Origin of the sequence: Corynebacterium sp. HMSC035E02, assembly GCF_001836065.1 — a bacterium.
GTDB classification, from domain to species: domain Bacteria; phylum Actinomycetota; class Actinomycetes; order Mycobacteriales; family Mycobacteriaceae; genus Corynebacterium; species Corynebacterium hiratae.
In genome coordinates this window covers 87,903-193,701 of record NZ_KV827330.1, presented here as the reverse complement: position 1 = coordinate 193,701, position 105,799 = coordinate 87,903, and the positions used below count along the sequence as shown (strand labels likewise).

97 protein-coding genes and 1 tRNA gene are annotated in these 105,799 nt (G+C 60.2%); 25 read left to right on the top strand and 73 right to left on the bottom strand.

Annotated features, from left to right (window positions below; genetic code table 11):
• Positions 1-315 precede the first annotated feature (315 nt).
• From tyrS to uvrA, 25 genes are all read right to left on the bottom strand, one after another.
• On the bottom strand, positions 316-1,575 hold the full coding sequence (gene tyrS / locus HMPREF2635_RS04355; RefSeq protein ID WP_070545702.1) for a tyrosine--tRNA ligase: 1,260 nt from the start codon (positions 1,573-1,575) through the stop codon (positions 316-318).
• A gap of 37 nt (positions 1,576-1,612) precedes the next feature.
• Positions 1,613-1,792: a Trm112 family protein gene (locus HMPREF2635_RS04350; protein ID WP_049154615.1), complete on the bottom strand. Its 180-nt coding sequence runs from the start codon at positions 1,790-1,792 to the stop codon at positions 1,613-1,615.
• 11 nt (positions 1,793-1,803) lie between these two features.
• Positions 1,804-2,397 carry a hypothetical protein gene (locus HMPREF2635_RS04345; RefSeq protein WP_046648514.1) on the bottom strand — a complete coding sequence of 198 codons (594 nt, stop codon included), beginning with the start codon at positions 2,395-2,397 and terminating at the stop codon, positions 1,804-1,806.
• A 35-nt stretch (positions 2,398-2,432) separates the two neighbouring features.
• Entirely contained in the window at positions 2,433-3,998 is a 1,566-nt protein-coding gene (locus HMPREF2635_RS04340) for a vWA domain-containing protein (RefSeq protein WP_049154614.1), read from the bottom strand.
• Positions 3,999-4,034: 36 nt separating this feature from the next.
• Positions 4,035-5,159 carry a hypothetical protein gene (locus HMPREF2635_RS04335; RefSeq protein ID WP_070545699.1) on the bottom strand — a complete coding sequence of 375 codons (1,125 nt, stop codon included), beginning with the start codon at positions 5,157-5,159 and terminating at the stop codon, positions 4,035-4,037.
• Between the two features lie 91 nt (positions 5,160-5,250).
• Entirely contained in the window at positions 5,251-6,288 is a 1,038-nt protein-coding gene (locus HMPREF2635_RS04330; RefSeq protein WP_070545696.1) for an ornithine cyclodeaminase, read from the bottom strand.
• A 14-nt stretch (positions 6,289-6,302) separates the two neighbouring features.
• Positions 6,303-7,856, bottom strand: a complete 1,554-nt coding sequence (locus tag HMPREF2635_RS04325) for an amino acid permease (protein ID WP_070545694.1) — start codon at positions 7,854-7,856, stop codon at positions 6,303-6,305.
• Positions 7,857-8,069: 213 nt separating this feature from the next.
• Positions 8,070-9,494, bottom strand: a complete 1,425-nt coding sequence (argH, locus tag HMPREF2635_RS04320; protein WP_070545691.1) for an argininosuccinate lyase — start codon at positions 9,492-9,494, stop codon at positions 8,070-8,072.
• Between the two features lie 32 nt (positions 9,495-9,526).
• Entirely contained in the window at positions 9,527-10,741 is a 1,215-nt protein-coding gene (locus HMPREF2635_RS04315) for an argininosuccinate synthase (RefSeq protein WP_046648520.1), read from the bottom strand.
• 76 nt (positions 10,742-10,817) lie between these two features.
• Complete coding sequence (locus HMPREF2635_RS04310) at positions 10,818-11,303, bottom strand: arginine repressor (RefSeq protein ID WP_046648521.1); 486 nt, start codon at positions 11,301-11,303, stop codon at positions 10,818-10,820.
• A 4-nt stretch (positions 11,304-11,307) separates the two neighbouring features.
• The gene (gene argF, locus HMPREF2635_RS04305) at positions 11,308-12,225 is read right to left on the bottom strand and encodes an ornithine carbamoyltransferase (RefSeq protein ID WP_070545688.1); all 918 of its coding nucleotides are present in this window, start codon (positions 12,223-12,225) and stop codon (positions 11,308-11,310) included.
• Entirely contained in the window at positions 12,222-13,400 is a 1,179-nt protein-coding gene (locus tag HMPREF2635_RS04300; protein ID WP_070513296.1) for an acetylornithine transaminase, read from the bottom strand. Before HMPREF2635_RS04300 ends, argF begins: the two co-directional genes overlap by 4 nt.
• Entirely contained in the window at positions 13,397-14,332 is a 936-nt protein-coding gene (gene argB / locus HMPREF2635_RS04295) for an acetylglutamate kinase (protein ID WP_070679811.1), read from the bottom strand. The genes HMPREF2635_RS04300 and argB overlap by 4 nt, the downstream gene beginning before the upstream one ends.
• A gap of 19 nt (positions 14,333-14,351) precedes the next feature.
• Positions 14,352-15,509, bottom strand: a complete 1,158-nt coding sequence (gene argJ / locus HMPREF2635_RS04290; RefSeq protein ID WP_070545682.1) for a bifunctional glutamate N-acetyltransferase/amino-acid acetyltransferase ArgJ — start codon at positions 15,507-15,509, stop codon at positions 14,352-14,354.
• Between the two features lie 76 nt (positions 15,510-15,585).
• Entirely contained in the window at positions 15,586-16,629 is a 1,044-nt protein-coding gene (gene argC, locus HMPREF2635_RS04285) for an N-acetyl-gamma-glutamyl-phosphate reductase (RefSeq protein WP_070545679.1), read from the bottom strand.
• A 101-nt stretch (positions 16,630-16,730) separates the two neighbouring features.
• Complete coding sequence (locus HMPREF2635_RS04280) at positions 16,731-17,183, bottom strand: hypothetical protein (protein ID WP_070545676.1); 453 nt, start codon at positions 17,181-17,183, stop codon at positions 16,731-16,733.
• Positions 17,184-17,408: 225 nt separating this feature from the next.
• Positions 17,409-19,922, bottom strand: a complete 2,514-nt coding sequence (gene pheT, locus HMPREF2635_RS04275; RefSeq protein WP_070545673.1) for a phenylalanine--tRNA ligase subunit beta — start codon at positions 19,920-19,922, stop codon at positions 17,409-17,411.
• A gap of 27 nt (positions 19,923-19,949) precedes the next feature.
• On the bottom strand, positions 19,950-20,996 hold the full coding sequence (gene pheS, locus HMPREF2635_RS04270; protein WP_070545670.1) for a phenylalanine--tRNA ligase subunit alpha: 1,047 nt from the start codon (positions 20,994-20,996) through the stop codon (positions 19,950-19,952).
• A 97-nt stretch (positions 20,997-21,093) separates the two neighbouring features.
• Positions 21,094-21,894 (bottom strand): TrmH family RNA methyltransferase, encoded by an 801-nt coding sequence (locus HMPREF2635_RS04265; protein WP_046648591.1) that lies wholly within the window; start codon positions 21,892-21,894, stop codon positions 21,094-21,096.
• Between the two features lie 113 nt (positions 21,895-22,007).
• Entirely contained in the window at positions 22,008-22,484 is a 477-nt protein-coding gene (locus HMPREF2635_RS04260; RefSeq protein ID WP_053089068.1) for a TM2 domain-containing protein, read from the bottom strand.
• 206 nt (positions 22,485-22,690) lie between these two features.
• A complete protein-coding gene (gene rplT / locus HMPREF2635_RS04255) occupies positions 22,691-23,074 on the bottom strand; it encodes a 50S ribosomal protein L20 (protein WP_005323264.1) in 384 nt (127 codons plus the stop codon).
• A 56-nt stretch (positions 23,075-23,130) separates the two neighbouring features.
• Positions 23,131-23,325, bottom strand: coding sequence for a 50S ribosomal protein L35 (gene rpmI, locus HMPREF2635_RS04250; protein ID WP_010190075.1), 195 nt, complete (start codon positions 23,323-23,325; stop codon positions 23,131-23,133).
• A gap of 36 nt (positions 23,326-23,361) precedes the next feature.
• Positions 23,362-23,883 carry a translation initiation factor IF-3 gene (gene infC / locus HMPREF2635_RS04245; RefSeq protein ID WP_080975058.1) on the bottom strand — a complete coding sequence of 174 codons (522 nt, stop codon included), beginning with the start codon at positions 23,881-23,883 and terminating at the stop codon, positions 23,362-23,364.
• Between the two features lie 253 nt (positions 23,884-24,136).
• Positions 24,137-25,063: a serine hydrolase gene (locus HMPREF2635_RS04240; protein ID WP_239663583.1), complete on the bottom strand. Its 927-nt coding sequence runs from the start codon at positions 25,061-25,063 to the stop codon at positions 24,137-24,139.
• Complete coding sequence (gene uvrA / locus HMPREF2635_RS04235; protein WP_070545667.1) at positions 25,063-27,900, bottom strand: excinuclease ABC subunit UvrA; 2,838 nt, start codon at positions 27,898-27,900, stop codon at positions 25,063-25,065. Before uvrA ends, HMPREF2635_RS04240 begins: the two co-directional genes overlap by 1 nt.
• Before the next feature lie 76 nt (positions 27,901-27,976).
• Here uvrA and HMPREF2635_RS04230 point away from each other — a divergent pair, with 76 nt between their 5' ends.
• From HMPREF2635_RS04230 to HMPREF2635_RS04215, 4 genes are all read left to right on the top strand, one after another.
• Positions 27,977-28,579, top strand: coding sequence for an MBL fold metallo-hydrolase (locus HMPREF2635_RS04230; RefSeq protein WP_070545664.1), 603 nt, complete (start codon positions 27,977-27,979; stop codon positions 28,577-28,579).
• Between the two features lie 95 nt (positions 28,580-28,674).
• Positions 28,675-29,598 (top strand): DoxX family protein, encoded by a 924-nt coding sequence (locus HMPREF2635_RS04225; RefSeq protein WP_070545661.1) that lies wholly within the window; start codon positions 28,675-28,677, stop codon positions 29,596-29,598.
• A gap of 176 nt (positions 29,599-29,774) precedes the next feature.
• Positions 29,775-32,015: a HelD family protein gene (locus HMPREF2635_RS04220; protein ID WP_070545659.1), complete on the top strand. Its 2,241-nt coding sequence runs from the start codon at positions 29,775-29,777 to the stop codon at positions 32,013-32,015.
• 10 nt (positions 32,016-32,025) lie between these two features.
• Positions 32,026-33,042, top strand: coding sequence for an App1 family protein (locus HMPREF2635_RS04215; RefSeq protein WP_046648536.1), 1,017 nt, complete (start codon positions 32,026-32,028; stop codon positions 33,040-33,042).
• Between the two features lie 91 nt (positions 33,043-33,133).
• Here HMPREF2635_RS04215 and HMPREF2635_RS04210 read toward each other — a convergent pair whose 3' ends face one another.
• The 4 genes from HMPREF2635_RS04210 to HMPREF2635_RS04195 all read right to left on the bottom strand — a co-directional run bounded on the left by HMPREF2635_RS04210 (position 33,134) and on the right by HMPREF2635_RS04195 (position 36,777).
• Positions 33,134-33,574: a universal stress protein gene (locus HMPREF2635_RS04210; RefSeq protein WP_046648537.1), complete on the bottom strand. Its 441-nt coding sequence runs from the start codon at positions 33,572-33,574 to the stop codon at positions 33,134-33,136.
• A gap of 139 nt (positions 33,575-33,713) precedes the next feature.
• Positions 33,714-34,160 (bottom strand): universal stress protein, encoded by a 447-nt coding sequence (locus HMPREF2635_RS04205; protein WP_010190093.1) that lies wholly within the window; start codon positions 34,158-34,160, stop codon positions 33,714-33,716.
• Between the two features lie 113 nt (positions 34,161-34,273).
• Entirely contained in the window at positions 34,274-36,367 is a 2,094-nt protein-coding gene (gene uvrB / locus HMPREF2635_RS04200; protein WP_046648538.1) for an excinuclease ABC subunit UvrB, read from the bottom strand.
• 47 nt (positions 36,368-36,414) lie between these two features.
• Positions 36,415-36,777, bottom strand: a complete 363-nt coding sequence (locus tag HMPREF2635_RS04195) for a DUF4259 domain-containing protein (protein ID WP_046648539.1) — start codon at positions 36,775-36,777, stop codon at positions 36,415-36,417.
• A 104-nt stretch (positions 36,778-36,881) separates the two neighbouring features.
• Here HMPREF2635_RS04195 and HMPREF2635_RS04190 point away from each other — a divergent pair, with 104 nt between their 5' ends.
• Positions 36,882-38,258, top strand: a complete 1,377-nt coding sequence (locus HMPREF2635_RS04190; RefSeq protein WP_070516964.1) for a DUF4185 domain-containing protein — start codon at positions 36,882-36,884, stop codon at positions 38,256-38,258.
• 14 nt (positions 38,259-38,272) lie between these two features.
• On the opposite strand, the gene coaE is transcribed toward HMPREF2635_RS04190, so the two are convergent.
• Positions 38,273-38,887 carry a dephospho-CoA kinase gene (gene coaE / locus HMPREF2635_RS04185; RefSeq protein WP_049154593.1) on the bottom strand — a complete coding sequence of 205 codons (615 nt, stop codon included), beginning with the start codon at positions 38,885-38,887 and terminating at the stop codon, positions 38,273-38,275.
• A gap of 73 nt (positions 38,888-38,960) precedes the next feature.
• Complete coding sequence (gene rpsA, locus HMPREF2635_RS04180; RefSeq protein ID WP_010190105.1) at positions 38,961-40,421, bottom strand: 30S ribosomal protein S1; 1,461 nt, start codon at positions 40,419-40,421, stop codon at positions 38,961-38,963.
• A gap of 241 nt (positions 40,422-40,662) precedes the next feature.
• Here rpsA and HMPREF2635_RS04175 point away from each other — a divergent pair, with 241 nt between their 5' ends.
• On the top strand, positions 40,663-41,403 hold the full coding sequence (locus HMPREF2635_RS04175; protein WP_070516962.1) for a class I SAM-dependent DNA methyltransferase: 741 nt from the start codon (positions 40,663-40,665) through the stop codon (positions 41,401-41,403).
• 59 nt (positions 41,404-41,462) lie between these two features.
• Positions 41,463-41,933 carry an RDD family protein gene (locus HMPREF2635_RS04170; RefSeq protein WP_070516960.1) on the top strand — a complete coding sequence of 157 codons (471 nt, stop codon included), beginning with the start codon at positions 41,463-41,465 and terminating at the stop codon, positions 41,931-41,933.
• 16 nt (positions 41,934-41,949) lie between these two features.
• On the opposite strand, the gene polA is transcribed toward HMPREF2635_RS04170, so the two are convergent.
• Positions 41,950-44,601, bottom strand: coding sequence for a DNA polymerase I (polA, locus tag HMPREF2635_RS04165; protein WP_070545655.1), 2,652 nt, complete (start codon positions 44,599-44,601; stop codon positions 41,950-41,952).
• Positions 44,602-44,692: 91 nt separating this feature from the next.
• Between polA and HMPREF2635_RS04160 the strand changes: the two genes are divergently transcribed.
• The 6 genes from HMPREF2635_RS04160 (at position 44,693) to HMPREF2635_RS04135 (ending at position 48,659) form a co-directional block, all read left to right on the top strand.
• Positions 44,693-44,766 (top strand) — tRNA-Leu (locus HMPREF2635_RS04160).
• Between the two features lie 67 nt (positions 44,767-44,833).
• The gene (locus HMPREF2635_RS04155) at positions 44,834-45,109 is read left to right on the top strand and encodes a hypothetical protein (RefSeq protein WP_046648545.1); all 276 of its coding nucleotides are present in this window, start codon (positions 44,834-44,836) and stop codon (positions 45,107-45,109) included.
• 136 nt (positions 45,110-45,245) lie between these two features.
• A complete protein-coding gene (locus HMPREF2635_RS04150) occupies positions 45,246-46,061 on the top strand; it encodes a DUF368 domain-containing protein (RefSeq protein WP_070545652.1) in 816 nt (271 codons plus the stop codon).
• A 3-nt stretch (positions 46,062-46,064) separates the two neighbouring features.
• The gene (locus HMPREF2635_RS04145; protein WP_049154587.1) at positions 46,065-46,949 is read left to right on the top strand and encodes an ABC transporter substrate-binding protein; all 885 of its coding nucleotides are present in this window, start codon (positions 46,065-46,067) and stop codon (positions 46,947-46,949) included.
• Positions 46,942-47,895 carry an amino acid ABC transporter permease gene (locus tag HMPREF2635_RS04140; RefSeq protein ID WP_070513263.1) on the top strand — a complete coding sequence of 318 codons (954 nt, stop codon included), beginning with the start codon at positions 46,942-46,944 and terminating at the stop codon, positions 47,893-47,895. The genes HMPREF2635_RS04145 and HMPREF2635_RS04140 overlap by 8 nt, the downstream gene beginning before the upstream one ends.
• On the top strand, positions 47,895-48,659 hold the full coding sequence (locus HMPREF2635_RS04135) for an amino acid ABC transporter ATP-binding protein (protein ID WP_070821312.1): 765 nt from the start codon (positions 47,895-47,897) through the stop codon (positions 48,657-48,659). The genes HMPREF2635_RS04140 and HMPREF2635_RS04135 overlap by 1 nt, the downstream gene beginning before the upstream one ends.
• 212 nt (positions 48,660-48,871) lie before the next feature.
• On the opposite strand, the gene nusB is transcribed toward HMPREF2635_RS04135, so the two are convergent.
• The 15 genes from nusB to aspS form a co-directional block, all read right to left on the bottom strand.
• Positions 48,872-49,402 (bottom strand): transcription antitermination factor NusB, encoded by a 531-nt coding sequence (gene nusB / locus HMPREF2635_RS04130; protein ID WP_070545649.1) that lies wholly within the window; start codon positions 49,400-49,402, stop codon positions 48,872-48,874.
• A 1-nt stretch (position 49,403) separates the two neighbouring features.
• A complete protein-coding gene (gene efp, locus HMPREF2635_RS04125) occupies positions 49,404-49,967 on the bottom strand; it encodes an elongation factor P (RefSeq protein ID WP_046648551.1) in 564 nt (187 codons plus the stop codon).
• A gap of 94 nt (positions 49,968-50,061) precedes the next feature.
• The gene (locus HMPREF2635_RS04120; protein WP_049154584.1) at positions 50,062-51,153 is read right to left on the bottom strand and encodes a M24 family metallopeptidase; all 1,092 of its coding nucleotides are present in this window, start codon (positions 51,151-51,153) and stop codon (positions 50,062-50,064) included.
• Between the two features lie 43 nt (positions 51,154-51,196).
• Positions 51,197-51,622, bottom strand: coding sequence for a type II 3-dehydroquinate dehydratase (gene aroQ, locus HMPREF2635_RS04115; RefSeq protein ID WP_046648552.1), 426 nt, complete (start codon positions 51,620-51,622; stop codon positions 51,197-51,199).
• Between the two features lie 38 nt (positions 51,623-51,660).
• Complete coding sequence (gene aroB / locus HMPREF2635_RS04110) at positions 51,661-52,731, bottom strand: 3-dehydroquinate synthase (protein ID WP_070513257.1); 1,071 nt, start codon at positions 52,729-52,731, stop codon at positions 51,661-51,663.
• 77 nt (positions 52,732-52,808) lie between these two features.
• Positions 52,809-53,318, bottom strand: a complete 510-nt coding sequence (locus tag HMPREF2635_RS04105) for a shikimate kinase (protein ID WP_070821311.1) — start codon at positions 53,316-53,318, stop codon at positions 52,809-52,811.
• The gene (aroC, locus tag HMPREF2635_RS04100; RefSeq protein WP_070513255.1) at positions 53,315-54,526 is read right to left on the bottom strand and encodes a chorismate synthase; all 1,212 of its coding nucleotides are present in this window, start codon (positions 54,524-54,526) and stop codon (positions 53,315-53,317) included. Before aroC ends, HMPREF2635_RS04105 begins: the two co-directional genes overlap by 4 nt.
• A gap of 51 nt (positions 54,527-54,577) precedes the next feature.
• A complete protein-coding gene (locus tag HMPREF2635_RS04095) occupies positions 54,578-54,970 on the bottom strand; it encodes a prepilin peptidase (protein WP_070545646.1) in 393 nt (130 codons plus the stop codon).
• Between the two features lie 45 nt (positions 54,971-55,015).
• Positions 55,016-55,822 carry a shikimate dehydrogenase gene (locus HMPREF2635_RS04090; RefSeq protein ID WP_070545642.1) on the bottom strand — a complete coding sequence of 269 codons (807 nt, stop codon included), beginning with the start codon at positions 55,820-55,822 and terminating at the stop codon, positions 55,016-55,018.
• Between the two features lie 4 nt (positions 55,823-55,826).
• Entirely contained in the window at positions 55,827-57,002 is a 1,176-nt protein-coding gene (gene mltG / locus HMPREF2635_RS04085; RefSeq protein ID WP_070513327.1) for an endolytic transglycosylase MltG, read from the bottom strand.
• Positions 57,003-57,024: 22 nt separating this feature from the next.
• Positions 57,025-57,573 (bottom strand): Holliday junction resolvase RuvX, encoded by a 549-nt coding sequence (gene ruvX / locus HMPREF2635_RS04080; protein ID WP_070516938.1) that lies wholly within the window; start codon positions 57,571-57,573, stop codon positions 57,025-57,027.
• Between the two features lie 58 nt (positions 57,574-57,631).
• Positions 57,632-60,319, bottom strand: a complete 2,688-nt coding sequence (gene alaS, locus HMPREF2635_RS04075) for an alanine--tRNA ligase (protein WP_070821310.1) — start codon at positions 60,317-60,319, stop codon at positions 57,632-57,634.
• Between the two features lie 67 nt (positions 60,320-60,386).
• On the bottom strand, positions 60,387-61,742 hold the full coding sequence (locus tag HMPREF2635_RS04070; RefSeq protein WP_046648563.1) for a replication-associated recombination protein A: 1,356 nt from the start codon (positions 61,740-61,742) through the stop codon (positions 60,387-60,389).
• The gene (locus HMPREF2635_RS04065) at positions 61,742-62,959 is read right to left on the bottom strand and encodes a phosphotransferase family protein (protein WP_070516934.1); all 1,218 of its coding nucleotides are present in this window, start codon (positions 62,957-62,959) and stop codon (positions 61,742-61,744) included. Before HMPREF2635_RS04065 ends, HMPREF2635_RS04070 begins: the two co-directional genes overlap by 1 nt.
• 64 nt (positions 62,960-63,023) lie before the next feature.
• Positions 63,024-64,844, bottom strand: a complete 1,821-nt coding sequence (gene aspS / locus HMPREF2635_RS04060) for an aspartate--tRNA ligase (RefSeq protein ID WP_049154574.1) — start codon at positions 64,842-64,844, stop codon at positions 63,024-63,026.
• A gap of 233 nt (positions 64,845-65,077) precedes the next feature.
• Here aspS and HMPREF2635_RS04055 point away from each other — a divergent pair, with 233 nt between their 5' ends.
• From HMPREF2635_RS04055 to HMPREF2635_RS04030, 6 genes are all read left to right on the top strand, one after another.
• Positions 65,078-65,971: a KPN_02809 family neutral zinc metallopeptidase gene (locus HMPREF2635_RS04055; protein ID WP_049154573.1), complete on the top strand. Its 894-nt coding sequence runs from the start codon at positions 65,078-65,080 to the stop codon at positions 65,969-65,971.
• Between the two features lie 337 nt (positions 65,972-66,308).
• Positions 66,309-67,898 carry an inorganic phosphate transporter gene (locus HMPREF2635_RS04050; protein ID WP_198525934.1) on the top strand — a complete coding sequence of 530 codons (1,590 nt, stop codon included), beginning with the start codon at positions 66,309-66,311 and terminating at the stop codon, positions 67,896-67,898.
• Between the two features lie 138 nt (positions 67,899-68,036).
• Complete coding sequence (locus tag HMPREF2635_RS04045) at positions 68,037-68,759, top strand: CBS domain-containing protein (protein WP_049154572.1); 723 nt, start codon at positions 68,037-68,039, stop codon at positions 68,757-68,759.
• A 45-nt stretch (positions 68,760-68,804) separates the two neighbouring features.
• Positions 68,805-69,911, top strand: coding sequence for an LLM class flavin-dependent oxidoreductase (locus HMPREF2635_RS04040; RefSeq protein WP_070821309.1), 1,107 nt, complete (start codon positions 68,805-68,807; stop codon positions 69,909-69,911).
• Positions 69,912-70,589: an FMN reductase gene (locus tag HMPREF2635_RS04035; protein ID WP_070821308.1), complete on the top strand. Its 678-nt coding sequence runs from the start codon at positions 69,912-69,914 to the stop codon at positions 70,587-70,589. It begins immediately after the preceding gene.
• Between the two features lie 73 nt (positions 70,590-70,662).
• The gene (locus HMPREF2635_RS04030) at positions 70,663-72,072 is read left to right on the top strand and encodes an L-serine ammonia-lyase (protein ID WP_070821307.1); all 1,410 of its coding nucleotides are present in this window, start codon (positions 70,663-70,665) and stop codon (positions 72,070-72,072) included.
• Here HMPREF2635_RS04030 and hisS read toward each other — a convergent pair.
• From hisS to tpx, 3 genes are read right to left on the bottom strand one after another with little or no spacing between them, the layout of a single operon-like run.
• Positions 72,069-73,346, bottom strand: a complete 1,278-nt coding sequence (gene hisS, locus HMPREF2635_RS04025; RefSeq protein WP_070821306.1) for a histidine--tRNA ligase — start codon at positions 73,344-73,346, stop codon at positions 72,069-72,071. The two genes, HMPREF2635_RS04030 and hisS, sit on opposite strands and share 4 nt — an antisense overlap.
• Before the next feature lie 5 nt (positions 73,347-73,351).
• A complete protein-coding gene (locus HMPREF2635_RS04020) occupies positions 73,352-73,996 on the bottom strand; it encodes an MBL fold metallo-hydrolase (RefSeq protein ID WP_070513224.1) in 645 nt (214 codons plus the stop codon).
• A complete protein-coding gene (gene tpx / locus HMPREF2635_RS04015) occupies positions 73,996-74,493 on the bottom strand; it encodes a thiol peroxidase (protein ID WP_070513221.1) in 498 nt (165 codons plus the stop codon). Before tpx ends, HMPREF2635_RS04020 begins: the two co-directional genes overlap by 1 nt.
• 106 nt (positions 74,494-74,599) lie before the next feature.
• Between tpx and HMPREF2635_RS04010 the strand changes: the two genes are divergently transcribed.
• From HMPREF2635_RS04010 to HMPREF2635_RS04000, 3 genes are all read left to right on the top strand, one after another.
• Entirely contained in the window at positions 74,600-75,460 is an 861-nt protein-coding gene (locus HMPREF2635_RS04010; protein ID WP_046648581.1) for a peptidylprolyl isomerase, read from the top strand.
• A gap of 288 nt (positions 75,461-75,748) precedes the next feature.
• Positions 75,749-76,102 carry a hypothetical protein gene (locus HMPREF2635_RS04005; protein WP_070516928.1) on the top strand — a complete coding sequence of 118 codons (354 nt, stop codon included), beginning with the start codon at positions 75,749-75,751 and terminating at the stop codon, positions 76,100-76,102.
• 45 nt (positions 76,103-76,147) lie between these two features.
• A complete protein-coding gene (locus HMPREF2635_RS04000) occupies positions 76,148-76,399 on the top strand; it encodes a hypothetical protein (RefSeq protein WP_046648585.1) in 252 nt (83 codons plus the stop codon).
• A 302-nt stretch (positions 76,400-76,701) separates the two neighbouring features.
• Here the strand turns inward: HMPREF2635_RS04000 and HMPREF2635_RS03995 are convergent, their stop codons facing one another.
• The 11 genes from HMPREF2635_RS03995 to ruvC form a co-directional block, all read right to left on the bottom strand.
• Positions 76,702-77,259 (bottom strand): DUF421 domain-containing protein, encoded by a 558-nt coding sequence (locus HMPREF2635_RS03995; protein ID WP_210401586.1) that lies wholly within the window; start codon positions 77,257-77,259, stop codon positions 76,702-76,704.
• A 101-nt stretch (positions 77,260-77,360) separates the two neighbouring features.
• The gene (locus HMPREF2635_RS03990; protein WP_070821305.1) at positions 77,361-79,496 is read right to left on the bottom strand and encodes a bifunctional metallophosphatase/5'-nucleotidase; all 2,136 of its coding nucleotides are present in this window, start codon (positions 79,494-79,496) and stop codon (positions 77,361-77,363) included.
• A gap of 194 nt (positions 79,497-79,690) precedes the next feature.
• On the bottom strand, positions 79,691-81,988 hold the full coding sequence (locus tag HMPREF2635_RS03985) for a RelA/SpoT family protein (RefSeq protein WP_049154885.1): 2,298 nt from the start codon (positions 81,986-81,988) through the stop codon (positions 79,691-79,693).
• A 34-nt stretch (positions 81,989-82,022) separates the two neighbouring features.
• A complete protein-coding gene (locus tag HMPREF2635_RS03980; protein WP_046648146.1) occupies positions 82,023-82,577 on the bottom strand; it encodes an adenine phosphoribosyltransferase in 555 nt (184 codons plus the stop codon).
• A complete protein-coding gene (locus HMPREF2635_RS03975) occupies positions 82,574-84,184 on the bottom strand; it encodes an ABC transporter substrate-binding protein (RefSeq protein WP_080975073.1) in 1,611 nt (536 codons plus the stop codon). Before HMPREF2635_RS03975 ends, HMPREF2635_RS03980 begins: the two co-directional genes overlap by 4 nt.
• 3 nt (positions 84,185-84,187) lie before the next feature.
• The gene (secF, locus tag HMPREF2635_RS03970; protein ID WP_070821304.1) at positions 84,188-85,351 is read right to left on the bottom strand and encodes a protein translocase subunit SecF; all 1,164 of its coding nucleotides are present in this window, start codon (positions 85,349-85,351) and stop codon (positions 84,188-84,190) included.
• Positions 85,352-85,353: 2 nt separating this feature from the next.
• Positions 85,354-87,150, bottom strand: a complete 1,797-nt coding sequence (gene secD / locus HMPREF2635_RS03965; protein ID WP_158396681.1) for a protein translocase subunit SecD — start codon at positions 87,148-87,150, stop codon at positions 85,354-85,356.
• A gap of 246 nt (positions 87,151-87,396) precedes the next feature.
• Positions 87,397-87,729, bottom strand: a complete 333-nt coding sequence (gene yajC, locus HMPREF2635_RS03960; RefSeq protein WP_046648149.1) for a preprotein translocase subunit YajC — start codon at positions 87,727-87,729, stop codon at positions 87,397-87,399.
• A gap of 51 nt (positions 87,730-87,780) precedes the next feature.
• Positions 87,781-88,866, bottom strand: coding sequence for a Holliday junction branch migration DNA helicase RuvB (gene ruvB / locus HMPREF2635_RS03955; RefSeq protein WP_046648150.1), 1,086 nt, complete (start codon positions 88,864-88,866; stop codon positions 87,781-87,783).
• A gap of 15 nt (positions 88,867-88,881) precedes the next feature.
• A complete protein-coding gene (ruvA, locus tag HMPREF2635_RS03950) occupies positions 88,882-89,490 on the bottom strand; it encodes a Holliday junction branch migration protein RuvA (RefSeq protein ID WP_046648151.1) in 609 nt (202 codons plus the stop codon).
• A 39-nt stretch (positions 89,491-89,529) separates the two neighbouring features.
• Complete coding sequence (ruvC, locus tag HMPREF2635_RS03945; protein ID WP_046648152.1) at positions 89,530-90,141, bottom strand: crossover junction endodeoxyribonuclease RuvC; 612 nt, start codon at positions 90,139-90,141, stop codon at positions 89,530-89,532.
• A 140-nt stretch (positions 90,142-90,281) separates the two neighbouring features.
• Between ruvC and HMPREF2635_RS03940 the strand changes: the two genes are divergently transcribed.
• Positions 90,282-90,977, top strand: coding sequence for a nitroreductase (locus HMPREF2635_RS03940; RefSeq protein ID WP_083321278.1), 696 nt, complete (start codon positions 90,282-90,284; stop codon positions 90,975-90,977).
• A 5-nt stretch (positions 90,978-90,982) separates the two neighbouring features.
• On the opposite strand, the gene HMPREF2635_RS03935 is transcribed toward HMPREF2635_RS03940, so the two are convergent.
• Entirely contained in the window at positions 90,983-91,738 is a 756-nt protein-coding gene (locus HMPREF2635_RS03935; RefSeq protein WP_070821303.1) for a YebC/PmpR family DNA-binding transcriptional regulator, read from the bottom strand.
• A 128-nt stretch (positions 91,739-91,866) separates the two neighbouring features.
• Positions 91,867-92,730 (bottom strand): acyl-CoA thioesterase, encoded by an 864-nt coding sequence (locus HMPREF2635_RS03930; protein ID WP_046648156.1) that lies wholly within the window; start codon positions 92,728-92,730, stop codon positions 91,867-91,869.
• 118 nt (positions 92,731-92,848) lie between these two features.
• On the opposite strand from HMPREF2635_RS03930, the gene HMPREF2635_RS03925 reads away from it, so the two are divergent.
• Both HMPREF2635_RS03925 and HMPREF2635_RS03920 read left to right on the top strand, forming a co-directional pair.
• Positions 92,849-93,331, top strand: coding sequence for a DUF3817 domain-containing protein (locus HMPREF2635_RS03925; protein WP_046648157.1), 483 nt, complete (start codon positions 92,849-92,851; stop codon positions 93,329-93,331).
• A gap of 130 nt (positions 93,332-93,461) precedes the next feature.
• Positions 93,462-94,571, top strand: a complete 1,110-nt coding sequence (locus HMPREF2635_RS03920) for a DUF2029 domain-containing protein (protein ID WP_232760881.1) — start codon at positions 93,462-93,464, stop codon at positions 94,569-94,571.
• Here HMPREF2635_RS03920 and HMPREF2635_RS03915 read toward each other — a convergent pair.
• The 10 genes from HMPREF2635_RS03915 to HMPREF2635_RS03870 all read right to left on the bottom strand — a co-directional run bounded on the left by HMPREF2635_RS03915 (position 94,556) and on the right by HMPREF2635_RS03870 (position 105,392).
• On the bottom strand, positions 94,556-95,014 hold the full coding sequence (locus HMPREF2635_RS03915) for a LemA family protein (RefSeq protein WP_046648159.1): 459 nt from the start codon (positions 95,012-95,014) through the stop codon (positions 94,556-94,558). The two genes, HMPREF2635_RS03920 and HMPREF2635_RS03915, sit on opposite strands and share 16 nt — an antisense overlap.
• Positions 95,015-96,115 (bottom strand): glycosyltransferase family 4 protein, encoded by a 1,101-nt coding sequence (locus HMPREF2635_RS03910; protein ID WP_070821302.1) that lies wholly within the window; start codon positions 96,113-96,115, stop codon positions 95,015-95,017. It lies immediately after the preceding gene.
• A gap of 16 nt (positions 96,116-96,131) precedes the next feature.
• Complete coding sequence (locus HMPREF2635_RS03905; RefSeq protein ID WP_046648161.1) at positions 96,132-97,034, bottom strand: phosphatidylinositol mannoside acyltransferase; 903 nt, start codon at positions 97,032-97,034, stop codon at positions 96,132-96,134.
• 63 nt (positions 97,035-97,097) lie between these two features.
• Positions 97,098-97,724, bottom strand: a complete 627-nt coding sequence (gene pgsA, locus HMPREF2635_RS03900) for a phosphatidylinositol phosphate synthase (protein WP_046648162.1) — start codon at positions 97,722-97,724, stop codon at positions 97,098-97,100.
• The gene (locus tag HMPREF2635_RS03895; protein WP_046648163.1) at positions 97,717-98,295 is read right to left on the bottom strand and encodes an ATP adenylyltransferase; all 579 of its coding nucleotides are present in this window, start codon (positions 98,293-98,295) and stop codon (positions 97,717-97,719) included. Before HMPREF2635_RS03895 ends, pgsA begins: the two co-directional genes overlap by 8 nt.
• A 45-nt stretch (positions 98,296-98,340) precedes the next feature.
• Positions 98,341-100,404 (bottom strand): threonine--tRNA ligase, encoded by a 2,064-nt coding sequence (gene thrS / locus HMPREF2635_RS03890; protein ID WP_046648164.1) that lies wholly within the window; start codon positions 100,402-100,404, stop codon positions 98,341-98,343.
• Positions 100,405-100,497: 93 nt separating this feature from the next.
• On the bottom strand, positions 100,498-101,781 hold the full coding sequence (locus HMPREF2635_RS03885; protein ID WP_046648165.1) for a Dyp-type peroxidase: 1,284 nt from the start codon (positions 101,779-101,781) through the stop codon (positions 100,498-100,500).
• 66 nt (positions 101,782-101,847) lie between these two features.
• On the bottom strand, positions 101,848-102,534 hold the full coding sequence (locus tag HMPREF2635_RS03880) for a copper chaperone PCu(A)C (RefSeq protein WP_046648166.1): 687 nt from the start codon (positions 102,532-102,534) through the stop codon (positions 101,848-101,850).
• Positions 102,535-102,611: 77 nt separating this feature from the next.
• Positions 102,612-103,214 carry a copper resistance CopC family protein gene (locus tag HMPREF2635_RS03875; protein ID WP_070821301.1) on the bottom strand — a complete coding sequence of 201 codons (603 nt, stop codon included), beginning with the start codon at positions 103,212-103,214 and terminating at the stop codon, positions 102,612-102,614.
• Between the two features lie 195 nt (positions 103,215-103,409).
• Entirely contained in the window at positions 103,410-105,392 is a 1,983-nt protein-coding gene (locus HMPREF2635_RS03870; RefSeq protein ID WP_246824845.1) for a vWA domain-containing protein, read from the bottom strand.
• Positions 105,393-105,799: the final 407 nt, after the last annotated feature.

Sequence of the window (105,799 nt, the reverse complement as noted above, 5' to 3'; positions counted from 1 at the left end):
TATTGAGTTCTCAAACATCATCCGCACACCCGTCACATCGAATTCATCTATTCTCTGCTCTGAGCGGCTGGAGTTCATACTCTAGCTAACAAGTTTATCCCTTGTCAACTAGGAGTTAATCTCCGTGTCACCAGCGTCTCGCGGCGACTTCGATAAATATACGCACAGCCCCAAGCTTCAACAAATCGCCTGGTTAACAGCACTTTCCTTAACCTTCGGCGGCCGGTGCAGATACTCTGTCCCAGAAACGACGAATCCCGCCGCACAAGGCGACGGGATTCGCATGCAGTCATCTAGCGAAGTCGAGAGCTCTAATTAGTTCAGCTTGGCACCGGCAAAGTTCTTCTTACCGCGACGAAGCACCAGCCACTTACCGTGAAGCAAGTCTTCGTCCGCCGGCTCCCAGTCATCGGCTTCAATACGCTGGTTATTGACGTAGGCGCCACCTTCCTTGATGGTGCGTCGAGCCGCGCCCTTGGAATCTGCCAGACCAGAAGCAACCAACAGATCAACGATGGAGCGCGGTTCACCGGCAGCTACCTCGGCCACGGTGGTTTCAGAAAGCGCACCCGCCAGCGTCTGCTCATCAAGGTCAGCAAGCTCTGCTTTACCGAACAGCGCTTGAGCAGCAAGCTCGACAGCCTTGGTGGCTTCCGCGCCGTGGACCAGTGTGGTCATCTCCTGGGCGAGACGGCGTTGTGCCTCGCGACGGAAAGGTTCATTAGCAACCTTCTCCTCGTATTCAGCGATCTCTTCCTTCGACAGGAAGGTAAACCACCGGAGGTAGTCAATAACCACGGAGTCACCGGCATTGAGGAAGTACTGGTACCACGAGTAAGGCGACGTCTTTTCCGGATCGAGCCAGAGCTTTCCGCCGCCGGTAGACTTGCCAAACTTTTGCCCCTGGGCATCCGTCACCAACGGGACGGTGAGTCCGTGAACCTTGACGCCCTTGACGCGGCGATTGAGGTCGACGCCAGACACGATGTTGCCCCACTGATCGCCACCGCCAATCTGCAGGACGCAGCCGTACTCCTCGTGGAGGTGAACGTAGTCATTGGACTGGAGGAGCATGTAGGAGAACTCGGTGTAGGAAATACCGTCGGACTCCAAGCGGCGCTTGACGGTATCACGGTCCAACATGGTATTCAGCGAGAAGTTCTTGCCGACATCACGCAGGAAATCAATGACGGTCATCTGCGAGGTCCAGTCAGCATTGTTGACCATGGTGGCTGCGTTCTCGCCCTCAAAGTCAATAAACTGGCGCAGCTGCTTCTTGATAGCCACCATGTTCTCGTTGATGGTCTCCTGCGACAGCATGGTGCGCTCCCCTACGTCGCGTGGGTCACCGATTTGGCCCGTTGCGCCACCGGCCAAAGCAATCGGGTGGTGGCCAGCTTTTTGGAAGCGGCGCAGCATAATCATCGGAACGAGGTGACCAGCATGGAGGGAGTCACCGGTTGGATCAAAACCGCAGTACAAGGTAATGGGCTCTTCGCAAGCCTCGCGCAGTGCGTCAAGGTCGGTGGACTGGTTAATGAGGCCGCGCCACTGCAGCTCATCGATGATGTTCATGAATGCTCCTTGGAAAGTCGATTCGGTGCTGTGAGAATTAGTTCTGGGGTGGCCACGGTACTGCGTGGTCTACCAGCATGACGGGAATGTCGTTCTCAATGGGATAGGCCACGCCGAGGCGTTCGTTGACCAAAACCTGTTCTTCGGCCAGATAGTTCAGCGGACCTTTATCCTGCGGACATACCAAGATGTCGAGCAGCTTCGAATCGAGACTCATAACCGCTAACCCTACACCTCCTTGGATTCGATGGATGGAAGGGTCCCGCCGTATTCGAGTTTGAGAGCCATGGAATGGTTGCGCAGGTTGCGTACTGAGTTTTGGGCAATGGCGTCTCGAATCTCGCCCATCTCTCGGCCTAGGATCCCCAGCGATTCGCTCATTTCCTCGACAGCCACTGGATTCTTCAAGTCCGTGACGTCGAGGTAAGAATTCACCAGCTCCTTAGAGTGTTCTTCAATCATGTCCCGCACGAGGGCTTGCTGGTGTGGGGCATCGTCGAGGCGGTGCCAATTGTCTAGGACCCACACGGCCGAGTCATCGAACGAGTCCCACGCTTTCTTAACAGGTCCGGGCACTTTGGACTGCTTCAGGTTGTATCGGACGCCCTCCAATGAGCTAATCAGTTGACCTGCACCCGAGGTGGGGGCCTCAATAGCTTTCTCCTGCTTTGGCGGCGTCACGAATCCCGCAGCCGCACCTGTGCAGACCGCGACCAGTGGCCACAAGAAACCTAAACCGCCACCAGTCAACACGTGAAGGACGATAACGAGCGCCGTTACCGCAACGCCGACGACGATCTTCCGCGAGTTCAGTGTGTTCATAAGGTGTAGGTCCTCCTGGGGATAGGTGGAGATTTTTACTGGTAAGCGCGGATTTCCTCGAAGGCCGCGGCGAGGTCACCGTTGAGCGCATCGAATGTCTTGCCGCCCGTGAGCTGAGCAAGCTCCTCCATCTCTTGAATGTTGGCTTCACCATACAAGATGACAAAGACCGGGATCTCCTTTTTCTCTGGGGGAAGCTGCTCATAGGCCTCCTTAAATTGTGCAAAAGTACGCCCACGCGTCACTTCGCCATCAGTCATGAGCACCACGGTCCCAATCTCGCCGCTGCTGGTGTCTACCTCGTTGAAGGCATTGAGCACAGCCTCGAACGTCGCCGTATCGCCATCCGCCACGAGTCGATCTACGCGATCAGCAAGCTCTTTTGTGGTTGCCGGGTTCTGCAAATCGACTCGCGCGCGAGTCGGCTGCTGCGGCTCAGAAGAATATGGGATGAGCTTGATCTGCTCACGGTTACGGAAGGCTACCTGACCTTCACCGTCTGGAGAGCCGTCAGCTGAGCCGTCGATTAGCGGGCGCAGACTATTCTTGAGCAAATCAATGCGCTCGCCCTCCATGGAGCCCGAGGTATCCAAGACCAGCGCCGTGTTGCCAGGGTTACGCAGCTCGTGAGCAAAGGCATCCTCCAGTGCGCTTACGGTTTGTTCATTGGCCGGGTACGGCAGCTCGAAGATGGTCCCGGGCATGTCAGAATCGTCCACACGCAGGTGGTAGCTCCTCAGCTTCTCTGGGTGTTCAGCAAACCACTCGGCAAGTGCCTGCACCTTACCTTCAGCCTCCTGGTCTGGGGAGCTGGCGAGAGCCGACAAAGGGTAGTCCGCCGAAATCACGCCATCGGAGGGGATGACCACCTCAAGATCGACGCCCTCATCCTTGAGCTGGTACAGCACTGATTCATAATTAAGGATGGCGTCGGCCTGCTCCGGATGCTCGCGGAACCTATCAGCCAGCCAACCCGACGATCCCGACGTTAAAGTCTGGTTACTGAAGAGTTTCTGGACCTTGCCCGTGGCCTGGCGGATATCCTTCTCCGTAAGCGCGCGCCCGGTGTCCGCGAAAGCAGTGGTCGCAGCCGATAGCGCGGAGAAGCCCGAGTTTGAGGTCGAAGGATCGGTCATACCGAAGGTAATCCCCGAGTCAGCAATCTCCTGCCACGTTGGTTGCTTCGTGGTCCAGCCCTTTTCCTTAGCCACGGAAGGCTGCACACCGAGTACCACGGGGGATCGCGCCACACTGTGTTCTTTGCGCAGCTTCTCATCGGCACCAATGATGCGCGCATAACGATTGGTGGCAAACCACGTGGCATCATAGGATCCGTCGAAACCGCCTTGTTTCAGGCTGCGGGAATTCGCCAGCGTCCCATCCTCGGTGGTCATGGTGATATCGAAGCCGAGGTCCTGGGAGGCGTCGTCAAGCACCGGCTCCAGAGGCTTAAGCTCCGTGGCCGCCACAATGTTGAGGCCACCGCTGAAGGACGAGCCGGAACCCGGCATATCCACATCATCGAACAAGTCACCTGCCGAACAAGCCGTCAGCGCCATGGCGCTCAGCATGACGAGCAGGACTTTTAAAGACCGAAACATTCCCTTGTACCTTCCTGATGCTTTCCTTGCGGGGCCTTAGCCAACCACTCGCAAAATCTCTTCATAATCCGCCCACCGCAGTGGGGTGGTATCGCCACCATCCACCGGGATCTGGTAGTTATCTGAAGGCTCAATATCGGCAATGAAGTCCGAATTCTCCGAGCCCAAGCCAAGGTTCTCCGCGACTGCTGGGATTGCGTCATTCATTGCTGTGACGAACAATGCGCCCTCGTCAGTACGTGGAAGGACGATGCTGCTTAGTTTCGTCGCCGGTTTCAACGCCAACAGCGTATAGCCGGATAGATCCTTGCCCGCACGTTCTAGATACACGTACTGCTCCGCGGTGGTCAATACCATAGGCATTTCGCCCTTATCCACACGGAGGAAAGCATCGAGGATGCCCTGATCGGTGGTTTCGCCATACCCCTGATCAGCAACGAGGCGGCGCATGATGTCATCCGCCTGCGCGTTGATCTTCTCCTTGCTACCGCTGCCCAGTTCCTTTTCCGCATAATTCGCGGCCGCGGTGTGTACGACCCGGGCATAGCGCAGTGCGGCAAAGGACTGGTCCACCTGTGGCACCGCCACATCCACCACGCGCGGCGAGCCGAAGGACGGGCTGATGTCCCGCCAACGAGTGTCTTTCTGGGACATCTCCACCAGCGTCTCTATATTCAGCGCTGCCTGATTGTCGTATCCCGAAACCAAATCGTGGTCCCTCATGTCCTCGACAAGCTCGCTATGCACCAGCACCAAAAGCGGCTTACCAAAAAACATCGGGGATAGGTCATCCCTTCCGGCTAGTTCCGGATGGGCATCGCGCACATCGGAGGTCCATGTAGCGCCGTTAGGATCCGCGAGCACAAAGTCATAATCTTTGTCCAAGCTACTGCTTCCCTCAACGAAGTCCCGTGCCGGTAGGACATCGAGCTCGAGCTCGATATCGTGCTTTTCCATCGCCTTCGTTGTGGCCGGGTCCTTAAAAACAGCCTCCAGCTCTGGGCTAATGGCGCCCTTAACGTGGTGCGTAGTTGTCGAAAAGCCAAAGCTCGGAAGGGAGCTACCTCCGCGACCTATCACGACGGATACCACAGCGAGCGCAAGGAAAACCGCGGCGATCACGAAGGACTTGGTGCGCTTCTTCGATGATGAGCTGCTCATGTTCTAAATCATAAAGTGATTTTCTTCTCACCGCTGGATTCGCGGCGGGGTAAGGGGAGAAACAGGCTCCCCCCCTTTCCGTGCGCTCTGGTTAAAGAAGAGAAGGTACGTTCGCGACCAACGAGAAAAGGTCCTTCGGGTCGTCGGGGTTCGCGATGATGTCGATTTCGGATTCCAAATCTGTACCCTTGACGGAATCACGCAGGTAGCGCAGTGCAGAAAAATCATTGATGGCAAATCCGACATCATCGAAGAGCGTAATCTGCTCATCATTATCGCGCCCGGTGGCCTGGCCGGTGAGTACCTGATAGAACTCGACAACCGGGAAGTCCTCCGGCTTCTGCTGAATCTCTCCTTCGACGCGTGTCTGCTCTGGGAATTCAACAAAGACCTTGGATTTATCCAGGATGGAGCTTTCGAGCTCGGTCTTGCCCGGGCAATCACCACCGACGGCATTGAGGTGCACGCCCGGTGCAACGTGGCGCTCGGCCAGAATCTGGTTTTGAGCCTTGTCCGCGGTGCAGGTGGTAATGATATCCGCGCCCACAACTACCTCGTCAACGCTCGAGGCGGCCGTAATGTTGAAACCCAGCGGTTCCAGATTGCGTCGGAATTTCTCTACGGCCTCAGGGTCAATATCGTAGATGGCAATGTCATCGATTCCCATCACTCCACGGAAGGCAAGGGCCTGGAACTCGGACTGGGAGCCGGCACCCACCATGGCCATGCGCTTAGAATCCTTCCGGGCCAGGTACTTGGCCACCATGGCGGAGGTCGCGGCCGTGCGTAGTGCAGTAAGCAGCGTCATTTCAGCTTCGAAGGTGGGGTATCCATTGTCAACGTCCGCCAACACGCCGAAGGCAGTAACCGTCTGAAAACCGCGGGCGGGGTTGGAAGGGTGACCGTTAACGTATTTGAAGGAGTACTCCTTGCCATTGGAGGTCGGCATGAGCTCGATAACACCAAAGGGGGTGTGGGAGGCAACGCGCGCAACCTTGTCGAAGCGCTCCCATTCGCGGTAGTCGGCTTCAAGGTAGTCCACCATCCCGGTGATGATGTTCTCGACGCCTTCGCGCTGAATCCAGCGCGCCATATTCTCTACATCAACAAACTTAACTACAGGCTTCATCAAAGTCTCCATTCTTAGTTCTTGTCTTGGTTCTTGCTGTGCGGTGTGTTTCGGTTCCTGGGGTGAAGGTCCGTTTGCGGTGCGGCCGGGAAGCGCGAGGTCGGCAGGTGCTTGGCCTTCCTCTCCGCCGCAATCGCGTAGATTCGCTCACGCCAGGCAAACCACATTGCCGCAAACACTGGGATGAGAAGTAGCGTTGAGGCCAAAGCGAAGGTTCCGATGGGGTAATCGAAAGCCATGAGGATGATGACCACGCCGATGAAAGCGAGAACGGACCAGTCACCAGCTTGGCCGAATGGCGAGCGGTAGTTCGGGCGGGTATAGCGCCCCTTCTTGGCCAGCTGCACGAACTTGATGTGTGACAAGGCCACTGCAGCCCACGACGCCAGTGTTCCCAGCGCCGCCAAGTTCAGCACGATTTCGAAGGCCATTTCAGGCACAACATAGTTGAGGAACACACCGGCAAGGCCGACGAAGGCGGCCATCACGATGCCACCATAGGGCACACCGGACTTGGACATGCGCGCGCCGAACTTCGGCCCGGAGCCGGCAGTAGACATGTTGTACATGATGCGGCCCGTCGAATACAGTCCGGCGTTCAGCGAGGAAATTGCCGCGGTGATGACAACCAGCTGGAAGATCGGTGCGGCATAACCAGCGCCGAGGGATTCGAAGAAGGTCACGAACGGCGATACTTCCGCAACGTAGCTGGTGTACGGCAGCACCAGGGTCAGCAGCAGCACACTACCGAAGTAGAAGACCACGATGCGGAACAGGACGCTGTTGACCGCGCGTGGGATGTGCTTCTCCACGTCCTTGGTCTCACCGGAGGTGGTGCCCACCAGCTCGATACCGGCGTAGGCGAAGACCACACCCTGGATGACGATGACGGCGGGAAGCAGGCCATTGGGCAGCCAGCCACCGGCATCGGATATCAGGCTAAAGCCCGTCGGGTCACCATTCGGGTGACCCATAATCACCACGCCGATAGCCACGACCATGAAAATCAACAGCGCGATGATCTTGATCATGGAGAACCAATACTCCAGTTCACCGAAGATCTTCACCGACAACATGTTGAACAACAGGATGCTGCACACCACGCCGAGAGCGAGCAACCACTGCGGGACAGCGTCGAGCCAGGAGGTGTACTGACCAAACCACTTGATGTAGATGGCCACGGCTGTGCCGTCGGCCACCAGGGTCGCAGCCCAGTTGCCCCAGTAGAGCCATCCGGTAACGAAGGCAGTCTTTTCGCCGTAAAACTCACGCGCATAGGACACGAAAGAACCCGAACTTGGGCGGTAGACGATGAGTTCGCCGAGCGAGCGCAAGATAATGTAACCGAAGAAACCGCAGACCAAATACAAAACTGCGAGAAATGGTCCAGCGGTTTGCAAACGGCTGCCGGTACCGAGCAACAAACCGGTACCGATCGCAGAGCCGATGGCAATCATCTGGAGCTGGCGATTGCCCATCCCCTTCTGAAGTCCGTGGTCTTCCGAAGCATAGACCGCTTTCTCCTTCTCGTGAGACTCCGTGTTGGGCGGGCGAAGTGTATCAGCCATTAGGAAGGTAGTCCTTTCAAAGTTGCGAACGTGCCTTTCTTCACATTCCCTAAGAAAACGTTATAACAACCTAATGAGACTTCCGTCACTTCGGCACCCCCACAGTGTGACCCAGCACATCGATGCCCAGTAGTAATAGATTTGATTTCTACCCCCACACAAAAGAACCGCATGGCCTGAAAAGACCATGCGGTTATTCATTCTCTGTGCGGACTAGCGCAGGGAAGTTTTGGCCCACTCCCGCGCGGCGCCAGCGCGCTCGCGAACCTTTTCGCGCTGCTCCACCACGCGAACGCCAGCGGTGCCACCCTTGGTGGAGCGGGATGCCACTGCCCCATCAATGGTCAGCACCTCACGAACTTCCGGAAGCAGGCGCTTGTCGACGCCCGCCAGTTCCTCGTCCGTGAGATCCACCAGATCCACACCGCGAGACTCCGCGATCTGCACGCAGGCACCGGAAGCCTCATGCGCCTCACGGAACGGCACACCCTGGCGCACCATCCATTCGGCCAGGTCGGTGGCCAAAGTAAAGCCACGCGGGGCCAGCTCACGCATGCGGTCTTCATGGAAGGTCAGGGTTTCCACCAGCCCAGTCATGGCAGGCAGCAAGAGGTTCAGCTGCGCCACCGAGTCCACGATGGGCTCCTTATCCTCCTGCAGGTCTCGGTTATAGGCCAAAGGCTGCGCCTTGAGCGTTGCCAACAGGCCGGTGAGGTTACCGATGAGTCGGCCGGTCTTACCGCGGGTCAGCTCCGGAACGTCCGGGTTCTTCTTCTGCGGCATGATCGAGGAACCAGTCGACCAGGCATCATCCAGGGTGACGTAGCCGTACTCCGGGGTGCACCAGTAGATGATCTCTTCCGACAGTCGGGACATGTCCACCGCGATCTGGGTGAGCACGAAGGCCGTCTCGGAGGCGAAGTCACGCGCTGCCGTACCGTCTAGCGAGTTCTCCGCGGAAGAATCGAAGCCCAGCTCCTCGGCAATCGCCTCCGGATCCAGGTGCAGCGAGGAGCCCGCGAGCGCACCAGAACCATAAGGGGACACCGCCAAGCGCTTATCCAGATCTTGCAGGCGCTCGATATCGCGCAGCAGCGGCTGGGCATGAGCGAGCAGCTCGTGTGCCAGCAGCACCGGCTGCGCCGCCTGGGAGTGGGTCTTGCCCGGCATAATGGCATCCGGGTGGGCCTCGGCCTGGCTAGCCAGAGCCTCCACCAAATCCGTGACCTGAAGTGCGATATCGCGAATGGCATCGCGAATCCACATCCGGAACAGCGTTGCCACCTGGTCATTGCGGGAGCGCCCAGCGCGCAGGCGGCCGCCGACCTCAGGTCCTACGATGTCGATGAGACCGCGCTCCATCGCACCGTGGACGTCTTCATCCGTCGGCAGCGGGGTGAATTCACCAGAAGCGACCTTCTCCCCTAGTTCACTCAGGCCGTTAAGCATGGTGTCCAAGTCAGCGTCGGATAGCAATCCGGCCTTGTGCAGGACCTTGGCGTGAGCCTTGGAGGCCAGCACGTCATAGGGGGCGAGGACCCAGTCGAAGTGGGTGGATACGGACAGGACAAACATCGCCTCGGAGGGGCCGCCCGAAAAGCGGCCACCCCACAGCGCACCCTCGTTAGTCTTATGCATCGATTCCTTACCTTGACCTTGGCTGTGCTGGTTTACTTACCGGTGGGGAAACCGCCGTCGCGGTCACGCTGGTTGGAGATCTGCGTCGACAGGCCGTGCAGCTGGACAAAGCCCTTGGCCGCGGTTTGATCGAAAGTATCGCCGGTGTCGTAGGTAGCCAGGTCGAAGGAGTACAGCGACTGGCCAGAGCGACGGCCGTTGACGGTGGCGGTGCCAGCATGCAGAACCATGCGGATATCGCCGGTGACGTTCTCCTGGGTGGACTCGGTGAAAGCATCCAGGGAGCGCTTCAGCGGCGAGAACCAGAGGCCATCGTAGACCTCCTCGGACCAGCGAGCGTCCGTGAGGCGCTTGTAACGGGCCAGCTCGCGTTCCACGGTGACGTCTTCCAGCGCCTCGTGAGCCTTGATGAGCACCATGGCACCAGGGGCCTCGTAGACCTCGCGAGACTTGATGCCTACCAAGCGGTCCTCCACCATGTCGAGGCGGCCAATGCCCTGGGCACCAGCGCGGCGGTTAAGCTCCTCGATAGCCTGGAGGACGGTCACCGGCTTGCCGTCAATAGCAGTGGGAACACCCTTGTCAAAAGTGATGGTCACCTCGTCCGGGGCATTGCCCAGGTCCGGCTGCTCGGTGTAGGCGTACAGGTCCTTTGTCGGCGGGTTCCACAGGTCCTCTAGGAAGCCGGTCTCTACCGCGCGGCCCCAGACGTTCTGGTCAATGGAGAACGGGGATGCTGCGGACTGCTCGATGGGAAGGTTAATTTCCTCGGCGAAGGCGATAGCCTTATCTCGGGTCCAGGCGTAGTCACGCGCCGGGGCGATGATCTCCAGAGCCGGATCCAACGCGCGGAAAGAGACCTCAAAGCGCACCTGATCGTTACCCTTGCCGGTGCAACCGTGGGAGACGTGGGTGCCGCCGTGAGTCTGAGCAGCCTCAACGAGGTGCTTGACAATGAGCGGGCGGGAGATGGCCGATACCAGCGGGTACTGCTTCATGTACATGCCGTTTGCCTTGATGGTGGGCAGACAGTACTCCTCTGCGAACTCATCCTTGGCATCAACGACGATGGACTCGACCGCACCGCAGTCGAGGGCGCGCTGGCGCACGGACTCCATGTCCTCGCCACCCTGGCCGAGGTCAAGAGAGACGGCGATGACTTCGCCGCCGGTCATCTTGGCCAGGTAAGGAATGGCGACAGAGGTATCGAGACCGCCAGAGTAGGCAAGCACAACGCGTGCAGTCATAGTTATTGGCTCCTTTAAGACAAACAGGTGCTAAAAAATCGAACTTATTTATATTATACAGACTTACGTATAAATGTTAAATGCTGCGGTTGGTGAGTTTCTCACCAAGCTCGCGGCCGGTCAACCCTTCGCGCGCGAGGACGAAGATCGTGTCATCGCCCGCGATGCAGCCGACCACGTCTGGAAGTCCCACGCGGTCGATGAAGGAGGCCAAGTACTGCGCAGCGCCCGCCGGGGTGCGCAGCATGGCGATGTTGCCAGAGAAGTCATGGGACACCACCAGTTCATCAAGCATGCGCCGGAGCTTCTCTCGCGGGCCGTTGAGCTGATCTTCGAATTGCTCCAACTCACCGCCCACCACGTAGAAGGACCGCCCGCCATCGCGCTTGACCTTCTTGGCTCCCAGCTCATCGAGATCACGCGACAACGTAGCCTGCGTGATATCAATCCCCTCATCGAGCAGGAGCTCTGAGAGCTGAACTTGGCTGGTGACCCGGGTGCGATCCAAGATCTCCAAGATCTTGGCTTGGCGGGCATTGCGTGTAGTTGGGGTCGTAGTCATTCGTTTAGTTCTCCTTTTGAGCCGCAAGGAGCCAGACCAGCAGCGCCTTCTGCGCATGGAGGCGATTTTCTGCCTCGTCGAAAACGCGCGACTGGGGCCCATCAATTACCTCAGCAGTTACTTCGTTGCCGCGGTAGGCCGGCAAACAGTGCAGGAAGATTGCCTCGTCCTTAGCGCGGGACATCACATCCGCGGTCACCTGATAGGGCAAGAACGGTGTGCGGCGGTCCTTGCCGTCATCCTCCTGGCCCATGGACACCCATGTGTCTGTAATGACAACATCAGCGCCGTCCACGCCGTCAAGGGAATCGGTCACCGTCACCGTACCGCGCTTTCGGGCACGCTCAACAAACTCCGCCTGCGGCTGGAAACCCTCCGGGGCAACAATGGTCATCTCCACGCCAGCGGTAGCAAACCCCAGCATGTAGGAATTTGCCATGTTGTTGTTGCCATCCCCTAGGTAGACGGCCTTCAGTCTAGTAAGGTCCCCGAAGTTCTCACGGCAGGTCACCAAGTCCGCCAAGATCTGGCAGGGATGGAGGTCATCGGACAAGGCGTTGACAATTGGTACCGTCGCAGTCTCCGCCATGTCCAGAAGGTTTTGATGCGCATATGTGCGCCACACGATCGCCTCAACGAAACGGGAGAGCACCGCTGCGGTGTCCTGGTAGGTCTCCCCTTTGCCCATCTGCGTCGACTTAGTTTCCGTCACGATGGCGTGGCCGCCCAGGTGAGCAATTCCCGCCTCAAAGGAGAAACGCGTGCGCGTCGACGTCTTGTCAAAGAGCACCGCCACCGACTTCGGCCCCTCTAATGGGCGCTCGGAGAAGGGATTCTTCTTGAGCCTTAGAGCCAGGTCGAGAACCTCGGCTTGCTCCTGCGGCGTGAGGTCATCATCGGCCAAGAAATGGCGCACACTCATGCAACTTCCTCCAGTACCTTATGCAGGCGTTCCACCGCCTGGGTGAGTTCTTCATCGGTGATCACCAGCGGCGGGGTCAAGCGTACGACCTCGCTACTTGGGGCGTTGAGGATTAGTCCATGCTGCAAACCTGCAGCCACGACTTCCTTGGCCACCGACTTATTTAATACAACACCTAGCATAAGCCCTCGGCCCCTCACCGACTGCACCGCAGGGGATTTACCAATCTCCTGCCGCAACCACTCGCCCTTGCGGGTGACTTCGGCGAGGAAGGGGACGTCGACAAGCTCCAGCACCGTTGACGCCGCCGCACACGAGACAGGATTGCCGCCAAACGTCGTGCCGTGGGAGCCCGGAGTGAAAAGGTCTGCGGCCTGACCACGCGCAATGGTGGCACCGATAGGCATGCCAGCACCCAGCCCCTTCGCCATGGTGATGACATCCGGGAGGATGCCTTCATGCTGGAAGGCGAAGAAGTCACCGGTACGCCCCACACCCGTTTGCACCTCATCCACGACCATGAGGATGCCGTGCTTGGTGCAGAGCTCACGCACCGCCGTCAGGAAACCTTCAGGTGCCGGGATGACACCCGTCTCCCCCTGGATGGGCTCCAAGATAATGGAGGCGGTGTCCTCCGGATCTTGCTCCACCAAAGCGGTCAGGTAGTCGATGTCGCCATAGGTATAAAACTCCACTCCGCCCGGGAAAGGTTCAAAGGCTTTGCGTTTGCTGGGCTGCCCAGTCATGGCCAAAGAACCCATTGTCCGGCCATGGAAACCATGGTGCGCTGCAAGGACGCGGCGACGGCCGGTCAGACGAGCCAGTTTAAAGGCCGCCTCATTAGCTTCCGCGCCAGAGTTAGAGAAGAAGACGCGAGCCTCGCAATCTCCCACCTTGTCCAGGAGTTTCCCGGCGGCTTCAATCACGGGCTCGCTGGCAAAAAGATTGGACACGTGGCCTACGGCGGCCACCTGGGCGCTCACCGCGTCGACGATCGCCGGGTGGGCGTAGCCTAGCGAATTCACCGCGATACCCGCGAGCATGTCGATGTAGTCTTTACCGTCTTCATCGGTCACCGTGGCCCCCTTACCGGACACGATGGCAACGGGTGGGGTTCCATAGGTGTTGCTGAGCACCTGACCCCAACGCTCTGTCAACTTGGTCTGCGCGGTCACTTGTTATCGTCCTTCCTGAAGACCGTTCCCTCCGGGTAGTCCTCGCGGTTATAGTCATTGGGCAGCACCATCGTGCCGATTCCTCCCATAGTCAACAGCTCCAGCAGCACGGCGTGGGCGATGCGCCCGTCGATGACGTGCGCGGCACTGACTCCGCCTTCCACGGCCATGAGGCAGGACTCCATCTTCGGGATCATTCCGGAATCCAGGCCTGGGAGGAGCGCGCTGAGCTTGTCAATCTCGATCTTCGACACCAAGGAGTCGCGGTTCGGCCAATCGGTGTACAGGCCCTCCACATTCGTGAGAATCACCAAGCGCTCGGCGCCCAACGCTCGCGCCAAGGCCCCGGCCGCGATATCTGCGTTGATGTTGTACACCTCGCCTTCATCACCGGGCGCGATAGTAGACACAACCGGGATGCGCCCGGCCTCAATAATGTCCATGACGGCGGTGGGATCGACGCTGACGATCTCTCCCACCATGCCGATATCAGTCGGCTCACCATCGACCTGGACGAGCCGCTTGCGCGCCTTAAACAACCCAGCGTCCTCACCCGAGGTACCCACGGCATACGGGCCATGTGAATTAATGAGGTTGACCAAGCCACGCCCCACCTGACCGAAGAGGACCATGCGAACCACGTCCATGATCTCCGGAGTGGTCACACGGAAACCGCCCTTGAATTCGCCTTCAATCCCCAGCTTGCCCAGCATGTCGTTGATCTGCGGCCCACCGCCATGGACCACGACGGGCTTGGCGCCCACGGTGCGCAGAAAAACCATATCGGCAGCGAAGGCGGCCTTAAGGGAATCATCCACCATCGCGTTGCCGCCATATTTCACGACCACAATCTTGTCGCGGTAGTGCTGCAGCCATGGCAAGGCCTCCGCGAGCACAGTGGCGCGGTCAGCATTACTTAGTCCCTGAAGCATTGTTCCTCCTCGCGCGTTCTTAAGAGCTGTACGCGGAGTTAATCTCCACGTAGTCATGAGACAGGTCGGTGGTGCGGACGAAAGCTGTGCCGGTTCCCCCGGTGCCCAAGTCCACGCGCACATCAATATCAGCCCCGGAAAGATCAACGTCGCGCGCGCCGGGCGCACCAGTGGAACCGACGCACACTGCTTGGTCATTGAAGAACACGGAGATGTTGTCCGGATCCATCTCAGCATCCGCCATTCCTACGGCGGCGAGCACGCGGCCCCAGTTCGGGTCCGATCCGAACATGGCGCACTTGAAGAGGTTGTCGCGGCCCAAAGTGCGCGCGGCGTTGAGCGCCTGCTCATCGGTAGCGGTGCCTTCCACGATGATCTTCACGCGCTTGGTCACGCCCTCGGCGTCGGCTTGAAGCTGATCCGCGATATCGGCGCACACCGCGAGAACCGCAGCATCCAACTCCTCCTGGCTAGGTTCTTTCCCGGAAGCACCGGAAGCCATGATAATGACCGTGTCATTCGTCGATGTGGAGCCGTCCACATCGAGCGTATTGAAAGTCTGATCACTCGCTGCCTGCAGCGCCGAGTGCAAGGCTTCGGAGGAGGCAACAGCGTCGGTGGTGATGCACACCAGCATGGTGGCCAGTGACGGCGCCATCATGCCCACGCCCTTGCCCATCGCACCCATGCTCCAGCCCTCAGCCTCAATGAGTGCTTCTTTAGCTACGGTGTCGGTGGTCATGATGGCCTCCGCCGCGGCCAGACCGTGAGCTGCATCCGTGCCAAGATTCCCGGCAACCACTTCGACGCCAGCCAATGCCTTATCCATGGGAAGGAGCTCTCCAATAAGTCCCGTCGAGCACGCCGCGATGTTAGCGGCGGGGATACCCGTGTGCTCAGCGGTGGCTTCCACAATCGCCGCGGCATCCTTGTCTCCTTGTTCGCCGTTGCAGGCATTCGCGTTGCCGGAGTTATAAATGACGGCCTGAATAGTGCCGTCCGCAACTGCTTCGCGGGAAAGCTTTACGGGTGCGGCCACCACGCGGTTGCGCGTGAAGACCGCAGCGGCGTCGAAATTAGGACCCTGGTTAACTACGAGGGCCATGTCGGGTTTTCCGGAGGGCTTGATTCCGGCTGTCGTGGCGCCAGCCAGGAATCCTGCAGGGGCGGTAATCATGTCGAGTTTCTCCTAGTTCGTGTGGAAGTGAGTTGAAGAAGGCGGTGCGGAACGCTTGGGAAAGTAGGGGTGCCCCTTAAGGGGCAACTGCTGCCTGTGGAAGGCCCAGGGTTTCTTCCCATCCCAAAGTCAGGTTCATGCACTGGACAGCAGCGCCGGCGGTGCCCTTGCACAGGTTGTCCAGAGCCGCGGTAATCACGAGACGGCGGGCGCGCTCATCCACGTGTGCTTGGATATGGACCATGTTGCTGCCCACCACGTTTTGCGTTTCTGGCTGTTGGCCCTCAGGCAGGACGAGGCAGAATGGTTCATCAGCATAAAAGTCACGGAAGGCCTCGGCGACTGTGCGCTTGTCGACGTCCCCCTTCAACGGCGCCGTAATCGTCGCCAGAATGCCACGCGGCAGCGGCGCCAGCACCGGAGTGAAACTCACAGACACCGGTTGCTGCGTAAAAGGCTGTAGGTTTTGCAGGACCTCCGGGGTATGCCGGTGTGTCCCGCCTGGCTTATAGGCTTTGAGGTTGCCCATAGTTTCCGCACCTAGCTGTGCCACGGAGGCCTTCTTGCCTGCCCCGGACACCCCGGTGATTGCTATCACCGACAGATCTGGCTCAATCAGATCCTGCGCCACGGCCGGCAGCGCACCCAGGGTAATCGTGGTGGGAAAACAACCAGGAACGGCAACGCGGTTGCTGCCTTTAAGCTGCTCACGGTTGCCGGGAACCTCCGGGATTCCATAAGGCCAAGCACCGGCGTACTCACCACCATAAAACGCGTCCCAGTCTTCCTTGCTACGCAAGCGGAAGTCAGCTGCGCAGTCAATCACCGTGACGGACTCCCCCAGCTGGCGGCCGATCTCCGCGGAGTGCCCGTGCGGCAAACCGAGGAAAACGATGTCATGGCCAGCTAGAATCTCCGGCGTGGTGTCCTCGATGACGCGGTCCGCCAGTTGCGGCAGGTGCGGCATGAGCTCAGATACTCGCTGACCTGCGTTGGAGTGCCCGGTGAGCGCGCCGATGCGCAACTCCCCGGAGAGGTACGCTGGGTGCGACAGCAAGAGACGGAGGATTTCGCCACCTGCATAGCCCGTAGCTCCGGCGATTGCTACTGAAATAGTCATGCAGCTACTCTAGCAAATAATGCATTCCGCCGTATGTTATTCAGAAAAAATGCGCCGAAGAGCTCGGCGCACAGGTGAGGAAAAGTAGGGTTCAGGAAGGTTTACATGACGCGGGACGAGACGTTCCCCAGTCCCTCCGCACCCGATACGGCGGTCTTTCCTGCATAGCCTAGGTAGCCATGCGGGCCGACGAAGTGGATACCGCCCTGGGCATCCGCGATGGCTACAACCTCATTGAACTGGTGAACCTGGCCGGGCTGCAGGCGCTTGAAGCTCGTGGTTGTCAGCCCCTGGTTGAAGCAGTCAGCCTTGGAGCGACCTGCGTGGTAGAAAAAGCGCGGCGCCAACCGGCCCGGCGGGTTGCACTGCGGGCTAGTGGCCCGTGCCCCTTCGGACAGGCACGCGACGTAGGTTCCTTCGATGTTCGAAGCTTCACAGTTGACGGTGCCATCGGCGTTGGAGAAACCTTGGGACAAGTCAGCGGAGGCGTGTGGGGCGATGGTCAGTGCGCCGACAACGGCGGCGGTGGCTGTGAGACGAGAAAAAAGACGCATGGTGTGAACAATCCTTTCGGTGTGGCTTGGTCTGGAAACTCAGCACCTTTGCTGCACCCTTGAGGTTATGAGGCAGAGCACACCCCTTCCAGCGCTAGGGGATCTCTCCCCACATCAGCACCTGCCCCAACGCGCGCAAACCCGGCTAAACAAAAGCCCGGCTAACCTCCCACAGGGCTAACCGGGCTTGGAGCACTAACGAAGCACTAGCGAAGCAGCAGAGTCTTAGGCGCGCATCTGTGCGCCAAGGCGCTGCTTGGCCAACTCCGCAGCGGCGAGGCGATGCTCGTTGGCCTCTTCATCAGTCAGAGTGCGGTCACCAGCACGGAAGAGAAGCTGGAAGGCTAGGGACTTCTTTCCTTCGCCGAGCTGCTCGCCACGGAAGACATCGAAAAGCTCCACGGACTCGAGGAGATCACCAGCACCCTCCTCGACCACACGGCGAACCGTCTCCGCCGGGGTTTCCTCGTCCACCACCAAAGCGATGTCCTGGTGCAAAGCCGGGAAGGAAGACAGCACGGGGGCGGGGAACTTCTCATCCAGCGGCAGGGCTGACACATCGAGCTCCATCGCACACGTGCGTGCTGGCAGCTCCAAGGCCTCAAGGACCTGCGGGTGCAGCTCACCCGCGTAGCCAACGACCGTCTCCTCATCGCTTGCGAGAACGATTGCAGCACAGCGGCCCGGGTGCCACGGCAGCTGCTCAGCTGCCTTCACTGCGATGTCCACGCCAGCGGAACGAGCAACCTGGCGCGCAGACTCAATAGCATCCGCGTAGCTGTAGGCGCGGCCCGCTCCCCACGGCCCTTCGTGTTCAATGTTTCCGGTGGCCACCGTGGCTACGTGCAACGGCTGGAGCGGCAAAGACCCAAGGAGATCGGCGACCATTGACTCCTCTGGGCGCGACTCCACCGACGGCATGGGAGAAGAATCAGCGCGCTTGAAGGCCACCTGCTGGAGGCCGAACAAGGCCAGATCACTGCGGCCACGGGCAACGTTGCGGGCGATAGCCTCAAGGAGATTGGGCAGCAACGTCGTGGACAGGATCGCCTTGTCTGACTCGAGCGGATTCTGCACGGCCACGGTCTGGCGGCGCGCATCCTCCTTGTCCAAGCCCCAGGTATCAAAGGTGTCGTTCGCGATGAACGGCGACGGGAGGACCTCGGCGTAGCCCGCATAGGCCAACCCATGTCCGATCGCACGGCGACGCTTCTGCGCCGGAGTTAGGCCGCGACCGCCCACCGGGGTGGGCAGGATGGTCGGAATGTCTTCCAGCCCTTCCAGGCGCAGGATCTCCTCAATGAGATCAACGTCCATTTCGATGTCCGTGCGCCAGGAGGCGGGGATGACGGAGAGCTCCTCCTCACCGGAGACCTCGCAGCCGACCTCCGTGAGGCGCTTCACCACGGTCTCCTGGGAGTAGTCCACGCCGGCGTACTCGCTGGGCTTGGCAGCGCGCAGGGAGATGGACTCGCGCTTGGCGACGTCTCCCACGAGCGTCCGCCCAGCCTCGATCGTGCCGCCAGCAATCTGCTGAAGCAGCACGCACGCCACGTCCAGCGCTACCTCAACGATGGCCGGATCTACTCCGCGCTCGAAACGGCGAGAAGCCTCCGAGGAGAGCTTGTGGCGGCGGGATGTGCGGGCCACGGTGATCGGATCCCAAATGGCCGACTCGAAGTAGACATCAGTCGTCTCGTCAGAAATTTCGGAGGTGGTGCCACCCATGACGCCCGCCAAGGATTGGATACCGTTGTCATCGCAGATGACCACGTCGCCCTCCGAAAGCTCCCGCTTGACGTGGTCGAGGGTCTCGAACTTCTCGCCCTCGTTGGCATTGCGCACAACGAGGTTGCCCTTGATCACGTCGGCGTCAAAGGCGTGCATCGGCGCGCCCAGAAGCAGCATGACGTAGTTCGTGACGTCGGTAGCCACGTTGACGGCGCGCTGACCGGAGAGCATGAGCTCGCGCTCCATCCAGAACGGGGTACGCGCTGCCGGGTCAATACCGGTCACCTTGCGCAGACCAAATCGCTGCGCCTTGGTTTCCTCCCTCAGGTCAACGTCGATAAGCGTGCCCTCCGGAGCCGGCACGACGGAGGTGTCGATGCCAGCCACGCTCGGATCCTGCGCCACGTCGGGGAAAGTGAGATCAAATGCGGAGGCAATTTCACGCGTCAGGCCACGCGCAGACAAGGCATAGCCACGATCCGGGGTGATGTTGACGTCGAAGACGGTATCGGACAGCCCAATAAGGGGGCGGGCGTCCTCACCAATCTTGTCGGCAACCTCCTCCCCTAGCACGATGATGCCGTCTGCCTTGGGGCCGAAGCCCAGCTCAGCTGCGGAGCACATCATTCCGTTGGAGATATGGTCGTAGGTCTCGCGGGCGGCAATCTTGAATCCTCCCGGCAGCTCAGCACCCGGAAGGGAGACCACGACGTAGTCGTTGAGGCGGAAGTTGCGGGCGCCGCAGATAATGCCCTGCAGCTCCCCCGTCCCATTGGCCTGGCCAACGTTGACCTGGCAATAGCGAATTGGTTTCTTGAACTGGGTGAGCTCTTCGATCTCTACAACCTGACCGATAACCAGCGGGCCCGTGGTTTCCGGAAGGGCCTCGTAGCCCTCGGTTTCAAAACCTACGCGGACAAAGCCAGAGTCCAGTTCCTCAGAGGACACGGTCCAGCCGGAATTAGCGTTGCCCAGAATTCGGGTAACCCAGTCTTGGGAAATAAGCATTTTTCTTTCTATCCTTTCTCTGGGTTCCTATGCCTGCACGCCAAATGGCAGGGTGAAGCGGACATCGCCTTCGACCATGTCGCGCATATCGGTCAGACCATTGCGGAACTGCAGGGTGCGCTCGAGGCCCATGCCGAAAGCGAAACCGGTGTATTCCTCGGGGTCAATGCCTACCGCACGCAGGACGTTGGGGTTGACCATGCCGCAGCCTCCCCACTCGATCCAGCCGGCGCCGCCCTTCTTGTTGGGGAACCAGACATCGACCTCAGCGGAGGGCTCGGTAAACGGGAAGTAGTTCACGCGCATGCGGGTGGTAGTCTCCGGGCCGAAGAGAACCTTGGCCAAGTGCTCCAAGGTGCCGCGAAGATGAGCCATGGTCAGCCCCTTGTCCACGGCAAGGCCTTCCACCTGGTGGAAGACAGGAGTGTGGGTGGCATCGAGCTCATCGGTACGGAAAACACGGCCCGGGCAGGCAATGTAGAGCGGGACATCGCGGTCGAGCATCGTGCGCACCTGCACCGGGGATGTATGGGTACGCAGCACCTGCTTGGAACCTTCCTTGCCCACGTGGAACGTGTCCTGCAAGGTGCGGGCTGGGTGGTCGGGCTTGAAGTTCAGAGCGTCGAAGTTAAAGTACTCCGCCTCTACCTCTGGTCCTTCGGCGATTTCCCATCCCATGCCCACAAAGATGTCCGCGATGCGCTCCGACAGCGCTGTGATGGGGTGCAGGGCACCGGTCTGCGCGCGGGTGGTAGGGACGGTGACATCGACCTTCTCCGCCTTCAGCTGCGCGGCGCGGGCCTCCTGCTCCAGCACTTCACGAATCTGGGCAAAGCGCTTTTCCACCTTGCCGCGGGCCATGTTCACTGCGCGTCCAGCATCCTTGCGCTGATTCTTCGGCAGCTGTCCGAGCGATTGGCGGGCCTGCGGGATATAGCCGCTATCACCAAGGTGCTCGCGACGGGCGGAGGTGAGCTCGTCGAGGCTGGTTGCAGCTTCGAAGGCGGCGATGGCCTTCTGCGCGGCGGCCTCGAGGGCCTCTTCGGTCAATTCGATCTGAGGTGTATCGGACACGTGCCTTGATTACCTTCTTCTCGCACAAAAACTAACGCGAGCTATCTTACCGTGCCGCCTGACTTCTGTGGCCACCAACCCTGGCACGTCGGCGGCGCTAGCTGCTCTGCTGCTTCGCAGACTCATAGAGGCAAATGCTGGCGGCCGTAGCAAGGTTCAGAGATTCCGCTCGGCCAAGAATCGGGATGCGCACACGCATGTCCGCCTCATCCTGCAAATCACCCAGGCCGTGCGCCTCATTGCCAAAAAGCCACGCGGTGGGCTGGGACAGGTCCGCATCGGCGAGGTCCACCTCGCCGTCGGCTGCCGTAGCCAACACTTGCAGACCAGAGGAGCGCAGCTTGCCCAGTACATCCTTGATGTTGGGGTCTCGGGCTACGGGCACATGGAAAAGCGATCCGGCCGACGCGCGCGCCACCTTACAGCCCAAGGGATCCACGGTTTCCCCGGCAAAGATGACGCCATCGGCGCCCATGGCATCCGAGGTCCTGATCAGTGTTCCCGCGTTGCCCGGCTCCGCCGTCAAGACAGGAACCGACACCAGCTTCGGCTTGCCGGCCAAAATCTTCCCGGCGGTCCACAACACTGGGCGGCACACGGCAAAGAGCCCGGTGCTCGTGGCGGTGTCAGACAGGTGCTTTGCCGCCTTATCCGTAATGGGATGCACATACACGTCCATGTAGCCGCAGGCTTGAACAATGTGTGCAAAGCGCTCGGCGGCCTTCTCCGTCACGAAAACATCCGTAGCGGCACCGGTGGACACGGCCGCGTCCACGGCGTTTTCGCCCTCAATGATGAAACGCTCCGCCTTTCGGCGGCTGGCCGCCCGGTGCAATTTGGCGGCATTAACCACGCGCGGCGTGCGTTCAGTAAAGGCAGAGGAAAAATCCAGATTCATGCATTTGACGGTACCCACCGAACCAGACATTGAAAAGTCCCGCTCCCCCAGCAAGTTTGAGTGGGTAGCGGGACGGTTGGTCTCCACGTCATCTACGCGGATACGGGTGGGCTTTATTTCTTTAGCGGAACTCCGTCGGCGTCCTTATCAAAGCCAGATAAACCACCGGCGATGAATACGAGCTCGACCCACTTCCAGATCACTAAGGCACCGATGAGGATAAAGCCAATGAGGATAAAAGAGGTAACGAATCCTACGATTGCAAGGCCCAACTGCCACATGCCGCGCTGCGTGCGACCAATATAGAAGTTATGAACCCCCAATTCGCCCAAGAAGAAGCACAGGAGCAGCGCTACCAACCATGACTTCTGCTCGCCGCCCGGGTGTGGCTGCTGGCCATAGTTTGACTGGTATGCATCCTGCTGTGCGGGCAGATTCTGGGACTGCTGCGAACCGCCATACGGAGCCGAGCTGTAACCGTACTGATCACTGGATGATCCGAAGGGGTTCGACTGCTGCGACTGTCCGCCATAAGAGCCACCGCCATAAGCATCGCCATTGGGCTGATACGCGCTATTCGGGTTGGTCATAACTATCTCTCCTTCGCACCATGTGCCCCTAGGGCAGGCCCAGAAGCCAACGGCTACCTTGATTTACACAACAACGAGCAATGTAACACAAACCACAAAGAGGAGCAGTACGCCCGCCGACCTAGCGGGTGCTACTCCCCACAACAAGAAACCCACCGGTCCTCCATAAGAGGGCGGTGGGTTCGTGACGTTTCTACGCTCGACGCTTACGCAGCCTTCGGTGCGTTAACGTCCTCCGGCAGTGCGGCCTTGGCGGCCTCGCACAGTGCGGAGAAAGCCTCGAAGTCGTTGACGGCAAGTTCAGCGAGAATCTTGCGGTCGACCTCGATCTCAGCCAGGCGCAGGCCGTGGATGAGGCGGTTGTAGGTGATGTCGTTCATACGAGCGGCAGCATTGATGCGCTGGATCCACAACTTGCGGAATTCAGACTTACGGGCGCGACGGTCGCGGTAAGCGTAAGTCATGGAGTGCAGCCACTGCTCCTTGGCCTTACGGTAGAGGCGGGAGCGCTGGCCGCGGTAGCCCTTAGCGGACTTCAGGATCGCGCGACGCTTCTTCTTGGCGTTAACTGAGCGCTTTACTCGTGCCACAGTAATACTTCCTTATCTTGATTGTGAGTGTGTGGGGATGGGAGTTTCGGCGCTGACTATGCGCGGCCGAGAAGGCGTTTGACGCGCTTGGTGTCTGCCTTGGCGACGTCCTCGGTGCCCTTCAGGCGACGGGTGCGCTTGGAAGGCTTGCCTTCCAGGAGGTGGCGGCGGTTAGCCTGCTCGCGACGCAGCTTGCCGGAGCCGGTCACCTTGATGCGCTTGGCGGTGCCCTTGTGAGTCTTCTGCTTCATGAGAATTAAATCCTTAAATCCTAAGTGGAGCGTGGTCTACTTCTTGCCTTTGCGGACGGGCCCAAGGACCATGGTCATATTGCGACCATCCTGCTTGGGGCGCGACTCCACGACGCCGACCTCTGCGACATCGTCAGCCAAACGCTCCAGCAGGCGGAAACCCAGCTCCGGACGCGATTGCTCGCGGCCACGGAACATGATGGTCACCTTGACCTTGGAGCCCTTCTCCAGGAAGCGCACCACGTTGCCCTTTTTGGTCTCGTAATCGTGATCATCAATCTTCGGACGGAGCTTCTGCTCCTTCACCACGGTTTGCTGCTGGTTCTTACGGGACTCGCGGGCCTTCTGAGCCTGTTCGTACTTAAACTTGCCGTAATCCATGATCTTGGCTACGGGCGGCTTAGCGTTCGGGGCAACCTCGACCAGGTCAAGATCGGCTTCGTACGCAAGCTTGCGAGCATCGTCTGTACGGACAATGCCCACCTGTTCACCACCGGGGCCAACAAGACGGACCTCGGGTACTCGGATGCGCTCATTAATGCGAGCTTCAGCGCTGATTGTGGTTCTCCTCGATTGTGGGGGCTAGTAGTGTGCCTACCGTGACCACAAACGAATAAATCCCGGTGCCAAAGGCATCCGGGAGTTTCTTTTCAAGCACGCGCCAACGTATGGCGCCTACTCTTAACCTTTATCCTGCGGCGGAACTAGTGTCCGGCGCGGCTTCGGGTGGGAGAAACTCCGCTTGCGGCCCAAGTACCTCCTGGAGGAGGCGCTACGGGCGGTAGTGCGCACTACTTTAACACCTGATTTTTCAGGAACCAAATCGGCGTGCCGATGTCGTTCCTGCAGTCTGCGTTGCCGTGGGCGGTGCGCAGCCCTCCACCGGTTTAAGCGCGCCAGCCTCCAAGGCCTCAGTTACGACTCGGTCCACTCCAGCAGCAAGAACGTTGAGCGCAGGAATTGCTTCTTCGGCGTACTCACCCGGCATGGTGACTTCAATGGCCAATCCCACCGTGGACTCTTTACTCGAGCCCGATGGGGTGGTTTCCCGCACACCAATTTGGCGGTGGGTATAACCGTCGTCGTACTCGGATAGTCCCCACCCGCCCTTGGCGCGGGTGTTCGGGAGCTTGTCCAATCCGTTGTCTTGCCACTCCACAATGTCATCCATTGCGTCATAGACCTGTTCTGCTTCCGGAATACACGGTAAGTGTGCGCCAAACTCTGCCTGGTCTTCCAGCAGCCACGTGGAGTAGCCAAAAGGTTCCTCGAACTCGCCGGTCGAACCATACTCGTCCAAGAGCGCCGTTACTGCGCTCCCAGCATCGCCCTCAGTCCATCGCACGTGGGACCACAACGCGTAGGCAGCATCATTGTCGGATTCCTTAATCGCAAGGTCGACGAGCTCCGGGCTAGCGCCGTCGCGCAGCGCGGCAATCGCGATAGGAACCTTCACCGTCGACCACGCAGGCTCTTCACCGCGTAATCCGGCGTTGACAGTCCCTCCCCTATCCGCCACCGCCACGCCGGCGCGGACATTGAACTCCTTCTGTACTTCAGAGACGACATCGCGTAATTCGGCGCGCACGTCATAGCTGGCGGGCGATTCCACGCCTGGTGATTCTTCGGGAGCCGGCGGCGATGTGTCTTCCGCTGGGCCGGAACACCCCGTCATGGTGGCTGTCGCAGCAATGCTGATGGCTAGTGCTGCCGTGCGGGTACTTCTGTGGCCCAACATCACACCAGCTCCTTGAGGAACCCTCCCGTATAGGAGCCTTCCACCTGCGCCACGTCTTCTGGCGTGCCTTGGGCCACGACGGTGCCGCCGCCCGAGCCGCCTTCCGGGCCCATGTCCACGATCCAATCGGCGGCCTTAATGACGTCGAGGTTGTGCTCGATGATGATCACCGAGTTGCCCTTATCAACCAGGCCTTGAATGACGAGCATGAGCTTTCGGATGTCCTCGAAATGCAGTCCGGTCGTCGGCTCATCCAAGATGTAGACCGTGCGTCCATTCGTTCGCTTTTGGAGTTCGGAGGCCAGCTTCACGCGCTGCGCCTCACCACCGGAAAGCGTCGTGGCGGCCTGACCCAAGCGGACATATCCCAGGCCCACCTCCACCAAGGTGTTGAGGTAGCGGTGGATCGACGTGATGGGTTCGAAGAACTCCGCTGCCTCCGAGATCGGCATGTCGAGAACCTCGGCGATGTTTTTGCCCTTGTAGAGGACCTCCAGGGTCTCGCGGTTATAACGGGCACCGTCACAAACCTCGCACGGCACATAAACATCGGGCAGGAAGTTCATCTCGATCTTGATGGTGCCGTCGCCCTGGCACGCCTCACAGCGTCCGCCCTTGACGTTGAAGGAGAACCGGCCCGGCTTGTAACCACGCACCTTAGCCTCCTGGGTTTCCGCGAACAGATTACGGATCTTGTCGAAGACCCCTGTGTAGGTTGCCGGATTCGAGCGCGGGGTGCGCCCGATGGGGCTCTGATCGACCTGCACCAGCTTGTCCAGGTGTTCCACGCCCTCCACGCGCTTGGCGCGACCGGGTACTTGGCGGGCACGGTTGAGTTTGTTGGCCAAGGTCTTGGCCAAGATCTGGTTGACCACGGTGGATTTACCGGAGCCGGACACGCCTGTCACACACACGAGCACGCCTAGCGGAATCTCCACGTCAATGCCCTTGAGATTATTCTCGCGCGCGCCGACCACCTTGAGCATGCGCTCAGGGTCAATCTCACGGCGCGTATCCGGGACCGCAAGCTTCTTCTTTCCTGACAGATACTGCCCCGTCAGGGACTCCTCCACAGATTCGATGCCGGCGGGCTCGCCCTGATAGACCACCGTTCCGCCGAATTCGCCGGCCCGCGGTCCAACGTCGACAAGCCAGTCCGCTTCCCGAATGGTGTCCTCATCATGTTCCACCACAATCAAGGTGTTTCCGATATCGCGCAGGCGCTTCAACGTGGCGATGAGGCGCTGGTTATCGCGCTGGTGCAGACCAATGGAGGGCTCATCCAGCACGTAGAGGACTCCCGCCAGGCCGGAACCGATCTGGGTGGCGAGGCGAATGCGCTGTGCCTCGCCGCCGGACAGCGTGGAGGCGCCGCGGTCGAGGGTCAGGTAGTTCAGGCCGACGTCGAGAAGAAAGCGCAGGCGAGCCTGGATCTCCTTGAGCACAGCACCAGCAATGATTTCCTCGCGGTGGCCCAACACGAGAGAATCGAGGAACTCCGCCGCCTCCTCAATGGACAGTGCCGTCAAGCCGGCGATGGACTGCTCGCCATGCGCGGTGGAGGCCAAACGCACCGCCAAGATTTCCGGCTTCAGGCGGGTACCGTCACAAGCGTTACACGGCACACGGCGGGTGTACTGGAGCAAGCGATCCTTCTGCGACTCGGAATCCGCCTGATCGAGCTTGCGCTCCAAGAAGCCAATAGCTCCCTCGAACGGCGCGGACCAGTTGCGCTGGCGGCCATAGCGGTTCTTGTAGCGCACGCTGACTTCCACATCGGTGCCATAGATCAGAGCATGGCGTTGTTCCTTGGTGAGCTCGGAAACCGGGGTGCGAGGATCAAAGTCCAGGGCCTTCGCTAGACCTTCGACTAGTTTGACAAAATATCGCGCATTGGGGCTCGACGTCCACGGTTGGATGGCTTCGACAGCCGGGGCATCCGGATCCGGGATCAACAGATCCACATCCACTTCAAGGCGCGTGCCCAAGCCATCGCACACCGGGCAGGAACCAAAGGGAGCATTGAAAGAAAAGGCGCGCGGCTCGTATTCCTCGATGGTCAGGGTGTGCCCGTTGGGGCAGGCAGCCTTCTCCGAATACGTGTGGGTGAGCTCTTCACGGTCAACGAAATCAAGGGTGACCAGGCCATCTGCCAACCGTAGTGCCGTCTCAACCGAATCCGTAAGCCGCTGCTTTTGAGACGACTTGACCTGCAGGCGGTCCACGACGACGTCGATGTCGTGCTTGATCTGCTTCTTCAGCTTCGGCGGGTCACTGAGCTGGTAAAGCTCCCCATCTACCCGAACACGGGAGTAACCCTGGGCCGCGAGGTCAGCAAAGAGGTCAACGAACTCGCCCTTACGTCGGCGAACGACCGGTGCGAGGACCTGGAATTTCAGCTTTTCCTCGTGGCTTAAGACTTCATCAACAATCTGCTGCGGGGTTTGGCGCTCAATGACGGCGTCACACTCAGGACAGTGCGGCGTGCCCGCACGCGAGAAAAGCAAACGCAGGTAGTCGTAGATTTCGGTGATGGTTCCCACCGTCGAGCGCGGGTTATGGTTGGTGGACTTTTGGTCAATGGACACCGCTGGGGATAGACCGTCGATGAACTCAACGTCAGGCTTATCCATTTGGCCAAGGAACATGCGCGCGTAGGAGCTCAAAGACTCCACGTAGCGCCGCTGGCCCTCGGCGAAGATGGTGTCAAAGGCGAGTGAGGACTTGCCTGAGCCCGATAGGCCGGTAAACACCACCAGGTTATCGCGCGGGATATCGATGTCCACGCCCTTGAGGTTGTGCTCACGCGCACCACGTACGACCAAACGATCAGCCACTAGTTGTTGCCTTCCTACACAAAAGAATGTGTGTTCAGAGAGTTCTCACTCAGAATGTACCCGTATGGTTGGACTTATGAACAACGCGCTTGAGCTTCATAAAATTTCCGTGTCCGAGATGGACAACAATTGCTACCTGCTGTGCGCGGGTGACGAGGCGCTGCTTATCGACGCCTCCGCTGACGCCCCCGCGCTGCTCGCTTTGGCCGCCGACCACGGAGTAAAGATCACCGCGGTGCTGACCACACACCGCCACTGGGATCACGTACGCGCACTCAAAGAAATCTTGAATGAAACCGGTGCCGTTCACTATTCCTCTTTCTTGGATGCCCCTGCTTTGCCCGCGCCCGTCGACGTGGAACTGGAGCATGGCGATACGCTTCCTTTCGCCGGTTACGATCTGCCCGTCATTATCCTGCGCGGACACACCCCGGGCGGAGCAGCAATTGCAGCGGAGATTGATGGCGTTACCAACCTCTTCGTCGGTGATTCCCTCTTCCCCGGCGGCGTGGGCAAGACCACCTCGGAAGGTGACTTCGTGCGCCTCTACAAAGATGTCACGCAGCGGCTCTTTGACGTCTATCCGGACGACGCAATTGTCCGCCCCGGGCACGGGGCCCCTACCACGCTCGGCGCGGAACGCCCGCACATGGACGAGTGGTGGGAGCGCCGCTGGTAACTACGTGTTAACTGCTGCGCTCACAGCAGCAGTTGTTTAACGCGCGTACTATGGTGTGGCGAACGTCTTTACAGATCTATTGAATGGAGCACGTTATGATTCGTAAATTTGCCCGTCCTATGCTGGCCTCCGTGTTTGTCTGGGATGGTGTGGATACGCTCCGCAACACCTCGGAGCACGTCGCGGACACCGAGTCCGTGCTCAAGCGCCTGCGCAAGGTGCTGCCCCGCGAATACGCGGGTTACATCCCCAATGACCCAGAGCTGGTTACCCGCGCGCTCGGCGGCGCGAAGACCGCTGCGGGCACGAGCCTCGCGCTGGGCAAGGCTCCGCGCACCTCGGCTGCAGTGCTCGCGCTGACGCACGTCCCCAACCTGGTCGGCAATGCTTTCTGGACCGCGGATTCCAAGAAGGACAAGGAAGCACAGCGCAACAGCTTCATCACCAACACCGCTCTGCTTGGTGCCCTCGCCATCGTTACGCAGGACACCGAAGGAAAGCCTTCCGTGCGGTGGCGCGCTGCTAAGGCCTCTGAGCGTGCAAACAAGAAGATTCAGCAGGCGCTGCCGGGCAAGTCCGAACAGCAGAAATTTGCGGAGGACTTCTCCAATCGCGCAAACGAGATTTCTTCCGATGTCACGGCCAAGGCCAATGACTGGTTTGAGACCGCCAAGGACTACGTCGAGGACAACCGCGATGACTGGGAGTCTGCCGGCCGTGACTTCATCGACTCCGCGCGTTCCTTCGTCGAGGACACCGCTGAGACGGCACGCGAGTTCTTTGAGGACAACAAGGATGACTGGCTCGACGCGGCCCGTGACAACACCGATACCGCCCGCAAGGGACTGGTCAAGGCTGCTGGCAAGGCACAGGATCGTGCCGATGAAGCCCTGGCTAAGGTAGATTCGCTCGATGGCAAGCGTGCCCAGAAGAAGGCTCGCAAGCGCGCCGAGAAGCTGCAGAAGGAAGCCTCCAAGAAGCTGGATAAGGCTTTCAAGAAGTTCGGTGACCGCTTCTAAGCTCTCCGTCCTTCGCTGCGGATAACTCCGCAACACACCACGACAATCGCCGCGGTGGAGAGAACAACGGCTCAGCTAGTATGCTGGGCCGTTGTTCTTTTTCCTGTCCACTCTTCCCCATCTCCCTTACTTCCCGTCTGTCCACGAGAAGCCTTCATACGCACCCAAGGAGCCTTGTGTCTGAATCTTCACCCGCGACTCACACCGGGAAACCCGGCGCCCACACGAACGAGCAGAGCGCGGAAATAGCTAGCGAGCAAGCATATGTCGATGGCCTCTTCGAGCGTCTGGACAACGAGGTTCAAGCGGCCAACGAGCGCTTGAACGAAGTACAAGCTGCCGTCGATCCGCATACCCCGGACGCCGATGCACTCGTTCGGCGAGAGACCGAGTACCACGGCCTGCAGGCTAAATTGGATCGCCTCAACGTCTCCCAACTCGGCTTAGTTTTTGGCCGCATCGACATCGATGCACCCGGTGATAATCCCACCCCGGAAGGCCTGGACCGGCGCTACATCGGCCGCATGGGGCTCGACGCCAGGGAGGAGAACTACCGGACACTCCTTCTGGATTGGCGTGCGCCGATGGCGCGCCCCTTCTACCTCGCCACTACAGCGCACCCTGAAGGCGTCCATGTCCGCCGGCATATCCGGACCACTGGGCGCACGGTTACTGGAATCAGCGACGAGGTCTTGGAGGGAGAATCCTCTGCTGACAGCAGCGATGTCGCAAGCGAGTCCGCCCTCCACCACGTGATGCAGCGCGCCCGCACCGGGCACATGCCCTCCATTGTGGAGACCATTCAGCGCGAACAGGACGAAATCATCCGTGACAGCACGCGGGGCGTCATGGTGGTCGAAGGCGGACCAGGAACCGGCAAGACCGCTGTTGCACTGCACCGCGTGGCCTACCTGCTCTACACCTACCGTGATCAGCTCGCCGCCACGGGCGTGCTGATCGTGGGCCCCAACTCCACCTTCCTGGAATACATTTCCCGCGTGCTCCCGGACCTTGGTGAAACCGGTGTCGTGCTTTCCACCATCTCTTCCCTCTTCCCCAGCATCGAGGCTACTCACTCGGAGTCCTTGCTCGCCCGCGAGATCAAGGGCTCCGCTGCCATGGTGGAAATCCTCGGCAACGCGGTCAAGGATTATCAGCGCCTACCGGAGCAGCCGCGCACGGTGGAGATCGATCGGCTCGAGCTCACCGTCACCCCAGCTATGGTCAAGGCGGCGCGTACCCGCGCGCGACGCTCGCGCAAGCCGCACAACGACGCTCAAGCGGCATTTGCGGAACACCTCATCGAGTCTCTGGCCCAGCAGATGGCCGAACGCATCGGTTCTGACCCGCTGGGAGGTGCCAACCTGCTCTCCCGCGCGGACGTGGATCAGCTCCACGATGACCTCGCCGAAGAACCACAGGTCACAGAACTCATCGACGAGTTCTGGCCCCATCTCATGCCTACCGAGGTACTCGCCAATCTCCTGAGTAGCGCCGAACGAATCGATACGGCAGCCTACGCTTATGATGACGAAACCCGCGGTGCCCTCTACCGCGAAGACGGTACGTCATGGGCGGCCTCCGACGCCGCGCTTCTCGACGAGCTCGCGGTCCTCATCGGCATGCCCGACCCCGAAGCAGAGCGCGCCGCCGAGGAGAAAGAATGGCGCGAACAGGTCGCGGAGGCAGAAGACGCCCTCGATATCCTGAGCTCCTCTGATTCCACTGACAACGATGATGACATGTTCGAAGCCGAGATCCTCTCTGCGCACGATGTCATCGACGCCGAGCACCTCGCTCGCCGTCACGAGGTGCGGGATTCCCGCACCACCGCCCAGCGGGCCCGCGAAGACTACACGTGGGCCTACGGGCACGTCATCGTTGACGAAGCCCAAGAACTTACCCCCATGGAATGGCGCATGATTTTCCGGCGTAGCCCCTCGCGATGGATGACGCTCGTGGGCGATACGTCCCAGACTGGAGCACCCGCCGGTGTGGATGACTGGGGCGAGACGCTCGAGCCTTTTGTTGGAGAGCGCTTCCGACTGCACGGGTTGACGGTCAACTACCGCACCCCACGCCCGGTTACGGAATTGGCCAATCGGCTGTTGGAAGAAATCAACCCTGAGGCCACGCCGAGCATCGCGGTGCGCGATGGTGTTGACGTTGTCTGGCACGACGACGCCACCGATACGGAGCCGAAGACATTCCAGGATGAGGACGGGCGCCTGCGCGCCGTGATCACGGCTGCCAACGTCGAGGAGATCAAAGGCCTCGAGTTTGATCACGTCACGGTGGTCAACCCCGATGACATCGTGGCAGCCTCCCCACAGGGTTTGCACAACCTCTATGTTGCGCTCACGCGTGCGACGCAGTCCTTGACCATCACCGGCCGTTATGCGGAGGTTTTCGGATAGTCTGGTGCCCATGGCTCTTTCCGATATCGCCCGCAAAGTCGAATTCACTGTCAATTCCCTCTCGCTCAAGCGCTCGGCGCGTAAAGGGTGGCAGCCCAGCATCACTGGCTATGCCGGTTACGGTAATGAAGAATTCGTCCGTGTTCTGGGCCGTGTCCTCATGCATGACCCGACGGCTGAAGAAACGGATACCTGGGCGCAGCGTGGCTACCGCCAGTTCTTCACCATTCAGGTCACAGACCACGAGGTCGAAGTCACGGTTGGTGGGAAGACGGTATCGGGAACCACCAACGACAACGGCTACATCGATATCCTCGTTTACAACCACGGCCTAGAGCCCGGCTGGCACGAGGTCACCATCCGTGCCAAGGGCGCGGACGCGGTGACCTCGGAAGTCCTCATCGTGGACAAGGACACCACGTTCGGTGTGGTCAGCGATATAGATGACACCATCATGGTGACGTGGCTCCCGCGCGCAATGATCGCAGCATGGAACTCGTGGGTTAAACGCACCAATACCCGCACCCCCGTCGAAGGTATGGCACGGTTCTACCGGGAAATCGCCCAACAGCACCCCGATATCCCCTTCATTTACCTCTCCACCGGCGCCTGGAACACCTACGACACCTTGGTTAACTTCATGGCGGAGAAGGGCTTCCCGCGTGGTCCCCTGCTGCTGACAGACTGGGGTCCTACCCCCACCGGCCTCTTCCGCAATGGTCAGGAGCACAAGCGCGTGCAGCTCCGCAACCTCTTCATTGCTTTCCCGAAGCTCCGCTGGCTGCTCATCGGCGACGACGGTCAGCACGATCCGCTTACCTATGCCGACGCGGCGGCGGAGCACCCCAACCACGTAGCGGCCGTGGCGATCCGCAACCTCAGCCCGCAGGAACAGCTGCTCGCACACGGTTCGCTCGCGCCTTTGGTGAAGGTCAACGAGCAGACCTCCTTCGATATCCCACTCATTCAGGGGACGGATGGCGACGTTCTTGCCCGCGCTTACCGCGAGCTGCGATTGAGCAACTAAAGCTCGTTAGAAACAAAACGGCGCGCAGGCCCAGAGACTTCCTCAATGCTAAGGACTTCTCCGGAGCATGCGCGCCGTGACGACTAGCGTCCTAGCTCACAGTGTGAACAATCATGACGTCACAGTCAGACTGACGTGCGACATCCGCCGGAACCGAACCGAGGAGGCGGCCGGTCAGGGAGTTAATTCCGCGGTTACCAACGACGAGCAGGTCTGCCTTGTTGTCGTTGACGATAGACATCAGGGCCTGAACCGGGGTTCCCGGGCGCACAGCGGTCTCCACCTTCGTCACGCCGAACTTCTCTGCGTGTTCCTTGCCGGAAGCGAGGTTGGCCTGGGCCTTCTCATCACCGAGAATCGTCACGGAATCCTGGCGCAGCGTCTTGGAAGCCTGCTCCTGATTCTCGTAGTAGGCGCAACCGATGATGAGGGTGGCATCGAAGGCTGCGGCGATCTTGGCGGCACGCTCCACTGCGAGCAAGGAGGACTTGGAACCGTCGGTACCGACCACGATCTTGTTGTAATCGCTCATGATGACCTTTCTTCGCTGGCCCCAACCGTGGGGCCACCGCTTGACAAAATTTTAAAGCTTTTGCGCACCAGCTAGTCTAACAACGCTGGCGCGTTCACGTCGATCAGCGCGCACGAGGATACGCGCGCGGTACACTGCCCTAGTCAGTGGTGTTGACCACCACGACGTCGGCGTGGGCCTTGCGCGTGAGCTCCGTCGCTACCGAGCCAAACACGCGACCGCGCACCGAGTGAATTCCTTTGTTGCCCACGACGAACATATCAACGTCGTAGTCCTTGCCCACCTCGAGGAGCGAATTCACAGGGTCACCGGACTTAGCAATGATTTCAATGCGCTTCGCACCCTCACCGTGCGCGATCTCCGCGGCATTGCTGAGGAAGCTTTCCGACATCTCCTCGCTCACCACCGGTACTCGTGCGTCCTCCGAGTTCGGGGCGCCGAGCATCGAACCAGAGTGGTTGTAGAAAGCGGACACGATAATCAGCGTCGCGTCATAGGCGCGCGCCATGGATGCGGCAGAACGGACAGCGCGCATGGAAGTCTGAGAGCCATCGGTTCCGACGGCGATGACGTTGTAGCTCAGCATGATTCTCCTTATAAGTAGCGATTAATCCTTAACAGTATGACACGGTCTTCTACGCAGAGACGGGTTTTACCCGCACATTGAGTGGGTAAAACTCTGAGTACTGGCGCGCTTCATTAGATCCCGGCTTCCTTAAGACCGCGTTGCTCCTTTTTCAGATCAGCGATCTCATCGCGCAAACGCCCCGCCAACTCGAACTTGAGCTCTCGGGCGGCCTCTCGCATTTGGGTCGTCAGGTCGTCGATAAGCGCCTGCACCTCGTCGGCTGCCATGGAGGACACATCCGGCTTGTCGACGATTGCCGTGGGATCCGCGTCTTGCCCCTGCTCATCGGCGTTCTCATAGACCTGGTCCAAGATATCGGCGATCTTTTTGCGCAGCGGCTGCGGGTCAATGCCGTGCTCCTTGTTATACGCAATCTGCTTCTCACGGCGGCGTTCAGTCTCCTCGATGGCTTCCTGCATCGAGTCCGTGATTTTATCCGCGTACATGATGACCTCCCCGGAGACGTTTCGTGCGGCGCGGCCGATCGTCTGAATAAGCGAGGTGGTGGAGCGCAGGAAACCTTCCTTATCGGCATCCAAGATGGCGACGAGCGACACCTCGGGAAGATCAAGACCCTCACGCAGCAGGTTGATGCCCACGAGGACATCGAACTCACCCAAGCGCAGCTGGCGCAACAGCTCCACGCGCTGGAGCGTGTCAATATCCGAGTGGAGGTAGCGCACCTTGATGCCGTGTTCCAGCAAGTAATCTGTGAGGTCCTCCGCCATACGTTTGGTCAAGGTCGTGACTAGGACGCGCTCCTGCTTCGCGGTACGGGCGCGAACCTCATCGATGAGATCATCAATCTGGCCCTTGGTGGGCTTGACCGTCACCTTGGGGTCTACGAGGCCGGTGGGGCGAATGACCTGTTCCACGAACTCGCCGCCGGAAGCCGTCATTTCGAAATCGCCCGGTGTGGCCGACATGTAGACGGTTTGGCCCACGCGCTCCTCAAACTCATCGAAGGTCAACGGCCGGTTGTCTACGGCAGAAGGAAGGCGGAAGCCAAACTCCACGAGGTTGCGCTTGCGCGCCATATCGCCCTCAAACATGCCGCCGATCTGCGGAACGGTCACGTGGGACTCATCGATGATGGTGAGGAAGTCCTCTGGGAAATAATCCAAGAGCGTCGCCGGCGCGGAACCGGCGGGGCGGCCATCAACGTGGCGCGAATAGTTCTCAATGCCGGAGCAAAAGCCCACCTGCTCAATCATCTCGAGGTCGTATTCGGTACGCATACGCAGGCGCTGCGCTTCGAGCAACTTGCCGCGGTTCTCCAGCTCGGCGAGGCGCTCCGCGAGCTCCTCCTTGATGTCCTCAATGGCACGGGCCATACGCTCTGGGCCTGCTACATAATGCGTTGCGGGGAAGATTCTTACCTCATCGACCCGCTCCAGTACGTCGCCCGTCAAGGGGTGGATGTAATAGAGCTCGTCCACGTCATCGCCGAAGAACTCGATGCGCACCGCGCGCTCTTCGTAGGCGGGGATAATATCCACGGTATCGCCCTTGACGCGGAAGGTTCCGCGTGTAAAGCCCACGTCATTGCGCTCATACTGAATATCGACTAGCAAGCGCAGGAAGCGATCGCGGTCAATCTCCTCCCCCTCCTCGAGCACGACGGAGCGGTCAAGGTAGGACTGCGGCGTGCCTAGGCCATAGATGCAGGACACTGAGGAGACGACGACGACATCACGGCGAGAGAGCAGGGCCGACGTTGCCGAGTGGCGCAGGCGTTCCACATCCTCGTTGATAGAAGAATCCTTCTCAATGTAGGTGTCCGTCTGCGCGATATAGGCCTCCGGTTGATAGTAGTCGTAATAGGAGACGAAATACTCCACCGCGTTGTGTGGAAGGAGTTGGCGCAGCTCATTTGCCAGCTGTGCTGCTAGTGTCTTATTCGGCGCCATCACCAGTGTCGGGCGTTGCTGCTGTTCAATGAGCCACGCAGCAGTCGCTGACTTACCGGTGCCCGTGGCACCCATGAGGACCACGTCGCGCTCTCCGCGGTTGAGGCGTTCGTTGAGTTCCGCGATAGCCGCAGGTTGGTCACCGGCGGGCTGGTACTCGGACTCAACACGAAACTCGGCCGAGCGGCGCTCAACTTCGCCGACTGGGCGGTGTTCAGAGACCGGCAGGATAGGGTGTTCAGCAGCAAAAGCCATGCCGACCAGTCTAACGCGGCGCGGACGAAACCGGCTAGGACAGCGGCTTAGGGCAGCGCCGCACGCGTGGTGCGCAGCCACAGCTCGAGCTCACCGGTGGTCTCCCAGAGCGCATAGATTGCGGATTTGTCCGGCTCCATCGCCGTGTTGATCCGCTTGCGCAACCACGCCCGAGTCTGCGGTGTGCGCAGCGCCTTGACAGCGTCAGCGCTGATCCCCGGAGGCAGCTTGTCGGCCGGCGCCGTGGCCAGCGCTCCCAAGGCGATGACAATCTCGGCGTCGTCGATATCAATGGGCGAATCCACGCAGCTCTTTTTGAATGCATCAAGGTCGAAGGAACCATCACGAATATCCGCGAGCACTTCGCACGCGGCATGATTATCAAAAGGCCCAACGTCCCAGGTTCCCATGAAGGGGGAGAATAAACCGCTTACATGAACGGGATGAGAGCAGCAGGTAAATTTTACCCGCCATATCCTTTAAAAGTTCCTGCCTTCCTTTAGAATCGGCTGGCATGAAGTTCCGTTCCCTTGCCAGCACCCTGACGATTGCCGGGCTGCTCCCTCTCGCCGTACTAACCCAGACACCATCGGCCCTCGCCGCGCCGTGTACGCCCTACTCGAAGTCTGGTAGCTTTACCTCCACTCCGAAGGCTTCCGGTCCAGCCGGTGGATCCTCTCTCGGTGGGCTCGATGCGCTCTTCGGCAGCTCCTCCCGTTCGGGAAAGCGGGGAGAGTCTGCGAATGGGCAGCGCAGCAACTATAACCAGCGCCAAATTACTGGCGGGCCCACCCAGATCATGCAGCTGATCACCGGTTCCGGTTCGCCCAACCGCACGGATCAAAAGTTTGGCATCTCCGGGACCGATCTGGGCATCGCCTACTCTGATGACACAGGTCATTCCTACTACGTCTTCGGTGACTCCATGGACTGCGTCGGCGAGGGCGATGGTTGGCGCTCCAACCTCTTGCTGCGCACGACGGACCACGACTATGGCGACGGCCTGCGTCTCGAGGAGGCACTGACTACTGGCGGCTGGTCCACCAATGGCCGGGCAAAGGAATTCATTCCTTCGCAGAAGGTTGGGGACGCCGATACCAACGGTGAGCGCACCACGATTCCCACGGCGGGGATCGTCGTTGACGGCGTGCATTACGTGGACTACATGTCCGTGCGCTCCTGGCACGACCCGAACACTGGCTGGTCCACCAACTATGCGGCGACGGTGAAGTCCACTGATGGCGGAGTCACCTGGCGCGCGGTTCCGGAGGCCACACGCACCAACGCCAGCCACGGTGCGAACGCGCCAATCCCTGGTGGCGCCAACTATCGCGCCGGTTTTGAGAAACTGCAGCAATCGGCCTTTGTCGAGCACGGGGATTATGTCTACCGCTTCACCACGGGCAACGGCCGCCGCGGCCCCGCTTACCTGTCGCGCGCGCTGAAATCGGAATTCCCCAACGAACGTGCCTTCAGCTACTACTCTGATGGCTCCTGGGTAAAGGACCCCGCACAAGCTAGCGAAGTGCTTGACGGTAAGGTCTCAGAGCTCTCCGTCGCCTACAACCAGTACTTGGGCAAGTTCGTCACCATGTACGGGGTGGAAGGTGAAGGCATCGTCATGCGCACTGCGGATAGTCCGGAGGGACCGTGGTCGCCACGCCGCATGCTAGTCAGCGCCGAGACGACAAAGGTCGTCAGCGGCCAACCTCTGAACGACACCTACGCGCCCTTCGTGCTGCCGAACCAGGATGATCAGCACCTGTATTACACGCTAACGTCGTGGCGCGACTACAACACCATGCTCATGCGCACGGACCTCGATTTTGTGGGTGAAGACATGGAAAACAATGACCACATCGCCGTCTCAGACGTCGTAGCAACGCGATAGTTAGAAAGAGATTCTTAGCTATCGGGTGAGCCTAGGAGTGCACGCAGCTTCTCGACGACCCCCGCGACCTGCCCATCGAGCGCTTCGCGGGGGCCGTTGTTATCAATGACGAAGTCGGCGGCGGCACGGCGCACATCGTCGGGGAGCTGCGCGGCTATGCGGCGGCGTGCATCGGTTTCCTCCAGGCCGCGGTACTCGACTAGTCGGCGTACTCGCTCCTCTGCGTCGACGTCGACGACGATGGTGGCGTCCATGTCTCCGTGGAGCCCTTTATCGACGAGGAGCGGCATGTCATAAACCACGAACTCGGCACCGCCTTGGCGCGCTGCCTCGAAGCGTGCCTGGGTTTCTTCCTGGATACGCGGGTGGGTAATGGAGTTGAGAACAGCGGTTTTCTCGGCGCTGGCAAAAGCGCGGGAGGCCAAGAGACCGCGATCAAGGCTCCCATCGGGGAGCAGAATGTCCTGCCCAAAGGCCTCCGCCAGCTCAGTGAGTGCCGGCTGGCCTGGCTCAACGATGTCACGGGCGATGCGGTCTGCATCGACCAGTACCCAGCCTTCCTGCACGAGGAGCTGCGCTACGGTGGATTTTCCGCTGCCGATTCCGCCGGTAAGTCCAATCAGTTTCATACCGGCTTAGGATACGCGAAAGGCCGCCTCTCCCCCAGCGGGAAAAGACGGCCTTTCCTAAGAAGCAATGTCCTTAGTTGCCAGCGAGCTTGTCGCGAAGAGCAGCGAGCTGCTCGTCGGATGCGAGGGAGCCGCCAACCTCTGCCTGAGAATCGGATGCCGGAGCTGCATCCTGAGACTCGGAAGAGTAGTTGGAGTTGGCAGCGGACTCGGCGGCCTCAGCGGCTGCAGCACGGTTGCGCTCGATCTGAGCGGTGTGCAGGTTGAAGCGACGCTCGGACTCGGCGTAGCGAGCCTCCCAAGCCTGGCGCTGCTCGTCGTAGCCCTCGAGCCACTCGTTGGTCTCCGGGTCGAAGCCCTCCGGGAACACGTAGTTGCCCTGCTCGTCGTAGGAGTCAGCCATGCCGTACTTGGACGGATCGAACTCGTCGGTGTAGTCCTCGTCTGCCTGCTTAACGGACAGGGAGATGCGGCGACGCTCGAGGTCGATGTCGATGACCTTGACCATGACTTCCTGGCCAACGTTGACAACCTGGTCCGGAACCTCCACGTGGCGCTGAGCCAGCTCGGAGATGTGGACGAGGCCCTCGATGCCCTCCTCGACGCGAACGAAGGCGCCGAACGGAACGAGCTTGGTGACCTTGCCCGGGACGATCTGGCCCACAGCGTGAGTGCGGGCGAAGACGCGCCACGGATCCTCCTGGGTTGCCTTCAGGGACAGGGACACGCGCTCGCGGTCCAGGTCGACGTCGAGGACCTCGACGGTGACCTCGTCGCCCACGGTGACAACCTCGGACGGGTGGTCGATGTGCTTCCAGGACAGCTCGGAAACGTGAACCAGGCCGTCGACACCGCCGAGATCGACGAAGGCGCCGAAGTTGACGATGGAGGAGACAACGCCCTTGCGGACCTGGCCCTTCTGCAGCTGGTGCAGGAACTCGGAGCGGACCTCGGACTGGGTCTGCTCGAGGTATGCGCGGCGGGACAGGACAACGTTGTTGCGCTGCTTGTCCAGCTCGATGATCTTGGCCTCGAGCTCCTGGCCGATGTACGGCTCCAGGTCGCGAACGCGGCGCATCTCAACGAGGGAAGCCGGGAGGAAGCCACGGAGGCCGATGTCCAGGATGAGACCACCCTTGACAACCTCGATGACGGTACCGGTAACCGGCTCCTCCTTGGCGTGCAGCTCTTCGACGGCGCCCCAAGCGCGCTCGTACTGTGCGCGCTTCTTGGACAGGATCAGACGGCCTTCCTTGTCCTCCTTGGTGAGAACAAGAGCGTCGATCTCGTCGCCGACCTCGACAACCTCATCCGGGTTGACGTCGTGCTTGATGGAGAGCTCGCGGGACGGGATGACGCCTTCGGTCTTGTAACCGATGTCGAGCAGGACCTCGTCGTGGTCAACCTTGACCACGGTGCCCTCGACGATGTCACCATCGTTGAAGTACTTGATGGTGGCGTCGACAGCTGCGAGGAAGTCCTCTGCGGTTCCGATGTCGTTGATCGCAACCTGAGGGGTGTTAGAAGTTGGCATGTAGTTATGCTCCGAATAAACGTAGGAGATCGTAATTGGACAGTTACGCGTCTCTTGAAAAGCGTCATTAAGCAGCGTAAATACGCAAGGCTTAAGATGGATTCCAATCCCGACTCGCAGCCGTGCCAAGCTCTCCTACAGTAGCCCAGCGCGTCCCGAGTCATAGACACGCCCGTACAACCCTACATCCTCGCAGCTAAAACGGCAAATACGACATGGAAAAAGAATTGGGAAAGGAAGAATGTCTTCAGCATCGTTTTCTGCATCCGCAGCCAATCGTAATTTCTGGGATGATGACGCCGACTCCTACCACGCAGATCATCCCGAGTATCTATCCTCTTTCTACTGGTGTCCGGAAATGCTGCATGAGGCTGAAGCGCAGCTGCTTGGCGACGTCTCCTCCGCTACCGTCCTCGAGCTCGGCTGCGGCTCCGCGCCGTGCACGCAGTGGTTGCAAGGACGCGCGCGCTTTGCGACGGGCTTCGATCTCTCGCCTGGAATGCTCTCCCATGCCGAGACTGGCCTACCGCTCGTTCAAGCAGATGCCCTGGCGCTTCCCTATCGCGATAAAGTCTTTGACATCGCTTTTTCTGCCTTCGGGGCCCTTCCCTTCGTAGCCGACCTTGACCAGGCACTGTACGAAGTTCACCGCGTTCTGCGCCCTCGTGGCCGCTTCGTCTTTTCTGTGCCACACCCCATGCGTTGGGTCTTCCCCGATGATCCACAGGACCTCACTGCACAGCTGTCCTATTTCGAGCGCGCCTACCTCGAGCAGGATGCCAACGGCGAGCTCACCTATGCTGAGTTTCACCGCACGATGGGCGATTGGGTGCGAGCGCTCCAGGTGCGTGGTTCATTTGAAATTTACAACCTCATCGAGCCCGAGTGGCCAGAGGGCCTCGACATCACTTGGGGCCAGTGGTCTCCTGAAAGGGGAGCCATTTTCCCCGGTACCGCCATCTTCGTCTGCGAAGCGCGCTAGGCCGGCACCGCCCACCCTGTTGCGGAGTTTGCCGGCCGCAGCGAACTAAGCTGGCAGTCATGCTTCAAGAACGCCTCGGGATCTTTCTGCGCCGCACGGTGGCGTGGTGGATCGACGCCTTCCTTGCCGCCGCCGTGATCGTGGTGCTCAAGTGGCTCATCAACCTCAGCACCGATGCCGCACTCACAGGCAGGGCGGGCGCCATATATGACATCGTCGCCCTCGCCCTCGTCTTCTACGTCTACCGTGTGTGGGCGGAGGCGACAAAGCAGACCTCCCTGGGTAAGTGGTCGCTAAAGCTGGAGGTCATTGCTGAGCATCCCGGCATCGCCAGCGCTGCAATTCGCAACAGCTGGCTACTCCTCACCCTTGTTGCACTGACAGGACTCCCCTATGTTGAGGCAACCATTTTGGCCATCCTCGGATTGAGCGTCCTACTGCTGGGACAAACTCCCTTCGATCTCCTCGCCGGGTGCTTGGTGGAGCGCCGCACGCCCACCGAGGACGAGCGCGCGGTGGGCTTGACTTAAATCCCTAAAGCGCTCCCTAGTGCGCTGCGGCATCCCAGTTCTTGCCCACGCCCACGGAGACTTCGAGGGGCACGGTCAACTCGATAGCCTTGTCCATCTCGTGTTCGAGGATGCGCTGGACTTCCTCGGTTTCACCTGTCGCCACCTCCACGACGAGTTCGTCGTGAACTTGGAGGAGCACGCGCGAAGCCATGCCTTCCAAAGCCTTGTCCACGCGGATCATGGCGACCTTGATGATGTCTGCCGCTGTGCCCTGGATGGGCGCATTGAGGGCCGCACGCTCGGCGTTTTCGCGCGCCACACGGTTATCGGAGTTGAGCTCCGGTAGATAGCGGCGGCGCCCGAAGACCGTGGAGGTGTAGCCATCCTTGCGGGCCTGCACGACAACCTCATCGAGATAGCGCTTCACGCCACCGAAGCGTTCGAAATAGCTCTCCATGATCTCCTTGGCTTCACGTGCCGGGATACCTAGCTGCTGCGACAGACCATAAGCGGAAAGACCATACACAAGGCCATAGGACATGGCTTTGACGCGGCGGCGCAGCTCCGGCGTGACCTCATCCACCGGAACGTCAAAGACCTTGGAGCCGACGTAGTTGTGCAGATCCTCGCCCTCACGGTAGGCCTCGATAAGGCCCGGATCAGCAGACAGGTGCGCCATAACGCGCATCTCGATCTGCGAGTAGTCCGCCGTAATCAGGGTTTCATAGCCTTCCCCCACCACAAAGGCCGAGCGAATCTGGCGCCCCGCCTCCGTGCGCACCGGAATGTTTTGCAGGTTCGGCTCCGTGGAGGACAACCGGCCCGTTGAGGTCACAGTCTGGTTGAACGTGGTGTGGATGCGGCCATCCGGCTGGATGGTCTTGATGAGCCCCTCCAGCGTCGTTTTCATCTTCTGATACTCGCGGTGCGCCAGCAGGTGGTCCAAGAAGGGGTGCGGGTGGGTAGCAGCGAGCTGCTCGATTTCCTTGGCCGCGGTGGAATAGCCGGTCTTGGTCTTCTTCGTCTTTGGCATATCGAAGGTCTCAAAAAGCACTGCCTGCAGCTGCTTCGGGGAGTTCAGATTGAGGGAATCGTCACCAGCGAGCTCGCGGGCAGCGCGCTCTTGCTCGTTAACCTGCTCGATGAAGGCATCGCGCTGCGTCTCCAGGACGTCTCGGTCCACCGCGATGCCGGCGGCTTCCATACGCGCCAGGATGCTCACCAGAGGCAGCTCGAGGTCGGTATACAGCTCGAAGGAATCAATCTCCTGGAGTTGACTCGTCAATTCTGCCGCCAGCTCCATGATGGCGCCGGCCTGTTCCACAAGCTGATTGTCATCCAAGAGGGAGAGCTGCTCCGTGGCAGCCCCGAGGGACTTCTGCAGATGGCGCTGGTACACATCCGTCAAGGCGTAGGTGCGCTGGCCCGGCCGCAAGAGATAGGCGGCGAGAGCGGTGTCGTGGGCAATTCCTTGCAGCTCGATTCCCCGGCCGGACAACATATGCCATGCCGCCTTTGCCTCGTGGAGGTACTTCGGCGCATCCGATTCCAACCAGGCAGCCAGTGCGGCGTCATCGGCCGCGTCCAGGTCCGCCAATTCAATCTGGAGTCCCTCGAAGGAGGAATCGACGAGTGCTAGTGCGGCGGCATCACCCGCGCCCGGTGTTCCGTCGCCTTGCACGAAGACCGCTACGTGTTCTTTGTCTTCGAGCCACTCAGCCAGCGGAGTGTCTACCACGGTCACCGATACGTCTGGTGCCTCCTCAGCCGCCGCGGCTTCAGCTGCTGCGTCATGCGGTACGGCGTTGAGAACCCGCTCGCGCAGATTCGTGCCGAATTCCAATTCATCAAAGCGAGCTGCCACCTCGCTAGCCACGGCACCCTTAAAGCCGAGGTCCGCCGGGCCGACCTCGAGGTCCATATCCGTCACCATTTGCGTGAGCTGTCGGTTGAGCTTGACCTGTTCGATGCGATCGCGGAAGTTTTGCCCCGCCACGCCCTTTATCTCCTCGGCGTGCTCGATGAGGCCATCCAAAGAGCCGTACTGCGTGATCCACTTCGTGGCGGTCTTCTCCCCCACCTTCGGGACAGACGGCAGGTTATCGGAGGGGTCCCCGCGCAGGGCTGCGAAATCTGGGTATTGCTCGGGGCTGAGGCCATACTTCTCTTCTACTGCCTCCGGGGTAAAGCGGTGCAGCTTGGAGACTCCGCGCATGGGATAGAGGACGGTCGTGGAGTCGTCGACAAGCTGCAAATAGTCGCGGTCACCAGTGACCAGGAAGGTCTCATAATCCGCGCCGGCCTGAGTGGACAACGTAGCCACGATGTCGTCAGCTTCGAAGTTATCGCGCGACAGCGTAGTGATTCCAAGCGTCTCCAAAACCTCACGGATGAGCTCGACCTGGCCGCGGAACTCTTCGGGGGCGGCTTCACGCTGCGCCTTATACTCCGGGAACATCTCCGTGCGGAAGGTCTTTCGCCCCACATCGAAGGCCACCGCGACAAAGTCCGGCTTTTCCTCAGTCAGAATGTTCGCCAACATGGAAAGAAAGCCATACACCGCATTAGTGTGCTGACCGCCCGAGGTGGAGAAGTTCTCTGCGGGCAGTGCATAAAATGCGCGAAAGGCCATGGAGTGGCCATCAATGAGCAGGAGTCGAGGCTGAGAAGTAGTCACCCGGCCCATCCTAACGTGTTGCGCTCAATGACACCGTCGAGGGCCACAGGCAGGCAATTAGGTTCGAATTGGTCCGCTGCGCTAGTATCGTTGCTTGTGCGCCCCTGTAGCCCAATTGGCAGAGGCAACGGATTCAAAACCCGTGTAGTGTGAGTTCGAGTCTCACCAGGGGCACAATTCCACCCCACAACAGAGCTTGTTGTGGGGTGTTAGCGTTTTCAACGGAAAGGAACCCGTCGCCATGCGTCGCACTATCATCGCTGTGAGCACCGCCATTGCCCTCACCGTAGGCGGCACCGCCGCTGCTACTGCTGCCGAATCTAGCGCGGACAAGCAGATATCCACCAAGGTTGAAGGATCTTCTTACTATCAAGAACTGCGCAAGTCCACGGCTTCCTCCAACGATCCTCAGCTGAATAATTTCTACGCAGTGCTTCTCGACGGCCTCGTCGGCCTCACTGTCTTCGCCATCCTGGGATCGATCTACGGCGAAGTATCCAAGCGCCTGCCGATGTAAAAGGCGTATATCCTTCTACCGATTGAATAGTTTGCATAAGCCTGCGTTGAGGTGAGAGAATAAAAAGTCATCTGCTCACCCGCTCTTCCCGGCACGGCAATCCCACCGGGTAGACAGTCAAGGTTACTTTCGGTTTATGCATTATCTTTTCAACGCCATTCGCGGCGCCCTTATTGGCATGGCCGAGTTAGTCCCCGGAATCTCCGGCGGCACCGTTGCGCTCATCGTCGGCATCTATGAGCGCGCTTTGCATAACGCCAATGATCTCATCTCCGGCCGTTTCAAGAAGGTCGAATGGGGCTTCCTCGTCTCCGTTGCCGTCGGCATGTTCGTCGCCGTTTTCGGCTTCTCCACGATCCTCCATAACTTTGTGGAGGGCCAGGTTTCGCTATCCAGCGCGCTCTTCCTCGGCATGGTCGCCGTGTCTATCATCGTGCCGCTGAGCATGATGTCGCGCGTTTCACCCGCGTCCATCGCCGCGCTTGTTATCGCCGCCGTCGCAATCTTCTTCGTCACCGGCTTCACCTCCACCCCAGTGGAAGACCCCAACCTGCTCGTGGTTTTCCTAGCGGCCATGGTGGCTGTGTGCGCGCTCGTTCTTCCCGGTGTGTCAGGCTCCCTCATTTTGCTGACCATGGGCCTCTACGCGCCGATTATCGGTGCGGTCTCAGACCGCAACATGGTCGTCGTGGGTGTCTTCGCACTCGGCGCGGTGTGTGGCCTCGCAGCTTTCGTCAAGGTATTGAACTACCTGCTGGATAATCACCGCGATGTCACCCTTGCAGCCATGGCTGGTTTCATGCTCGGCTCCCTGCGTGCGTTGTGGCCGTGGGGCGCTGACCAAGACGCCTCCACACCACTGATCCTGCTTATGTTCGCGATTGGTGGCATTATCGTGGCCATTTTCATCGTTGTGGACCGGCGCAAAGCCGCTAGCTACCAAGAGAGTTAAAGCATGAGAAAGAAAACGGCCATCATCGTGGGCGCTGCCGGGTTGCTAGCATCCGCAACCCTCTCCGGCTGTGTTACCAACGTGGAGCCGGCGCTGCCGGAAGGCTGGTCTGCGCCCAACGTGGACGAAGTTCCCGAGATTGCCGCGATGTACGAGGATGCCGATGGCGTCCTTACAGTAGGCACGAACCCGCCTTTTGCGCCTTTCGAATTCAAGGATTCCGACGGCTCGATCATCGGCCTAGAGATGGACTTGGCCAATGCCGTCGCCCAAGTATTGGGGCTTGAATTTCAGCCGGTGGAGCAAGACTTCTCTATGATTCTGCCGGCGGTCCAAGCCGGACAAATCGATCTGGGCGGTTCCGGATTCACCGATACCGATGAGCGGCGCGAGAACTTCGATTTCGTCGATATTCTTTATGCCGGCATTCAGTGGGCGAAACTCACCGATGGCCCCAATGACGTGGACCCATCCAACCCCTGTGGCCTCACCGTCGCGGTGCAGCGCACCACGGTATCGGAGACCGACGATCTGCGCCCCAAGCAGGAAGCCTGCGACGGCGACCTGACCATTCTTCCCTATGACACGAGCGATAATGCCGCCCTAGCGGTCCTGATGGGGCGCGCTGATGCTCTCTCAGCGGACTCCCCCGTTTCTGCCTGGGCTGTTAACCGCTCAGATGGACGTATGTCCATGGTCGGCGAAATGTTCGACGCGGCACCCTACGGCTTCGCCGTGCCCAAGGATTCTGACCTCGGACCCGCCGTGGCCGCGGCACTCCAACACCTCATCGACACCGGAGCCTATGCAGAGATACTCAATAAGTGGGGCGTCGACGAGGGCCTCGTCGAGCACGCAATGATTAATGAAAGGCCGATCAATGACTAACTCCTCTCTCCCGGCAGCGTCGGAGTCGTCGGCTTCGACTACCCCAGAAAAGATCGAAGCCCGCCCACTGCGCCACCCCTGGCGCTGGGTCTTCGCTACCCTCCTCGCGCTGCTTGCAGTGTGGTTCATCATCTCCTCGGCGCGCAATGAGGCCTTCGGGTGGGGCACGTATTTCCAGTATCTTTTCGATACCCGGATCGCCACCGCTGCGCTGCATACCATTGCCATTACGATTCTGGCGATGATCATCGGCGTCGTGGGCGGCGCTGCCCTCGCGGTGATGCGCATGTCCCCCAACCCTGTGCTGGGAGGCGTGTCGTGGGTCTTCCTGTGGCTCTTCCGTGGCACGCCAATCTACGTACAGCTCGTCTTCTGGGGTCTGCTTTCGGCCCTCTACCAATCCATCAACCTAGGATTCGCGGAGATTTCCCTCACCGAGGTGCTCACTAACGCATTCCTTCTTTCCGTCTTGGGCTTGGGCCTAAACGAGGCCGCATACATGGCGGAGATTGTCCGCTCCGGTATCTCATCTGTTCCGGAGGGCCAGAAGGAAGCCAGCAAGGCCCTGGGAATGGGTTGGTGGATGACCATGCGCCGCACGGTGCTCCCGCAGGCTATGCGCATCATCATCCCGCCGACCGGCAATGAGTTCATTTCTCTGCTCAAGACTTCCTCCCTTGTGGTTGCTATTCCCTACACGGCCGAAATTTTTGGCCGCGCCACGGATATCTCGGCTGCGCTCTTCGAGCCCATTCCGCTTCTGATGGTGGCCGCGACGTGGTACCTGGCTATCACCTCTCTGCTCATGGTGGGCCAGTACTTCTTGGAGCGCCGCTTTGAGCGCGGCGCCACCCGCGAGCTCACCGGCCGCCAGCTGGCCGCACTAGCGGATGCCGAAGGAACTATCCCCCGCAACGTCTCTGTCATCCCGGAGGTAAAGAACTAATGACCACCCCCATGATCTCCGCGCAGAATGTGCACAAATCCTTCGGCCAGCTCGAGGTTCTTAAAGGAATCGACCTCCCCGTCATGCCCGGTGAGGTCCCCTGCCTCTTGGGTCCCTCCGGTTCCGGCAAGTCCACCTTCCTGCGCTGCTGTAATCACCTGGAGAAGGTCACGGCAGGCCGCCTCTACATCGACGGCGAGCTCATCGGTTTCCGCGAGCGCAACGGCGTGCTCTATGAAATCTCCGAGAAGGAAGCCGCAGCCCAGCGCCAGGATATCGGCATGGTCTTCCAACAGTTCAACCTGTTTAGCCACCGCACCGTGCTGGAAAACATCATCGAGGCACCGGTCCAGGTAAAGAAGCAGAGCCCAGAGCAAGCCAAAAAGAAGGCCATGGAGCTGCTGGACAAGGTCGGCCTCGCGCACAAGGCGGATGCCTATCCGGTGCAACTGTCAGGTGGTCAGCAGCAGCGTGTCGCCATTGCCCGCGCGGTTGCCATGGACCCGAAGCTGATGCTTTTCGACGAGCCCACCTCCGCCCTCGACCCCGAGCTCGTCGGTGAGGTTCTCCGCGTCATGAAGGAGCTTGCCGCCGACGGCATGACCATGCTTGTCGTGACCCATGAGATGGGCTTTGCCCGGGAGGTCGCCGACACCATTGTCTTCATGGATGGCGGCAGCGTCGTCGAAACCGGTACGCCTGAGCAACTCTTGGACAACCCGCAGCACCAGCGCACGAAGGATTTCCTCTCTTCGCTGCTCTAGCGCGCTGCACCACCACGCACGCAGCACTACCGCAACTGCCCTCGTTGCCAAAGTTTCTCGCCCCGGCTCAAGATCTGGCCAGATCTTTGGCAACAATGGCAGTTTTCTATTTGAACCCGTCCAAGACAAAACTCCGGCCAGTCCGCAAAGGAAATCTGGCCGGAGTTTTTCTGAAGAGAGCTAGCGAAACAGCTAACGCTAGCGGTGGGGTTCTATTCGGTGTCCCCTTCCGTTTCCGTAGTCTCAGCGGGCTCCTCAGAGTCCTCGGCGGGGGCCGAGGCCATCGGGCTATCCGCAGACTGGGCTTGGATGACGTCATCCAGCACCGCGTGGATGTAGGGCGCGGCCTTGTCATTGGAGTACTCCGAGGCAAGCTCGACGCCCTCAACGAGCGCAGTGGCGTTGGGAACATCCGAATTGAAGAGGATCTCCCAGACTGACACGCGCATGATCGCGCGGTCAACAGCAGGGATGCGCTCTAGGGACCACTCGCTGGAAAGGTAACGGGCGATGGCGTCATCGATAGCGTCCAACTCTTCAGCTGCGCCGCTGACGATCTCGCGGGTGTACTCAGCGATCGGCGCCACACCATTTTCCGGATCGCGGGCAAGCTCGACGCGGTCCTCCACGATTGCTACCGGATCAACATCGCGCGACTCTGCCTCGAAGAGGATATCTGCGGCTCGGCGGCGCGCACGGTAGCGCGCCGTGTGACGCTTATAGTTAGGCTCTGGCTGGGTCATCTTAGTTGTTAACGCGAGACAGGTACTCGCCAGTACGCGTATCGATCTTGAGGGTGTTACCGGTCTCAATGAACAACGGAACCTGGATCTCAGCACCGGTCTCGAGCGTCGCCGGCTTAGTGCCGCCGCTGGAGCGGTCACCCTGCAGACCCGGCTCAGTGTGCTCCACCTTCAGGTCAACGGAGATCGGCAGCTCACCGAACAGAGCCTCACCGTCGTGGAAGGAGACCTGGACGCGCATGTTTTCCAGAAGGAACTTGCCGGCGTCGCCGAACTTGTCAAATGGCAGCTCGTACTGCTCGTAGGTCTTATCATCCATGACCACGTAGTTCTGGCCATCGTTGTACAGGTAGGTCATGTCGCGGCGGTCGACGTTAGCGGTCTCCACCTTCACGCCAGCGTTGAAAGTCTTGTCCGTTACCTTGCCAGAGACCACGTCCTTGAGCTTGGTACGCACGAAAGCTGGGCCCTTGCCCGGCTTCACATGCTGAAACTCAACAATCTGCTGCAGCTTGTTGTCGATCTTCAGAACGAGACCGTTCTTGAAATCAGTGGTATCTGCCATGAAATGACTCTCCCAAGTTACTTGTAGTCGAAACTATGAAAACAGTGTCTAAGCATACCGTACGCACGGCACCAGCGGAGCGAAGGGGTGCTGGCTACAGCACCTGAAGTTCCTTCGGGTAGGGCGTAATGATCTTCGCTGCACCGGAGGTAATGAAAAGACTGTCCTCGATACGAACGCCGCCCTTGCCCGGGATGTAAATGCCTGGCTCGATGGTCAATGTCATGCCTTCAGCCAACTCGCCCTTTCCGGTTTTCGCTGCGGAGGGGCCTTCGTGCACGTCAAGACCGATGCCGTGACCGGTGGAGTGGACGAAGTACTCGCCATAGCCGGCGTCGGCAATAATGTCGCGGCAGGCCGCGTCAACGTCGACAAGCTTCGCGCCCGGCACCGCAGCCTTGACGCCTGCTTCCTGGGCCCGCAGCACGACGTCATAGATCTCGCGGGCAAAGTCGGTGACCTCACCGATAGCGAAGGTGCGTGTGCAGTCGGAGTTAAAGCCGCGCAGGTGGGCTCCGAAGTCGATCGTGACCAGGTCACCCTTGCGCAGCTCGCGGTCATCCGCGCCGTGGTGGGGTTTAGCGGAGTTCTCGCCGGAGGCCACGATGGTGTCAAAGCTCACGCGCTCCGAACCGAGCATGCGCATGCGGTATTCCAAGTCAGCAGCGACCTGTCGCTCTGTGCGGCCAGCAGCTACCTCACCCGCCTCGATAAGATCGGTGAGCGCCTGGTTTGCCAAAGCGGCAATTTCCTCCAGTTTCTGAAGCTCAATGTTGTCCTTGACCAAGCGAATCTTCTCAATCACCCCGGTGACTGGAACCAGCGTCACGCCTTCGGGCGTCGCCTTCTCCAGACGCTCGAGTTGCGCAACAGTGACATAGTCCGCCTCGTAGCCAACCCGCAGATCATCGGATACCTTCTCCAGCAGGTGCGGGCCCACATCGCGGCCAAGGCTGGCTTCGATATCCGGGACTTCCTGTGCAATCTGGGTTGTGTAGCGGCCATCAGTTGCCATGAGCGCGGAGAGATCCTTGCGGAGCAACAAACCGCCATTCGAGCCGGAAAAACCCGTCAGGTAGCGCACGTGCGTCAAGTGGGTAACAATAATGGCGTCAATACGCTGGCCGGACAGCTCGGTCATAAGCTTACGGCGACGGTTGCTATAACGAGTATCGGCTAATGCCATGAGAGAACCACTCCATTCATTTTCAAGCGATACTCCATGATAGCTAATTTGCCAGTAGGTACCCCAGTGCCGCGACGTAGCCGTACGAGCCCAGCCCTGCGATAACACCGCGCGCGAGTGGACTGAGGTAAGAGTGTTGGCGGAAAGCCTCGCGTGCATGCACGTTGGAGAGATGAACCTCGACGAAACCGGCGCCATCGGCTACCTCCGCCAAGGCATCCCGTAGCGCCACCGAGGTGTGGGTAAAGCCGCCTGGGTTGATGATGACGGGCCAGCCTTCGTCGGCGGCTCGATGCACCTGCTCGATGAGTTCGCCCTCATGGTTGGACTGGAAGAAGACGATCTCTTCCTCCCCCGCCGCGGCGCGCACGCGGCTTTCGATATCCGCTAGGCTTTCGCTTCCGTAAATCTCTGGCTGGCGTTTGCCCAAACGGTTCAGGTTGGGACCGTTGAGAACGAGGATGGTCATGGCGAACTCCTTGAAGCTTTAGGGGGTCAGCTGAAACTCTACGAGGCCAGTTGCGCGTAAGCTGCGCGCAACTCCTCCTCTGTGGCGTCTTCGAGGCGGGTTGTTTCCCCAATACCAGTGAGCGCGACGAAGCGGATGCGACCCTCGCGGTTCTTCTTGTCGTGCCGCATGCCGTCGAGCAACTCCTCGAAGTGCCCCTGCTCATAGGTGGTGGGCAGCCCAATCCGGGTGAGGATGTCTCGGTGGGTGGCGACGAGGGTGGCGTCGATAAGCCCCCGAGCGTGGGACAGGTGCGCAATAAACATCATGCCCACCGCCACAGCACGGCCGTGGCGCCACGAGTAATTCTCGCGGCGTTCCACAGCGTGGCCGAAGGTATGGCCGTAATTGAGGGTTTCGCGCAGACCGGACTCCTTCAAGTCCTGGCCCACCACGTGCGCCTTGACGGCAATGGACCGCTCGATGAGTTCAGGAAGCAGGCCTTCCGGTTTGAGGCAAGCGGCGGGGTCCGCTAGATAGTGCTCGATGATGCGTGGATCGTGGATGAAACCAGTCTTGATGATTTCTGCGGAGCCAGCGATGATCTCGTCTTCGGGCAGCGTGCGCAGGTGATCCAGGTCGACGAAGACTGAATCCGGCTCGTGGAACGCCCCAACGAGGTTCTTTCCTGCGGCTGTGTTGATACCTGTCTTCCCGCCCACGGCAGCATCAACCATCGCCAGCAGCGTCGTCGGAGCCTGAATAACCGGGATGCCGCGCATCCACGTTGCCGCAGCAAAACCCGCCAAATCTGTGACGGCACCGCCGCCGAGGCCGATGACTGCATCGCGGCGGCTAAACCCAGCGTCACCAAACACATCCCACAGACGTGCCAATACATCAAGCTGCTTGGCAGCCTCGGCATCGGGAACCTCGACCGGGGTGGCCTCGAGGCCCTGTGTGCTGGCTTGCTCAGCGAGTTTGCTGGCAGCTTGGGCCAGCGGCGGCTGGTGGATAATCGCCACCTTTGCCGCACCAATGCCCGCGGCGCGCTCAATCATCGCAGCACTGAGGCCACTACCAATCGTGACCTCGTAGGGGGATGGTCCGTTAACCGGAATGGTGTGCATGGGAGCGGCTCCTTCAGCAGCGCTAGTAGTCGTCTTCATTAGTCGTCGCGGGGGTGGAGTGACAATAAGCCAGTGTCTTAGAGAGTCTCAAGGAAGCTCAAAATATCGCCCACCACCTGCTGCGGGGAGCGCACGCCTGTGCGTACCTTTAAATCCGCAACCTTGGTGTAGAGCGGCCGTCGCTCCTCCAAGAGTTGGGAATAACGCGCGAGAGGATCCGCCGACTCGAGAATCGGGCGGTTGGTACCCCCCATCGTGCGGGTGACGCCTTCTTCGGGTGTGATGCCGAGGTAGACGACGGTCAGGCTATCGAGCAAGTCACGGGTCGATTCTGTCAGCACGGCACCGCCACCCAGGCTCACCACCCCGGTGGTAGCCAGCGCCTCGCGCACGACCTCGGCTTCCACTTCGCGGAATTCCGGCTCACCCAGCTCGGAGAAAATCTCGCCGCACTTCTTTCCATAGCGCGCCTCAATGAGGCTGTCGGTATCAACAACGTCGCAATTCAGTGCCCGCGACAGGCGGCGACCAATCGTGGTTTTGCCGGCACCTGGAGGTCCTACAAGGACGACGTGTGGGGAGTTCATGCGTCACCCCACTCCAGTCGGCCTGCCACGTAGTCCTGGTAGGCAGCGATGTTGCGCTTGGTTTCGGCGAGGCTATCGCCGCCGAATTTCTCCAGCACCGCACGCGCGAGAACGAGCGCCACCATCGCCTCTGCCACGACACCGGCAGCCGGTACCGCGCAGACGTCGGAACGTTGGTGAATAGCGGTAGCCGCCCCACCTGTGGCCATGTCGACCGTCTTGAGCGCACGCGGGACCGTGGAAATCGGCTTCATCGCCGCGCGGACGCGCAGCGTCTGGCCGTTGGTCATGCCGCCTTCCAGACCACCAGCGCGGTTAGTCTCACGATCCACGCCATTGTCTGTGCGGACCATTTCATCGTGCGCTTCGCTCCCGCGGCGGCGGGCCTCAGCGAAGCCATCGCCGACCTCGACGCCCTTGATCGCCTGAATCCCCATCAAGGCGGCGGCGAGCTGTGCGTCGAGGCGGTCTTCACCCGAGGTGTGCGAGCCCAAGCCAATCGGCAGGCCTTCCACGATCACCTCGACAATGCCGCCCAGAGTGTCTCCCTGCTTTTTCGCGGTTTCGATTTCTGCGATCATGGACTCTTCCGCCGCCTTATCGCAGGCGCGTACCGGTGAAGCGTCGATAGCCTCAAGGTCCGCGAAGCTAGGATGCGGGCCCTCATAAGGTTCTGAGGCACCGATGGAGATGACGTGGGACAGCACCTCGACTCCCAGGGTTTCGCGGAGGAAGTTGCGCGCGACCGTGGCCGCGGCGACGCGAGCAGCGGTCTCGCGTGCGGAGGAACGCTCCAGAATCGGACGAGCCTCCGCGTGATCAAACTTCACCATGCCGGCGAAATCGGCATGCCCCGGGCGGGGACGAGTGAGCGGGGCGCCGCGGCCAGATGCCATCGCCTTAGCGGTCTCCGGGTCATCGAGATCGAGCGCGTCCGGGGACATGATGGTGGTCCACTTCGGCCACTCCGTGTTGCCGATCATGATGGCAATTGGGCTGCCCAGAGTCAGTCCGTGGCGAATGCCACTGAGCAAGGTGAGCTCATCGGCCTCGAACTTCATGCGGGCACCGCGGCCATAGCCGAGGCGGCGGCGAGAGAGCTGGAGAGCGATGTCGTCTTGGGAAACGGGAACCCCGGCGGGCATGTGCTCGATGAGTGCAACGAGTGCCTGGCCGTGAGATTCACCTGCGGTAGTCCAACGAAGCATGCGGACTATTATCACACGCTAGGGGATCTTTCGGGGGCACTGGGCCGTCTATCACACCGTGTCGGGGCTAAAGAACACGACAAGGGCTGCAGCAATGAGCATGCCGGGCCCGTGCGCGGGTTTCCGATCCTGCGTTATGAACCCCCAGAGCAGCGTGCTCAGCGACGCCCCTACCATCGCTAACGCTACCCCTGGTACTCCCGCCGCGTGGGCGGTCACCATGCCCAGTGGCAACGCCAGCTTGAGATCACCCCCGCCCACGCTTCCGGCACGGCTCAGCAAGGCAACCAGAATATAAAGCCCCGGCCATAGCAGCCCGGCTGGGTCGAACCACCACAGCGACAGCACGGCGGCCGGCAGTGTCAGATAGTTGGGCAGGCGTTTGAAACGCAGGTCATAAACGATTAAGGCGCACCCCCACGCCAGAAAAAGCACATCCCCCATGACTGCGCAGCCTACCGTGCGGGGTGCTGCCGCGCATGCTGTTGATTAAGGCAGCTTGAGCGCAGCGTTGAGAGCAGCCAGCATCTCTGCCCGCGGGGCGGTGTGCCCGGTAAATTGTTCAAACTGCGAATAAGCCTGGTTGGCCAGCATGATGTGCCCGCCGACGGTCGGATAGCCATCAGCAGCCGCATACACAGTTAAAGGCGTAGGCCATGGATCGTAGATAACGTCGAACACCGGAGCCTTGGCCAACTGGGTCAGATGCTCTTCCACGGCGGCGGAGGGAACAGTGGAGACGATGAGGTCCACCGAGCGCGCTAACCCCGCGAGATCATCACCAAAAGATGCTGAGTGGAGGGAGAGGCCAAGGGCGTCCCCTAGCGGCCGTAGTTCAGCACGACGATCTGAGCGATTGAGCACGGTGACATCGTTAACACCACGCTGGGCTAGCCCCCACAGGACCGGCCGCGCGGTTCCACCAGCGCCGATGAGCAGCGCCGAAGACGGCTGGGAAGAGCCCAGCAGCTCATCGAGTGCGCCCAGCACGCCTTCCGTATCCGTGTTGTCCGCGCGCCACCCCTCCGCGGTGCGCACCAAGGTATTCGCAGAGCCGATGAGCTTGGCGCGCTCGCTCACGATGTCTGCGCAAGCCAAGGCGTCGAACTTCAATGGCATGGTCACCGAGAAACCTCGGTACTCTTCCCCTACCTCGGCGAGGAAGGCAGCCAAGTCGGTCACCTCGAACCTGGTGTAATCCCAGTCCTTCAGATTCAGCGCATCATAGCCGGCCTTATGGAGGACCGGGGATAACGAATGCTCGATGGGGCTGCCTAAAACTGCGGCGCGCGGCATCCTATTACTGCTCCTCTGCTGGTGGCTCGCCGGCGCCTTCGCGCTGGCTGTCCAGGATGCCAGAGCGCACCGCATCATCGACGTTGGCGAGGTGCTCATCATAGTTGTCGGTAAAGACCGTCGTGCCCTTGTCATCAACCGTGACGAAGAAGAGCCAATTGCCCTCTGCCGGGTTCTCCATAGCCTGGATGGCCTCCTCCGACGGCGAGGCGATCGGGGAATCCGGAAGACCATCCTTCGCATAGGTATTCCACGGGGTCTCGCGGTTACGGTCCTCATCGGTGGTGGCCAGCTCGACGTCCTCGAGCCCGTAGTTCACAGTGGAGTCCAACTCCAAGCGCATCGGCTCGTCGAGGCGGTTGAGGATGACGCGCGCAACCTTGTCGAATTCACCGGCCGGCGACTCACGCTCCACCAGGGATGCTGCGGTCAGAAGCTCATAGGGTTTCAGGCCAATGGCCTGGGCGCGGTCGACAATGTTGGTGTCGTTGTACTTCTTCGTCGAACGAGTGATGAGATCGGTCAGGATCTCCTGGGCATCCATGTTCGGGTCAAGCACGTACTGTCCCGGGGCGATAAGCCCCTCAATACGCTTGGGATCCTCGCCGCGGGCACGGACTTCCTCCACGGCCCAGTCCGGCGCACCCAGTTCGGCTGGGTCTACCGTGGCCGCGATCTTCTCTAGTTCCTCGGCGGATACGCAACCACCCTCCTTACAGGAGACCTGCGAGATCAGGGAGTAAATACCAAACCGGACATCGCCCCCCAGTACGTTGACGTCCAGCAACGTCGCTCCGCCGTGCACGTCGAGCAAGTCCACCATGTTGGCGTCATCAAGCAGTGCCTCCACGGCGGATTTGGCACTCATCTCCTCTTGGAGACGGTAAAACCCGGGCTTGATTTGGCTCGCGCGCGGATTGGAATTGGCCGCCGAAGAGAAAGCCTCAGGCGTCTTCACCACATTCTTTTCTGCTAGCTCAGGTGCCAGTTCTCCCATGGATGAGCCTTCCGGGACCTGAACGAGCTGTGTTACACCATTGCCTTGTCCCTCATAGTCCAAGGTATTGCCCCCTCCCAACAGGCGGAAACCGATGTAGCCGAGGCCGCCGATGATGAGGACAAGGCTGGCAATAAGCACGGCCATGCCGCGCTGGCGGCGCTTGACGTACTGGGGTTCCATCGAGCGTCCGATGCGTGAAGGTTTACGGCTCACGTACTTCGTCTCCTAGGTTTGAAGGGCTGTGGCCGTTCAACGCGAAATGGCGCGCATCCAGCCAGGATTGCAAAATTTCCACCGCGGCCGCTTGGTCGATAACCGAACGGCCGCGTCTCTCTGACACGCCAGAGGCTCGCAGTGCAGATGATGCCACCACTGTGGTGAGACGCTCATCCACCATGCGCACAGGCGGAGGTGTGTTTATCGTGTCATCTTTTGCCAAGCGGCGGCGGATACGAAACGCGATTTCTTTGGCATGTTTAACACTTGATGAGCCGTTGCCCTTGAGATCACGCGGCAAACCGACCGCCACCTCGACGACGTCATACTCGTGAATAAGCTCAAGCAGTCGGTCGATGTCACCCTTGTCGCGGTCCTTAAACCCGGTTTCGCGGCGGACGGTCTCGACCGGCATAGCCAGGCGGGCATCCCGATCGGAAACCGCCACGCCGATGCGGACAGTTCCGACGTCGAGACCCAACCGGCGCCCTGGTCCGGGATCGTCTACTCCTGGCTTATCGGGCTCTACGGCCATGGTGTTCCTCCTGGTCCTGAGAGTCAGCTACTTCTGCACACCTACTCGTGCGCATCCATTAGTGGGTTTCGAGCTCATCACGGACGGCGTCGAAGGCAGCTTGCAGGCCTTCGGCGTTTGCGCCGGAGCCTTGAGCCATATCCGGCTTGCCGCCGCCCTTGCCATCAACGTAGCCGGACACCAGCTTAACCAAGTCACCAGCCTTGACACCGCGCTCAATTGCTGCCCTGGTGGCACCCACGATGAATGGCAGCTTGCCGCCCTCATTCTCCGATGCCAAGACGACCACACCAGCGACATCACCGAGGCGGTTCTTAATGTCGGAAGCCAGCGTGCGCAGGTCACCGCCGTTCACACCCTTAGGGAGCTTGACGGCCACGATGGTGAAATCGTTGACGGTCTTCGCCGTAGAGATCATGTCCGCAGTCTGGGACATGAGCTGGGCCTTGTGCAGCTCTGCAATCTGCTTCTCTGCGGCCTTGAGCTTCTCCGTCAGCTGCGCGATGCGCTCCGGCAGGTCCTCGGTCTGGACCTTCAGCTCGCGAGACACACCTTCCACCAGGGCTGCTTCCTTGGAGTAGTAACGGAAGGCATCCAAGCCCGAATAGGCCTCGATGCGGCGCGCACCGGAACCCACGGAGGATTCACCAAGGACAGACACTGGACCGATCTCTGCGGTGTTCTTCACGTGCGTACCGCCGCACAGCTCGATGGAGAAGGGCCCTCCCATCTCCACGACGCGGACCTCGGAACCATAGTTCTCACCGAACAGGGCCATCGCGCCCATCTCCTTGGCCTTGTCCAAGGAAGTCTCGATGGTATTGACCGGGAAGTGCTGGTCTACCGCCTGGTTAGTCACCAAAGCGATCTCATCGAGCTGCTCCTGGGTGAGCTGGTCGGTGTAGTTAAAGTCAAAGCGCAAGTAACCCGGTCGGTTCAAGGAGCCAGCCTGGACAGCGGTCGGCCCCAGCACCTGGCGCAGCGCGGCGTGGATGAGGTGCGTGGCGGAGTGCGCCTGCACGGCACCGTGGCGCCACTGCTGGTCTACCTCGGCTGTTACGCCAGTGCCCAGTTCAAGGCCACCAGCGGTCACCGTAGCTTTGTGGACCCACAGCCTCTTGCCGATCTTCTGCACGTCATTGACCTCAAGGAGGGTTTCACCGGCAATGATCCGGCCTCGGTCGGCGGTCTGGCCACCGGCTTCGGCGTAGAGCGGCGACTGGTCCAGAATTACCTCGACGGTGTCGCCTGCTTGGACTTCAGAGACCTTCTCGCCATCGCGGACGAGGCCGAGTACCTTGGCTTCGGACTCCAAGGTCTCGTAGCCCGTGAACAGAGTCGGATGGTTATCCACCCACTCGCGGTAGAGCGACAAGTCGGCGTGACCATGCTTCTTAGCCTGGTTATCAGCTTTGGCACGGCGGCGCTGCTCGCCCATGGCGGCATCAAAGCCCTCCATGTCCACGCTAAGGCCAGCTTCTTGGGCCATCTCCAATGTCAAGTCGATGGGGAATCCATAGGTATCGTGCAGTTCAAACGCCTTCTCACCGGACAGCACCTTCGGGGTGGCCGCGCGGGAGGTGCTCTTTAGCTCGTCGACAGCTTCGTCGAAAAGCTTGGTGCCCGACTCCAGGGTCTTGAGGAAGGCCTTCTCCTCCGCCACGGCGACGCGCAGGATGCGCTCACGGTTCTCCGCAATCTCCGGGTAGGACGGAGTCATGGTGTCCATGATGGTGTTCATGAAGCGCTCCATGGTCTCACCCTTCGCACCCAGCAGCTTGGCGGAGCGGATGATGCGGCGCAGCAGTCGGCGCAGGATGTAGCCACGGCCCTCGTTGCCGGGAGTAACGCCATCCAGGATGAGCATCATGCCGGTGCGCGAGTGGTCCGCCACCACGCGGAAGCGGATCAAATCTTCCTTCGGTGCATCGGGCGTGTATTTCGCCCCGGTGAGCTCCTCAGCAACGTCAATGACCGGGCGCAGCAGGTCCGTCTCGTACACATTGTCCACGCCTTGCAGGATGCAGGCAACGCGCTCGATGCCCATGCCGGTATCGATGTTCTTCTTGGGCAGCTCGCCCACGATCTCAAAGTTGCCCTTGCCGATGCCTTCGCCGCGCTCGTTCTGCATGAAGACCAGGTTCCAGATCTCCATGTAACGGTTATCGTCCGCGACTGGACCACCGTCCTGGCCATACTCCGGGCCGCGGTCATAGTAAATCTCAGAGCACGGACCACACGGGCCAGGAATACCCATGGACCAGTAATTATCCTCCATGCCGAGGCGCTGAATGCGTTCGCGGGGAACACCGATCTTGTTGTGCCAGATATCGGCTGCTTCATCGTCATCGAGGTAGACCGTGACCCACAAACGCTCGGGGTCTAGCCCCAAGCCGCCATCCTCTACCGAGCTCGTCAGCAGGTTCCAGGCGTGGGTAATGGCCCCCTCCTTGAAGTACTGGCCAAAGGAGAAGTTGCCTGCCATCTGGAAGAAGGTGTTGTGGCGGGTGGTAATGCCCACTTCCTCGATATCCAAGGTGCGCACGCACTTCTGGATAGAGGTCGCCGTACCGTTAGCAAAAGGCGGGTTCTGCTGGCCCAAGAAGTAGGGCTTGAAGGGAACCATGCCGGCGTTGACGAAGAGCAGGTTCGGGTCATCCAGGATCAGCGATGCGCTGGGCACGGCCTGGTGGCCGGCCTTGACGAAGTGCTGGGTAAAGCGTTCCCGGATCTCATGAGTCTTCACGAGCAAAAGTCCTTCACTGTTGAATGGTTTCTAGTCAGCGCTCAACTTTACCCGTCCGGTGCTCTGCTTAGCGACGCCGCCCCCGGATGATGTCCCGCAACCTCCCCAGGTACTCGCGCACCCGTTTTTCCGCACCGTGGTCGGTGGGCTGATAATACTCGGCATCGGTCAGCGTCTCCGGCAGATACTGCTGGGCTAGCACACCGCGTGGATCATCATGCGGGTACCGGTAGCCGACGGCGTTACCCAAGCGCTTAGCGCCCTCGTAGTGCCCGTCGCGCAGGTGCGGCGGGACGTGCCCGCTCTTACCTGCCTGAACATCGGCTTGGGCAGCGTTGATGGCATTAATAACGGAATTCGACTTCGGCGCCGTGGCCAGGTGGATCGTGGCCTGGGCCAGCGGGATGCGCGCCTCGGGCAGGCCAATCAGGGCCGCAGCCTCCGCCGCGGCCACGGCGGTGGGCAAAGCGGTGGGATCCGCCATCCCAACGTCCTCGGAGGCGTGCACGATGAGCCGGCGCGCGATGAAGCGCGGGTCTTCGCCGGCCTCAATCATGCGGGCAAGGTAGTGCAATGCGGCGTCCACGTCGGAGCCGCGGATGGACTTGATGAACGCGGAGACTACGTCATAGTGCTGATCGCCGTCACGGTCATAGCGCACCACGGCGCGGTTGACGTTGTCTTTAAGGATGTCAACGGTCAGCTCGCCGCCATCCGGTACCGCCTCGGCCGCAGCCTCGAGGTAGGTCAGCGTTCGCCGCGCATCTCCCCCGGCGAGCAACACCAGTTGGTCCAGAGCGTCTTCCGTTGCGGTGATTCGCCCGGCCAAGCCACGCTCACTCGTCAGCGCTCGCTCGGCGAGAGTGCGCAGGGAGGCGTCGTCAAGCGGCTCCAAATGAAGCAGCAGCGAACGCGAGAGCAGCGGCGCCACCACGGAGAAGGAGGGGTTCTCGGTGGTAGCTGCCACGAGCAGCACCGTCCGGTTTTCCACCGCAGCCAGCAATGCGTCCTGCTGGGTTTTGGAAAAGCGGTGCACCTCATCGATAAAGAGCACTGTGCGGCGGCCCTCAATCAGCTCGCGGCGAGCATGCGTGATGACTTCCCGTACCTGCTTGACGCCGGAGTCGAGGGCGGACAGGCCGATGAAGTTATCCCCCAGAGAGGACGCGATCAGCGAAGCCAGGGTCGTTTTTCCGGTGCCTGGCGGGCCGTACAGGATGACGGAGGCCTCGCCGGAACCCTCGACGAGGCGGCGCAGCGGAGTCCCGGGTTCCAGAAGGTGCTTTTGGCCCACTACTTCGTCGAGGCTTTGCGGCCGCATGCGCGCGGCCAGCGGTGACCCCGAATGAGTCGCAAAAATATCGGGGCCACCCGGCAGGCTTGGCGCTGATTGGTCGTCGCCGAAGAGTGACTCCTGCCCCATCAGGACTCCCGGAGACGGGAGGCCACAGCGCGACCGAAAGCGGCAACAGTCGAGCACCCATCGTGCTTGCACTGCGCGGCAAAACGTGAGAGCGCTTCGAAAGTTTCATAAAGGTCGCGCCGAATCAAGAGCTCATCCTCGCTGAACGGGCCGTGATCGGAGCGGCGCAGCAGCGAGCGACGCGGGTCACGATAAATCTCGGCGTTACCCTCCGCCAGTGCTACTACCCCTTCAATCCCACCGGCATACATGGTGGTCACGCTCGACAAAGCCCAACCAATGAGACAAGCGACTATCAGCTCATGCAGTGTTTTCTCATCCGCCAGCTGCGGCCACACGTCGACGACCCGGCGCTGCCAGGCTTGGATGAAGACGTCCGCCTCAGAATCCGTAATCGGGCGGCTGAAGAGGAACTGTGGGAAGCCGGCGACAACGCAGGCTACATCAAAGCCCACGTTGCGAAAACCGGCCCACTCATAATCCAGGAAGGTCAGTGTTGTCCCCACGATGATGTTGTCTGGGGACAGATCGAAGGGCGTAAAAGCGCGGTTGCGGCCAGAACTAAAGCTCTGCATAGCGGTGCGGGCTAGTTCGCGGACGTGCTCTGGTGGCTCCAGTCCTGCTTCGCTGAGGATGTCCGCACCGATCAGGATGGAGCTTTTCAGAGACTCATCCCGCAGGGCTTGGTGCTCGGCGTATTCGGGATGCCGGCGCAACTGCCGGTTCAGCAGAGCCTCGTAATCCTCTTCGCGCCCAGCCGTGCCCGCGTGCATTTTGCCCAGCGCGCCGCCCAGGGACCTGAGCAGCTCTCCGCGTTCTTCGTCATTGCTGCGGGCAAGAGTGTCCGCCAGGGTGTCGCCATCGCCGGCGTCAGACAGCACCAAGATGCGCTTCTCGACGTCGTGTGCGAGCAGTACTGGGCCTGGGCGAACCTCTTCGGACAACGCTGTGGTGAACTGATAGGCCACCACCTCACGCAGAAGGGCGGCGTCATCAATGGTGTGCCCGGTGACTGGGTTGTACTTGATGACCACCGAACGATGCGGGAAAAAGGCACTCGGTGACGTGCGGGCACGAAGCACCACGGCGTTGCCCGAACCAGTGAGTTGCTCGACGTCACTAAGCTCAGGCTCCCCGCCAAAGCGGCGCGAGAGCATCTGTGAGGCTTCCGCCACCACGGCATCCGCCACAGATTTTTTCTTGGACTCGTGTCCCATCGGATTCACTTGCTTGCCTGCTTCCACATATCGAAGGCCCAACTACATCACCGAGTTGAGCGACCTAGGACTCCTTCCCTGCCTTGTCGCCCTGAGCGGCCTTGGCTGCCTTCTCCGGCTTGAAATCCACGCCGGTCTCCTTGCGCTGCTCGGCAGGAATGGTGCCCGGAGCATCGGTCAATGGATCCACGCCGCCACCGGACTTCGGGAAGGCGATGACGTCACGAATGGAGTCGAAACCGCCCAGCAGGGAGACAATGCGGTCCCAACCGAACGCGATACCACCGTGCGGCGGGGCACCAAACTGGAAAGCGTCGAGCAGGAAGCCGAACTTTTCCTGTGCTTCTTCCTCACCGATGCCCATAACGTCGAAGACACGCTTCTGCACGTCCTGGTCGTGGATACGGATAGATCCGCCGCCGATCTCGTTGCCGTTGCAGACGATGTCGTAGGCGTAGGCCAGCGCCTCACCCGGGTTCTCGTCGAAGTTGTCCAGATACTCCGGCTTCGGCGAAGTGAAGGCGTGGTGTACCGCAGTCCACTTGGAGTGGCCCAGAGCCACGTCGCCGGAGGCGGTGGCATCAGCGGCAGGCTCGAACAGTGGTGCGTCCACAACCCAGGTGAAGGCCCAGTCGCCGTCCTTGATGAGATCCAGCTTCTTTGCAATCTCGCCGCGTGCTGCACCCAGAAGAGCGCGAGAAGACTTGGTGTCACCAGCCGCGAAGAAGATGGCGTCACCCGGCTTGGCGCCGACGTGCTCAGCAATGCCCTCGCGCTCGGCATCAGTAATGTTCTTGGCCACTGGGCCGCCCAAGGTGCCGTCCTCAGCGATGGTGATGTAAGCCAGGCCCTTCGCACCGCGCTGCTTTGCCCATTCCTGCCACGCATCGAACTGACGGCGCGGCTGGGAAGCTCCGCCTTCCATGACGACGGCGCCAACGTACTCGTTCTGGAACACGCGGAAAGTGGTGTCCTTGAAGAACTCGGTGCATTCCACGATCTTGATGTCGAAGCGCAGGTCCGGCTTATCGGAACCGTAGTACTTCATAGCGTCTGCGTAGGTCATGCGCGGAATCGGTGTCTTGATCTCGTAGCCGATGAGCTTCCACAGGGCGGAGATGATTTCTTCCGCGAGAGCGATCACATCGTCCTGATCAACGAAGGACATCTCGACGTCGAGCTGTGTAAACTCCGGCTGACGGTCCGCGCGGAAGTCCTCATCGCGGTAGCAGCGAGCGATTTGGTAGTAACGCTCCATGCCGGCCACCATGAGCAGCTGCTTAAACAGCTGCGGCGACTGCGGGAGTGCGTACCAGCTGCCCGGCTTGAGGCGGGCGGGCACGAGGAAGTCACGAGCGCCCTCCGGGGTGGAACGGGTCAGGGTCGGGGTTTCGATTTCAGTGAAATCATGGCTATCCAGGACCTGGCGAGCGGCGCGGTTAGCTGCCGAGCGCAGGCGCAGAGCCTCGTGCTGGCGCTCCCGACGCAGATCGAGGTAGCGGTACTTCAGACGAGTCTCTTCGCCGACCTCACCGGAGGAAGAAGGATCATCGATCTGGAATGGCAGCGCTGCAGACTTGTTGAGCACTTCCAGATCCGTAACGTTGACCTCAATCTCACCGGAGGCCAGGTTCGCGTTAGCGGAACCCTCTGGACGGGGCTCCACCACGCCGGTGACCTTAACGCAGTACTCGGAGCGCAGATCGTGGGCGCGCTCAGCCACCTCGGATTCACGGAAAACCACCTGGGCAACGCCGGAGCGATCACGCAGGTCAATGAAGATAACACCGCCGTGGTCGCGACGGCGCGCCACCCAACCCGTCAGGGTGACGGTCTCCCCCGCCATCTCTTTGCGCAGTTCGCCTGCCAAATGTGTACGCAGCACTCTCGTTCAATCCCTTCTCATCGTTGACGCTCGCACCCACACACGCCACGCGTAGACAGCACGCGCCGAGGGATGCAAGAACTTGAACGGCCCAAGTCTACCGCCCGCACCAGACTTGCTCAGCGCTGGGGTAAACACCGAGCGCCGCCGAACGTCGAGCACTGGTACCCCCGCTTGACGCAGCTCCCCTCATCACACGCACATCACCGCCCGCATATGGCAAAATCTGGACCATGACTTTCAAATCTGGCGCCAACTTTGATGGCAAGCGAGCAAGCTCCGGCGGCGGGGGCCGCGGCGGCATGATCGCTACCGGCGGCGGCATTGGCTCCCTCCTCCTCATTGGCCTCTATCTCTTGCTTGGCGGCGATCTTGGTGACATCACCGAAAGCAGCCCTCAGCCCGACCAAACCCAGGTCGGCCCAGAGGAAAGCGGAGAGGATGCCTTCGCACACTGCCAAACTGCCGAGGACGGCAATAAGTACGACGACTGCCGCGTCATGTTCGCCGCCCAGTCCGTCGACAAGGTCTGGGCCCAGCAGCTGCCGGATCAGGCAGGCATCGAGTACGTCGAACCCGGCCGCGTCATCTTTAACAACACCACTATGTCCGGCTGTGGCCAAGCCTCCGGCGCCACCGGGCCGTTCTACTGCCCGGCCGATGAGTCCGCCTATTTCGACACCGCGTTCTTCGATCAGCTCCGCAACTTCGGTGGGGATAATGCACCTCTGGCACAGATGTATATCGTCGCCCACGAATTTGGCCACCACATTCAGAAGCTAGAGGGCACACTCAGCTTGTCCAATTACAACGAACCCGGCGAGGACTCCAACGCAGTGAAGATTGAGCTGCAAGCGGATTGCTATGCCGGACTGTGGGCACACTACGCCGACAAGGGTGAGGATGCTTTGCTCGAAACGATCACCGAACAGCAGGTCACCGACGCCGTCAACACTGCCCGCGCCGTGGGCGACGACAACATCCAGCGCCGCTCTGGCGGCGAGGTACGCCCCGATACCTGGACACACGGCTCCTCTGAGGACCGAGCACAATCCTTCCTCGCCGGATATAACAGCGGAAAGATGGAGCAGTGCGACACTTTGGGTCGAGGCGTATATAAGTCTTAATACCGAGCGTCAAAAATGTTGGTGTGTCCACCGAAAGGCCACACCACCCCCAAATGTGCCACAAAATGTGCAGATTAAATTCAAATACATGAGGTGTTTACCTGCCGGCAATCTTGATGCTTTACCCTGATCAAGTTCCCGCCGGTTCGTGGTGGGATCCGCTCTGTCTTTAAAAACATAAAAGAACTGTGCGTGATGTCATCACCTGCACCGCAGCAGGTACGTTAATCCCCATCATTATTGACGCTTTTACCTTGCCCGCGGCAGCCCGCGCTTCCTCATCACGCAGCGTTCTCTTCATGAAAGGAACGACGTTTTGAGCACCGCCACGCCGACGATGCCTGATCTCGAAACGATGAATGGTAAGAACAAGGACTGGATTTGGCACTTGTTCTTCGGCGCCATCACCGCTGTTACTCTTGTCCTCTTCATCATTTGGGGCAACGGAGAGGTTGCTGAGGGCGCTAACAAGATCGTCCTTGTTACCGCGATCATCTTCGCCGTATTCATGGCCTTCAACATTGGTGGCAATGACGTCGCCAACTCTTTCGGTACCTCCGTGGGTGCGGGAACCCTCTCTATGAAGCAGGCCCTCGCTGTTGCGGCGGTTTTTGAGGTATCCGGCGCGATCCTCGCCGGCGGCGAGGTTACCGACACCGTCCGCTCCGGCATTGTGGACCTCGACGCCATTGACGGGCTCGACCCCATGGAGTTCGTCTACATCATGATGGCGTCGCTGCTCGGCGCTGCCATCTGGCTGCTCGTCGCTACCCGCATGGGCTGGCCGGTTTCTACGACCCACTCCATCGTCGGCGGTATCGTCGGCGCCGCGCTGACCGTCGGCTTCGTCACCGGCAAGGGCGGAATGGACATGGTGCAGTGGGGCGGCATTGGCACCATTGCTTTCTCCTGGGTACTTTCACCAGTTCTTGGCGGTGTTGCCGCTTACCTGCTGTTTAGGTGGATTAAGGCTTCCATCCTCGTCTACAACGACGCCGCAGACGAGCGTCTGCGCGACATCAAGGTTCGCCGCGCTGAGCTGCGCAAGGAGCACAAGACCCGCTTCGAGCGCATGAACGAGCTGCAGCAGATTTCCTACACCAACGCCATGGCCCGTGATGCCGCCCTCACCGCGGAAGATGATTACGATCCAGAGGCGCTCGAGTCCGACTACTACCGAGATTTGCACAACCTCAACAAGGATCTCGAGGACGTCAACGCGCACCGCGCACTAGAGAACTGGGTCCCGCTGCTGGCAGCATTGGGCGCTGTTATCATCTCCGCGATGATGCTCTTCAAGGGCCTCAAGAACACCGGCGTTGACTTCTCCACACTTGAGAACCTCCTTGTCATGGGCATGGTAGGTGCCGTGGTCTGGATGGCCGTCTTCATCTTCGCCCGCTCTCTGAAGAAGAAGTCCCTGTCCCGCTCCACCTTCCTCCTCTTCTCTTGGATGCAGGTCTTCACCGCCTCCGCCTTCGCGTTCTCGCACGGCTCGAACGACATCGCCAACGCCATCGGCCCCTTCGCCGCCGTCTTCGATGTCCTGCAGACCAACCGGATTTCTGACGAAGTCACCGTCCCGCTGCCGGTCATGGTGGCTATGGGCATTGCCCTCGTTTCTGGCCTGTGGTTCATCGGCCGCTTCGTTATCCAGACCGTCGGTTCCGGCCTGACCCAGATGCACCCCTCCTCCGGTTTCGCCGCTGAGCTGGCTGCCGCTGCCGTTGTCATGGCAGCCTCCCTCCTAGGCCTCCCGGTTTCCTCGACGCACATCCTCATCGGTGCTGTCCTTGGCGTCGGCATCGTCAACCGCGCTGCTAACTGGAACCTGATGAAGCCCATCGCCCTCGCATGGGTCATCACTCTCCCAGCCGCCGCTGCCATCGCAGCTGTGACGGTCTCCATCCTGCGCGTCGTGTTCTAGTCTCAACACAACACGCGCACAGGGCATCGTACCCAGTCGCCGCGAGTCTCCTGCCGCCTCGGGATACTCGCGGCTTCTTTGTTTTCTCTGTCCACCAGCGACCACTGGGGTTTGAGAGCACCCGTACACTGGGACGGCATGAGCGATAACTCCCTGGCCAGATTCTTTTCCGCATTCAACGACATTGAGCAGTTTCTCCGCCAGGCCGTCGGGGCCAAGAACTCCGACTCCTTCTGGTGGATTGTCGACCGCGCACACGACAAACACCTGCTCAGCAAGCGCCAGGCAGAGCAGCTCAAGGACTTAGGTAATCTGCGCAACGCCATCGCCCACGGCCGCTATTTCGACGGCGAGCCCATCGCTACCCCGCACCCACAGGTGCTGGCGCAGCTAGAGAACCTCCAGCGGCTTCTTACAGATCCGCCCACGGCACAGTCCTTACTCGCCAACCGTGAGGTCACCACACTTGGCCCCGATACCCCGATCATAGAGGCTCTCCGGCTCATTAATAGGACCGGCTATTCGCAGATCCCGATTTATGATTCCGGCGCTTACCAAGCCCTCCTCACGACCAATGTCATCGCCCGCTGGGTCGCAGCAGATTTGGGAGACGATGGTGTGGTCAACGCGGCGTCGATTAGCGCCGTTCTAGAGTTTGCAGAGAAGAAGGACAGGGCCGAGTTCCTTCCCCGCAACGCCAGTGCGCAAGAGGTCATCGATGCCCTCACCGAACCCGCGGCGGACGGCACGCATCCTAGTGCGGTTCTCCTTACCGAGCAGGGCAAGCCTTCGCAGCGCCCGCTCGCCATCGCAACGCCAGCGGATCTTGCAGTCTTGGTCGACGCCCTTGAGTGGGAATAATTACCCGGCTAAACTTTGTTGACATGTCACAGAGAGGAGTATGGCATGCAATTTGGAGTCTTTAGCATCGGTGATGTCACGCAAGATCCCACCACCGGTCGCACCCCCACCGAGGCCGAGCGCATCCGCGCTATGACAGAAATCGCCCTCAAGGCAGAGGAGGTGGGCCTCGACGTCTTCGCCACCGGCGAGCACCACAACCCACCCTTCGTCCCGTCCGCACCCACCACCCATCTGGCCTACATCGCGGCGCAGACGAAGAACCTGCACCTCTCCACTGCCACCACGCTGATCACCACCAACGACCCCGTCCGGCTTGCAGAGGACTACGCTTTTCTCCAGCACCTGGCTGACGGGCGCATCGATCTCATGTTGGGCCGCGGTAACACCGGTCCGGTTTACCCGTGGTTTGGCAAAGATATCCGCGAAGGTATCCCTCTGGCGGTGGAGAACTACCACCTGCTGCGCCGCCTGTGGCGCGAACCGGTCGTGTCCTGGCAAGGAAAATTCCGCACCCCGCTACAGGGATTCACCGCCACACCGGCGCCGCTCGACGGCATCCCGCCCTTCGTCTGGCACGGCTCTATCCGCTCCCCGCAGATTGCCGAACAGGCCGCCTACTATGGCGATGGTTTCTTCCACAGCAACATCTTCTGGAACAAGGAACACACCGCGAAGATGGTGAGCCTCTACCGCAACCGCTACGAATCCTACGGTCATGGTCGCGGGGATCAGGCCATCGTGGGCCTCGGCGGGCATGTCTTCATCGGGTCTACCGAGCAGGAGGCGAAGGATTTCTTCCGCCCCTACTTCGACAACGCCCCGGTCTACGGCCAAGGCCCTTCCTTAGAAGAATTCACCGCACAAACCCCACTGACGGTAGGCACGGTGGAGCAGGTCGTAGAACGAACCCTGCAGTTCGCCGACTGGGTGGGCGACTATCAGCGCCAGCTCTTCCTTATCGATCATGCCGGCCTTCCGCAAGAGGTGGTGCTAGCGCAGATTGAGATTCTGGGTACGCAGGTCGTCCCTGAGCTGCGCCGGCGCTTTGAGGAGCGCCGCCCAGATCATGTACCTTCTGACCCGCCAACGCACGCCACGCTCGGTAGTTATGAACCACACGCGTTGGTCAACCCTGGAGAGGAGAAGTAGATGCGGTCACTCGTCGTCATTACGGCTGGGTTGTCATCGCCGTCCTCGACGCGCGCGCTTGCCGACGCCCTCTCGGCCGCCACCTCCGCCCACGTCACCGCGCGGGGCGAAGGCACCGACATCACCGTCGTCGAGCTCCGGGACCTCGCGAGCGAGCTAGCTGAGGCCATGACCAACTGGGTTTCGCCCACGCCCCGTCTCACCGCGGCTCAGTCCGCGGTGCTGGATGCCGACGGCCTCATCGCGGTCAGTCCCGTGTTCCAGGGCAGTTACTCGGGACTGTTCAAGATGTTCTTCGACACCTTGGAGCCGCATTCCTTGGAGGGGCTTCCTACCCTCATCGCGGCCACGGGCGGCTCCAGCCGTCACGCCCTAGTGTTGGATTATGCCCTGCGCCCACTACTCAATTACCTGCATGCCACGGTGGTCCCCACCGGGATCTTCCAGGCCACGGAAGACTTTGGCACTGCTGAGGGCGCGCGCAATGAAAAGCGCATCGAGCGCGCCACGGGCGAGCTCGCAGACCTCATGGTGCGCCCGCTCGACCGCGTAGCTGGCCTTGCCGGCTCTCTCGGCGAACCGCGCAACACGCACCAGGGTTCTACCGGGAAGGCACCTGATTCGGGCTCAGGGGGATTCCGCGAACTCCTGTCCCGCCACGACGGCCAACCGGGCTAAGCAACTACTGGGGGCGCTCGGTACTATCGTAAGGCGTAACTTATCTAACGCTTCTAAGGAGGTTTAACCCCCCATGACAATTAGCGTGACCGACATCTTCTCGATCGGTATCGGTCCCTCCTCCTCCCACACCGTGGGCCCGATGCGTGCTGCTAAGGCCTTCCTCGAGACCCTTGAGCAACACCCGGCAAAGGTCCACATCGAACTGCGTGGCTCTTTGTCCGCTACCGGCCGTGGACACGCTACGGACCGGGCCGTCATTCTAGGCCTCGCCGGGTGGGATCCGCTCTCCGTTCCGCTCGATGCTGAGCCACGCGCAGATGCCTTCATCCCCACCGAGGGCAGCATCAGCGGCCCAGCAGGTGAGGTGGAATACAGCATCGAATTCAACAACGAGCCGGTGCCCGAGCACCCGAACTGCCTCATTTTCACTGCCTGGGACGAAGACGGCTCCATCCTCGCCGAGAACGCGGAGTATTTCTCCGTCGGTGGCGGGTTCATCCTGTCCCGCGAGGAGTTTGATGCCCAGCTGCAGACGGAAAGCGGAGTCCCCGCTGGCGTCGCAGCAGCCACCGCCGAGGACGTTGTCCCCTATGAGTTCCAGTCAGGCGAGCACCTGCTTCACCTCTGCGCTGCCAATGACATGGCGATTTGGGAGATCGTTGCGGCGAACGAGGCTGTGCTTCACCGCGACGAGGGCGGTCTCGACTACGTCTACCAGCACCTCGATCTCGTCTGGGACATCATGCGCGAATGCGTGACCGAGGGAATTTCCACCAAGGGAATCTTGCCTGGTGGTCTCCGCGTCAACCGCCGCGCGCCGCAGATGTACCAGCAGTTGTTGGCCAAGCAGGACGACGAGTCCTGTGGCTTTTCCGCGATGGAATGGGTAAACCTCTACGCGCTCGCCGTCAACGAGCAGAACGCCGCCGGCGGCCGCGTCATTACTGCGCCGACGAATGGCGCCTGTGGCATCATACCGGCGGTACTCCATTATGCCCGCGACTTCATGGCGGACTTTACGCGCGCCGATGCTCGCCGCTACCTGCTCACTGCGGGTGCCGTGGGCATCATTATCAAGTCCAATGCCTCCATTTCCGGCGCCGAGGTGGGCTGCCAGGGTGAGGTAGGCTCCGCCTCCTCTATGGCGGCGGCCGGCATGGCCGAACTGCTTGGGGGGACTCCGGAGCAGGTAGAGAATGCTGCCGAGATCGCGCTTGAGCACAACCTCGGCTTGACCTGCGACCCGGTCGGCGGCCTCGTGCAGATTCCCTGCATCGAGCGCAACGCCATCGGTGCCGTCAAGTCCATCAACGCCGCACGCCTGGCCCGCATGGGAGAGGGAACGCACCACGTTACCCTCGATAACGCGGTACGCACGATGGCCGAAACGGGGCGCGACATGCTCTCCAAGTACAAGGAGACCTCGCTCGGTGGTCTAGCGAAGACGATGGGCTTCACCGTCTCCCAGGTGGAGTGCTAAACCAGCTGACGAAGCTGCTTGACGACGTCCCCCACGGGGACGTCGTGCTGCTCGTGCGCGCGCAGATCCTTGAGCGCCACGGTGCCAGACTCTAGCTCCTGGTCACCGAGGACGAGTGCGAAGCGGGCGTTGGCGCGATCAGCGCCCTTCATCGCTCCCTTGAGGCCGCGGTCACCGAAGGACATGTCCGCGGAAATACCGGCCTTGCGGAGGTCATCAATGATGCTGACCATCTTCTTCTTTGCCGCAGCGCCCAAAGCAACGCCATAAACGGCCACGCGCTCTTCGACGCCGTCGAGCTCCACGCCCTCGGCTTCCAGGGCCAAAACCGTGCGGTCCACTCCGAGGCCGTAGCCGATACCGGACAACTCCTGTCCGCCGAGCTGAGCCATGAGCCCGTCGTAGCGGCCGCCGCCGCCAATGCCGGACTGCGCGCCGAGGCCATCGTGGACGAATTCGAAACAGGTCTTCGTGTAGTAATCGAGACCGCGGACCATGCGCGGGTTGATGGTGTAGGGCACGCCCATGTCATCGAGCAGGCCAGTGACCGTCTCAAAGTGCTCGCGGCACTCGGCATTGAGGTGGTCGAGCATCAGGGGGGCGTCGACAAGCTGCTCCTGGACTTCCGGGCGCTTGTCATCGAGCACGCGTAGCGGGTTCAGCTCCGCGCGGGCCCTGGTTTCTTCGTCTAGATCCAGCTTGAACAGGAACTCCTGCAGCTTCTCGCGGTAGGCCGGGCGGCAGTCGTGGTCACCCAAGCTGGTCAGCTCAAGGCGGAATTGGCTCAGGCCTAGGCTGCGGTAGGAGCGATCCGCCAAGGCAATGATCTCTGCGTCCAGCGCCGGATCGTCTACTCCGATAGCCTCGACGCCGACCTGCTGCAGCTGGCGATAGCGGCCCGCCTGCGGGCGCTCGTAGCGGAAGAAAGGACCATAGTAGTTCAGCTTGACCGGTAGTTGGCCGCGGTCGAGGTTGTGTTCAATGACCGCGCGCATGACACCAGCGGTGCCTTCTGGGCGCAGTGTCACGGAACGATCGCCACGATCGGCGAAGGTGTACATTTCCTTGGACACAACATCCGTGGACTCCCCCACACCGCGGGCGAACAACGAGGTGTCCTCGAAGATAGGGAGCTCGATGTGTTGGAAGCCGGACAGGTGTGCCTGGTGCACGAAGGTGTCGCGCACCTTGGCAAAGATGGCCGATTGCGGCGGGACGTAGTCCGGCACACCTTTGGGCGCGGACAGGGCTTTGAACTGCTTCTTATCACTCACGCCCTTTAGAGTACATCCCCCGCTGCGCGTAGAAACGGATTAGTCGCGCGTTCACGACGCATAGTCGTGGTCGGGCCATGGCCCGGCAAGATAGCAAGGGAGTCATCGAGGCCCCACACCGGGCCGCGCAAGGAACGCTGCATCGCGGCGTGGTCGGAGTGCGGCAAGTCGGTGCGCCCGATGGAACCCTTAAACAGCACGTCGCCCGTCAGGGCAACCTCCTCAGCCACGAGAATGACGCATCCGGGCGAGTGACCTGGTGCATGGAGCAGCTTGAACTCAAGGCCAACCAGATTCAACGTTTCTCCGCCGATCAAGTCGCGACGGTCCGCCACCTGCTTCATGGAGGCGGCAGCAAAGAGCATCTGCGATTCGGGGGACACACCGGAGCCATCCACAAGCATAAACGCGTCATCTGGGTGGATGTAGACCGGTAGGTCGAACTCGGCGGCATCGCGCGTGTGGTCAATGTGGCCGTGGGTGAGCACGACGGCCTCAAACTCCAAGGACTTCTCACGCGCGAGCTGCTCAAGCTTCTCGCGCGTGTGCATCCCTGGGTCCACGATGAACGCCCGGGATCCGTTAGCCACCACATAAGTGTTGGTTTTATAAGGCCCGGCGGCGAAACCGTAGATTTCGGGAGCGGGCATTACTTGAGCGATGCCAAAGCTGCGTCGTAGTCCGGCTCAGTCGTGACCTCCGGAACCAGCTCGGTGTAGGTCACCTTGTGGTCCTCGTCGGTGACGATGACCGCGCGGGCGAACAGGCCCTTGAGTGGGGACCCCTCTAGCACGAGGCCCAGCTTATCCGCGAAGTCAGAGCGGAAGTCAGAGGCGCTGACGACATTCTCAATGCCCTCAGCTGCGCAGAAACGCTCCTGTGCGAACGGCAGGTCACGAGAGACAGACAGAACAACAGTGTTCTCCAGTCCAGCCGCCTCCTCGTTGAACTTGCGCAGCTGCGCCGCGCACACACCAGTGTCGACGGATGGGAAGCATGAAACGACGAGGCGCTTGCCGGCGAAGTCTGCCTTGGTCAGCTCTGCCAGATCGGTACCGACAAGGGTGAAGTCCGGCAGGACCTCACCAACCTTGGGCAGCTCGGCGTTGGTTTCGACGGGTTCATTCTGAAAATTCGTTGTAGCCATGGCACCCAAGCGTACTGACGCGCGGGGCGTCGCGCCATGATGTAGGACGGTGCGGTTAGGATAGGTGAGTCGAAAGTTGTGAACCACCACTGTGGAGGAAACATAGGTGTCTACTAACAGCCAGCGCTTGGATGATGCGCTCAACCAGCTCGATCGCGAGCTGAAGTCCCGCGACCGTAAACAGAAGAGCCGCCCACTTGGCGTTGTTGTGATGGCAGCCGTCGTCATTATTGCCCTCGTCGGCGGAATCTGGTTCTTGGCTACCCGCTCGTCGGAGGAAGAGGAGATTCAGGCCGAGGAGAGCTCGGCCGCGGAGACCACAACCGAAGCCCCCACCGCCGAGCCTTTGATCGGCAAGCGTGCCACACCGCTGGGTGACACCGTAACGTGTGAATACCCAGAAGCAGGTGACGCCTCCCGTGAGGTGCCTACGCCTAACGGCAAGGACATTCCAGCCAAGGGTGAGGTGACCGTCAACTTCGCCACCAAGCAGGGCGACATCGAGATGACCCTCGACCGCTCCCTAGCTCCGTGTACCGTCAACGCAATCACGGACATGATTTCGGCCAAGTACTATGACGACACCGTGTGCCACCGCATGACCGATGGCGGCATCTTCGTTCTGCAGTGTGGCGACCCGACCGGCCAGGGCGCCGGTGGACCAGGCTTCCAGTTTGCCAACGAGTACCCCACCGATGAGTCTGACGATGCCGCCAAGGCACAGCCTGCCCTGTACCCGAAGGGCTCCATCGCGATGGCCAACGCCGGCGAAGATACCAACGGTTCGCAGTTCTTCATTAACTACAAGGACTCGACGCTTCCTCCCTCCTACACCTACTTTGGTGATTTGACGGAGAAGGGTCAGAAGACCATCGACGCTATCGCTGCTAAGGGCGTCAAGGATGGACAGTCTGACGGAGAGCCCGCCGAAGAGGTGCGCATCACCAAGGCAACCATCGAGGGATAAGTTTTACCCCCTTTACGGTGACTAGCCCCACTCGCGTTCAGCGAGCGGGGCTATTTCTTTACCACTCCGCCCCACCCCGCCCGGTACTAAGAATTTCTTAGCCTTGAGCAGTTCATTTGGCAAACCACTCACCCACCACAGGCACCTCTGTTTAATATCCGCAGCTCACATACGGCGGCCAGCAGATACACAGACTCACCAACTAATTGCCAAATCTATTGCAAATCGCACAATGTCTCAGTAGCATCTGTGAGGTCTTTGAAATTCCCGAGATCTTAAGGAACGAGAATGAAGTTCTTCTCCCGTAAGGCCCTTGTTGCTGCCGCTACCGCTGCAACCGTTTCCCTGTCCGGCGTGTCCGTTGCTTCCGCTGAGGACACCGCAGTCGTAACCAACGAGTCCGCAGACTCCGAGTCCACCACGGACAACAACAAGGAGACCGACAACTCCGAGTCCGAGAACGACAAGGAGAAGGAAGAGGAGTCCTCTTCTTCCTCCTCCAACGACTCTGAGGGTTCCTCCATCACCGACATGAAGCCGTCTGAGATCCGCGACTGGATCGCAGTCTTCACCGCCATCATCGGCGCTCTGGGCACCGTCTTCGCCTTCTACCAGAAGAACTTCGCTCCTAACGCGAAGTAATTCGGTTTCTCTTTCCACCCTCTCCAAAGATTAGGACACTCCACCATGAAGTTCTTCTCCCGTAAGTCCCTCGTTGCCGTTGCTACCGCTGCGACCATCACCTTCTCCGGCACCGCTGTTGCTTCCGCTGCTCCGGTCGAGAACGATAGCTCCTCCGCTGCTTTCTTCGCTCTCTCCTCCGACGATGAGGGCAACGTCAGCCCGAAGGAGATCCGCGAGTGGATCAAGGTTATCACCTCCATCATCGGCGCCATGGATGACGCATTGCGTCTCGGCGACAAGCTCGCTGGCAACTAAGCCGCAAGCACGTAAGTCTCCTCCCGCGTTCAACGCGCCGGAGGAGATTTTTCGTTTTGCGGGCTGGCCATCCCCCGTTTGACCGTTACTGCCCTAGACACTGCTGCCCTGGACGTGCTGCCTTAGTTGCCAAAGTTTTCCCTCCCGCCCCGGGGATCGGGCTATGTTTTCGTCACGTAGGGCAGTCTGGTCCCCACCCCATGAGGCTCGCGCTCTCGTGTGGAATGGAGAAAGGTATCTCGGCACGTCCTTCAGGACTCCAACCCTCACAGTGGTTAGCAGGTCTAACAGCTGGCGAGAATCTATTCGCTATCCTTTTGCGAGTCTTCTTCGACTTCTTCGATGCGCTCGGCGCCGAGGATATCCTTAAACACTGAAGCGTCGACAAGCTGGCCACGGCGGATGACCGAAATCTGACCAGTCGGTTCCAGAATCATAAGCTGTACATCGCTACGCCGTCCGAGCCCCGCCTTACGCACAGCGGAATTGATATCCCTCTCGGTGATGTGCGCAAAATGCATGTTGTCCTCTTGCAGTTCCCCCTTGTACACCAAAAGGACCGGTTTTCTGTCAATAAACCTCGACCACCTCACCAGCTGTCTGAAGGTGCCGAAAGCGGCCTCCAACAACATGAGCGTAAACAGTCCGATGATGCCGGCGGCAAGCGTGGGCGGGTTGCCTACGATGACACGTCCCGAGACCGCGCCAAACATAATGATGATGACAGCATCTGAGGCAGTGATGGATGTCAACACGCGGCTGCCGAAGAGTTTGACCAAGAGCATGAAGGCCAAATAGATGCCCAGCGTGGCGATCATCACCACTGGGATGCGGTGAGGCTCGATGCCGAGCTGATACATAGCCTCGCGTCCAAATAACCTCAGTGTATCCACAGCTTCCCACCATACCTTCCGCATGAGAAAAGCCCGCACCTCAGTGCGGGCTTTAAGAACGAGACTGACTAGATGTTGAACTGCTTGCGCAGCTGCTCAATCATCTGCTGTACCGGAGCCGGTAGCGCGCCTGCCGGCAGGTTAATAGCGCCAATCACAGCGGCAATGGCAGCGGCAATCGCTACGGTGATCCCCACGCCCAGGCCAACGGAGGACGCTACATCCTTGTTGGAGCCGTTATCCTTCGGATCCTTCGGGTTCTCTGGGTCCTTCGGGTCCTCGTCGTTACCCGCGCCCTCAAGGGTGATAGGCAGGACAGCCGTAGTACCAGCATCCGTGGTGATGGACAGCTTCTGCTCGCCCTCTAGGCCCTCCGGGATGGTGAGCTTGACGGTTGCGCGGCCACGCTCGCCAAACTGCTCATCACCCGGCTGTGCTGCGTTATCAATGCCTGCCTCAGCCTTAGCGTCACCCAGTGCAACGGTGACCTTCTTAGCCTGCGGCTCCTCAGCGTTGGAGTAGTTCAGGGAAGACAGGTCAATGGTAATCTCGCTGCCCGGCTTCAGGTCCCCCTCAATGTGAGCACCGATCTGACCCTGGCCGGTGCGGACCTTGGACTCTCCGGACGCAATGTAGTCAATCATCGCCTGGGTGTCCATGTGGCCAACGTCATTGCGGTTCTTGATGGAACCGGGCTCGAAGAAGCCATCGCCGCCTGCTTCCGTATCGCTGGATGCGAGGAAGGAGGACAGAGCAATGCTGTAATTCTTGTTCGGGTCAATCGGTTCACCGTTAATGGTGACGGACTTAACACGCTTGCCTTGCTCAGCCTTCTGGTCGTAGACAACGGTGACATTGTTGGACAGGCCTAGAGCCAGACGTGGGCGGGACTGGCCAGGCTTCCACTGGTTTTCCAGTGCGGTGATGAAGTCAGCTCCGCTGACCTCAGCGGTAATCACGGAGTTTCCGAAAGGCTGAACAGCAAAGATATCCTGGTATGTAACGTCACCTTCCTTGAGGTCGGCGCGCACACCGCCCGCGTTCATGACGCCAATTTCGATGTCCTTGCCCGCCGGCTTGGCTAGAGCGTAGCGCTGACCTTCCGCAATGAAGTTGTTAAGGGTGGACTCCACACCGCGGTTGGAACCGGTGTCCTTGCCCTCATCGGAGCCGCGGTACATGGCCTTCTCGGTGGTACCAGCAGTCTTGGCACCCTCAATCTCCGCTACTTTCTTTGCTTCCTCGACGACCTTAGCTACCTCGGGGTCGTCTTCGAGGCCCTGCAGCTGGGCGAAGACCTCTGCGTCGGCCACGTCGTACTGCTTGAGATCAATCTTGGTGATCTTCTTCTCGGCCTTGTCGAAGGTGATGTCGGCGTCGTTAAGCACCTTGCCGTACTCGTAGCCCTGTGCCCAGTACAGCGGCAATGCGCCCTCACGGGCAACCTCGCCCTGGGTCTTGACGTGAGTATCACCGCCAAAGAGGATGTCCACATCCTTGTTGAAGCCCTCAGCGAACTGCTGAGCATCCTCGTGCATGAGCGCCACAACAACCTCGGCCTCGCCGGATTCCTTCAGTCGGCTGGCTTCCTTATTGGTGGCCTCGACCGGGTCGGAGAACTCGACGCCCGGGATGGACGCAGCAGACACCTTGTACTTGGTGTTCTCAGTGACGGTACCAACGAAGCCCACCTTCACGCCGTCTACCTCCTTGACGAAGGAAGCATCGAGCAAGGGCTTGCCATCCTTGGTGACGTTGGCGCCCAGGATCGGGAAGTTGGACTGGTCCTTGATACGGCCCATAAGATCCTTATCGCCCTTGTCGAACTCGTGGTTGCCCACGGCCGTGACATCGAGATTCATAGCATTGAGGGCCTCGTTGGTGTACTTGTCCTCAGAAATCGCAGACACGAAAGCGGAACCGCCAACGTTATCACCGGAGGAGGTCAAGGCGTACTCCTGGTCCTTGTTGACGGCCTTGATGAGCGCAGCCATGCGAGCAGCACCCATCTCGGAGTAACCAACCAGTTCCTCGGTTTCCTTATCAAAGTTTTCGGCCAGCTCAAGGTGGCCGTGGAAGTCGGTGAAGTTGGTGACGGAGATGGTCACCTGGTCGGCCTCAGCGGCGAAGGCAGGTGCGCCGGAGACGGCAACGGCGGTAACGGTGGTGGCGGCCAACAGCTGGCCAAAGCGGCGGAAATTCACGTGGTACTCCTGAAGATGAGAGGAATCTTGTCCACGCGTTTATAACGCATCCATCACGGTTGCGCAGGGCTCGCTAACGCCTCCACCTGCACGTTTACTTAGCGTCTTCCCCGTTTTCATCCCAGCGCAACCCAGTGTTCAACCACACACCCCCGGTTGAGGGGGCGGTGGTTTAGCCGTGGGCTTCAGTTCGCCTAGGCGGTGACGCGGTAGACGTCGAAGACGCCCTCGGTGTTGCGCAGCGTCGTCATGAGCTGCCCCAGCTGCTTGGTATCGGACACCGAGAAGGTAAAGCGCACGGTCGCAATGTGGTCATCGCCGCGGTTGGACGTCATCGACAAAACGTTGAGGCTCTGTTCACTGAAGATCCGGGTCAGCTCAAAGAGCAGGCCCTGGCGGTCGATGGCCTCAAGTTGCAGTGTCGCAGAGAAAGCGCCGGAAGACTTCGGCCCACCGGCCCACTCCACCTGCATCATGCGCTCCGGCTCGGACTTCAGCTTTTCAGCGTTGGTGCAGTCAGCACGGTGCACAGACACCCCACCGCCGCGGGTAACGAAGCCAAAGATGGCGTCTCCTGGCACTGGCTGGCAGCACTTCGCCAGCTTCGCCATGACGTCTGGGCTTCCCTCCACCAGAATGCCGGTGCCGGATGCGGAATCCTTCGTATGCTGCGCGCGGGAGTTCTCCAGCTCGCTCAGCGGGGTGCGCGAAGCCAAGGCATCGACTGCATCGTCTTGGTCCCCAAAGAGAGCCATGAGCTGATTAGCAACGTGCTGCGCCGATACGTGGCCCGCGCCGATAGCGGTGTACAACGCATCCACGTCGGGATAGTGCAGCTGCTCGGCCACCTGCTTCATCGAGCTGGCGGTGAACAAGCGGTGCATGGGCAAACCACCGCGCTGCACCTCAGCGGCCAGGGCATCGCGCCCGGCTTCGAGGTGTTCCTCGCGGCGCTCCTTGGCAAACCACTGCCGCACCTTCGTCTTCGCCCGGGGCGACACCAGGAACTCCTGCCAATCCCGCGACGGTCCTGCGTTCGGGTCCTTAGAGGTGAAAATTTCCACCTTGTCGCCGGACTTGAGTTCAGACTCCAAAGCAACGAGCTTGCCATTAACCTTTGCGCCGATACACCTGTGCCCCACCTCGGTGTGCACAGCGTAGGCAAAGTCAACGGGGGTGGAACCAGCAGGCAGGTTAACCACGTCGCCCTTCGGCGTAAACGCAAAGATCTGCTTGGCGGTCAGGTCATAGCGCAAGGAGTCGAGGAACTCGTTGGGATCTGCTGCTTCCTTTTGCCAATCCAGCAGCTGGCGCATCCACGCCATCTGGTCGACTTCTTCCTGGTGGCCGGAATTCTTGCCCTTAGTTTCCTTGTAGCGCCAATGCGCCGCCACGCCGAACTCAGCGTTGTAGTGCATCTCGTGCGTGCGCACTTGCACTTCAAGAGTGGAGCCACCGGCCGCAATCACGGTGGTGTGCAAGGACTGGTACACGCCGAAGCGCGGCGAAGAAATGTAATCCTTAAAGCGCCCTGGAAGAGCCTGGTACAGCGAGTGCACCACGCCGATGGCTGCGTAGCAGGAGTTGATGTCATCGACAAGAATACGGATGCCCACAAGATCGAAGATTTCCGCAAAGTCACGGCCGCGCACGATCATCTTCTGGTAAATCGACCAGTAATGCTTCGGGCGGCCCATCACCTCAGCCTCGATGCCGTTGGCCTTCAGCGCCTGGCTAACCTGAGCCTTGATCTCTTTGAGCGCTCGATCGCGCGAGGGCGCACGGTCGGCCACCATGCGTACGATTTCGTCATACTTCTTCGGGTACAGGATGGCAAAGGCCAAATCCTCAAGCTCCCATTTGACGCTGGCCATTCCGAGGCGGTGAGCCAGCGGCGCGATGACGTCGAGAGTCTGGCGTGCCTTCTTAGCCTGCTTTTCCGGCGGGAGGAAGCGCATCGTGCGCATGTTGTGGAGACGGTCGCACACCTTGATAACCAACACGCGCGGATCAGTAGCCATTGCCACAATCATCTTGCGGATCGTTTCCGCTTCCGCAGCGGCGCCGAGTGCAACCTTGTCGAGCTTCGTAACACCATCGACGAGTCGGGCCACCTCAGGACCAAAATCACGAGTCAGATCCTCGAGCGAGTAGTCGGTATCCTCCACCGTGTCATGCAGCAACGCTGCTGCGACGGTCGTGGTGTCCATACCTATCTCCGCGGCGATGGTGGCTACCGCCAGCGGGTGCGTGATGTATGGCTCACCGGACTTGCGGAAAACGCCTTCGTGCAGACGCTGTGCCGTGGTGTAGGCGTTATTGAGTAGTTCCGCGTCGGCCTTCGGATGAAACTCCCGGTGAATGGACATCAGCGGGTCGAGCGCCGGATTGATCTTTACTCTGCCGCCCGTCAGCGAACGAGCCAGGCGGGCGGACATGCCGCGGACGCCGCCTGGCCGCCATGCAGTCTTGTCCTGCTTTTCAGTCGTCATGTCTGCCTCCGCGAAGTAGCTTAGGCATACAACCTTAGTCCTTTGTCCCCATCTGGTTGAGCACAATCAGCGGAGAACCTTCCAGGCGCTCGCGGCCCTCCAGTCCCTGAACCTCCAGAACCACGACATTGCCCACGACCTCTGCTCCTGCGGACTCCAGGAGCAAGGTGGCGCCGTGGAGAGTGCCGCCGGTGGCGAGGACGTCGTCGACAAGCACAATGCGCTTGCCCTTGATGTCGATGCCGCTGTTAGGGATTTCCAGCGCGGCGGTACCGTATTCCAGCTCGTACTCCTGGGTCAGCACCGGTGGCGGCAGCTTGCCTTTCTTGCGAATGGCCAAAATACCTACCCCCAACTTGTACGCTACGGCTGAACCCAGCAGGAATCCGCGCGCATCGAGGCCGCCGATCATGTCAGCACCGAGCTCCTTGCACGCCTCAGCCAAGCCATCGACAACGGCGGCGAAGGATTCAGCATCGGCCAACACCGGAGTCAGGTCCTCGAAAAGGATTCCTTCCTCCGGGAAATCCGGGACAAGGCGCACCTTGTCTTTCAGGGCTTGTGCTGCTGCGACGTAAATCTCGCTCACGACTCTTCCTTTGTTTCGGTTGCTTCATTTCGGGTATAGCCCCAGCGGTCGAGATTCCACCCGATACCCGCAGGGCCAGTGTAGGGCACCACGCCAGTCACAGCGCGATCAACGATGAAGGTTCGGGGCTGCGCGGCAATGGGAATAGACGGCAGCTCCTCCCAAAGCTCTTGTTCCAGTGTGCGTAAAGCCGCAGCGTTCTTCACACTGGCAGCGGGCGCGGAATACTCCCGCATCGGGTCGACGGCTCCAAGGTAGACGTCGATCTCCGGCAACCCCGTCGAGGGGTCGGCGTCCAGTTGGGCACGGGATACACGATCCCCCGAACGATCCTCCACCGTAATCCCGGCTGGTTCGCAGGCTGCGCGTAGCTCCTCCACCATCGCTTTATAGCGCGGGTTAGGTGCCAGGTATCCGACGCCGACCGTATAGCCAGCGAGGCCGGAAGCAGTGGCGGTGTCTACAGGGACTGTGGTGAGCGACGCCATTTGTGATGCCACCGAATCACTGGTGCTCACTGTCCGCACGGAGACGGCGGGTACCTCCACGCCGGATTCCTTTGCGGAAACTTCTGCCATGCGTTGTGCATCGACGCAGGCAGCGAAAGCGGCGCGTGCCCACGGCTGCGCGAAGGTGCCGGCTTCGGAGAAAACCAAAGTATCGGTCATGCCTCCCGCAACGGAGTTAACGTCGACCGGTTTTCCTTCTGCGTCCCGATTCAGCCACGACGGTGCCGCGGTAGGTGACTCGGCCACGCGCAACTCGTCCGAGGCCACAAATGCAGCCGCATCCGCCGTGTTCGGCAGCATGACGATCTCCTTCAGCGACGGCTTGTCGCCGTAGTAGTTGTCGTTGGCGGTGAGTACGATGGCGCCGTCGTCCTCGACGCGATCAATGCTGTAAGGACCAAAGGAAATCTGTAGCTCGGGATCGAAACGGCCTGGTTCGGTAGAAAACCCCTCGCGCCACGCCTCCGCCACAGGCTGCAAGGTCGTCACGTCGTAGGCGTGAAGCGCCGCGTTGAGCTCCTCCATGCTGAGCTCTGCTCGCTTAGCTAACGCGTGGGCGGGCACCACCGTGCCCGGCCCAAACAGGTAGCGCCAGCGCGAACCAGCATCTGGGTTAAACCAGACGGTGAACTTCTTACTATGCGGTGCACACTCCATCTCGGCTATGTCTTCCGCCAACGGGAGGTGGGAGCCAAAGGTCTCGCTCAACTGCCCGGCGATATACGCCAAAAGGTAGTCATCACATGTGACAGGTTCTCCGTCGGCAAAGCGTGCCTGCTCCGTGAGCGTGAAGTCCACACGAGCGCCGACGCCCTCGCTCTCGGCCGGAACGTACTCAGCATCTGCCAGATCCGAGTTCGGAACCATCTGCCCAGCCGGGCCTGGCACGTACAACGCAGGGAACACGCGGCTGGCAAGCTGCGCGGCGCCCGCAGCTTCGCCCCAGTCAGAAGCCGCATTGCTGGTGGCGATGCGGGCGTCGCTCAGTACTGCGAAGCGCGGCGGCGGGACATCCTTGCCTGCCCTGTCCTCCTTCGCTCCACACGCAGAAACGGTAAGAGCAACAGCGAGCAGTGCCGCAACTGATGAGGCGCGCACGATTTAGCGCCCAGGACGCCAGGACGCGCCACCGGACTCCTCGCCGCGCGGCTTCGTTGCGGGCTCGGAGGCCGTGGATGGGGAAACTGCTGCCGGGGATACCACAGTGCGCGCAGGCTTCGGTGAATCATCGTCGGCGTCGTCTGCGTCCCCGCCTTCCGCCCGATAAGCGGCGACCTCAGCGTTATGCTTCTTGACGCTCTTGCGCTGGTTCGACAATGTCACCAGCAGCGTCGTTGCGAGGAAGATGGAAGAAAAGACGCCTTCGATAACGCCGATGAACTGGACCAGAGCCAGATCGCGCAGGGTACCGATACCCATCAACCACACAGCGACGACGAACAAGGCGATAATCGGCAGCGCGGAAATGACCGAGGTAGAGATAGAACGCATCACGGTCTGGTTGATGGCCAGGTTGGTGAGATCGGCATAGGTCTTCTTACGCTGGCCCTCCAGCCCACTCGTATTTTCATCTACCTTGTCAAAGACAATGACGGAGTCGTAGAGGGAGAAAGTAAGCACAGTCAGCAGGCCGATAATGACCGCCGGTGAAACCTCAAATCCAAAGAGGGCGTAGATACCAGAGATGAAAACACCGTCAAAGATAAGGGCGAGGATAGCGGCAAAGGCCATATCACGCTGCAGGCGAACCGCCACGTAGATAGTGGCGAGCACCAGGAAGACCGCCATGGCGATGACCATTCGCTTGGTAATCGAGGCACCCCACGATTCCGATACCGTCGAGGAACCGATCGCGTCCGGGCTGGGCTTGCCGTTTTCATCCTTGACGTGGAACTCTTCGAAGATGGCCTGGCGTGCCCGATTCACCTGATCCTGGGACAGGCGCTCGGAGGTGATTTCCAATGTCTCCGAGGAACCGGCGCCCACAATCTGCACCAGCTCCGGTGTGACACCGGTGGCATCCTTGAAGGTTTCCTCTACCTGCTCGGTGCTGAGGTCTCCCGCCGGCATGTTGAGCTTCGTACCGCCTTCAAAGTCAAGGGACAAGTTAAAGCCGCGGAGCGCAATGGCCAAAATGGACGCGATGAGCAGCACGCCGGCGATGGTGTACCAGGTTTTGGCCCGGCCCACGAAGTCGAATCCGCTGCCGTCCACGTAGAGACGGTCAAAGCGGGAAATCTTGCGGTTAGTGGTTTCGACAGCCATGTTTACTTCTCCTCATCCGCAGCGGTAGCAACGGGGTTCTTGGCCGGTTTGGCATAAAAGCCGCGTTCACGGCGCTCCTCCACAAGGTTGTAGATGCCACCAAGGCCATTCATGGATGGTTTAGCGAAGGCCGGGCGGCTGCCGAGGAGCTGCATGAGCGGTGCCATGATCAGGAAGGATACGACGAGGTCGAAGATCGTGGTCAGCCCCATGGTGAAGGCAAATCCCTTGACCGCACCGATGGACAGGAAGTAGACCACGACGGAACCGATCAGGGTAACTGCCTTACCCGTGACGATCGTTGCACGGGAGCGTTCCCAACCCGTGCGGGTAGCGGAGCGGAATGTGCGGCCGCCCAAGAGCTCATCCTTCATGCGCTCGTAGTAGACCACGAATGAGTCAGCCGTGGCGCCGATACCGATGACCAAGCCCGCCATGCCAGACAGGTCCAGCGAGTAGCCAATCCACCGGCCCAACAGAACCAGAGCGCCATAGAGCAGGACACAGGTGGCGATGAGCACCAGCAAGGCCACGGCGGACAGTGCGCGGAAGTAGTAGATGGAATACAGGGAGACCAAAATCAGGCCGACAATACCCGCAATAAGCGCTGCCTCAAGAGCTGCCTTACCCAGTGACGGAGGCACGGTTTCCACCGTTCCGCCCGGCTCGCCGTTAGCGCCCGTAAAGGACAACGGGAGCGCACCGTAGCGGAGGTTGTTGGCCAAGTTCTGGGCTTCTTCCTGCGTGAAATCACCCGTGATGGACGTGGCAGAACCCACCGGAGTCGCACCCTGGATAACCGGTGCGGAAATAACGGCGGAGTCAAGAGTGATGGCCACCTGCTTCTGCAGGTACTCCTGCGTCAGGGTGGACCACGTCTGAGAGCCGTTGGGGCCGTCGCCAGTCTTGAATGCGAAGCTGATCTCCATCTGGCCGGTTTGGCCGTTGAGACCGCCCTGAATTGGGGATTGGGTATCGATTTCGTTACCGGTCAGGCGGGTACCGTGTGGATCCTCAATGCCATCCAGCAGCGGAGCCGGCATCAGGATATAGGGCTGCTGGTTCGAGTAGTCACACGCCACGAGCGGCTTTGCCGGATCGTCCGTGCCGGCCAGCGGATCGGAATCGGCATCGCACCGCATCAGGCCCAGGGCCGCGGTTTGAACGGTGGGATCCTCGGACTGACGGTCCTTGAGAAGAACCTCGTTAACCTGGTCGCGACGTTCGGTTTCTTCCAGAGAGTTTGCTGGGTCCGGAAGCGGCTTTTCGCTCACGGTCGGGGCCGGAGACTTCTTCGCGTCCTTGTTTTCTTCCTTCTTATCCTCACCCTGGGCAGCATCGGCGCTCTGGTTAAGCGCGTCGTGGATAGAGGCCAGTGCGTCATTCGCCTGCTCCGGTGCCACGACGCCGAACTTGACCCAGCGGTTCGCCATATCCGTCATGGTCTTTTCAAGCTTGTCCAAGTCCGGCATCGGCTGTTCACCCACTGGGCGGAACAGCAGCTGCGAGGTTTGGCCTACAGCCTGCGCCTGGGAAGCGTCTTCGCCCGGCACCGTAATGACCAGGCTAGAGCCGCTGATAACGACCTCAGAGCCGGAGACGCCCATACCGTTGACACGCTGCTCCAGGATGTTGCGTGCCTGCTGCAGCTGATCCTGGGTGGGGTCTTCGCCCTGCGGAACGAGGGTTACTCGCGTACCGCCCTGCAAATCAATGCCGAGCTTGGGAGTCGGCGATTTATCGCCGGTTAGGAAGATAAGGGCGTAAACCACAATGACGATGAGCACAAAGAGCGCCATTGCTCGTCTGGGCCATTGCCGTTGACGGCTGCTAACGCCACCACGTTTCGAAGCGGACACAAAGATCTCCTGTGTTGTGAGGAACAGGGCTAAAAATCATGGGTCATGGCAGCCACTGCCACGCACGTGCTGAGTGTCGCGGCGCCACCATGACTAAAGCACAGTCCATCATCGTACGTCATGGACCGGCATAATCCTTAACAGGTTTAAGGTGAGGCACCCGCAGTGTGACGAGTGCAACTTGTTTTAGAGCTTCGGAAAGCGTTCGTCCTCACCCTCCTCCGGCTCAGCCGCTGCTTCGTTCTGGGAAGCAATCGGCTCCGCGGAGCGCACGATGGCCATGGTGTCGAAGGTCATCACCGTGCCGTCCTTGACTCGCAAATCAACCTGTTCACCGCGGGCCTCCACCACGGTTCCGTGCAGGCCACCGGCCGTAATCACGTCTAAGCCTGGGCGCAACGAGGACTGGAGCTCCTTCATCTGCGCTTGGCGCTTGCGCTGCGCGCGCATGGACATGAAGCTCGGCAAAATGACGAGGACGGCGAGAACAAGGAGAAGAATAAGTTGGGTTCCGTTCATAAAAGGCCAGTGTGCCAGACCTGCCCGCCTCCCGGCCAATTGCCGGGACGATTAGAAGAGTGTCCCGCCGACAGTTCCTTCGGGCGCCTCAAGGCCCAGGTGCTGCCAGGCCGCTGCCGTGGCAACACGGCCACGCCCGGTGCGGGAGATCATTCCGGCGCGCACGAGGTAGGGTTCGCAGACCTCCTCGACGGTTGACGGTTCCTCGCCCACCGCAATAGCCAACGTATTAACCCCCACGGGTCCACCGCCGTGTCCCTTAATGAGGGCCTCGAGCACCGCGCGGTCAAGACGGTCCAGCCCACGTTCATCAACGTCGAAGACCCGAAGCGCTGCCTGGGCAGCTGCCACATTAATGTGCCCATCTCCGTTGACCTCGGCATAGTCGCGCACACGACGCAACAGCCGGTTAGCAATACGCGGCGTCCCGCGCGATCGGGAGCCGATCTCCACCGCGGCATCCTGGTCGATATCAACCTCCAAGATTCGCGCTGCTCGGGTAATCACTCGGGTGAGGTCCTCGGTATCGTAATACTCCATCTGCGCGGTGAAACCGAAGCGGTCACGCAACGGACCAGTCAGCATGCCCGCGCGCGTCGTCGCTCCCACCAGAGTAAAAGGTGGGATTTCCAGCGGGATGGAGGTCGCCCCAGGGCCTTTGCCCACGATGACATCGATGCGGAAATCCTCCATTGCCATGTAGAGCATTTCTTCCGCGGGACGGGCGATGCGGTGAATTTCGTCGATGAAGAGCACGTCACCTTCCATGAGATTCGACAGCATCGCGGCCAAGTCTCCGGCCCGCTCCAGTGCGGGGCCGGACGTCATGCGCAGGGAACTTCCCAGTTCTTGAGCGATAATCATCGCCATCGTGGTCTTGCCCAGCCCAGGCGGGCCGGAGAGCAACACGTGATCCGGGGTGACACCACGGTTTTTCGCGCCATTGAGCACGAGCGATAGCTGTTCGCGCACCTTGGGCTGGCCGATGAATTCATCGAGGGATTTCGGGCGCAGTGAGCGCTCAATATCGTGCTCGCCTTGTTGCTCTGTGGCGTCCACATCCTGGTTACGCTGCGGAGGCGAGGTTAAATCCATCCCCTCCGGCAGCTTAAACTCAGTGCGTTCTACATCTGACATGTCGTCCACTCTCCCCTATTTTTTGGCCCCGAGTTGGTTGAGGGCTGCTCGCAGCACCACCGGCGTCGCCGCATCGGGCTGCTCAGCCACTACCGATTCCACCACCGGTCGAGCCATCTTGTCTGTAAAGCCCAACCCAATAAGCGCCTCAACGACATCCTCCACCACGGGGCCGGCAGCCGCAGGGGCGGAGGCCGCAGGATCAGCACCGTCCGTGGGTGCAAACGCCTGCACCTTCTCCTTGAGTTCTAGGATCAAGCGTTGCGCCACGCGCTTTCCTACCCCCGGGATTTTCTGCAGCCGTGCAGCCTCCTCCCCCGCAATTGCTTGGGCCAAATCACCTGCGCTCATCACGGACAACGCGGCTAGAGCCAGTTTGGGCCCCAGCCCAGAGACCGTCTGGAGGACGTGAAACATGTCGCGGTCATCCTGGCTGGTGAACCCGTACAGCGTCATCGAATCTTCTTTCACCACGAGCGTGGTCATGACTCGGGCTTCCTCACCACGCTGGAGCGTGCCCAGTGTGGCTGGGGTGGCCAGCACCTTGTATCCCACGCCGGCGCATTCGAGCACGGCATGATCAAGCTGGATGTCGAGGACAGTTCCGCGCAAAGATGCAATCATTAATCAGGTTCCTTGGTTCGAGTGGATGTACCACATAGCTTAAGAGGTCGTCTTCGCTGCCCGAGAAACGGACGCGGTGCGTGGTGAGGTGCCGCGCACACCGCTCGTTCGTGCCCCAGCCCCCACGCCAGCACTCGGATCACCCCCGCTCATCCATGCCAGGGCCGGCGCACGCCAGCAGTGGCAGACAGCAAGGGCCAAGGCATCCGCAGCGTCCGCTGGCTTAGGCGACTCGCTGAGCCCCAGAATTCGGGTGATCATGGCGGTCATCTGCTTCTTATCAGCGCGCCCGTTGCCCGACACCGCCTTCTTCACCTCCGAAGGGGTGTACATGTGTACTGGGATGTCGCGCTCTGCGGCTGCAAGCACCAAGACCCCGACTGCGTGCGCGGTCTGCATCACGGTTGACACCTGACCGCGTTCGAATACGCGCTCGAGCGCCACGACATCCGGCTTATAGTCATCCATCCATTCCCGGACCGCGACTGACAGCCGCTTAAGGCGCTCTCCCAGATCCTTGTCACTGGGCGTACGGACGACGCCCACGGCGATGGGAATGACCGCGCGCCCACGTCCGGCTTGGACAACAGACAGGCCACAACGCGTCAGACCGGGATCAATACCCATGACACGCAACCCCTCCAAGTTCACGGCTGCCTCCTCGCCCTTTTTATTCTCACCCTATACAACCACTTGTTTATGTAGAAACAGTGTACACACATGTGTTCTAGTGCAGGCAGTCCCCCGAGCCGAATACACTCCCTCAGATTGTGGGGCGTAGAGTGGCGCGCATGTCTCAACATCCTAATGGCTTTTCTGAGTTCATTCGTTCCCGCCATTCCGCGCGCGCGTTCCTTCCGGACCCCATCCCCGCAGAGGTTATAGAACAGGTGCTGATCGACGCCCAATCCGCCCCCTCCAACTCCAATACCCAACCCTGGAATGTGCACCTGGTTGGCGGTACGGCATTGCAGGACTTGAGCGCCGCTCTCATTGCTGAGTTCGATAAGAATGGAATCAACCCGGACTTCACGATTGACTACGGTCAGGGCGTCCACCTGCAGCGCTCGCAGGCCTTAGCAGCCAAGATGTACGGTCTCCTCGGTATTGCGCGCGAGGATAAGGAAGCGCGCACGGAATTTGTCCGTGAGAACCTTCGCTTCTTCGGCGCCCCACACACGGCTTTGCTCTTCATTCCCCCAATGGGCGACCGTATCCGCGCTGCCTTTGATCAAGGTACCTATGCGGAGAATTTCTTGCTCTCGCTTCAGGCGCACGGCTACCGCGGTGTCCCGCAAGGCATGATTTCACTCCTCGCCCCGACCGTCCGTGAATTCCTCGGAGTGGACGAGGAGCACAAGCTTGTCACCGCCCTGACCTTCGGCATTGCAGACGAGTCCAGCCCTGTGTTCAACACATCCCCGGGCCGTGCCCCGCTGTCAGAGACGGTAACTGCTCATGGCATAGAAGACCTCAAGCTCGACTAGCCGCGTTAGTCCTCGTCCAGCTGGGCGAGGACCTCTTCGCTCAAGTCCATGTTGGTGTAAACGTTCTGGACATCGTCCGAATCCTCAAGAGCGTCGATGAGGCGGAAGATCTTGCGGGCATCATCTGCCTGCAGCGGTACCTCGACCGAAGCGCGGAAGTCGGTATCGGTGTCATCGACTTCGATATCGGCAGCAACGAGCGCCTCGCGCACGGCGGGGATATCACCCGGTGCACAGGTAATCTCAAACTTCTCGCCGTTGTCGTTGACCTCCTCAGCGCCAGCCTCCAGCACAGCGAGCAGGATGTCGTCTTCGCTAAGCTCTCCCTTTTCCACCAACACCAAGCCGGTGCGGGCGAACATGTACGCCACGGAGCCGGACTCTCCGAGGTTGCCGCCGTTCTTGGTCATGGCGGTGCGCACGTCCGTCGCCGCGCGGTTGCGGTTATCCGTCAAGCACTCGATGAGCATGGCAACACCGTTCGGGCCATAGCCCTCGTACATCACGGTTTCCCAATCAGCACCGCCGGCTTCTTCGCCGGAGCCGCGCTTGCGGGCGCGCTCAATGTTGTCGTTAGGAACAGAGGCCTTCTTGGCCTTCTTAATCATGTCATCGAGGGTGGGATTCGCCGCCGGGTCACCGCCGCCGGTGCGGGCAGCCACCTCGATATTTTTAATCAGCTTGGCAAATTCCTTGCCACGCTTGGCATCGTTCGCCGCCTTCTTGTGCTTCGTTGTTGCCCATTTAGAGTGGCCTGCCATGTCATCCCTTTCGATGTGGCTATATAAAAAGCTTGTAGAAACTGCTGCAATTATACGGCCTTGTCCTGTATCCACAGGAACAGGGGTCCGCGCGCGCTGCTCGCACGCCGTGATGCTAACTCCGGGGGCTAGACGTTTTGCCAATTCCCGTTGGCACTTGAGCCTTCGGCGTCCGGGTGCAGGATACGCGTCAGGCCCTCCTGCATCGCCACGGCCAGTAGCTCGCCGCGCTGATTGAAGATCTTGCCCTCTGCTAGCCCCGTCCCGGTTTGTGCTGAGGGGCTGGACTGCGAATACAACATCCACTCATCCACTCGAACTGGCCGCAAGAACCACAGAGAATGGTCCAGGCTGGCTAGCTGAATCCTCTCACCCTGGTGCGGAAGCAATGCTGTACGAATCAGCGTCATGTCCGACATATACAGCAGCGCCGCCTGGTGGAGGGACTGGTCGGCAGCGGTAAGAAGGTCACCGGTGTTACGGAACCAAATGTTCCTAAACCCGGCACCGGTGGTTTCCGCGGCAACCGCGTCGCGGTCCGCGTCCGGGACAAGCCGCACGTCCCAGTCCTCCCACTCTTTCAAGATGATTCGGGTGGAATAGGGAGAGTCCTTAATACTCTCCGGTGGCGGCACCTGCGGCATGTCTGCTTGGTGCTCAGGGCCACTGTCCCCTGGCGCTTGGAAACCGGCGCTGAGCATGAAGATCAAGCGATCGTTTTGAAAGACCCGCACGTGGCGGTGCGCAAAAGAGCGGCCATCCCTAATCCGCTCAACTCGGATGGTAGTGGGTGCGCCAGAATCGCCCGGCCCCACGAAGTAGCAATGCATGGAGTGGGCAAACTTGTCGTCAACGGTGAGCTGCGCCGCGCGGAGCGCCTGCGCCATGGTTTGCCCGCCAAAGGTGCGCGTAATGAGCGATGGAACCACAGGGCCGCGGAACTCGTCGTCGCCGATTCGCTCGAGGTCGACCGCCTGGGCCACCGTTGCCATGTCTTACTCCCTTCCTTGTGCGTTGTAGCGTTCGCCGCGATATGGCGCCCGCCACACTAACCCCGACTATCCTACTCACGTGCTGATCCACCCCCGGAGGTTGCGTACTATATTCCGCATGACTTCAACCACGCCGCACAGCGTGCACCGCGTAGCCGCTTACCTGGAAATGGTCACGTGGGGATTGCTGATCCTCTCGATGATCCTCAAGTACTCGGGCACCACCGCAGCACTCACCCCACTTGCGGGAGGTATCCACGGCTTCGGCTTCCTGTGCTTTTTGCTCATGACGGCCCTGGTGTGGATCAACAACCGGTGGCCATTGGGTATCGGGATCCTGGGCCTGGTTGTCACCGTGATTCCTTTCGCAGCCTTGCCTTTTGCGCTGTGGGTGTCGCGGCGCGGGCTCGTTGCTGGTCCGTGGCGGTTTAGCGATGACGCGGAGCCGCAGAATTTCTTCGACAAGCTCTTAGCCCAGGCAGTGCGCCACCCCGTCCGCACCGCGCTCATCGCGCTGCTCGTCGTTGCCGTAGTGTTTAGCATCCTTCTCTTTTTGGGCCCACCCGTCGACGTCGAATCCGCCATTGAAAATAATCGCTAAAGTCCCGACTATCTGGGCTGGGTGGGTGCTGGCACGCCTTTTCCTTATCTACCTACTCGTCAACGAAACGGGTCCGCTCGGGGATGTCCGGTACTACCTCGCGGGCGTATACGGGGATAACCCCCGTGACATGACGGAATATCCCCAGGTGGGCACCTGGCCCAGCGTCCTCCTTGCGTGGATTACCGGCGACGACTTCGAGGCCTATGCCATCGGCTTTACGGCAATGGTGCTGCTTGCCGACGGCGCATTCCTCGCCCTTCTCCTACGTCATCACCGTTCCAACCCCGGGGCATATAGCGCCGGATGGTTTTGGGTGTTCTTTGGCACGGCGGCAGGCCACGTCTTCGCGTGGCGGCTCGATCTCTATCCTGCCTTGCTGGTTGCCGGCGCGGGCGCGCTTCTGGCTACCCGCCCGCGGCTCGCCTCAGCTTTGTTGGCGTGGGCCACCGCCGCGAAGCTGTGGCCGGGGGTCCTCGCTGCCGGGCTTGTCGGGAGAGCAAACTCCCGCGATACCTGGCAGCGGCTGGCCGCGTTCTTTGGAAGTCTCGTTGCCCTGTGCCTCGGTGTAGCAGCGATGACCAGCGTGGATAGGGTTCTATCCCCGTTGACGTATCAAGGTGAGCGCGGCCTCCAGATTGAGTCTCTAGCCGCTACGTGGTTCGTGTACCAGGCGCATCGCCATCCTAATGTGTGGACGATGGGATACGCGGCCTCGAAGAGCTATGAGATCTCCGGTCCCGGCGTCGACACGGCACTCGCTATCAGCACCATCGCGACGGGCGCGGCCCTCGTGTGGTTCGTGGGCGTAGCATTCGTGCACTTTCTACGGGGGTTCTGGAGCCCACATTCCACCGTGGTCTTTTTCATCGCGGCGATTCTGCTTCTCATCGCAACGAATAAAGTCTTCTCCCCGCAGTACATCGTGTGGCTCGGGCCGATACTAGCGGTGGCGCTTCGCTCCCCCGTCCCCAAGTCAACCGGCGGGCAACGCCAAAGGGCCGCCGATATCAAAGGGGTACGCACCATCATGGCCATCCTCGCCGTGGGAACAGCGGCTTTGGGAACCGTCATCTACCCCTATGGCTATGACTACATCTGGTTCTATGTCGGTGAGGACCCCAACCCGGTGTATGCCCTTGTACTGCGCAACCAGCTCATCCTCGTCATGGCTGTACTGGCTCTCTACTGGCACCGCCTCGAGTATCGCGCAGCGCGAGCAGCTCACATGTCGATCTGACTTAGTTCGAAAAACTCAGGCAGCTTCGCTGTTCCCCCCAAGCGCAGCAGCTTGACAGCGGGGCGCAACCGCAACGCACGAGTATCGCTGACTGCTTCGTTGTAGAAGCGGTGAGCTAGGTGAATGCGCCCTTCGGCGTCGGCAAGCAAGGCCGGGCGTGATTCAAAGCGCTGCTGGATGGCTGCGGACAACTCCCGCTCCCGGGTGGCACGCTCATCGAAATTCCCCTGTGCTAACTCGGTAGACTCCGCCCGCGCCGCAATGCCCTCGAGCTCCGGCGCCAGCGCGCTCACGACCGCCGCACGGCGGTCGAGCGTGGACTCCAACTGCGCTAACGCCGCATCGGTGCGGATGTGGAGGGAGTTGAGCCGCTGTGCTGTGTACAGGGCCCACATTCCGAGCACAATCGCCAGAGCAAGGATGATGACAACTTCGATCGGCATTTAAGACACACGCACCTTTGTTCCGTCGGCTACCGTTTCATAGACACGCATTACGGCTGCGGCTACATGGCCCCAATCGTATTCGCGAGCCCTCTCCATTCCCGCTGCGGTCAAGGCGTGCCGCTTGTCGGAATCACTCACCACATCGTGCAGCACGCGGGCTAGATCCGTGGCATCACCGGTACGGAACAAAGCACCGGCGGGTGTGTCCGAATCGACGTTGCACACCGCGGCGAAGGCCTCCAGATCTGAAGCCACGACAGCACAGCCGGCGGCCATCGCCTCGACGAGGACGATGCCGAAACTTTCGCCGCCTGTATTGGGCGCCACATAGATATCGGCGCGCCCGAGGATGGCTGCTTTCTCGGCATCGCTGACCCGGCCCACGAATTCAACCCCTGGGGCGCTTCGCGGGTGCCCTCCTCCCATGACCGTCACGCGGACGGGCTCTGGGAGAAGCGTCAGGGCCTCGAGAAGAATGTCCAACCCCTTGCGCGGTTCATCGAGGCGTCCCAAAAACACGATTTCAATCTCCGAATCGCGTCGCTCACGCTCAGCCCGCTCCCGCTCGAGGGCATACACGGAGGTATCCACGCCATTGGGGATAAGCACGGGGTCACCGCCAAGCTGCTCCACCTGCCAGCGCCGCGCCATTTCCGAGACCGCGATCCCGCCCCGGACCTTTTCCAGATATGGGCGCAGGAAAGGCTTGGCTAGGGTCAGCGCGAGAGAACTGGAGGCGGATGCATGGTACGTCGCCACGATCGGCCCGCGCGCCAGTGCCAAGGCTGCCATGGAATAGCTTGGGGAGTTCGGTTCGTGAATGTGGAGGATGTCGAAGTTGCCCTCGCGGATGAAGCGCTTGATGTTGCGGCGCACGTGCGGGCCGATGGACAGGCGGGCCACGGATCCGTTATAGGTGATCGGCACCGCCCAGCCTCCCTTGCGCACGAAGCTGGGGACCTGCGTGCTTGCCGACGCCGGCCCCAGCACCTCCACAAAATGGCCCTGTTCAATAAAAACAGTAGCTAGGTCAAGGATGTGGGCCTGAACGCCGCCAGGTTCGTCGAAGGAATAGGGGCAGATGATACCGATCCGCATGATGTGTTCTGCCTTTCTATTTCTTCGCGCGCGCCGCCCGCCGGCGTTCTACGTCGGCGTTCCAATGCGGCTGCAGCATGTGCCAATCCTCTGGATGCGCTCGGATGTTTTCTGCGAAGCCTTCTGCGAGCCGCTGGCAGGTCTCGTGAAGAGTGGTAACTTCCACCTCGGGGCTGACGGACAAGCCCCATTCCTTACCATCGAACCATGAGTGCACCACGTGGAGGGCCGCTCCCGTCTCGATGGCGAGTTGGGCGGGGCCTGCGGCAACGTTGGCTTCTTCGCCCATGAAGTCTACCGGCACACCAGTGCGTGTGAGGTCACGCTCGGACAACAAACACACCACGCCACCGCGCTCCAGGGTGTCTTTCAAACGCGGAAAAGGCGAGGAACTGCCGCCGGTCAGCGGCAAGACGGTAAAGCCAAGGCTCTCGCGGTAGTCCACAAAAGCGTCGAAAAGCGCCTCGGGTTTTAGGCGCTCGGCCACGGTGGTGAATCCGCCATAATGACCCACGCAGAAAACACCCGCCATGTCCCAATTGCCGGAGTGTGGAAGGGCGAAGATCACCCCGCGGCCCGATGCCACGGAGGCGTCCGCGTGCTCCTTGCCGCGCAGCCCTGCCAATAGGCGTTTCTGCAGCTCGGGGTCCGAGTGGATGGCAGGCAAGCGAAAGGCCTCGAGCCAGTAACGCATGTAGGAACGCATCGAGTCACGCACCAGCTCGCGCGTCACGTTTTCGGCGCCCACCACGCGGCTGAGGTTGCGGCGCAGCTGCTCCATGCCCTTGCCATTGTCGCTGGCCAGATCCGCGCCGCGCTCAAACAGCCAGGCAGCCAGTGGCTGTGGGAGAAAACGTACAACTTTCCAACACGCGATGTACGCGGCGGCCGTCAGGCGTTCACGATCCACTAGAGCCACGGTTGAGAAGCCTTTCTGTGCGGGCCGGGGTCGGGTGCCGGCTGAGCGGAGCGATTACTTAGGCTAAAGATCCTTCTTGAAACGCGCTTTAGTGTCCTGGCGCGCCGCTTGGCGCATGCGCTGGTAAATGGTGAAGACAGAACCGACAGCTAGGAGCCAGAGCGAGACTTCTAGGGCATAAGGAACCCCCAGTCCCTCCAGACCCACGCCGCCGAGGCCCAGAATCAGGCGCTCGGGGCGCTCGACGAGTCCGCCGACCATCTTAAAGCCGGAGGCCTCACCGCGCGCCTTGACATAGGAAATGACCTGGGAGCTCACGAGCACCACCATGCAGGCGGCGAAGTTAAGCGGGTGAGCATTGTCGACGTACACCATCCAAAAGGCAATCGCTGCGAACAATGCGCCGTCGGTAATGCGGTCACAGGAGGCGTCGAGAGTAGCTCCGAAGTTGGAACCGCCCGTAGTCAGGCGTGCCATGGTGCCGTCGAGCATGTCGAAGGCTGCGAAAAGCCCCGAGAGTAGCGCTGCGGCGAAAAGGTGGTCGAGCGGGATGAGGATGACCGAGATAGCAATGGTGACAATCGTCCCCACGATGGTGACGATATTGGGGGTCAGGCCCATCTTGAGGAAGAGCTTGGCCACTGGGACCACAACCACGGCGGCGGGCTTGCGCCCATGAACACTAAGCATGCGCTTCTCCTAAGATGATTCCCTCGGCGGCGAGCTCTGCCCACCCCTGCGCCAGCAGGGAGCGGGTGTCCTTGAGGAGCTGCGGCAGCACTTTGACGCCGTCCACGATAGTCATGAAATTAGAGTCCCCGCTCCAGCGCGGAACAATGTGCATGTGCAGGTGCTGCCCCACCGATCCACCGGAGGCGCGCCCCAGATTGAATCCAGCGTTGACGGCATCGGGGCCGGAGACCTTCTTGAGAACCCGGATAGCTGCTTGGGCAAACTGGAAGAGCTCACGGGATTCCTCCTCGGTGAGGTTTTCCAGCTCAGATTCTTGACGGTACGGAATGACCATCATGTGCCCAGCGTTATAGGGATAGAGGTTGAGCACACAGTAGACAAGCTCGCCGCGGGCCACGATGAGCCCGTCCTCGTCCGACATCTGCGGAATCTCCACGAACGGATTGTGGGCTTTCTTCGGCACGTCGCCGGCGCCGCCCTCACGCTTGATGTAGCTCATGCGGTACGGCGCCCATAGGCGCTCTAAGCGGTCGGGCGTTCCCAGGCCGGTATCGACGTACTCTCCCACTCTGTATGTTCTCCCTTTCTAGCCTCTGCCTAGATGCATATGCATCTAGACGCGCTCGGCGATGCTGTCCTTGGTCGGTTGTTCGTTATTGCGCTCACGAACCCACGCCTCGATGACGTTGATTGCCGCCTCGACCGGCACACCGTTGACCTGGGTGCCGTCGAGGAAGCGGAAGGAGACCGCACCCGCTTCGACGTCACGCTCACCGGCCAGAAGCATGAATGGCACCTTGCCGGTGGTGTGGTTACGGATCTTCTTCTGCATGCGGTCATCGGAGGTATCCACGTCAGCGCGCAGGCCGCGTGCACGCAGCTGTGCACAAACTTCCTCGAGGTGCGGGGCAAAGGTATCAGCGACTGGAATGCCCACCACCTGGTGCGGGGCCAGCCACGCCGGGAATGCACCCGCGTAGTGCTCTAGGAGCACGCCAAAGAAACGCTCGATGGAGCCGAAGAGCGCACGGTGAATCATGATCGGGCGCTGCTTGGAGCCATCCGACGCCGTGTACTCGAGCTCGAAGCGCTCCGGCAGGTTGAAGTCCAGCTGCACGGTGGACATCTGCCAGGTACGGCCGATGGCATCGCGAGCCTGAACGGAAATCTTCGGGCCGTAGAAGGCCGCGCCTGCCGGGTCCGGGACCAGCTCGAGGCCGGACTTCTCCGCCACCGACTGCAGGATCTTCGTCGAGCGCTCCCAGATCTCATCCGAGCCAACGTACTTGTTCGGGTCCTTGGTGGACAGCTCAAGGTAGAAGTCATCCAGGCCGTAGTCCTTGAGCAAGGAAATGATGAACTCCAGAACCTTGGTCAACTCTTCTTCGAGCTGCTCCGGGGTGCAGTAAATATGCGAGTCATCCTGGGTAAAGCCGCGAGCGCGGGTCAGGCCGTGGATAACGCCAGATTTCTCGTATCGGTAGACCGTTCCGAACTCAAAGAGGCGCAGCGGCAACTCGCGGTAGGAACGGCCGCGGGAGGCGAAGATGAGGTTGTGCATTGGGCAGTTCATCGGCTTGGCGTAGTAGTCCTGCGGCTGCTTGGTGCAGTTGCCATCCTCGTCCCACTCACCGTCGAGCTGCATCGGCGGGAACATGCCATCCGCGTAGAAATCCAGGTGACCGGACTTCTTGAACAGGTCTCCCTTGGTCAGGTGCGGGGTGGACACGAAGGAGTAGCCGTCAGCGATGTGGCGGCGGCGGGAGTGTTCTTCCATCTCCATGCGCACGGTAGCGCCATTGGGGTGGAAGACGGGGAAACCGGAACCAATCTCATCCGGGAAGGAGAACAGGTCCAGCTCAGCACCCAGGCGGCGGTGGTCACGCTTTTCAGCTTCTTCCACCATGGTCTTGTAGGACTCCAGGGCCTCCTTGGATTCGAAGGCGGTGCCATAAATGCGCTGCAAACCAGCCTTGGACTGGTCACCGCGCCAGTAGGCAGCAGAGGAACGCGTCAGGGCAAATGCCGGGATGTACTTGGTGGTCGGCACGTGCGGGCCGCGGCAGAGATCGAACCACTCCACCTCGCCGGTGCGCGGGTTGACGTTGTCATAGTGGGTCAGATCTCCGGCGCCCACCTCGGCGGCCTCATCGGAATCTGGGTCCACGTTGCCCTTGTCCTGGACCAGCTCCAGCTTGAAGGGCTCGTTGGCCAATGCCGCCTCAGCCTCCTCGGTGGTGGCATAGACGTGGCGCTCGAAGCGCTGGCCGCCCTTGATGATCTTCTTCATACGCTTCTCAATGGCCTTGAGGTCCTCTGGGGTGAAGGGCTCAGCGGTCTGGAAGTCGAAGTAGAAGCCATTCTCGATGGCCGGGCCAATGCCCAGCTTGGTGCCGGGGAATTCCGCCTGTACTGCCTGGGCCATGACGTGTCCGCAGGAGTGGCGGATAACGGCGCGGCCATCTTCCTCGCAGGCAGCAACCGGGGTGAACTCGGCGTCCGTGTCCGGGGTGTGGGAAAGGTCGTAGAGGGTGCCGTCGGCGCCGCGGACGACGACAACTGCTTCGGGGCCCTTGTTGGGCAGCTCATGCTCGCGCATCGCTGCTCCCACGGCAGTCCCGGCCGGGACCGTGATCGGGTCGTAGTTCACCGGGACTGCTGGAATCATTTCCGCCATGACTTGGTGCGCTCCTTTGCGCTCACGCGCCACTCGACATACCTGGCCGAGCAGCACTCATCGAGAAAGTTACAGCGGCTTAGTCTACCCCTCTTAACTGCGTATGAGCGACTCGCCCCAGAAGGTTTCGCCTTCAGTTCCGGCTGGCATGAAGTACACGGCCGAACCAATGTGGGTGATCCACTCGTTGAGCCGATCAGCTTCGTCAAGGCGCGCCTGAATAGGCTCGAACTGGGTCGTAGGGTCCTTCTGGTAGCAAATAAAGATCAACCCGGCGTTGCTGAGCTCACCGCGCTGGGTGGTCTCCGGAGTCGGCGGCAGGTTGTAGTTATACGGGCGACGCAACAGTTTTTGCTCTGGATGCTCCGCCGGCGGATGCGCTCTGGCGACATGAGAGTTCTCATCAATGGCTTTGAGCCCAAACTCATTGCGGGCGTCCAAATCCACCGGGTCGAACTCGTCCTTAGCACCTATAGGAGCTCCGGTATCGAGAGTGCGCCCAGTCGAGTTCTCACGTGCTGCGCGATCAAGCTGCTCCCATGTGTCCAGGTTCATGTGGATGCGGCGTACCACCATGGCGCTGCCGCCGGCGAAGGGGCCGTCTTCGATCCACACCTGCTCGTTGAAGTCTTCCTCGCTTCGGGGATTAACCGTTCCGTCCTTTTGCCCGAAGAGGTTGCGGGGAGTAACACCCTTCGGTGCAGATCCATAGGCATGGCTGAATCCCTGCTGGATCCACGCAACGTCGGCGTAATCTTTGCCCGCACGGGTCATATGCCGCAACACGAAGGCGGCAGTGAAAGGATCATCGCTGCAGATCTGCAGGACGATATCCGTTTGGCCCCATTCCGGGCGGAGGTCATCATGGTCAAAAGCCTGGATATCGCGCAGCCAGCTGGGCTTGGCGACGTCCACCGTGTCGAAGAATCCCTCTCCCCAACCGCACGTGACGGTGAGGTTTGCTGGGGTGGTAGACAATTCGGGTTCGAGGCTGCCCAACGGGTTCTCACCGGTGCAGAGGCGACGGGCATCCTCCGTCCACAGGCGCATCAACGCGGCCGCGCCGCGAGCGGTGGTGTCCTTCTTGAGGTTAAAGCCCACCAGCTCCACGTGCGCCTGGACCGGAGTTTGGATGCCTGCTTGGTGCTTGCCGTCGAAGGCGACGATATCGCCACCCATGGTCTCCTCGCGATTTTCCGGGCCTGTGCTGCCGGCGTCCCCAGCCTGCGCTGCGCGAGAGGCATCCGCGGAGGCATCCGCAGACGCCTGTCCAGGTTCATCCCCTTTCGCACAGCTTGCAAGCGCTACCGCGCTTGCCGCCACAGCGCTTCCGGCGAGCAGTCCACGCCGACTGACAGGTTCCTCGAACCCGCTCATCTTTGATATCTCCCTATCTCGTGAGAACCGATTTCTTGCCTACCTTGGCCCGGAACACGCTGGTTTCTAGTGCGCGTGCTCTTCCTTCTTCATGTCAGACATGTCTGCGGAGTCCGAGTGGTCCATGTGCTCACCATGATCCATGGATCCGTGGTCCATATCGCCGTGGTTCATGTGGCCCATGTCGCCGTAGTCTTCATCGCCGGCGCCAATGGTGCGCACCGGGATATCGCCGAGCTCGATCGTGGAGCCGTCGGCAAGCTCCAGCGTCAGGGTTGCGGTCTCACCGGCCATGACGGGCTCGGTTACTCCCATCAGCATGAAGTGGAAACCTCCCGGCGCGAGCTCGAGGGATTCGCCAGCGGGGATGTCGAAGCCTTCTTCCTTCTCCTTCATCACGCCGTCTACGACCTCATGGATCTCGTAGTGCTTCGCCTTCACCGAAGAGCTGAAGCCAACTACGTTGATGTCCTTGTCCGTGTTGTTGTGGAGCGTGCCGAAGATAGCGGTCATATCGGAGTCCTTCTCCATGGCGCGCACGACAGCATCCTCGAAAGTTACGCCAGACTCAGCGGAGGAAGAAGCCGACGTACTGGTTTCCGCACCCTTCTCTGCGCTGCTGTCAGCGCTGGCCGCGGTGCTCGTCGCGGTAGCTGTCGAGTCCTCCTCGCTCGGCGAGCAACCAGCCAAGGTGAGGCTGACAGCCGCGATAGCAACTACGGAGGTACGGAAGAAAGAACGGGATTTCAGCATGGAACATGCCTTTCTGGAGTAATTACCTGAAGGGGATGAAGTGGATTGGCTCGCGCGTCATCGAGGCCCCGTGTGGCCTAGCCTGCGCCATCGGAGCGACGGGTTTTCGCCCCGAAGGCGAAGACTGCCGCACCGACGACGAGAACTGCCCCGACACCAATGATCCATTTGGCAGCTGCGGGCAGGGAGCTCAAGGGGTCCGGGGAGTCCTCTGCACCGCCGTCTTCCGCGGCAGCATCCGCGTCACTTTGGCCAGAGGCTCCAGACGACCCATTGCCTGCCTCCCCTCCGGCAGCACCGGAAGCTACGCTGAACGGCACCGAGCCGAGTGTGGAGTGACCATCGGAGGAGGTAATGCGAAAACCTACTTGGTATTCGCCGTCACCAGGTTCGATGTCTTGGGGAACCTCAATGGTGAGGTTGCGGCCGTCAATGGTGGGTGTGGCATCAAAGAGCACGTCGCCGGAGGTTGTGTCGCTCACGGCGAAAGTGTTGAAGTCATCCCGAGGAATGCCAGAGAACTCCAGCGTGATTTCACGGGGGAATTCTTCCAGCGGTGCGTCACCCACCACGTTGCCGCCAATGACTGAGTCATGTGCCGCGGCTAGTGGCGCGGACAGCCCAATCACGAGGCTCACGGCCCCAGCGGCGACTACTGTGGTGACCTGACGCAACTGCATTTCTTGGATGACTCCTTGATGGCGTGATGAAACTTTTGATTGAAGGTTCCCTCATCCTATCGCTGGGAGGGATCTCCTAGCCAATCCTTAACCCCACGTGGAGTGCGTGGGGTTATCAAGTAGTCGTTGCACGCGATAGAAAAGTTCCCTATGCCTACTCAAGCCGTCATTTTGCCGTAGTTCCCGCAGGTAGCACTAGTGTCTACGCCCGCGAAGAAGGATGACCACCAAGATGATGACGGCAAGCGCAATGATGCCCAAGGCTGCGGCCAAGAGAAAACCTAGGGTGCCAAGACCCAAGCCTTTATCCTCGTCGGCGCTTGCTGCTTGATCCACTTTTCCTTCGTCACCATCACTCTTCGGTGCCTCAGTCTTGTCTTTGACAGGCTCATAGATGGGCCCTTGGATTGGATCCCCCAACACCTTGGTGGTGAGGGCATATTTCGCCGTGTCTCGCTTGCCATCGAATACCTCATCTTCCTTTTCGGAATCCGTGCCCGCATCTAGGGTGACCAAGATGTAATAGTCACCCTCCAACCAGTTAGCTTGGGCTCCTTGCCCGTTTGCCTGACTTTGACCGAAACGGTTGGCGAAGGCCGTCGGTATAACTGAGTGTGCTGCAACTTCTTGGCCCTCGTTCAACGCCGACATATAATCGTTGTCACCAGCTCGCTCGCGCGCGGGGTTAAGAATCTCCAAATTCAGGGACGAGTACTTCAAGGCATTCTCATCAGACATCTCGCCTACTTTCAAGGCAGCGGCAAGCTGCTGTCCTTCCTTCATGGGAACCTTGAAGACTTGCGCCTCGCCCCGCACAATGTCGGTCTCGATGGTGTCTCCGCTTTCCAGCTCAATGGCATCGCTGAACCAGCTAGCCGCGCGAACCTTTTCAGCGCCTTCAAAATTGGCATGAAGCTCACCCTCTACCTCGCTGTCCAGCCCGCTCACCAGCTCATCCATGTTGGACACAGGGTCAATGCGGTGGAGGAGGATTTCTACGTCTAGGGGTTCCTCAGCCTTATGGGTCATCGCTCGCTTCGCGGTCAAGACAAGTTCGTCACTTGGACACTCTTCGGAGCCCATTTCTCGGGTAAAGGCACTCGCGCTGGGCAAAGCGTCTGTGCGAATGGAGGTATGGAACTCGTCCTGATCAGCAGTGCACTCAATGGAGCCTTGTTCACCTCCATGATTACCGGTCGGTGGCTCGGAACCGTCACCGAAGAAAACCGACATTCCGAGACTTCGCGGCTTAACCACCGCGCCGTCCAAAGTCTTGTACATCGTCGCTACATAGCGCTCCCCAGGCTTGACGGGAATAGACCATGACTCAGCGTGAAAATCCTTGTGAGTATCCTCGCCGCCGTTAGTCGGCGGCTCCAGTTGCGCACGGAAGATGAAGTCCTCTCCGGATTCCCAGCGAGGAAGCTGCGTTGGTTGGCTAATATCTTCGCTGCCTTCAATCTGCTCGACATCGGATTTGTAAATGTCTGCGGCGCGCCCTGCTGCCTTCTTAATCATCGCTGCCAGTGAATCTGCGTCCCCGGCGTCGAGATACTCGCCGCCTGCGGCACCTGCGATACAGGAAAGCTCCTTGCGGGCTTCTTCGTCAACATTGAAGCCAATCGTGTTGATGACAAGATCAACCCCCTGCTCGTGAAGCTCTTTGGCTACTTCACATACTGGCGGCGGCGCACAGGTATCAATGCCGTCCGATACCAAGACGATCGTCCCGTGCTGACCGCCCAGCTCTTCGGCGGCCTTCTTCAGGGAATCACCAATCGGGGTATAGCCCTTAGCTTGAAGGTCATCGATTGGCCCAGTGAAAGAATCCCCCACGTCCTCCTTAGGCCCACTCACCACGTGGATATCACGGCATCCGGCTTCCTGATTCTCAGGGGCTTCGTCGACCGTGCCACCATACGTGACGAGTCCCAACGGGATGGTGCCGCCGAGTTCGGAGACGAAGTTCTTCGTTGCGTCCTTCGCGGCATCAAGGCGGGTCTGCCCGCCAGCATCCTGGACATTCATAGAGCCCGAAGAGTCGAGCACAAGCATCGTCGCACCGCTCTGTGCCTCTGCTGAATCTCCACTCGGTGCAGACTCGGAGTCAGCCGCGGACGCCGAACTAGGCTCTTCACTGCGCGTGACGCCCGTGGGATTCTGTGCAAACGCTGGCACGGCTATCGCACTGAGAAGTGCGAGAAGCGCAACGGCGAAAACGGCGAAAAAGGTGCGTACTGCGCTCTGCCTGGAAGTCAAAAACGGGGCGAATGCTCTCATGATGTCCATTTCTTTGAGATGACAAGTCTGTGAGAAACATCATAAATGGCTGGCGAAAAGCTCGGCCACCGACGGGGAAAAGTCCCCTTCCAACACGCCCCCACCTCAAACCTGGACATCTCCCAGGCAACCTCCCGGGCAAACTTATCCAACCTGAGCGCTCACGGTAAACAAGGCATCAAAAATCTGCGATTTTGTGCCACTATCTACCGTGAATGAGGCAAGGGCGAAGAAAATAAAAAAGTGCCCCTCCGTCATGGGGGGACACTTTCGCCGGAGCGGATGACGAGACTCGAACTCGCGAC

What these genes read in the sequence shown, in the direction of transcription:
- tyrS (WP_070545702.1), bottom strand. Translation starts at nt 1,575, where the DNA reads ATGAACATCATCGATGAGCTGCAGTGGCGCGGCCTCATTAACCAGTCC.
- HMPREF2635_RS04350 (WP_049154615.1), bottom strand. Translation starts at nt 1,792, where the DNA reads ATGAGTCTCGATTCGAAGCTGCTCGACATCTTGGTATGTCCGCAGGAT.
- HMPREF2635_RS04345 (WP_046648514.1), bottom strand. Translation starts at nt 2,397, where the DNA reads ATGAACACACTGAACTCGCGGAAGATCGTCGTCGGCGTTGCGGTAACG.
- HMPREF2635_RS04340 (WP_049154614.1), bottom strand. Translation starts at nt 3,998, where the DNA reads ATGTTTCGGTCTTTAAAAGTCCTGCTCGTCATGCTGAGCGCCATGGCG.
- HMPREF2635_RS04335 (WP_070545699.1), bottom strand. Translation starts at nt 5,159, where the DNA reads ATGAGCAGCTCATCATCGAAGAAGCGCACCAAGTCCTTCGTGATCGCC.
- HMPREF2635_RS04330 (WP_070545696.1), bottom strand. Translation starts at nt 6,288, where the DNA reads ATGAAGCCTGTAGTTAAGTTTGTTGATGTAGAGAATATGGCGCGCTGG.
- HMPREF2635_RS04325 (WP_070545694.1), bottom strand. Translation starts at nt 7,856, where the DNA reads ATGGCTGATACACTTCGCCCGCCCAACACGGAGTCTCACGAGAAGGAG.
- argH (WP_070545691.1), bottom strand. Translation starts at nt 9,494, where the DNA reads ATGCATAAGACTAACGAGGGTGCGCTGTGGGGTGGCCGCTTTTCGGGC.
- HMPREF2635_RS04315 (WP_046648520.1), bottom strand. Translation starts at nt 10,741, where the DNA reads ATGACTGCACGCGTTGTGCTTGCCTACTCTGGCGGTCTCGATACCTCT.
- HMPREF2635_RS04310 (WP_046648521.1), bottom strand. Translation starts at nt 11,303, where the DNA reads ATGACTACGACCCCAACTACACGCAATGCCCGCCAAGCCAAGATCTTG.
- argF (WP_070545688.1), bottom strand. Translation starts at nt 12,225, where the DNA reads ATGAGTGTGCGCCATTTCTTGGCCGATGATGACCTCACGCCGCAGGAG.
- argB (WP_070679811.1), bottom strand. Translation starts at nt 14,332, where the DNA reads ATGCTTCAGGGACTAAGTAATGCTGACCGCGCCACTGTGCTCGCGGAG.
- argJ (WP_070545682.1), bottom strand. Translation starts at nt 15,509, where the DNA reads ATGATTACCGCCCCTGCAGGATTCCTGGCTGGCGCCACGACAGCCGGA.
- argC (WP_070545679.1), bottom strand. Translation starts at nt 16,629, where the DNA reads ATGACTATTTCAGTAGCAATCGCCGGAGCTACGGGCTATGCAGGTGGC.
- HMPREF2635_RS04280 (WP_070545676.1), bottom strand. Translation starts at nt 17,183, where the DNA reads ATGCGTCTTTTTTCTCGTCTCACAGCCACCGCCGCCGTTGTCGGCGCA.
- pheT (WP_070545673.1), bottom strand. Translation starts at nt 19,922, where the DNA reads ATGCTTATTTCCCAAGACTGGGTTACCCGAATTCTGGGCAACGCTAAT.
- HMPREF2635_RS04265 (WP_046648591.1), bottom strand. Translation starts at nt 21,894, where the DNA reads ATGAATCTGGATTTTTCCTCTGCCTTTACTGAACGCACGCCGCGCGTG.
- HMPREF2635_RS04260 (WP_053089068.1), bottom strand. Translation starts at nt 22,484, where the DNA reads ATGACCAACCCGAATAGCGCGTATCAGCCCAATGGCGATGCTTATGGC.
- rpmI (WP_010190075.1), bottom strand. Translation starts at nt 23,325, where the DNA reads ATGAAGCAGAAGACTCACAAGGGCACCGCCAAGCGCATCAAGGTGACC.
- HMPREF2635_RS04240 (WP_239663583.1), bottom strand. Translation starts at nt 25,063, where the DNA reads ATGTTGGGCCACAGAAGTACCCGCACGGCAGCACTAGCCATCAGCATT.
- HMPREF2635_RS04230 (WP_070545664.1), top strand. Translation starts at nt 27,977, where the DNA reads ATGAACAACGCGCTTGAGCTTCATAAAATTTCCGTGTCCGAGATGGAC.
- HMPREF2635_RS04225 (WP_070545661.1), top strand. Translation starts at nt 28,675, where the DNA reads ATGATTCGTAAATTTGCCCGTCCTATGCTGGCCTCCGTGTTTGTCTGG.
- HMPREF2635_RS04215 (WP_046648536.1), top strand. Translation starts at nt 32,026, where the DNA reads ATGGCTCTTTCCGATATCGCCCGCAAAGTCGAATTCACTGTCAATTCC.
- HMPREF2635_RS04210 (WP_046648537.1), bottom strand. Translation starts at nt 33,574, where the DNA reads ATGAGCGATTACAACAAGATCGTGGTCGGTACCGACGGTTCCAAGTCC.
- HMPREF2635_RS04205 (WP_010190093.1), bottom strand. Translation starts at nt 34,160, where the DNA reads ATGCTGAGCTACAACGTCATCGCCGTCGGAACCGATGGCTCTCAGACT.
- uvrB (WP_046648538.1), bottom strand. Translation starts at nt 36,367, where the DNA reads ATGGCTTTTGCTGCTGAACACCCTATCCTGCCGGTCTCTGAACACCGC.
- HMPREF2635_RS04195 (WP_046648539.1), bottom strand. Translation starts at nt 36,777, where the DNA reads ATGGGAACCTGGGACGTTGGGCCTTTTGATAATCATGCCGCGTGCGAA.
- HMPREF2635_RS04190 (WP_070516964.1), top strand. Translation starts at nt 36,882, where the DNA reads ATGAAGTTCCGTTCCCTTGCCAGCACCCTGACGATTGCCGGGCTGCTC.
- coaE (WP_049154593.1), bottom strand. Translation starts at nt 38,887, where the DNA reads ATGAAACTGATTGGACTTACCGGCGGAATCGGCAGCGGAAAATCCACC.
- rpsA (WP_010190105.1), bottom strand. Translation starts at nt 40,421, where the DNA reads ATGCCAACTTCTAACACCCCTCAGGTTGCGATCAACGACATCGGAACC.
- HMPREF2635_RS04175 (WP_070516962.1), top strand. Translation starts at nt 40,663, where the DNA reads ATGTCTTCAGCATCGTTTTCTGCATCCGCAGCCAATCGTAATTTCTGG.
- HMPREF2635_RS04170 (WP_070516960.1), top strand. Translation starts at nt 41,463, where the DNA reads ATGCTTCAAGAACGCCTCGGGATCTTTCTGCGCCGCACGGTGGCGTGG.
- polA (WP_070545655.1), bottom strand. Translation starts at nt 44,601, where the DNA reads ATGGGCCGGGTGACTACTTCTCAGCCTCGACTCCTGCTCATTGATGGC.
- HMPREF2635_RS04155 (WP_046648545.1), top strand. Translation starts at nt 44,834, where the DNA reads ATGCGTCGCACTATCATCGCTGTGAGCACCGCCATTGCCCTCACCGTA.
- HMPREF2635_RS04150 (WP_070545652.1), top strand. Translation starts at nt 45,246, where the DNA reads ATGCATTATCTTTTCAACGCCATTCGCGGCGCCCTTATTGGCATGGCC.
- HMPREF2635_RS04145 (WP_049154587.1), top strand. Translation starts at nt 46,065, where the DNA reads ATGAGAAAGAAAACGGCCATCATCGTGGGCGCTGCCGGGTTGCTAGCA.
- HMPREF2635_RS04140 (WP_070513263.1), top strand. Translation starts at nt 46,942, where the DNA reads ATGACTAACTCCTCTCTCCCGGCAGCGTCGGAGTCGTCGGCTTCGACT.
- HMPREF2635_RS04135 (WP_070821312.1), top strand. Translation starts at nt 47,895, where the DNA reads ATGACCACCCCCATGATCTCCGCGCAGAATGTGCACAAATCCTTCGGC.
- nusB (WP_070545649.1), bottom strand. Translation starts at nt 49,402, where the DNA reads ATGACCCAGCCAGAGCCTAACTATAAGCGTCACACGGCGCGCTACCGT.
- efp (WP_046648551.1), bottom strand. Translation starts at nt 49,967, where the DNA reads ATGGCAGATACCACTGATTTCAAGAACGGTCTCGTTCTGAAGATCGAC.
- HMPREF2635_RS04120 (WP_049154584.1), bottom strand. Translation starts at nt 51,153, where the DNA reads ATGGCATTAGCCGATACTCGTTATAGCAACCGTCGCCGTAAGCTTATG.
- aroQ (WP_046648552.1), bottom strand. Translation starts at nt 51,622, where the DNA reads ATGACCATCCTCGTTCTCAACGGTCCCAACCTGAACCGTTTGGGCAAA.
- aroB (WP_070513257.1), bottom strand. Translation starts at nt 52,731, where the DNA reads ATGCACACCATTCCGGTTAACGGACCATCCCCCTACGAGGTCACGATT.
- HMPREF2635_RS04105 (WP_070821311.1), bottom strand. Translation starts at nt 53,318, where the DNA reads ATGAACTCCCCACACGTCGTCCTTGTAGGACCTCCAGGTGCCGGCAAA.
- aroC (WP_070513255.1), bottom strand. Translation starts at nt 54,526, where the DNA reads ATGCTTCGTTGGACTACCGCAGGTGAATCTCACGGCCAGGCACTCGTT.
- HMPREF2635_RS04095 (WP_070545646.1), bottom strand. Translation starts at nt 54,970, where the DNA reads ATGGGGGATGTGCTTTTTCTGGCGTGGGGGTGCGCCTTAATCGTTTAT.
- HMPREF2635_RS04090 (WP_070545642.1), bottom strand. Translation starts at nt 55,822, where the DNA reads ATGCCGCGCGCCGCAGTTTTAGGCAGCCCCATCGAGCATTCGTTATCC.
- mltG (WP_070513327.1), bottom strand. Translation starts at nt 57,002, where the DNA reads ATGGAACCCCAGTACGTCAAGCGCCGCCAGCGCGGCATGGCCGTGCTT.
- ruvX (WP_070516938.1), bottom strand. Translation starts at nt 57,573, where the DNA reads ATGGCCGTAGAGCCCGATAAGCCAGGAGTAGACGATCCCGGACCAGGG.
- HMPREF2635_RS04070 (WP_046648563.1), bottom strand. Translation starts at nt 61,742, where the DNA reads ATGGGGCAGGAGTCACTCTTCGGCGACGACCAATCAGCGCCAAGCCTG.
- HMPREF2635_RS04065 (WP_070516934.1), bottom strand. Translation starts at nt 62,959, where the DNA reads ATGGGACACGAGTCCAAGAAAAAATCTGTGGCGGATGCCGTGGTGGCG.
- HMPREF2635_RS04055 (WP_049154573.1), top strand. Translation starts at nt 65,078, where the DNA reads ATGACTTTCAAATCTGGCGCCAACTTTGATGGCAAGCGAGCAAGCTCC.
- HMPREF2635_RS04050 (WP_198525934.1), top strand. Translation starts at nt 66,309, where the DNA reads ATGCCTGATCTCGAAACGATGAATGGTAAGAACAAGGACTGGATTTGG.
- HMPREF2635_RS04045 (WP_049154572.1), top strand. Translation starts at nt 68,037, where the DNA reads ATGAGCGATAACTCCCTGGCCAGATTCTTTTCCGCATTCAACGACATT.
- HMPREF2635_RS04040 (WP_070821309.1), top strand. Translation starts at nt 68,805, where the DNA reads ATGCAATTTGGAGTCTTTAGCATCGGTGATGTCACGCAAGATCCCACC.
- HMPREF2635_RS04035 (WP_070821308.1), top strand. Translation starts at nt 69,912, where the DNA reads ATGCGGTCACTCGTCGTCATTACGGCTGGGTTGTCATCGCCGTCCTCG.
- HMPREF2635_RS04030 (WP_070821307.1), top strand. Translation starts at nt 70,663, where the DNA reads ATGACAATTAGCGTGACCGACATCTTCTCGATCGGTATCGGTCCCTCC.
- HMPREF2635_RS04020 (WP_070513224.1), bottom strand. Translation starts at nt 73,996, where the DNA reads ATGCCCGCTCCCGAAATCTACGGTTTCGCCGCCGGGCCTTATAAAACC.
- tpx (WP_070513221.1), bottom strand. Translation starts at nt 74,493, where the DNA reads ATGGCTACAACGAATTTTCAGAATGAACCCGTCGAAACCAACGCCGAG.
- HMPREF2635_RS04005 (WP_070516928.1), top strand. Translation starts at nt 75,749, where the DNA reads ATGAAGTTCTTCTCCCGTAAGGCCCTTGTTGCTGCCGCTACCGCTGCA.
- HMPREF2635_RS04000 (WP_046648585.1), top strand. Translation starts at nt 76,148, where the DNA reads ATGAAGTTCTTCTCCCGTAAGTCCCTCGTTGCCGTTGCTACCGCTGCG.
- HMPREF2635_RS03995 (WP_210401586.1), bottom strand. Translation starts at nt 77,259, where the DNA reads ATGTATCAGCTCGGCATCGAGCCTCACCGCATCCCAGTGGTGATGATC.
- HMPREF2635_RS03985 (WP_049154885.1), bottom strand. Translation starts at nt 81,988, where the DNA reads ATGACGACTGAAAAGCAGGACAAGACTGCATGGCGGCCAGGCGGCGTC.
- secF (WP_070821304.1), bottom strand. Translation starts at nt 85,351, where the DNA reads ATGGCTGTCGAAACCACTAACCGCAAGATTTCCCGCTTTGACCGTCTC.
- secD (WP_158396681.1), bottom strand. Translation starts at nt 87,150, where the DNA reads ATGGCGCTCTTTGTGCTCATCGTCATTGTGGTTTACGCCCTTATCTTC.
- yajC (WP_046648149.1), bottom strand. Translation starts at nt 87,729, where the DNA reads ATGAACGGAACCCAACTTATTCTTCTCCTTGTTCTCGCCGTCCTCGTC.
- ruvB (WP_046648150.1), bottom strand. Translation starts at nt 88,866, where the DNA reads ATGTCAGATGTAGAACGCACTGAGTTTAAGCTGCCGGAGGGGATGGAT.
- ruvA (WP_046648151.1), bottom strand. Translation starts at nt 89,490, where the DNA reads ATGATTGCATCTTTGCGCGGAACTGTCCTCGACATCCAGCTTGATCAT.
- HMPREF2635_RS03940 (WP_083321278.1), top strand. Translation starts at nt 90,282, where the DNA reads ATGTCTCAACATCCTAATGGCTTTTCTGAGTTCATTCGTTCCCGCCAT.
- HMPREF2635_RS03935 (WP_070821303.1), bottom strand. Translation starts at nt 91,738, where the DNA reads ATGGCAGGCCACTCTAAATGGGCAACAACGAAGCACAAGAAGGCGGCG.
- HMPREF2635_RS03930 (WP_046648156.1), bottom strand. Translation starts at nt 92,730, where the DNA reads ATGGCAACGGTGGCCCAGGCGGTCGACCTCGAGCGAATCGGCGACGAC.
- HMPREF2635_RS03925 (WP_046648157.1), top strand. Translation starts at nt 92,849, where the DNA reads ATGACTTCAACCACGCCGCACAGCGTGCACCGCGTAGCCGCTTACCTG.
- HMPREF2635_RS03920 (WP_232760881.1), top strand. Translation starts at nt 93,462, where the DNA reads ATGACGGAATATCCCCAGGTGGGCACCTGGCCCAGCGTCCTCCTTGCG.
- HMPREF2635_RS03915 (WP_046648159.1), bottom strand. Translation starts at nt 95,014, where the DNA reads ATGCCGATCGAAGTTGTCATCATCCTTGCTCTGGCGATTGTGCTCGGA.
- HMPREF2635_RS03910 (WP_070821302.1), bottom strand. Translation starts at nt 96,115, where the DNA reads ATGCGGATCGGTATCATCTGCCCCTATTCCTTCGACGAACCTGGCGGC.
- pgsA (WP_046648162.1), bottom strand. Translation starts at nt 97,724, where the DNA reads ATGCTTAGTGTTCATGGGCGCAAGCCCGCCGCCGTGGTTGTGGTCCCA.
- thrS (WP_046648164.1), bottom strand. Translation starts at nt 100,404, where the DNA reads ATGGCGGAAATGATTCCAGCAGTCCCGGTGAACTACGACCCGATCACG.
- HMPREF2635_RS03885 (WP_046648165.1), bottom strand. Translation starts at nt 101,781, where the DNA reads ATGAGCGGGTTCGAGGAACCTGTCAGTCGGCGTGGACTGCTCGCCGGA.
- HMPREF2635_RS03880 (WP_046648166.1), bottom strand. Translation starts at nt 102,534, where the DNA reads ATGCTGAAATCCCGTTCTTTCTTCCGTACCTCCGTAGTTGCTATCGCG.
- HMPREF2635_RS03875 (WP_070821301.1), bottom strand. Translation starts at nt 103,214, where the DNA reads ATGCAGTTGCGTCAGGTCACCACAGTAGTCGCCGCTGGGGCCGTGAGC.